Source organism: Acinetobacter sp. 231_lipA (genome assembly GCF_058243005.1).
Genome location: NZ_JBZAYU010000001.1, coordinates 865,073 through 979,722, shown reverse-complemented (window position 1 = coordinate 979,722; position 114,650 = coordinate 865,073). Strand labels below are relative to the sequence as shown.

The 114,650-nt window shown below is 43.0% G+C and carries 112 protein-coding genes, 6 tRNA genes, 3 rRNA genes and 7 pseudogenes (2 of these 128 running past the window's edge); 76 read left to right on the top strand and 52 right to left on the bottom strand.

The features are described 5' to 3' along the window. From rpsH to AC4CUX_RS04945, 15 genes are all read left to right on the top strand, one after another. Positions 1-57: the end of a 30S ribosomal protein S8 gene (gene rpsH / locus AC4CUX_RS05015; protein WP_004691308.1), read on the top strand. The gene continues 339 nt to the left of window position 1, outside the view; the window shows 57 of its 396 coding nt (coding positions 340-396); the start codon falls outside the window, past its left edge; it ends in the stop codon at positions 55-57. A gap of 13 nt (positions 58-70) precedes the next feature. Further along, positions 71-604 carry a 50S ribosomal protein L6 gene (gene rplF / locus AC4CUX_RS05010; RefSeq protein ID WP_004691306.1) on the top strand — a complete coding sequence of 178 codons (534 nt, stop codon included), beginning with the start codon at positions 71-73 and terminating at the stop codon, positions 602-604. 14 nt (positions 605-618) lie between these two features. Further along, complete coding sequence (gene rplR, locus AC4CUX_RS05005; RefSeq protein ID WP_004650473.1) at positions 619-969, top strand: 50S ribosomal protein L18; 351 nt, start codon at positions 619-621, stop codon at positions 967-969. 2 nt (positions 970-971) lie between these two features. Continuing rightward, the gene (gene rpsE / locus AC4CUX_RS05000) at positions 972-1,469 is read left to right on the top strand and encodes a 30S ribosomal protein S5 (protein ID WP_004691304.1); all 498 of its coding nucleotides are present in this window, start codon (positions 972-974) and stop codon (positions 1,467-1,469) included. A 6-nt stretch (positions 1,470-1,475) separates the two neighbouring features. Then, on the top strand, positions 1,476-1,652 hold the full coding sequence (gene rpmD / locus AC4CUX_RS04995; RefSeq protein WP_004691302.1) for a 50S ribosomal protein L30: 177 nt from the start codon (positions 1,476-1,478) through the stop codon (positions 1,650-1,652). Between the two features lie 3 nt (positions 1,653-1,655). Next, positions 1,656-2,096: a 50S ribosomal protein L15 gene (rplO, locus tag AC4CUX_RS04990; RefSeq protein ID WP_004691300.1), complete on the top strand. Its 441-nt coding sequence runs from the start codon at positions 1,656-1,658 to the stop codon at positions 2,094-2,096. A gap of 45 nt (positions 2,097-2,141) precedes the next feature. Next, the gene (gene secY / locus AC4CUX_RS04985) at positions 2,142-3,461 is read left to right on the top strand and encodes a preprotein translocase subunit SecY (RefSeq protein WP_171054269.1); all 1,320 of its coding nucleotides are present in this window, start codon (positions 2,142-2,144) and stop codon (positions 3,459-3,461) included. Positions 3,462-3,480: 19 nt separating this feature from the next. Further along, a complete protein-coding gene (gene rpmJ / locus AC4CUX_RS04980) occupies positions 3,481-3,597 on the top strand; it encodes a 50S ribosomal protein L36 (protein ID WP_000867907.1) in 117 nt (38 codons plus the stop codon). Between the two features lie 107 nt (positions 3,598-3,704). Then, entirely contained in the window at positions 3,705-4,061 is a 357-nt protein-coding gene (gene rpsM / locus AC4CUX_RS04975; RefSeq protein WP_004691296.1) for a 30S ribosomal protein S13, read from the top strand. Between the two features lie 19 nt (positions 4,062-4,080). After that, positions 4,081-4,467: a 30S ribosomal protein S11 gene (gene rpsK, locus AC4CUX_RS04970; RefSeq protein WP_001040166.1), complete on the top strand. Its 387-nt coding sequence runs from the start codon at positions 4,081-4,083 to the stop codon at positions 4,465-4,467. A 12-nt stretch (positions 4,468-4,479) separates the two neighbouring features. Continuing rightward, entirely contained in the window at positions 4,480-5,106 is a 627-nt protein-coding gene (gene rpsD, locus AC4CUX_RS04965) for a 30S ribosomal protein S4 (RefSeq protein WP_004691294.1), read from the top strand. Positions 5,107-5,122: 16 nt separating this feature from the next. After that, positions 5,123-6,130 carry a DNA-directed RNA polymerase subunit alpha gene (locus tag AC4CUX_RS04960; protein WP_004691292.1) on the top strand — a complete coding sequence of 336 codons (1,008 nt, stop codon included), beginning with the start codon at positions 5,123-5,125 and terminating at the stop codon, positions 6,128-6,130. An 18-nt stretch (positions 6,131-6,148) separates the two neighbouring features. Beyond that, positions 6,149-6,514 (top strand): 50S ribosomal protein L17, encoded by a 366-nt coding sequence (gene rplQ / locus AC4CUX_RS04955; protein WP_004691290.1) that lies wholly within the window; start codon positions 6,149-6,151, stop codon positions 6,512-6,514. A 195-nt stretch (positions 6,515-6,709) separates the two neighbouring features. Beyond that, the gene (locus AC4CUX_RS04950; RefSeq protein WP_010327591.1) at positions 6,710-8,200 is read left to right on the top strand and encodes a flavin-containing monooxygenase; all 1,491 of its coding nucleotides are present in this window, start codon (positions 6,710-6,712) and stop codon (positions 8,198-8,200) included. Between the two features lie 138 nt (positions 8,201-8,338). Continuing rightward, complete coding sequence (locus AC4CUX_RS04945; protein ID WP_010327590.1) at positions 8,339-9,130, top strand: alpha/beta fold hydrolase; 792 nt, start codon at positions 8,339-8,341, stop codon at positions 9,128-9,130. A gap of 34 nt (positions 9,131-9,164) precedes the next feature. Here AC4CUX_RS04945 and AC4CUX_RS04940 read toward each other — a convergent pair whose 3' ends face one another. Beyond that, the gene (locus AC4CUX_RS04940) at positions 9,165-10,337 is read right to left on the bottom strand and encodes an acyl-CoA dehydrogenase family protein (protein ID WP_010327589.1); all 1,173 of its coding nucleotides are present in this window, start codon (positions 10,335-10,337) and stop codon (positions 9,165-9,167) included. Positions 10,338-10,529: 192 nt separating this feature from the next. Here AC4CUX_RS04940 and AC4CUX_RS04935 point away from each other — a divergent pair, with 192 nt between their 5' ends. From AC4CUX_RS04935 to AC4CUX_RS04910, 6 genes and pseudogenes are all read left to right on the top strand, one after another. Then, positions 10,530-10,787 carry an FAD assembly factor SdhE gene (locus AC4CUX_RS04935; protein ID WP_005401275.1) on the top strand — a complete coding sequence of 86 codons (258 nt, stop codon included), beginning with the start codon at positions 10,530-10,532 and terminating at the stop codon, positions 10,785-10,787. Between the two features lie 5 nt (positions 10,788-10,792). Further along, a complete protein-coding gene (locus AC4CUX_RS04930) occupies positions 10,793-11,179 on the top strand; it encodes a protein YgfX (RefSeq protein WP_010327588.1) in 387 nt (128 codons plus the stop codon). A 519-nt stretch (positions 11,180-11,698) separates the two neighbouring features. Further along, positions 11,699-12,736, top strand: a complete 1,038-nt coding sequence (locus AC4CUX_RS04925; RefSeq protein ID WP_010327587.1) for a hypothetical protein — start codon at positions 11,699-11,701, stop codon at positions 12,734-12,736. A gap of 71 nt (positions 12,737-12,807) precedes the next feature. Further along, positions 12,808-13,380, top strand: coding sequence for a rhombosortase (gene rrtA, locus AC4CUX_RS04920; RefSeq protein ID WP_010327586.1), 573 nt, complete (start codon positions 12,808-12,810; stop codon positions 13,378-13,380). Between the two features lie 182 nt (positions 13,381-13,562). Next, positions 13,563-15,165, top strand: a pseudogene (locus AC4CUX_RS04915) (TRAP transporter large permease subunit); the annotation flags it as partial. A 140-nt stretch (positions 15,166-15,305) separates the two neighbouring features. Beyond that, positions 15,306-15,845, top strand: a pseudogene (locus tag AC4CUX_RS04910) (TRAP transporter large permease subunit); the annotation flags it as partial. A 411-nt stretch (positions 15,846-16,256) separates the two neighbouring features. On the opposite strand, the gene AC4CUX_RS04905 reads toward AC4CUX_RS04910, so the two are convergent. Genes AC4CUX_RS04905 through rnr form a run of 5 tightly spaced genes read right to left on the bottom strand, consistent with a single transcriptional unit; the run spans position 16,257 to position 22,425 of the window. Continuing rightward, positions 16,257-16,676 (bottom strand): hypothetical protein, encoded by a 420-nt coding sequence (locus AC4CUX_RS04905; protein WP_010327584.1) that lies wholly within the window; start codon positions 16,674-16,676, stop codon positions 16,257-16,259. Between the two features lie 12 nt (positions 16,677-16,688). Beyond that, positions 16,689-16,901 (bottom strand): YheV family putative zinc ribbon protein, encoded by a 213-nt coding sequence (locus AC4CUX_RS04900; protein ID WP_171054267.1) that lies wholly within the window; start codon positions 16,899-16,901, stop codon positions 16,689-16,691. Between the two features lie 52 nt (positions 16,902-16,953). Beyond that, positions 16,954-18,996, bottom strand: coding sequence for a M3 family metallopeptidase (locus tag AC4CUX_RS04895; protein WP_171056754.1), 2,043 nt, complete (start codon positions 18,994-18,996; stop codon positions 16,954-16,956). 52 nt (positions 18,997-19,048) lie between these two features. Beyond that, positions 19,049-19,930 (bottom strand): VanW family protein, encoded by an 882-nt coding sequence (locus tag AC4CUX_RS04890; RefSeq protein WP_010327582.1) that lies wholly within the window; start codon positions 19,928-19,930, stop codon positions 19,049-19,051. Positions 19,931-19,986: 56 nt separating this feature from the next. Further along, positions 19,987-22,425, bottom strand: a complete 2,439-nt coding sequence (gene rnr, locus AC4CUX_RS04885) for a ribonuclease R (RefSeq protein ID WP_178904424.1) — start codon at positions 22,423-22,425, stop codon at positions 19,987-19,989. 264 nt (positions 22,426-22,689) lie between these two features. On the opposite strand from rnr, the gene AC4CUX_RS04880 reads away from it, so the two are divergent. The 6 genes from AC4CUX_RS04880 (at position 22,690) to AC4CUX_RS04855 (ending at position 24,802) form a co-directional block, all read left to right on the top strand. Beyond that, positions 22,690-22,779: transfer RNA gene (locus AC4CUX_RS04880), tRNA-Ser, on the top strand. A 14-nt stretch (positions 22,780-22,793) separates the two neighbouring features. Further along, positions 22,794-22,870 (top strand) — tRNA-Arg (locus AC4CUX_RS04875). A 48-nt stretch (positions 22,871-22,918) separates the two neighbouring features. Continuing rightward, positions 22,919-22,995: transfer RNA gene (locus AC4CUX_RS04870), tRNA-Arg, on the top strand. Positions 22,996-23,271: 276 nt separating this feature from the next. Beyond that, positions 23,272-23,348: transfer RNA gene (locus tag AC4CUX_RS04865), tRNA-Arg, on the top strand. A 269-nt stretch (positions 23,349-23,617) separates the two neighbouring features. Continuing rightward, the gene (locus tag AC4CUX_RS04860) at positions 23,618-24,115 is read left to right on the top strand and encodes a YcxB family protein (RefSeq protein ID WP_010327580.1); all 498 of its coding nucleotides are present in this window, start codon (positions 23,618-23,620) and stop codon (positions 24,113-24,115) included. Positions 24,116-24,157: 42 nt separating this feature from the next. Beyond that, positions 24,158-24,802 (top strand): fumarylacetoacetate hydrolase family protein, encoded by a 645-nt coding sequence (locus AC4CUX_RS04855; RefSeq protein ID WP_010327579.1) that lies wholly within the window; start codon positions 24,158-24,160, stop codon positions 24,800-24,802. 33 nt (positions 24,803-24,835) lie between these two features. On the opposite strand, the gene AC4CUX_RS04850 is transcribed toward AC4CUX_RS04855, so the two are convergent. After that, the gene (locus AC4CUX_RS04850; RefSeq protein WP_010327578.1) at positions 24,836-25,666 is read right to left on the bottom strand and encodes an AraC family transcriptional regulator; all 831 of its coding nucleotides are present in this window, start codon (positions 25,664-25,666) and stop codon (positions 24,836-24,838) included. A gap of 104 nt (positions 25,667-25,770) precedes the next feature. On the opposite strand from AC4CUX_RS04850, the gene AC4CUX_RS04845 reads away from it, so the two are divergent. Further along, entirely contained in the window at positions 25,771-26,706 is a 936-nt protein-coding gene (locus AC4CUX_RS04845; protein WP_029575120.1) for a DMT family transporter, read from the top strand. Positions 26,707-26,787: 81 nt separating this feature from the next. Here the strand turns inward: AC4CUX_RS04845 and AC4CUX_RS04840 are convergent, their stop codons facing one another. Beyond that, entirely contained in the window at positions 26,788-28,038 is a 1,251-nt protein-coding gene (locus AC4CUX_RS04840) for a YihY family inner membrane protein (RefSeq protein WP_010327576.1), read from the bottom strand. A gap of 115 nt (positions 28,039-28,153) precedes the next feature. On the opposite strand from AC4CUX_RS04840, the gene wrbA reads away from it, so the two are divergent. Continuing rightward, positions 28,154-28,747, top strand: coding sequence for an NAD(P)H:quinone oxidoreductase (gene wrbA, locus AC4CUX_RS04835; RefSeq protein ID WP_125280240.1), 594 nt, complete (start codon positions 28,154-28,156; stop codon positions 28,745-28,747). A gap of 42 nt (positions 28,748-28,789) precedes the next feature. On the opposite strand, the gene AC4CUX_RS04830 is transcribed toward wrbA, so the two are convergent. The 5 genes from AC4CUX_RS04830 to AC4CUX_RS04810 all read right to left on the bottom strand — a co-directional run bounded on the left by AC4CUX_RS04830 (position 28,790) and on the right by AC4CUX_RS04810 (position 32,918). Beyond that, positions 28,790-29,164, bottom strand: coding sequence for a hypothetical protein (locus tag AC4CUX_RS04830; RefSeq protein WP_490792222.1), 375 nt, complete (start codon positions 29,162-29,164; stop codon positions 28,790-28,792). A 212-nt stretch (positions 29,165-29,376) separates the two neighbouring features. Next, a complete protein-coding gene (locus tag AC4CUX_RS04825; RefSeq protein WP_228140122.1) occupies positions 29,377-30,429 on the bottom strand; it encodes a sensor domain-containing diguanylate cyclase in 1,053 nt (350 codons plus the stop codon). Positions 30,430-30,708: 279 nt separating this feature from the next. Continuing rightward, complete coding sequence (locus AC4CUX_RS04820) at positions 30,709-31,284, bottom strand: xanthine phosphoribosyltransferase (RefSeq protein WP_004691243.1); 576 nt, start codon at positions 31,282-31,284, stop codon at positions 30,709-30,711. Between the two features lie 90 nt (positions 31,285-31,374). Next, a complete protein-coding gene (locus AC4CUX_RS04815) occupies positions 31,375-32,085 on the bottom strand; it encodes a DUF3108 domain-containing protein (RefSeq protein ID WP_178928601.1) in 711 nt (236 codons plus the stop codon). Between the two features lie 155 nt (positions 32,086-32,240). Further along, a complete protein-coding gene (locus AC4CUX_RS04810; protein WP_004977854.1) occupies positions 32,241-32,918 on the bottom strand; it encodes a hypothetical protein in 678 nt (225 codons plus the stop codon). Positions 32,919-33,178: 260 nt separating this feature from the next. On the opposite strand from AC4CUX_RS04810, the gene AC4CUX_RS04805 reads away from it, so the two are divergent. Beyond that, positions 33,179-34,036 (top strand): energy transducer TonB, encoded by an 858-nt coding sequence (locus AC4CUX_RS04805; RefSeq protein WP_178904409.1) that lies wholly within the window; start codon positions 33,179-33,181, stop codon positions 34,034-34,036. Positions 34,037-34,323: 287 nt separating this feature from the next. Continuing rightward, positions 34,324-36,471 (top strand): TonB-dependent siderophore receptor, encoded by a 2,148-nt coding sequence (locus AC4CUX_RS04800; protein ID WP_490792221.1) that lies wholly within the window; start codon positions 34,324-34,326, stop codon positions 36,469-36,471. A 170-nt stretch (positions 36,472-36,641) separates the two neighbouring features. Here AC4CUX_RS04800 and AC4CUX_RS04795 read toward each other — a convergent pair whose 3' ends face one another. From AC4CUX_RS04795 to miaB, 4 genes are all read right to left on the bottom strand, one after another. After that, positions 36,642-37,052, bottom strand: a complete 411-nt coding sequence (locus tag AC4CUX_RS04795) for a hypothetical protein (protein ID WP_178904411.1) — start codon at positions 37,050-37,052, stop codon at positions 36,642-36,644. A 101-nt stretch (positions 37,053-37,153) separates the two neighbouring features. Next, positions 37,154-37,633, bottom strand: coding sequence for an rRNA maturation RNase YbeY (ybeY, locus tag AC4CUX_RS04790; protein ID WP_178928602.1), 480 nt, complete (start codon positions 37,631-37,633; stop codon positions 37,154-37,156). A 57-nt stretch (positions 37,634-37,690) separates the two neighbouring features. Continuing rightward, positions 37,691-38,767: a PhoH family protein gene (locus AC4CUX_RS04785; protein ID WP_490792220.1), complete on the bottom strand. Its 1,077-nt coding sequence runs from the start codon at positions 38,765-38,767 to the stop codon at positions 37,691-37,693. Between the two features lie 38 nt (positions 38,768-38,805). Further along, positions 38,806-40,263, bottom strand: a complete 1,458-nt coding sequence (miaB, locus tag AC4CUX_RS04780; RefSeq protein ID WP_078389866.1) for a tRNA (N6-isopentenyl adenosine(37)-C2)-methylthiotransferase MiaB — start codon at positions 40,261-40,263, stop codon at positions 38,806-38,808. Positions 40,264-40,572: 309 nt separating this feature from the next. Between miaB and AC4CUX_RS04775 the strand changes: the two genes are divergently transcribed. The 5 genes from AC4CUX_RS04775 to AC4CUX_RS04755 all read left to right on the top strand — a co-directional run bounded on the left by AC4CUX_RS04775 (position 40,573) and on the right by AC4CUX_RS04755 (position 45,174). Beyond that, the gene (locus AC4CUX_RS04775) at positions 40,573-42,540 is read left to right on the top strand and encodes a lytic transglycosylase domain-containing protein (RefSeq protein WP_490792219.1); all 1,968 of its coding nucleotides are present in this window, start codon (positions 40,573-40,575) and stop codon (positions 42,538-42,540) included. An 18-nt stretch (positions 42,541-42,558) separates the two neighbouring features. Further along, positions 42,559-43,221, top strand: a complete 663-nt coding sequence (locus tag AC4CUX_RS04770; protein WP_125280235.1) for a ribonuclease T2 family protein — start codon at positions 42,559-42,561, stop codon at positions 43,219-43,221. 169 nt (positions 43,222-43,390) lie between these two features. Continuing rightward, positions 43,391-44,377: a malate dehydrogenase gene (locus AC4CUX_RS04765; protein ID WP_010327565.1), complete on the top strand. Its 987-nt coding sequence runs from the start codon at positions 43,391-43,393 to the stop codon at positions 44,375-44,377. Between the two features lie 173 nt (positions 44,378-44,550). Continuing rightward, positions 44,551-44,811 (top strand): DUF2789 family protein, encoded by a 261-nt coding sequence (locus AC4CUX_RS04760; RefSeq protein WP_004691222.1) that lies wholly within the window; start codon positions 44,551-44,553, stop codon positions 44,809-44,811. Positions 44,812-44,916: 105 nt separating this feature from the next. After that, positions 44,917-45,174: a DUF2789 family protein gene (locus AC4CUX_RS04755; RefSeq protein ID WP_004691219.1), complete on the top strand. Its 258-nt coding sequence runs from the start codon at positions 44,917-44,919 to the stop codon at positions 45,172-45,174. Positions 45,175-45,259: 85 nt separating this feature from the next. On the opposite strand, the gene AC4CUX_RS04750 is transcribed toward AC4CUX_RS04755, so the two are convergent. Both AC4CUX_RS04750 and AC4CUX_RS04745 read right to left on the bottom strand, forming a co-directional pair. After that, entirely contained in the window at positions 45,260-45,787 is a 528-nt protein-coding gene (locus AC4CUX_RS04750; protein ID WP_010327564.1) for a hypothetical protein, read from the bottom strand. Positions 45,788-45,859: 72 nt separating this feature from the next. Beyond that, positions 45,860-46,462, bottom strand: a complete 603-nt coding sequence (locus AC4CUX_RS04745; protein ID WP_010327563.1) for a 2OG-Fe(II) oxygenase — start codon at positions 46,460-46,462, stop codon at positions 45,860-45,862. A gap of 115 nt (positions 46,463-46,577) precedes the next feature. Here AC4CUX_RS04745 and AC4CUX_RS04740 point away from each other — a divergent pair, with 115 nt between their 5' ends. From AC4CUX_RS04740 to rrf, 8 genes are all read left to right on the top strand, one after another. Continuing rightward, positions 46,578-47,435: a 23S rRNA (adenine(2030)-N(6))-methyltransferase RlmJ gene (locus AC4CUX_RS04740; protein ID WP_004691214.1), complete on the top strand. Its 858-nt coding sequence runs from the start codon at positions 46,578-46,580 to the stop codon at positions 47,433-47,435. Positions 47,436-47,478: 43 nt separating this feature from the next. Then, on the top strand, positions 47,479-48,309 hold the full coding sequence (gene pssA, locus AC4CUX_RS04735) for a CDP-diacylglycerol--serine O-phosphatidyltransferase (protein WP_178928603.1): 831 nt from the start codon (positions 47,479-47,481) through the stop codon (positions 48,307-48,309). A gap of 27 nt (positions 48,310-48,336) precedes the next feature. Further along, positions 48,337-49,410 carry a DUF6670 family protein gene (locus AC4CUX_RS04730; protein WP_178904418.1) on the top strand — a complete coding sequence of 358 codons (1,074 nt, stop codon included), beginning with the start codon at positions 48,337-48,339 and terminating at the stop codon, positions 49,408-49,410. Between the two features lie 437 nt (positions 49,411-49,847). Beyond that, a 16S ribosomal RNA gene (locus AC4CUX_RS04725) occupies positions 49,848-51,385 on the top strand. A 61-nt stretch (positions 51,386-51,446) separates the two neighbouring features. After that, positions 51,447-51,523, top strand: a tRNA-Ile gene (locus tag AC4CUX_RS04720). 68 nt (positions 51,524-51,591) lie between these two features. Further along, a tRNA-Ala gene (locus tag AC4CUX_RS04715) sits at positions 51,592-51,667 on the top strand. 411 nt (positions 51,668-52,078) lie between these two features. Continuing rightward, a 23S ribosomal RNA gene (locus tag AC4CUX_RS04710) occupies positions 52,079-54,972 on the top strand. A gap of 175 nt (positions 54,973-55,147) precedes the next feature. Beyond that, a 5S ribosomal RNA gene (gene rrf, locus AC4CUX_RS04705) occupies positions 55,148-55,262 on the top strand. The 16S, 23S and 5S rRNA genes sit together here with 2 tRNA genes alongside, the layout of an rRNA operon. Positions 55,263-55,810: 548 nt before the next feature. Here the strand turns inward: rrf and AC4CUX_RS04700 are convergent. The 3 genes and pseudogenes from AC4CUX_RS04700 to AC4CUX_RS04690 all read right to left on the bottom strand — a co-directional run bounded on the left by AC4CUX_RS04700 (position 55,811) and on the right by AC4CUX_RS04690 (position 58,172). Further along, positions 55,811-57,208, bottom strand: a complete 1,398-nt coding sequence (locus AC4CUX_RS04700) for a dihydrolipoyl dehydrogenase (RefSeq protein WP_178928812.1) — start codon at positions 57,206-57,208, stop codon at positions 55,811-55,813. Between the two features lie 209 nt (positions 57,209-57,417). Further along, positions 57,418-57,844, bottom strand: a pseudogene (locus AC4CUX_RS04695) (protein tyrosine phosphatase family protein). Next, positions 57,837-58,172, bottom strand: a complete 336-nt coding sequence (locus AC4CUX_RS04690) for a protein tyrosine phosphatase family protein (protein WP_010327560.1) — start codon at positions 58,170-58,172, stop codon at positions 57,837-57,839. The pseudogene AC4CUX_RS04695 and the gene AC4CUX_RS04690 overlap by 8 nt, the downstream one beginning before the upstream one ends. Positions 58,173-58,296: 124 nt before the next feature. On the opposite strand from AC4CUX_RS04690, the gene AC4CUX_RS04685 reads away from it, so the two are divergent. The 3 genes from AC4CUX_RS04685 to AC4CUX_RS04675 are packed head-to-tail and all read left to right on the top strand — an operon-like array spanning position 58,297 to position 60,065. Continuing rightward, positions 58,297-59,193 carry an alpha/beta hydrolase gene (locus AC4CUX_RS04685; RefSeq protein WP_010327559.1) on the top strand — a complete coding sequence of 299 codons (897 nt, stop codon included), beginning with the start codon at positions 58,297-58,299 and terminating at the stop codon, positions 59,191-59,193. Then, the gene (trxC, locus tag AC4CUX_RS04680; protein ID WP_010327558.1) at positions 59,194-59,625 is read left to right on the top strand and encodes a thioredoxin TrxC; all 432 of its coding nucleotides are present in this window, start codon (positions 59,194-59,196) and stop codon (positions 59,623-59,625) included. It begins immediately after the preceding gene. 17 nt (positions 59,626-59,642) lie between these two features. Next, entirely contained in the window at positions 59,643-60,065 is a 423-nt protein-coding gene (locus tag AC4CUX_RS04675) for an acyl-CoA thioesterase (protein ID WP_010327557.1), read from the top strand. A gap of 75 nt (positions 60,066-60,140) precedes the next feature. Here AC4CUX_RS04675 and AC4CUX_RS04670 read toward each other — a convergent pair. From AC4CUX_RS04670 to AC4CUX_RS04660, 3 genes and pseudogenes are all read right to left on the bottom strand, one after another. After that, positions 60,141-60,637 (bottom strand): annotated as a pseudogene (locus tag AC4CUX_RS04670) (nuclear transport factor 2 family protein). Positions 60,638-60,774: 137 nt separating this feature from the next. Further along, positions 60,775-61,275: a DUF4442 domain-containing protein gene (locus tag AC4CUX_RS04665; RefSeq protein ID WP_010327555.1), complete on the bottom strand. Its 501-nt coding sequence runs from the start codon at positions 61,273-61,275 to the stop codon at positions 60,775-60,777. A 28-nt stretch (positions 61,276-61,303) separates the two neighbouring features. Then, positions 61,304-61,792, bottom strand: a complete 489-nt coding sequence (locus tag AC4CUX_RS04660; RefSeq protein WP_004697619.1) for a YajQ family cyclic di-GMP-binding protein — start codon at positions 61,790-61,792, stop codon at positions 61,304-61,306. A gap of 91 nt (positions 61,793-61,883) precedes the next feature. Between AC4CUX_RS04660 and AC4CUX_RS04655 the strand changes: the two genes are divergently transcribed. After that, a complete protein-coding gene (locus tag AC4CUX_RS04655; protein ID WP_004983438.1) occupies positions 61,884-62,198 on the top strand; it encodes a rhodanese-like domain-containing protein in 315 nt (104 codons plus the stop codon). A 101-nt stretch (positions 62,199-62,299) separates the two neighbouring features. Here AC4CUX_RS04655 and mnmC read toward each other — a convergent pair whose 3' ends face one another. From mnmC to AC4CUX_RS04635, 4 genes are read right to left on the bottom strand one after another with little or no spacing between them, the layout of a single operon-like run. Beyond that, complete coding sequence (mnmC, locus tag AC4CUX_RS04650) at positions 62,300-64,213, bottom strand: bifunctional tRNA (5-methylaminomethyl-2-thiouridine)(34)-methyltransferase MnmC2/FAD-dependent 5-carboxymethylaminomethyl-2-thiouridine(34) oxidoreductase MnmC1 (protein ID WP_417884219.1); 1,914 nt, start codon at positions 64,211-64,213, stop codon at positions 62,300-62,302. A 30-nt stretch (positions 64,214-64,243) separates the two neighbouring features. After that, positions 64,244-64,747 carry an SH3 domain-containing protein gene (locus AC4CUX_RS04645; protein WP_078390225.1) on the bottom strand — a complete coding sequence of 168 codons (504 nt, stop codon included), beginning with the start codon at positions 64,745-64,747 and terminating at the stop codon, positions 64,244-64,246. A gap of 4 nt (positions 64,748-64,751) precedes the next feature. Beyond that, on the bottom strand, positions 64,752-65,054 hold the full coding sequence (locus tag AC4CUX_RS04640) for a YciI family protein (protein WP_178928810.1): 303 nt from the start codon (positions 65,052-65,054) through the stop codon (positions 64,752-64,754). A gap of 29 nt (positions 65,055-65,083) precedes the next feature. Continuing rightward, positions 65,084-65,698: a septation protein IspZ gene (locus AC4CUX_RS04635; RefSeq protein ID WP_114837576.1), complete on the bottom strand. Its 615-nt coding sequence runs from the start codon at positions 65,696-65,698 to the stop codon at positions 65,084-65,086. A gap of 44 nt (positions 65,699-65,742) precedes the next feature. Between AC4CUX_RS04635 and AC4CUX_RS04630 the strand changes: the two genes are divergently transcribed. After that, positions 65,743-66,594 (top strand): PHP domain-containing protein, encoded by an 852-nt coding sequence (locus AC4CUX_RS04630; RefSeq protein WP_490792218.1) that lies wholly within the window; start codon positions 65,743-65,745, stop codon positions 66,592-66,594. A gap of 66 nt (positions 66,595-66,660) precedes the next feature. Here the strand turns inward: AC4CUX_RS04630 and AC4CUX_RS04625 are convergent, their stop codons facing one another. Next, complete coding sequence (locus AC4CUX_RS04625) at positions 66,661-67,572, bottom strand: bestrophin family protein (protein WP_004983451.1); 912 nt, start codon at positions 67,570-67,572, stop codon at positions 66,661-66,663. Positions 67,573-67,647: 75 nt separating this feature from the next. Beyond that, complete coding sequence (gene radC / locus AC4CUX_RS04620) at positions 67,648-68,340, bottom strand: RadC family protein (RefSeq protein ID WP_178928809.1); 693 nt, start codon at positions 68,338-68,340, stop codon at positions 67,648-67,650. 86 nt (positions 68,341-68,426) lie between these two features. Between radC and AC4CUX_RS04615 the strand changes: the two genes are divergently transcribed. From AC4CUX_RS04615 to AC4CUX_RS04605, 3 genes are all read left to right on the top strand, one after another. Beyond that, a protein-coding gene (locus tag AC4CUX_RS04615; RefSeq protein ID WP_490792618.1) for an IS4-like element ISAba33 family transposase occupies positions 68,427-69,517 on the top strand; the annotation gives its coding sequence in 2 pieces (ribosomal slippage) (positions 68,427-68,967 and positions 68,967-69,517; 1,092 coding nt in all). A 122-nt stretch (positions 69,518-69,639) separates the two neighbouring features. Continuing rightward, positions 69,640-70,914 (top strand): bifunctional phosphopantothenoylcysteine decarboxylase/phosphopantothenate--cysteine ligase CoaBC, encoded by a 1,275-nt coding sequence (coaBC, locus tag AC4CUX_RS04610; RefSeq protein ID WP_178929040.1) that lies wholly within the window; start codon positions 69,640-69,642, stop codon positions 70,912-70,914. A 76-nt stretch (positions 70,915-70,990) separates the two neighbouring features. After that, positions 70,991-71,380, top strand: coding sequence for a cytochrome b562 (locus tag AC4CUX_RS04605; RefSeq protein ID WP_490792217.1), 390 nt, complete (start codon positions 70,991-70,993; stop codon positions 71,378-71,380). 26 nt (positions 71,381-71,406) lie between these two features. Here the strand turns inward: AC4CUX_RS04605 and AC4CUX_RS04600 are convergent. Next, positions 71,407-71,781 (bottom strand): annotated as a pseudogene (locus AC4CUX_RS04600) (RNA-guided endonuclease InsQ/TnpB family protein); the annotation flags it as partial. An 84-nt stretch (positions 71,782-71,865) separates the two neighbouring features. Between AC4CUX_RS04600 and tnpA (AC4CUX_RS04595) the strand changes: the two are divergent. The 3 genes from tnpA (AC4CUX_RS04595) (at position 71,866) to tnpC (ending at position 74,281) form a co-directional block, all read left to right on the top strand. Next, a complete protein-coding gene (gene tnpA, locus AC4CUX_RS04595) occupies positions 71,866-72,249 on the top strand; it encodes an IS66-like element accessory protein TnpA (RefSeq protein ID WP_490792216.1) in 384 nt (127 codons plus the stop codon). Further along, positions 72,246-72,581 (top strand): IS66 family insertion sequence element accessory protein TnpB, encoded by a 336-nt coding sequence (gene tnpB, locus AC4CUX_RS04590; RefSeq protein WP_058951667.1) that lies wholly within the window; start codon positions 72,246-72,248, stop codon positions 72,579-72,581. Before tnpA (AC4CUX_RS04595) ends, tnpB begins: the two co-directional genes overlap by 4 nt. Before the next feature lie 74 nt (positions 72,582-72,655). After that, the gene (gene tnpC, locus AC4CUX_RS04585; RefSeq protein ID WP_490792215.1) at positions 72,656-74,281 is read left to right on the top strand and encodes an IS66 family transposase; all 1,626 of its coding nucleotides are present in this window, start codon (positions 72,656-72,658) and stop codon (positions 74,279-74,281) included. Between the two features lie 17 nt (positions 74,282-74,298). On the opposite strand, the pseudogene AC4CUX_RS04580 reads toward tnpC, so the two are convergent. Continuing rightward, positions 74,299-75,006 (bottom strand): annotated as a pseudogene (locus AC4CUX_RS04580) (RNA-guided endonuclease InsQ/TnpB family protein); the annotation flags it as partial. 20 nt (positions 75,007-75,026) lie between these two features. Between AC4CUX_RS04580 and tnpA (AC4CUX_RS04575) the strand changes: the two are divergent. Then, a complete protein-coding gene (gene tnpA, locus AC4CUX_RS04575; protein WP_490792214.1) occupies positions 75,027-75,440 on the top strand; it encodes an IS200/IS605 family transposase in 414 nt (137 codons plus the stop codon). A 109-nt stretch (positions 75,441-75,549) separates the two neighbouring features. Here tnpA (AC4CUX_RS04575) and secB read toward each other — a convergent pair whose 3' ends face one another. The 4 genes from secB to rsgA form a co-directional block, all read right to left on the bottom strand. Next, positions 75,550-75,999: a protein-export chaperone SecB gene (secB, locus tag AC4CUX_RS04570; RefSeq protein ID WP_004697631.1), complete on the bottom strand. Its 450-nt coding sequence runs from the start codon at positions 75,997-75,999 to the stop codon at positions 75,550-75,552. Between the two features lie 27 nt (positions 76,000-76,026). Continuing rightward, positions 76,027-76,281: a glutaredoxin 3 gene (gene grxC / locus AC4CUX_RS04565; protein WP_004697632.1), complete on the bottom strand. Its 255-nt coding sequence runs from the start codon at positions 76,279-76,281 to the stop codon at positions 76,027-76,029. Positions 76,282-76,300: 19 nt separating this feature from the next. After that, positions 76,301-76,708, bottom strand: a complete 408-nt coding sequence (locus AC4CUX_RS04560; RefSeq protein WP_004697633.1) for a rhodanese-like domain-containing protein — start codon at positions 76,706-76,708, stop codon at positions 76,301-76,303. Positions 76,709-76,805: 97 nt separating this feature from the next. Beyond that, entirely contained in the window at positions 76,806-77,864 is a 1,059-nt protein-coding gene (gene rsgA, locus AC4CUX_RS04555; protein WP_178928290.1) for a ribosome small subunit-dependent GTPase A, read from the bottom strand. A gap of 124 nt (positions 77,865-77,988) precedes the next feature. Between rsgA and orn the strand changes: the two genes are divergently transcribed. The 3 genes from orn to AC4CUX_RS04540 all read left to right on the top strand — a co-directional run bounded on the left by orn (position 77,989) and on the right by AC4CUX_RS04540 (position 80,384). Then, positions 77,989-78,543 (top strand): oligoribonuclease, encoded by a 555-nt coding sequence (orn, locus tag AC4CUX_RS04550; RefSeq protein ID WP_004697635.1) that lies wholly within the window; start codon positions 77,989-77,991, stop codon positions 78,541-78,543. Positions 78,544-78,701: 158 nt separating this feature from the next. Further along, positions 78,702-79,436 (top strand): Bax inhibitor-1/YccA family protein, encoded by a 735-nt coding sequence (locus tag AC4CUX_RS04545; protein WP_178928289.1) that lies wholly within the window; start codon positions 78,702-78,704, stop codon positions 79,434-79,436. 144 nt (positions 79,437-79,580) lie between these two features. Further along, positions 79,581-80,384, top strand: coding sequence for an enoyl-ACP reductase FabI (locus AC4CUX_RS04540; RefSeq protein ID WP_004697637.1), 804 nt, complete (start codon positions 79,581-79,583; stop codon positions 80,382-80,384). Between the two features lie 57 nt (positions 80,385-80,441). On the opposite strand, the gene AC4CUX_RS04535 is transcribed toward AC4CUX_RS04540, so the two are convergent. From AC4CUX_RS04535 to AC4CUX_RS04505, 7 genes are all read right to left on the bottom strand, one after another. Further along, positions 80,442-81,848: an efflux transporter outer membrane subunit gene (locus tag AC4CUX_RS04535; RefSeq protein WP_279045219.1), complete on the bottom strand. Its 1,407-nt coding sequence runs from the start codon at positions 81,846-81,848 to the stop codon at positions 80,442-80,444. A 10-nt stretch (positions 81,849-81,858) separates the two neighbouring features. Continuing rightward, positions 81,859-83,850 carry a MacB family efflux pump subunit gene (locus AC4CUX_RS04530; RefSeq protein WP_178928287.1) on the bottom strand — a complete coding sequence of 664 codons (1,992 nt, stop codon included), beginning with the start codon at positions 83,848-83,850 and terminating at the stop codon, positions 81,859-81,861. A 2-nt stretch (positions 83,851-83,852) separates the two neighbouring features. Continuing rightward, the gene (locus AC4CUX_RS04525) at positions 83,853-85,187 is read right to left on the bottom strand and encodes a MacA family efflux pump subunit (RefSeq protein WP_178928286.1); all 1,335 of its coding nucleotides are present in this window, start codon (positions 85,185-85,187) and stop codon (positions 83,853-83,855) included. Positions 85,188-85,302: 115 nt separating this feature from the next. Next, on the bottom strand, positions 85,303-86,292 hold the full coding sequence (gene holA, locus AC4CUX_RS04520) for a DNA polymerase III subunit delta (protein ID WP_178928285.1): 990 nt from the start codon (positions 86,290-86,292) through the stop codon (positions 85,303-85,305). Positions 86,293-86,304: 12 nt separating this feature from the next. Further along, positions 86,305-86,814, bottom strand: coding sequence for an LPS-assembly lipoprotein LptE (locus AC4CUX_RS04515; RefSeq protein ID WP_062031226.1), 510 nt, complete (start codon positions 86,812-86,814; stop codon positions 86,305-86,307). Positions 86,815-87,061: 247 nt separating this feature from the next. Beyond that, positions 87,062-89,683 (bottom strand): leucine--tRNA ligase, encoded by a 2,622-nt coding sequence (gene leuS / locus AC4CUX_RS04510; protein ID WP_178928284.1) that lies wholly within the window; start codon positions 89,681-89,683, stop codon positions 87,062-87,064. 134 nt (positions 89,684-89,817) lie between these two features. Then, positions 89,818-90,186, bottom strand: coding sequence for a DUF4124 domain-containing protein (locus AC4CUX_RS04505; RefSeq protein ID WP_159151791.1), 369 nt, complete (start codon positions 90,184-90,186; stop codon positions 89,818-89,820). 769 nt (positions 90,187-90,955) lie between these two features. Here AC4CUX_RS04505 and AC4CUX_RS04500 point away from each other — a divergent pair. From AC4CUX_RS04500 to AC4CUX_RS04425, 16 genes are all read left to right on the top strand, one after another. After that, the gene (locus AC4CUX_RS04500; protein ID WP_035327125.1) at positions 90,956-92,683 is read left to right on the top strand and encodes an acetolactate synthase 3 large subunit; all 1,728 of its coding nucleotides are present in this window, start codon (positions 90,956-90,958) and stop codon (positions 92,681-92,683) included. After that, a complete protein-coding gene (gene ilvN / locus AC4CUX_RS04495; RefSeq protein WP_004697653.1) occupies positions 92,680-93,171 on the top strand; it encodes an acetolactate synthase small subunit in 492 nt (163 codons plus the stop codon). Before AC4CUX_RS04500 ends, ilvN begins: the two co-directional genes overlap by 4 nt. 105 nt (positions 93,172-93,276) lie before the next feature. Further along, complete coding sequence (ilvC, locus tag AC4CUX_RS04490; protein WP_004983494.1) at positions 93,277-94,293, top strand: ketol-acid reductoisomerase; 1,017 nt, start codon at positions 93,277-93,279, stop codon at positions 94,291-94,293. Between the two features lie 443 nt (positions 94,294-94,736). After that, positions 94,737-96,017 carry a glycosyltransferase family 4 protein gene (locus AC4CUX_RS04485; RefSeq protein WP_178928283.1) on the top strand — a complete coding sequence of 427 codons (1,281 nt, stop codon included), beginning with the start codon at positions 94,737-94,739 and terminating at the stop codon, positions 96,015-96,017. Between the two features lie 192 nt (positions 96,018-96,209). Continuing rightward, entirely contained in the window at positions 96,210-96,761 is a 552-nt protein-coding gene (locus AC4CUX_RS04480; RefSeq protein WP_178928282.1) for a phosphatase PAP2 family protein, read from the top strand. Positions 96,762-96,852: 91 nt separating this feature from the next. Next, positions 96,853-97,053 carry a Fe-S cluster assembly protein IscX gene (gene iscX, locus AC4CUX_RS04475; RefSeq protein ID WP_004697668.1) on the top strand — a complete coding sequence of 67 codons (201 nt, stop codon included), beginning with the start codon at positions 96,853-96,855 and terminating at the stop codon, positions 97,051-97,053. A 110-nt stretch (positions 97,054-97,163) separates the two neighbouring features. Continuing rightward, positions 97,164-97,595 (top strand): nucleoside-diphosphate kinase, encoded by a 432-nt coding sequence (ndk, locus tag AC4CUX_RS04470; protein ID WP_004983508.1) that lies wholly within the window; start codon positions 97,164-97,166, stop codon positions 97,593-97,595. 122 nt (positions 97,596-97,717) lie between these two features. Continuing rightward, positions 97,718-98,953: a dual-specificity RNA methyltransferase RlmN gene (rlmN, locus tag AC4CUX_RS04465; RefSeq protein WP_004697671.1), complete on the top strand. Its 1,236-nt coding sequence runs from the start codon at positions 97,718-97,720 to the stop codon at positions 98,951-98,953. 16 nt (positions 98,954-98,969) lie between these two features. Then, on the top strand, positions 98,970-99,770 hold the full coding sequence (gene pilW, locus AC4CUX_RS04460) for a type IV pilus biogenesis/stability protein PilW (RefSeq protein WP_062031315.1): 801 nt from the start codon (positions 98,970-98,972) through the stop codon (positions 99,768-99,770). Continuing rightward, positions 99,761-100,537, top strand: a complete 777-nt coding sequence (locus tag AC4CUX_RS04455; protein ID WP_062031311.1) for a helix-turn-helix domain-containing protein — start codon at positions 99,761-99,763, stop codon at positions 100,535-100,537. Before pilW ends, AC4CUX_RS04455 begins: the two co-directional genes overlap by 10 nt. 18 nt (positions 100,538-100,555) lie before the next feature. After that, positions 100,556-101,671, top strand: a complete 1,116-nt coding sequence (gene ispG / locus AC4CUX_RS04450) for a flavodoxin-dependent (E)-4-hydroxy-3-methylbut-2-enyl-diphosphate synthase (protein WP_004697677.1) — start codon at positions 100,556-100,558, stop codon at positions 101,669-101,671. Beyond that, on the top strand, positions 101,668-102,963 hold the full coding sequence (hisS, locus tag AC4CUX_RS04445) for a histidine--tRNA ligase (RefSeq protein WP_178928280.1): 1,296 nt from the start codon (positions 101,668-101,670) through the stop codon (positions 102,961-102,963). Before ispG ends, hisS begins: the two co-directional genes overlap by 4 nt. Positions 102,964-102,990: 27 nt before the next feature. After that, the gene (locus tag AC4CUX_RS04440) at positions 102,991-103,689 is read left to right on the top strand and encodes a YfgM family protein (protein ID WP_178928279.1); all 699 of its coding nucleotides are present in this window, start codon (positions 102,991-102,993) and stop codon (positions 103,687-103,689) included. Then, a complete protein-coding gene (gene bamB / locus AC4CUX_RS04435; protein WP_058951638.1) occupies positions 103,686-104,831 on the top strand; it encodes an outer membrane protein assembly factor BamB in 1,146 nt (381 codons plus the stop codon). The genes AC4CUX_RS04440 and bamB overlap by 4 nt, the downstream gene beginning before the upstream one ends. Positions 104,832-105,000: 169 nt before the next feature. Then, positions 105,001-106,410: a ribosome biogenesis GTPase Der gene (gene der, locus AC4CUX_RS04430; protein ID WP_010327527.1), complete on the top strand. Its 1,410-nt coding sequence runs from the start codon at positions 105,001-105,003 to the stop codon at positions 106,408-106,410. A 90-nt stretch (positions 106,411-106,500) separates the two neighbouring features. Continuing rightward, complete coding sequence (locus AC4CUX_RS04425) at positions 106,501-107,175, top strand: 4'-phosphopantetheinyl transferase family protein (RefSeq protein WP_178928278.1); 675 nt, start codon at positions 106,501-106,503, stop codon at positions 107,173-107,175. Positions 107,176-107,206: 31 nt separating this feature from the next. Here AC4CUX_RS04425 and secF read toward each other — a convergent pair whose 3' ends face one another. The 6 genes and pseudogenes from secF to AC4CUX_RS04395 all read right to left on the bottom strand — a co-directional run bounded on the left by secF (position 107,207) and on the right by AC4CUX_RS04395 (position 113,655). Continuing rightward, positions 107,207-108,181 (bottom strand): protein translocase subunit SecF, encoded by a 975-nt coding sequence (gene secF, locus AC4CUX_RS04420; protein WP_005401700.1) that lies wholly within the window; start codon positions 108,179-108,181, stop codon positions 107,207-107,209. An 8-nt stretch (positions 108,182-108,189) separates the two neighbouring features. Then, positions 108,190-110,091, bottom strand: coding sequence for a protein translocase subunit SecD (gene secD, locus AC4CUX_RS04415; RefSeq protein ID WP_178928277.1), 1,902 nt, complete (start codon positions 110,089-110,091; stop codon positions 108,190-108,192). A gap of 55 nt (positions 110,092-110,146) precedes the next feature. After that, the gene (gene yajC, locus AC4CUX_RS04410) at positions 110,147-110,476 is read right to left on the bottom strand and encodes a preprotein translocase subunit YajC (RefSeq protein ID WP_004697692.1); all 330 of its coding nucleotides are present in this window, start codon (positions 110,474-110,476) and stop codon (positions 110,147-110,149) included. 104 nt (positions 110,477-110,580) lie between these two features. Continuing rightward, on the bottom strand, positions 110,581-111,711 hold the full coding sequence (gene tgt, locus AC4CUX_RS04405; RefSeq protein ID WP_004697695.1) for a tRNA guanosine(34) transglycosylase Tgt: 1,131 nt from the start codon (positions 111,709-111,711) through the stop codon (positions 110,581-110,583). 315 nt (positions 111,712-112,026) lie between these two features. Next, a pseudogene (locus tag AC4CUX_RS04400) lies at positions 112,027-112,218 on the bottom strand (LemA family protein); the annotation flags it as partial. Between the two features lie 36 nt (positions 112,219-112,254). Next, the gene (locus tag AC4CUX_RS04395) at positions 112,255-113,655 is read right to left on the bottom strand and encodes an RNA-guided endonuclease InsQ/TnpB family protein (RefSeq protein ID WP_058951639.1); all 1,401 of its coding nucleotides are present in this window, start codon (positions 113,653-113,655) and stop codon (positions 112,255-112,257) included. Between the two features lie 82 nt (positions 113,656-113,737). Between AC4CUX_RS04395 and tnpA (AC4CUX_RS04390) the strand changes: the two genes are divergently transcribed. Then, entirely contained in the window at positions 113,738-114,205 is a 468-nt protein-coding gene (tnpA, locus tag AC4CUX_RS04390; RefSeq protein ID WP_010327522.1) for an IS200/IS605 family transposase, read from the top strand. 18 nt (positions 114,206-114,223) lie between these two features. Here tnpA (AC4CUX_RS04390) and AC4CUX_RS04385 read toward each other — a convergent pair whose 3' ends face one another. Next, positions 114,224-114,400 carry a hypothetical protein gene (locus AC4CUX_RS04385; RefSeq protein ID WP_010327521.1) on the bottom strand — a complete coding sequence of 59 codons (177 nt, stop codon included), beginning with the start codon at positions 114,398-114,400 and terminating at the stop codon, positions 114,224-114,226. A gap of 9 nt (positions 114,401-114,409) precedes the next feature. Further along, on the bottom strand, positions 114,410-114,650 hold the 3' portion of the coding sequence (gene queA, locus AC4CUX_RS04380) for a tRNA preQ1(34) S-adenosylmethionine ribosyltransferase-isomerase QueA (RefSeq protein ID WP_010327520.1). Its footprint extends 800 nt past the window's final position; 241 of the gene's 1,041 nt are visible here — the last part of the coding sequence; its start codon lies off the right edge, out of view; the stop codon is at positions 114,410-114,412.

Sequence of the window (114,650 nt, the reverse complement as noted above, 5' to 3'; positions counted from 1 at the left end):
GATCGCGCTGCACGTGCTGCAGGTATCGGTGGTGAAGTTATTGCTTTTGTTTCTTAATAGGTGATTCCTCATGTCTCGTGTGGCTAAAGCCCCAGTAACTGTACCTAACGGTGTAACAGTTACTCAGAACGGCCGGCAGGTCGAAGTGAAAGGTAGCAAAGGTACTTTGTCTTTCACCCTGCATGCGCTGGTCGAGCTTAAACAGGAAGACGGTATTTTAGCGATTGCTCCAAAAGCTGAGTCGAAAGACGCTTGGATGCAAGCTGGTACTGCTCGCGCTGTGCTTAACAACCTTGTAAAAGGTGTGAGCGAAGGCTTCGAACGTAAGTTACAACTTATCGGTGTTGGTTATAAAGCTGCGGTTAAAGGTAACATTGTTAACCTTAACCTTGGTTTCTCTCACCCGATCGACTATACGCTTCCTGAAGGTGTAACTGCTGAAACTCCTACAGCAACTGAAATTGTTCTTAAATCTGCTGATAAAGCACGTTTAGGTCAGGTTGCTGCAGATATCCGTGGTTACCGTCCACCAGAGCCTTATAAAGGTAAAGGTGTTCGTTATTCTGACGAAGTTGTACTTCGTAAAGAAGCTAAGAAGAAATAAGGCGCGAGGTTCTTATGAACGAAAAGAAACAATCCCGTTTGCGTCGTGCGAAAAGCACACGCTTGCACATCCGTGCGTTGGGTGCGACTCGTTTGTGTGTAAACCGCACTCCGCGTCACATCTACGCTCAAGTTATTTCAGCAGATGGTGGCAAAGTTTTAGCGCAAGCTTCAACTTTAGATGCTACTTTACGTGCTGGCACAACTGGTAACGTTGAAGCAGCTACTAAAGTAGGTGCTTTAATCGCAGAACGCGCTAAAGCAGCTGGTGTTACTAAAGTTGCATTTGACCGTTCTGGTTTCAAATATCATGGTCGTATCAAAGCCTTGGCTGATGCTGCTCGTGAAAACGGCTTGGAGTTCTAATCATGGCTAAAGTTGAACAAAACGAAGGTCTTGTTGAAAAGCTGGTTGCCGTTGATCGTGTAGCCAAAGTTGTTAAGGGTGGTCGTATCTTCTCTTTCACAGCATTGACTGTGGTTGGTGATGGTAATGGTCGTGTAGGTTTTGGTCGTGGTAAAGCACGTGAAGTTCCAGCTGCTATTTCTAAAGCACTTGAAGCTGCTCGTCGCAACATGATTACTGTTGACCTTGTTAACGGTACTGTACAGCACCCTATTAACGCGCGTCACGGTGCAAGCCGTGTTTACATGCAGCCTGCTTCTGAAGGTACTGGTGTAATCGCTGGTGGTGCTATGCGTGCAGTTCTAGAAGCTGTAGGCGTACGTAACGTATTAACAAAATGTTATGGTTCTACTAACGCTGCAAACGTAGTAAACGCGACTTTTAACGGTCTGCGTGATATGACTTCTCCTGAGAAGGTTGCTGCGAAACGTGGTCTTACAGTAGAACAAATTCAAGGGTAATCAATCATGAAAACGATTAAAGTTACCCAGACTAAATCTTCTGCGCATCGCTTGAAAAATCACAAGCTTAGCCTACAAGGTTTAGGTCTGCGTCGTATTGGTCATACTGTAGAAGTGCAAGATACGCCTTCTAACCGTGGTATGATCAACCAAGTCTACTATATGGTTAGTGTAGAGGAATAAGCCATGACTCTGCGTTTAAATGAGCTTGCACCTGCTGAAGGTGCAAAACGTGAAAATCGTCGTCTAGGCCGTGGTATCGGTTCTGGCGTTGGTAAGACTGGTGGCCGTGGTGTCAAAGGTCAGAATTCACGTAAGAGCGGTGGTACTCGTCCAGGCTTTGAAGGTGGTCAAACAGCGTTATATCGTCGTTTACCTAAATTCGGTTTCACTAGCCAAATCGCTTTGAAAACTGCTGAAGTACGTTTATCTGAGCTTACTAAAGTGGAAGGCGACATCGTTAGCCTAGAAACTTTAAAAGCTGCAAACGTTGTACGTAAAGATATGTTACGTGCTCGTATCGTACTTTCTGGTGAAATTACTCGTGCATTCACTGTTCAAGGTGTTGCTGTGACTAAAGGCGCTAAAGCTGCTGTTGAAGCTGCTGGCGGTAAAGTCGAGGAGTAATCGCTAGTGTCTATGTCTCCTAGTTCTTCAGGTCATGTCAATATGATGAAAGGCCAGCCATTTCATGTGAAATACCGTGAAATTATTCGCCGCATGATGTTTCTCATCGGTGCATTATTGGTTTTTCGACTAGGAGCACATATTCCAGTACCAGGCATTAATAATGCCGCACTTGAAAATCTTTTTAATGCAAACCAAGGCACGATCCTTGGTTTGTTTAACATGTTTTCAGGTGGTGCATTAGAGCGTATGTCCATTCTTGCTCTTGGGATTATGCCGTACATTTCTGCATCGATTATCGTGCAGTTAATGTCTACTGTTATTCCTTCGCTGGAAGCTTTAAAGAAAGAAGGCGAACAAGGCAAGCGTAAGATTAATCAATATACGCGACAGGGTACATTGTTCCTTGCACTCGTGCAGGCAATTGGGATGTGTGCTGGTCTGATCAGTCAAGGGATTACCTTAACTGCAGGTCTGGCTTTCTACGTACCAGCTGTAACCTCTTTGGTTGCAGGTACAATGTTCTTGATGTGGTTAGGTGAGCAAATTACCGAGCGTGGGGTGGGTAATGGTATTTCCATGATCATCTTCGCCGGTATCGTTGCAGGTTTGCCGAATTTAATTCTGCAATCAATATCATCAGTAGATAATGGTCAAACCAGTCTAATCGGCTTGGTAATTTTTGGCGTTTTGTCGCTGGCTGTATTAGCTGCAATTGTGTTTATTGAGAAAGCGCAACGTCGTATTCCAGTAAACTATGCTCAAAAACAACAAGGACGTCGTGTATTTACTGCACAACAGTCGCATTTGCCATTAAAAATTAATATGGCGGGTGTGATCCCAGCGATTTTCGCAAGTTCATTGCTTTTGTTCCCTGCGAGCTTAGGTCAATGGGTGGGTAGTGCAGATCCGAATGCGGGTATTATCAAACGTAGTTTGCAAGATTTGGCATTGGTGCTTTCGCCTGGTCAGCCGTTGTATTTGGTGCTCTTTGGTGCGTTAATTATCTTTTTCTGTTACTTTTATACAGCGCTTGTATTTAGCCCGAAAGAAGTATCGGAAAACTTGAAACGCAGCGGGGCTTATGTACCTGGTATTCGTCCAGGTGAGCAAACTGCTCGTTACTTAGATCATATTCTTAACCGTTTGACATTTATTGGCGCGATTTATATCACCATCATTTGCTTAATGCCGATGATTTTACAAAGCTCATTTGGTATTCCATTCTCTTTAGGTGGTACCTCTTTGCTTATTGTTGTGGTGGTAGTGATGGACTTTATGGCTCAGCTGCAAGCACATCTCACCTCGCATCAATACGATAATCAAACGTTAATGAGAAAAACGACTGCTCATCCTAAGGGATAAGCGCACTTGAGGTTTCATCATGAAAGTACAAGCTTCTGTAAAGAAAATTTGTGGTAGCTGTAAAGTTATCCGTCGTAATGGGGTTATTCGCGTAATTTGTAGCGCAGAACCTCGTCATAAGCAGCGTCAAGGTTAATCTGATCAAGACCTGTTGATTTCAGTAGGCTAATTAGGTTATTATCCGCCCCTCAAGATTTTTGTGGGGCGGTTGATTGTCTTAACTGCCTTTTTGGAGAAAATTGAATGGCTCGTATTGCCGGTGTAAACATTCCGGATAACAAGCATGCTGTTATCTCTCTAACGTACATCTTTGGTGTAGGTCGCCACACTGCTAAAAATATTTTAGCTGCTGTTGGTATCGCGCCGACTACAAAGATCCGTGAATTAGATGACGCTCAGCTTGATGCGATTCGTGCAGAAGTTGCTAAGGTTCCGACCGAAGGTGATTTACGTCGCGAAATTTCCATGAACATTAAACGTTTAATGGATTTAGGCTGCTACCGCGGTCTTCGTCATCGTCGCAGCTTGCCTGTCCGTGGACAACGCACCAAAACTAACGCACGTACCCGTAAAGGTCCGCGCAAACCTATTAAGAAATAAGATTTCTGGAAGCTAAAAGATGGCTAAAGATACTCGCACACGCAAGAAGGTCACTCGTACCGTCTCTGAAGGTGTTGCACACATTCACGCTTCTTTTAATAACACCATTGTGACTATTACCGATCGTCAAGGTAATGCACTGGCTTGGGCTACCTCTGGTGGACAAGGCTTCCGTGGATCACGTAAATCAACTCCGTTTGCTGCTCAGGTAGCTGCTGAAGTTGCTGGTAAAGCTGCTTTAGACTACGGTTTGAAAAACTTGGACGTCCTTGTAAAAGGTCCTGGTCCTGGTCGTGAATCTGCGGTTCGTGCTTTAGGTGCAGTGGGTTATAAAATTAACAGCATTACCGATGTGACGCCAATCCCGCACAACGGTTGCCGTCCACCTAAAAAACGTCGCGTGTAAGGAGAAACATTCATGGCTCGTTATATTGGTCCAAAATGCAAACTCTCTCGCCGCGAAGGGACAGACCTGCAATTAAAATCTGGCGTTAAACCATTTGACGTCAAAACTAAAAAAGCTGCTAAAGCTCCTGGCCAACATGGCGGAGCGCGTGGTGGTAAACAATCTGAGTACTCACTACAATTACGTGAAAAACAAAAAGTACGTCGTATGTACGGTGTTTTAGAGCGTCAATTTAGTAATTACTATAAAGAAGCTGCTCGTGTGAAAGGCGCAACTGGTGAAAACTTGTTGAAACTGCTTGAAAGCCGTCTTGATAACGTCGTTTATCGCATGGGTTTTGGTTCTACACGTGCAGAAGCTCGTCAGCTTGTATCTCACCGCTCGATCACTTTGAATGGCCGTCGTGTTAACATCGCGTCTATCCAAGTTAAAGCTGGTGATGTAATTGCTGTGCATGAAGGTGCTAAACAACAATTGCGTATCAAAAACGCAGTTGAATTAGCTGCACAACGTGGTATTCCTTCTTGGATGGAAATTGACCATTCTAAGTTGGAAGGTACGTTTAAAGCTGCACCAGATCGTTCAGATTTACCTGCTGAAATCAACGAAAGCTTGATTGTAGAATTGTATTCTAAATAATCCTTGAGGTAGCAATATGACGCGTACTGCAAATGAGTTTCTAACTCCGCAAGCGATCAAGGTCGAAGCGGTTAGCGGGACCTCGGCAAAAGTTATTCTAGAACCCTTAGAGCGTGGCTTTGGTCATACTCTGGGCAATGCTTTACGTCGCATCCTTCTTTCTTCTTTACCTGGCGCTGCTGTGGTTGAAGTTGAGATTGAAGGTGTCGAGCACGAGTACAGTACTTTGGAAGGCTTGCAGCAGGACATCGTCGAGCTCTTGCTGAACCTAAAAGGATTGTCTATTAAGCTGTTCGATCAAAATGAAGCTTATTTGACATTAGAGAAACAAGGTCCTGGCGACGTAACTGCCGCTGACCTTCGTTTACCTCATAATGTTGAAGTGGTTAACCCTGAACATTTGATCGGTACTTTAAGTGCTTCAGGCTCATTAAAAATGCGCTTGAAAGTTTCTCAAGGTCGTGGTTATGAAACTTCTGACTCGCGTTTCCCAGAAGGCGAAACTCGCCCTGTAGGTCGCTTACAGTTAGATGCTTCTTATAGCCCAATCAAACGTGTGTCTTACACAGTGGAAAACGCTCGTGTAGAACAACGTACAGACCTTGATAAATTGGTCATTGATCTTGAGACCAACGGTACAGTTGATCCTGAAGAAGCGATCCGCAAAGCGGCAACAATCTTGCAACAACAAATTGCAATTTTTGTTGATCTTCAGAAAGATCAAGCTCCTGTTGCTCAAGAACCTCGTGAAGAAGTTGATCCGATTTTGCTTCGTCCAGTAGATGATCTAGAGCTTACTGTTCGTTCTGCTAACTGTTTGAAAGCAGAAAACATTTACTACATTGGTGATCTTGTACAGCGCACTGAGGTTGAGTTACTCAAAACTCCTAACCTTGGTAAAAAATCGCTTACTGAGATCAAAGATGTTCTGGCTTCAAAAGGCTTACAACTCGGCATGCGTTTAGAGAACTGGCCACCAGCTAGTCTCCGTATGGACGATCGTTTCGCCTATCGTAGCCGTTAATTAAGTAGGACTATCACCATGCGTCATCGTAATAGTGGTGTGAAATTAGGCCGTACAAGCAGCCATCGTAAAGCGATGTTTCAAAACATGGCTAACTCTTTGTTTGAGCACGAGTTGATCAAAACAACTGTGCCTAAAGCAAAAGAGTTACGTCGTGTAGCTGAGCCTTTAATCACTTTAGCTAAAAACGATACTGTTGCAAACCGTCGCTTAGCGTTTGCTCGTACTCGTTCAGCAGCAACTGTTGGTAAATTATTTACCGTTCTTGGCCCTCGTTACAAAGAACGTAACGGCGGTTATCTACGTGTTCTTAAAGCGGGCTTCCGTGCAGGTGATGCTGCGCCGATGGCTTACGTTGAACTAGTAGATCGCGAAGTTAAATAATTTCGTAGAACTATTCAGTTGTTCTTAGAAAAAGACCAGTGTTTCACTGGTCTTTTTTTATGGGTTTTTGTTCGACAATCTTTGTATTTTGGCCTGTAGTGACATATTTTACGAAAGATCTGCTTAAACTTGACATTATATATTGTCAGTTTTATGGTTTAATAAGAACAGAATATAAGACAGGATAAAAACAACATGGATAAGCACGTCGATCTGCTCATTGTAGGTGCTGGTATTTCAGGTATCGGCCTTGCGGTACATTTAACCAAGCATTGTCCACAACGTTCGTTTGAAATTATTGAACGTCGTGACAGCTTTGGTGGAACATGGGATTTGTTTAAATACCCAGGTATTCGTTCTGATTCAGATATGTCGACCTTTGGTTTTAATTTTAAACCGTGGCAACAAGCCAGTGTTTTGGCAGATGGTTCTTCGATTAAGGGCTATTTGGCGGAAGTCATTGATGAACAGAAATTCAAAGAAAAAATTCATTTTAAGCATCGCGTACTCAGCGCCAATTATGATTCTGCTCAGAAAAAGTGGCAGGTGGTGATTGAGAATGCAAAAGGCAAAAAAGAAAACTGGATTGCAAATTTTGTGTTTGGCTGTACAGGCTATTATAACTACGAACAAGGCTACCAACCTGATTTTCCAAATAAGGAAGTATTTAAAGGCGAGTTTGTAAATCCACAGTTTTGGCCTGAAAAATTAGATTATACAGGTAAAAAAGTCGTCATTATTGGGAGTGGAGCGACAGCGATTACACTGGTGCCTGCGATGGCCAAAGGTGGGGCGTCGCATGTCACTATGCTACAACGCTCTCCAACTTATATTGCTTCGGTGCCATCGATTGATTTTGTGTATGACAAAATGCGTAAAGTGTTGCCGGAAGATGTGGCTTATAAACTGACTCGTGCACGTAATATTGGGATGCAACGCGGGATTTATGCACTCGCGCAGAAGCAACCGAAATTGCTACGCCGACTGCTGCTCCAGTCGATTAAGATGCAGCTCAAAGGTAAAGTGGACATGAAACACTTCACCCCAGAATATAATCCTTGGGATCAACGTTTATGTGTGGTGCCAGACGGTGATTTATTTAAAATTCTTCGTTCAGGCCAAGCCAGTGTTGAGACAGATCAGATTGAGCGCTTTACTGAAACGGGTCTCCAATTAAAGTCTGGTAAGTATTTAGAGGCCGATATTGTCGTCTTAGCCACTGGTCTAGAAATTCAAATCTTGGGTGGTATTCAAGCAACCATTGATGGCAAACCGTTAGATACCTCTAAACATATGTTGTATCAGGGCGTGATGGTGAGTGATGTACCGAATATGGCGATGATTATTGGCTATATTAATGCGTCATGGACCTTGAAAGTGGATATTGCAGCTGAATATATTTGCCGCTTACTCAACTATATGGATCAAAAGCAGTGGGCTGAAGTGATCCCGCAAGGGGATGCGACAGAGCTGATGGATGATACGGTCATGGGCAGTTTAAGCTCGGGTTATATTGCACGTGCTGCCAATGTGATGCCAAAACAGGGTAAACATGCGCCATGGAAAGTTAGCAATAATTATCTTGCGGATCGGAAGACATTGAAAAGTGCTTCTTTTGAGGATGGAGTACTGAAATTTGCTAAACGTAATACAACATTGGACCAGAAGCCTAAACTGGTGTCTTAGGCTGAGTAGTTGATTTAAAAGGAGCGTAACGCTCCTTTTTTTATGGAAATGACTTTAGGGTGTTCTGTTTTTACTTTCTTAAGCTGTAGGACTGTTGGATGATTTTAAAAACTTAAAAGATAATGAATAGGGAATATTTTGAATATCTTAGAAAAAAGTTACCAAGTTCCATTTGCATCAAATATGATTCATGCCAAAAAATGGCGCACTGATGCAACAGATCATGCTTTAGCTCCGATTATTTTAATGCACGATTCATTAGGTTGTGTGGCTTTATGGCGGGATTTCCCTGCCCAGCTGGCCCAGGCGACCGCGCGCGTGGTCTATGCCTATGATCGATTGGGTTTTGGTCTATCTGATCCGAGTACGCAACCACTGGCACATAGTTTCGTCATCACTGAAGCAGAACAAACCTTTAAAGCTGTATTGGATTATTTTTCGATCCAGAACTTTATCATCCTAGGGCATAGCGTGGGTGGGGGTATGTCTGTTGCGATTGCTGCAGCTTATCCAGAGCGTTGCCAAGGATTAATTTTAATTTCAGCACAGTATGCGGTTGAAGCGCTGACACTGAAGGCGATAAGTGAAGCAAAAGTTGGCTTTCAACAAGCGGGACAAATGGAACGTTTAGAGAAATATCACCCTGAAAAGGCGCAGTGGGTGCTTGATGCATGGACTGAAACATGGCTATCGCCCATTTTCCAAGATTGGAATTTGGCCAGTGTGATTAAAGATGTGCTTTGTCCAACCATGGTTATTCATGGTGAACTGGATGAATACGGCAGTACGGCACAACCCCAGCAGATTTTTGAAGTGGTGTCAGGGCAGGCTGAACTGCATATTTTAGAAGGTCTACATCATATGCCACATAAAGAGCAACCAGAGTTGGTGGTTGCTTTGATTGCGGAGTTTCACCAAGCACATTGTTAAAACTAAAAGCCCACGAAACATGGGCTTTTTGATCTTAGAGTGAACGTGAAATGAGCTCTTTCATAATTTCATTGGTTCCTGCATAAATGCGATTGGCACGATTATCTAGATAAGCTCGTGCAATCGGATATTCCAACATATAACCATAGCCGCCATGCAGTTGTAGACATTCATCGACAACTTTAGAAAACATCTCGGAAATTTTATATTTGGCTGCTGCTGCGGCATCAATACCGAGACTCTCTTCCAGTTGCAATTGCATACAACGGTCAAGGTAAGCACGGCAAAAATCGATTTCTGTACGTAACTCCGCCAGTTTAAAGCGGGTATTTTGAAAGCTTGAAATCGTTTTTCCAAAGGCTTTACGCTCTTTGGTGTACTGAACGGTATGCGCCAGAGCTGCTTCTGCACCCGCTTGACAGATAATGGCCACCAACATGCGCTCCCAAGCCAGTTCTTTCATCAGCATCATAAAGCCCATGCCTTCCATACCCAGCAGATTTTCTTTGGGCACGCGTACATGATCAAAAAATAATTCGCAGGTGTCTTGCCCTTTCATTCCAATTTTATTGAGCGGTTTACCTTTACTGAAACCTGCACGATCAGCTTCAACGATGATTAATGAGAGATTGGCTGAACCTTTTTCGCTGTCGCCTGTCTTGCAGACCACAATCGCCATATCGCAGAGATAGCCATTGGTAATGAAGATTTTGGAGCCATTGATAATATAGTCATCCCCGTCTAAAACAGCTGTTGTTCGTACCGCCTGCAAGTCTGAGCCTGTACCAGGTTCAGTCATCGCAATGGCGGTGACGGTTTCACCTGAAGCCATTCGCGTTAACCAATAGTGTTTTTGGGCTTCATTGCCAAAGTTATTGATGTAGTTTGCAACAATATCTGAATGCAATGAAAAGCCAGTTGAAGAATCCATAGCATAGGCTTGTTCTTCAATTAAAATCATACTGTATAAACGGTCTACACCCGAACCACCATAAGCTTCTGGCATGGTGGCACACAGTAGCCCCATGGTGCCTGCTTTATTCCATAGCTCACGATCGACATGCTGTTGTTGTTCATATTTTTCAATATTCGGAACGACTTCTTTGGCATAAAACCTTCGCACAGTTTCTCGAAATGCCTCATGTTCAGCATTAAATAAATTACGTGGCAGCATATTGTTTAAAGGGCGAATCGCGCCTGATTGCATGGAAGCTCATCCTGATGTTGTTATTTTGCTAAGAGAGTAGTGAAAAGTAGATACAGCGACAATGGACTGAATGCTCAAATGTGGCTGATTTTTTGATGTGTTTTGCCAGTTGTTAAAATTGCGACATTTAACTAGTGGCGAGACAGGCATGATCGGTTAAACTAAGCCGTTTCAATTAATTTGGGGAATATAATGACTGAAGAAATGAGCTTGGAAGAGCGTAAAGTAATCTATCGTGCACGTCGTGGTTTAAAAGAAATTGATGTGTACTTTGACCCTTATGTGAAAAATTATTATCTTCAGGCGGATCCTGCGGAAAAGGCCATGTTTGCGGCATTGGTTGAACAAGAAGACCCTGATTTATTGGACTGGTTCATGGAAGTTTCTGAACCACCACACCCTGAAATGAAAACCTTGATCCAAAAGTTAAAGCATTATGTACATGGATAAGTGCAATGGATAATCGTCATTTTCAACTGAAACCCAGCCGTTTGGCTTATGTATTTCAGTTGTCAATCTATGCCATCTTAATGTTTGTACTGTATCAGCTATTGCCTTTGTGGTTATGGCTGATTGCTTTGGTTGCAGGTTTTATCTTATATCTGTTTTTTCTACGTGGACCGCAACACTTTCAATTACAGTATTTGGATGGCCGAGATTGGTCCTTGTCACTTCAGAAACATACCAATGTGCAACGCGTTCAAATCAGCCATATTGTGGATCATCGTGCGTATATCGTGATCTATTTTCAGCATTTCCGTGCCAAACCGATGTTGGTCTGGTGTGATCAACTGCCGCTGACGCAGTGGAAAGCGTTGAAAATACTCACCAAAATGCAGTAATTGTTGGACAATTTTAATTTGTGTTATTTAATCAAACTATTGAAAAATAATAAATATAAGCTGATTTCACATATCGTTGTTTGACAGTTCGGAAGAAAGTTAACTCTATTTTCAAATTGTCAGACAACATTCTTATAATTTGTTGTTCTTAAAATGTACATTCAAATCACCAACAGCAAACAAGGAAAATCGTATGATGATTCCAACTTGGATGTTTCTAGTGGTAGCAATTGTGTTAGCGATTGTTATAGGACGATTAGGAACTGTGCTGAAGGACCGATTTGTACCAAACAAAGCCGAGTAAGGCTTCTCAGTTCATAAGTAGCATGTGCCGAACCGTCGCTATGCTACTTTTTTTTGCCTGAAAAAAATATGGGTGTCATTTAAGTCAATTTTCCGCTTTTTATTTCATGGCAGAGTAGTAGTCGGATTTAGAGTAAATACTCTTTTCTTCGGAAATTGCTTCTGCTATGTTTGTTAGCACGGACGCATACAATTATATAAATAGAGGACAGGAAAATGTCGCAAGTCCAAAAAATAGGCCAAGGTATGGCTGTTGTAGTGATTACAAGTTTATTATTTTCGGGTTGTTCACAAGTGGTTAAAACAGGTGCCAATGTTGCACTTGGGTTTAGTGAAAAACATATTGTTCCGCCTATATTGGCTATGGAAGATGCAGAGATGGTCTGTAACTCAGGCAATGCTTTAGCCCCTGCCATTATGTCGACCAAAGACATGGGCGCAGACCCAACACGTATTGCGGTTTTACTCTATTCGGCTTCAGGCATTTGTGCGGAGAATCAGGCGCTAGAGTCTGAGCTTCGCTATTTACGTGCTTCTAAAGCAGGTAATGTTTCCGAAGCCCAGGATGCGCGTATAGAACAAAAACGTTGGGCTGCTATTGCTGCACAGCGTCAATATACAGGCTATCAATTGTTCCAAAACCGTTGGGAAAAAAAATATAAAAAGCCACTGGGCGAAGGTTGCCCAAAAATGAACAATGATCTGGATCAAACCGTATATATGCTGGGGATGTTGAGCGGTCTACAAGCCATGACCAATGATATTAACTCAGGTGGTGCAGTCAATGTGCCTAAAGACATTGCCGCTATTGTCGAGCGTGGCATGGTGTGCTTAGACAACGAAAAATTCTGGGGTGCGCCACAGGCAACTCGTGCGGTGGTCTGGACCTTATTGCCAGGGGCAGGTGAGGGTAAACCTGATCCTTACCAAACTTTAAAGCAGTCGATGCAAATCGGTGAGCAAAAAGGGGTACGTTTAGCCCATGCAATGTATGCTATCGCAGCGCAAGCTAGTGGTGATGATGCGAGAATTCGTGATGCTTTGAAAAGTTATGCGGCCTCTTATAGCGATGAAAAACAGAGTAATCCACAATTTAAACTGATTGATAGTATGGCCTCGAGTATGGTTCAGGGGATTTCAGATCGTTATTGGACTGAACACACGGGGACACGAACTGGGGATGGTGGTATGGCGCACTTCTGGGATGAAAAAGAAGACCGTTCTGAGCTAGATGAGTTGTTTAGTGAAAGTTAACCAATTTTAAACTGAGCGGAAGCGCAGAAAAAATAACAATAAATGAATGAGCAACACGATAAGGACATGTGATGCATGATCAATTTCTGAATCGAAAAATCATTTTGATTGCGTTTGTCGTGTCGATCTCGGCATGTTTACAGATTTTTAAAGATCAATTTATTTATTGGCGAGTTGATATTTTTCCTGAAATTTGGCGCTTGTGGACAGCGCACTGGGTGCATGTGGGATGGATTCATTTTGCACTCAATATGCTGGCTTTTATGTGTTTGCCTTTTATTTTTCCACGTACGCGCGTCTGGCATTTTGTGGCGTTATTGCTGATGTTACCGCCGCTGATTAGTCTGAGTTTTTATTATTTTCTGGCGGACATTGAAGCCTATGCTGGGCTGTCAGGTGTACTGCATGGGATGTTCACTGCCATAGCAATTGTCCATTTGCTGTACCGTAAAGAACGGATGTTTGCGAGTTTGGTGTTGTTTCTCATTTTAGGCAAACTGATTTGGGAAAATACCTTTGGCGAGAGTGCTACGGCTGAACTGATCGGGAGTCCAATTTTGGTCGAAGCACATTTGTTGGGTGTAATCTGGGGAATTGTGATTGCAGCTTTGTATTTAATCGGGGTGAATCTATTTGATGAGTAATCTATTGACCTAAATTCTAAAAAGAAAATCCAGATTGTCATATTCAAAAATATAAATTTGATGCAAAGATAAACAAAACAAAAATCTAAAGGCATAGAGAAAGGACAAGCTCGAGCCGACTAAAACGACAGGTTCTACGGTGTATTGCGCTGAATAGAACTGTAATAAAAATAGGAAACAACATGCAGAATCATGGACAGCGCAGATCAGGACTCGATCTGCTGAAGTATATATGGACCGAGTGGATTTCTACTTTTTTCATTCTGATTTTACTGTTACTTACGCTATTAATTGGTACAGGTGAAATGATCCATGGCCAGTTGCTGCGTATGGGTGAGCGCTTATATGGCGATCCAGCCACAGGTATGCAGTATTCTTTTTTAAGGGCAGAGCCAGCCAAGCCAGAGTGTAATCGTCAGCCGAATGTGGATGCTATGGTCAAAACCCAAATGCAAGCCAACGCTGCCGATGAGTTCGCTGACTTCTTTGGTACGGCTTCGGAAGCTGATGTGCGTGCATCCATTTTGGCGGGTGTGCAGCAGTGTGAAGAAAAGTATCAGTTTTATGATAAAGCCATGCAACATATGGAGGCACATCCAAGTATTCGAGCCTATCGTAATTTTGAAACCACTTTTTTCGGTATTTTTAAATTCGGAACAGAAAATCGTGCCATTCTGTTGATTTTTATGGTGGTTTTAGCTGCGATTAGTGCCACCTTAAAAATCCATCATATTGGTTTGCGTGGCCCTTCAACCAAGCTGGATTATCGGGTTTATAGCCTACTGATGACACTGGGTAATGGTTTATTAACCTACTCAAGCATTAGTCAATTTAACTCAGTCAAAGACTCGGGTGTACCGATGAATGGCGAAACCCAGTTGATTTATTGGCTGTGGATGGTTTTATTTGGCGTACTGACATTGATAAGTGTGTGGCAGCTGTTTAGCCCACCGAAAGAGGCCAAAGCTGGCGGGCGTCTAGGCTTTGCTTTTCTGAGTGTGCCTCTGTATGCCTACATGGCGGTGATTACGGGTGTGGCATTTATCTTCTTCATGGACTACCCTATGGGGCAAGGGATTTACTTGGGACAGTTGGTTGAGTTCTCGAGTATTTTCCTGAATTTAGCACTGTTTATTTGGGCGGGTATGTTGTTGAAACAAACCCGTGTCGTGGATCTGTTCTTAAATATTTTGCGTCCATGGAATTTGGCTCCTGAAACTTTAACTTGGTTGATTTTAATCGCTGCGGCTTTACCGACCGCATATACGGGTGCATCGGGGATCTTTGTGATTGCAGCAGGGGCGATTATTTATAAAGAAGTTTGGAATGCAGGTGGACGTCGTCAGTTTGCTTTGGCTGCAACGGCAATGTCGGGTTCGCTGGGTGTAGTTTTGCGTCCATGCTTATTGATTGTGGTGGTGGCATCCTTAAACAAAGAAGTCACGACGGATCTCCTTTATCAATATGGGGTTTATACTTTCCTACTGACCTCAACACTGTTTTTAGTAGTTTCGCTCTTCTTTGCAGAGAGTAAATTCCGCATCGCGGCACCGAGTTTGGCCGCACCTAAATCAGGGCGTGCTTTCCTAGCGGTAGTGCCGTATATCGTGATTTTTGTCCTCACGTGGATGTTCTATAAATACTTATTAGACACTGACTTAAATGAATTTACTGCACCCGTGATGATGCCTGTGATTTTATTGATGATCGTGTTGTTTGATAAATTACGTCATCAGCCTGCGCCTTTGCCTGCTGTGGGGCATTGGGATGAGACACTCAGCGCAAATTATAACTCGGGTGGTGAACCTGCATTGGCTGGGGCTCAAGTTGCCCATGCAGAATACCGTGAAGGGCTACATGGTAATGCCGCAGATGATGGACAAGTGGTGAATCATGGGGTGGTTCAATCTAGTTCCATGGACGTGTTACGCCAAGTCGGTTTTTGGAAGTCGATGCATATCTCGACCAGTGAAACCGTTGGACACATTGGTGCTTTGGTTATTTTAATGGCACTGTCGGTGAGCGTGGGCGGATTGCTTGAACGTACGGAGGTAATGAGTTTCTTCCCGACTGATATTAGCAGTACGTTCTTGGTCATTACCCTGATTTTGGGGTTGATGGTCTTTGTTGGGATGATTATGGATCCGTTTGGCGCCGTGATCTTGATTTCTGCGACGGTTGCACCTGTGGCCTATCAATATGGTATTCATCCTGTCCATTTTTGGATGATCACCTTGATTGGCTTTGAGTTGGGCTATGTGACACCACCTGTGGCTCTTAATCATCTTTTAGCAAGACAATCCATTGGTGATGCCGAGGTGAATGAGGCCGATGAGGAAGTGCGTCATTTATCTTTCTATTATCGTTATGAACGTTGGATTTTACCTTTGATCGTGTTGTTCCCAGCGATGCTGATCATTGCTTATGTTCCATACTTCTTTAAGTTATTTGGCTGGTATCACTAAGTTGTGAACTTGAGTTAGACCATAAAAAAGCCATCTTCGGATGCTTTTTTATGCTTTGGATTTTATTCATGATGATTTTAAGGAAAATGGTTTCTTTGTAGCGACTAAACAACTACCCACTCAAATCAAAACAAAGTACAAGGGTATTGTTAAGCGTCCCATCTTAAAAAATCAGCCCTTACTTGCTCAATGATAAGAGCTAATCGACAAATAAACTCCTTCTAAAAGATATCCTTGGCATGAGCTAGGGGTTGTGATGTATAGCGACTTTATTAGTGGAGGTGGTTCAAAAGAGATGATGAGTTGTGTAATGGCTTTGCGCTGATTGAAAAGGTGGATGAAGCAACAGGGCAAAAAAAGACGTTAGCGTATCCGTCGATAGGCTAACGTCTTTAAAATAACAACCGTATTTTACTGAGCGGCCAATTGGGCTTCTAACAGTTTAATTTGTTCTTCTTTGAGTTTTACTAGCTCATCGGCATCTTTGTGCTGTGCTTGCAAGCTCTTTTCCTGTTCCTTCAACTGGCTTTGAATATCGTCCAGTTTCGCCACTTCTTCTTTGGCAAGTGAGGCATTTTCAGGTACAGGTGCTTTTAAAATATCTTCTTCGACCAATTTAATGGTGTTGTCAGCCATGGCGGTCGAAGCTGCTTTTTCAGCTTCTGGAAGCGCCTTCACGGTCGGTTGAATCAACTCCGCTTGGTGCACTGGTGTTGTAGACTCTTGTGCAGCAAACAACCACTGATAAAGTGCGAAAATCGCAATGATTGCGACCAAACCTGCTGTAATACCCCAGAGTAATTTAGGGTTGTTGTGTTGTACGGACGACATTCGATTCAACCTTTATTCTTTGGATTGACGTGGTTTAAATTGAATGACCCCAACCTCGTCGGGGATAGCGGGGATCTGAGGCTCATCTACATGAGTTGGACGATTCTCAGAATAACCACAGTCGATACATTCAATCCATTCATCGTCATTCGAGGTAAGCATAACAACTCGATCCATCGCCTGACATTTAGGACATTTTGCACCTGCAATGAAACGACGTTTAATAGTCATTAGACTTACCTTCTGAACAATTTAGGCGCCTAGTTTACTCACTTTTTTAGCGGTTCGTCCAACCTTGATGACGAAGTAAAGCATCTATTTTTGGCTCGCGTCCACGGAAATTGATAAATGCATCAAGCGCTGTATCTTTTCCGCCAACTGCTAGAATAAACTGACGAAATTCTTTTCCAGTGGCAGTATTAAAAATCCCTTCATTTTCGAAACGATCGAAGGCATCACTGGCCAAAACTTCCGCCCATTTATAAGAATAATAACCTGCTGCATAGCCGCCTGCGAAAATATGGCTGAAGCTATGCTGGAAGCGGTTATAAGGCGTGGTCTCTAAAACAGCATATTGTGCACGGATCTGGTTTAAGGTGGCTTGGATTTGATCCGCTTTCAAAGCAGGAGCTGCTTTATGAATGCTGAGGTCGAACAGGGCAAACTCGATTTGACGTAAACTTTGCATGCCGGATTGGAAGAAACGCGCGTCCAGCAAGGCTTTCAGTAGACTTTTTGGTAAGGTTTCTTGGGTGTCAATATGTGCACTGAGCAGGTCTAAGCTTTCAGTATCCCATGCCCAAAATTCCATGAATTGACTTGGCAACTCCACCGCATCCCATGCCACGCCGTGTGTCCCCGCAACTGCAATATTGTCGACTTCTGTCAACATATGATGTAAACCATGTCCAAATTCATGGAACAAGGTGATCACTTCATCATGAGTCAGCAACGCTGCTTGATCCCCCACAGGTGGCGTAAAGTTACACACCATATAGCAAATCGGTTTTTGTAGGCCTTGCGTTGTTTTGGTGCGAGAGCGGAAACCACTCATCCATGCGCCACCACGTTTGCCCTGACGCGCATAGAGGTCAAAGTAGAATCCACCGACCACTGCACCTTGATCTTCTAGTTCAAAATAGCGTGCATCTGAGTGCCAAACAGGGGCTTCACGCTCCACAATTTGAATCCCATAAAGACGGTTCACAATGCTAAATAAGCCCTGCAAAATCTTGGGTGCAGGGAAGTAGGGCTTGAGTGCTTCTTGAGATAAATTGAACTGTTGGACTTTCAATTTTTCCGAATAATACGTGCTGTCCCACGGTTTTAAATTCTCAATGCCATCTTCAGCAGCAATAGCTTTCAGCTCCGCCACTTCTTTGAGTGCAGGGGCGCGTGAATGTTCAGCCAAATCACGTAAGAATTGATCTACCGTTGCTACATTTGGTGCCATTTTGCTGGCCAATGAAAGCTCGGCGTAGTTGTTGAAACCTAACAGTGCAGCCATTTCCTGACGCAGGCTTAAGATTTCTTCCATCGCCGCGGTGTTATCAAACTCAGCGTGTTCAGACTGATCAGATGCACGTGTGGTATAGGCACGATACAGTTCTTCGCGTAAAGGACGGTTTTCCGCGTAGGTCATAATTGCCAGATACGATGGGAAGTCTAAAGTGGCAACGGGTTGATCAAGTTCGCGCTGCTGACCATATTGTTTTAACAGCTCAATACTGCTTTGTGGTAAGCCTGCCAGTTCGTGTTCCGCTAAAGGTTTGAAATAGGCTTGGGTGGCATCCAGAACATGGTTGGAAAAGTCGGACGATAGTTGTGATAAACGTGCGGAGATTTCTGCATAACGTTTTTTGGCTTCACCTTCTAAAGCCACCCCAGACAGTTTGAAGTCGCGCAGTGCAAGTTTAATCGCACTTTGTTGGGCTTCAGGGAGGTGATCAAATTGCGCAGCATCATGAATGTGTTGATAGGTTTGATACAGCGCTGTGTGTTGACCTAACTCGGTATAGTATTCACTTAAGCTTGGTAATAGTGACTGGTACACCTCACGAGTTTCAGCATTGTTCATGACCGCATTGAGGTGGGACAGCACGCCCCATGCTTCACTCATATTATTTTCTAAATGATCGACTTGTTCTAAGACCGCAAGCTGTCCCTGAATTGATTCAGGGACTTCGCTCAGGTCTTTTAAAAAACTTTGGCCCTGTTGAATTGCCTGTTCGATCTGCTGTTGGAGTTGTACTAAGGTGATTTGATCAAACTGTGGAACAGGCAAGGTTGCTTTTTCTAATGTCATGCGTTTAAGCCAAATTAAATGTTCAGTTATCACTAGATGTAAGGGTGATGCCGTGGGAAATCAAGTTTTAATTGGTTTTGATGTTTTGCGCTGCTTGAAATTCAGCCCATGATGGGTAGTGCTGATCAATGCGTGAGGGCTGATAAAGCACTTTGGCAAAGTTACGGGTCATGCATTCAGTGGCTAAGATTTCACCGCTTTTATATTTTTCTTTGCGGTGTCGCCAAATTTCGTTTTGTCGGTAGTAGTTCGTCCCGATTTTTAGGAAGGCATGCTGTTGTTCAAATACATGGTAGACATAGCCTAAATCGGCGGAGCAACGCAGTTCACCTTCTAAACATTTCTCACTAAACCACAGCCGAATTTGAAAGCTATGTGGGGTGGGGTTGTAAAATTGATAATCAATATAGTTATAAAAAATTGCAGCGCCACTACCAAATGGAAGTACACGACCATGATCTGGAAAAGGGTCAAAGGAGTGCTGTGAACGTTGTACGACTTGTAACGGGCTATGTAAGACAAGCCAGTGAATGAGATTGGCAATTTGGCAAATCCCGCCACCAATACCACCGCGTGCTTGACCAAAGCTGAGTTCCATTCCCTCGACATAGCCTTTTTGAGTTGTTGGTTGTCCCACCAACTGACAAAAAGAAAACGTTTGTTGTGGATGGATTAAAATTCCGGAAATACACGGACTGGCAATTTTGAGATTGATGACTTTATTGTGTTGCCAGTGTTGATCGCTGTCGCCTAATTTACGAATCAGAACGGACTGATGCTTTTTGACGCGAAAAGCCAAAGGGGCGTTAGAAAATGAATGCGCATAGTCTTTCCCATCTGTTTTCCATTGCCAATAGCGCATCATACGTCGGCTACGCGTGGCCATGAAATAAAGCAAGGGATGATATTGGCTGATAGGTTTGCTTAAAAATAAACGCAAAAAGTTCATGTTGGCCCTATGAAAAAAGGTGCTAGAACATTAAGCCCTAGCACCTTTTACATCATTTACTCAGTTTTCGCTTTTGCGTTTGATTTTTTCTTTTTAGGTTTCGACTTTTTCTTCACTTTATCTTTAACCTTTGTTTCAGACTTTGATGAAGATTTTTTACCAGGCTTTTTGCTGTAGGAGCTAGGTTGGGATTTATCTTTTTTGCGTCGTATGGGCTGGTCTCCGCTGTTACTGGGAGAGGTGTTTGTCGACTCGCTAAAGACTTCTTCTTTACTTTCGCTTCGTGCTGTTTTGGCTTTGCCAACACGGGGCGCTCGACTACGTATGGGCCGACCACCATGTGAGAGTTGCTGCAATAATTCAAAATCAATTTTGCGGTCTTCTAAATTCACTGCTGCAACTTTGATTTTCACTTCATCGCCCAAGCTAAAGCTTTGACCACGTGCCTGCCCAATCAAGCTCTGACTTGGTTGGTCATAGACAAAGTAGTCATCGCCCAATTGGCTGACATGGATCATGCCGTCAACATATAAGTCTTTGAGCGTCACAAATAGACCGAATTCCGCTACGGCAGAAATGGTGCCGACAAACTCTTCACCCAAATGCTGCTGCATATAATGACATTTCAACCATGTGGTGACAGAGCGAGAAGCTTCATCTGCACGACGTTCAGTCGCCGAGAAATGTTGACCAGCATCATCCAAAGCGGCCCCTGAAAGAGGTGCAGGTTTATGTTTTAACTTGGCTTTAATGGCACGGTGTAACAACAAGTCTGGGTAGCGACGAATTGGAGAAGTGAAGTGCGTGTACGCTTCATATGCCAAACCAAAGTGACCTGCGTTATTCGCGCCGTAGTAGGCTTGCATCATCGAACGTAACAGCACGGCATGAATACTTGGTGCATCAATACGGTCTTTGGTTGCATCAATCACGGCTTGGTAGTCTTTCTGAGTCGGCTGCTCTGGGAATGGTAGACCTAACAGTTTGACAAAGTCGCGTACTTTTTGAATACGTGAAAACTCAGGTGGTTCGTGAATACGGTATAACATTGGCACATCATGTTGTAGCGCATATTCAGCCGCTGCCACGTTTGCCAACAACATACATTCTTCAATCAGTTTGTGAGCATCATTACGCGTACGCGGTAAAATTTCCTTAATACCGCCCAGCTCATCAAAGGTCATGTAAGTTTCAACGGTTTCAAATTCCATGGCATGACGTTCAGCACGTAACCCTTTGAGGACTTGATAGAGTTGGAACAGGGTGTTCAAGGATTTGCGCACATCACGGACTTCTGGGATGGCACTGCTGTCACCTTCAAAGTATTGAGCAACGTTGGTATAGGTTAAACGTGCCTTTGAATGCATGACTGATGGATAGAACTCAAACTTGGTGACCCGACCAGCACGTGACAGGTTTAAATCACAAACCATACACAGGCGGTCCACATGCGGATTGAGTGAACATAAGCCATTCGAAAGAGCTTCAGGCAACATCGGTAAAACAAAGTGCGGGAAATATACCGATGTACCACGTTCTTGGGCTTCATCATCCAGCGGTTTACCAGAACGGACATAGTGACTCACATCCGCAATGGCCACCACCACACGGTAACCGCCGCCTGGACGTTTTTCTGCATAGACTGCATCATCAAAGTCGCGTGCATCTTCACCATCAATAGTGACTAAGGCTAAATCACGTAGGTCAATACGACCTTCACGGTCCTGCACTGAAGGCTCTTTAAAGCTCTCTGCTTCTTTAATGACTTCTTCTGGGAACTCATACGGCAAACCAAACTCTAAAATGGTTTGCGGAATAATAATTTCAGTGTCGGCCTTGTCTGCCATCGATTGCACAATATGACCGGTCGCCAACTCATCTTTGGTTGGATAGTCATCAATTGCGACACGAACCGAATCGCCCACTTTGACTTGTGCATGTTCGATTAACTCTTTTTCTAAAGTAATCGGTTGGTGCGCATTCGGATTTGCTGGTTGAATAAAGTATTCACCGTCATGTATCGATACTTTACCAATGATTTGCTTCACACGGTGTTGCACCACTTCGGTAATAAAGCCCCAAGCTTTACCTTTGCGGTCCACTGAGGTTTGACGCACTTTAACACGGTCACCATTAAACACTTGGCGCAGTTCGCGTTCAGGTAAAAGTAAGTCTTCATGACCTGCAATATTCGCCGTGCCAAAGCCTTTACTATTGATGTAAACCGTTGCTTCATGTTCAGGTTGCTCTTCGGCAATTTGAAACTTAAAGCCATCTTTCATCAGTTGACCATCACGAACCATCGCAATTAAGCGATGGTTGAGCGCTTCAATGCTTTTTTGATCTGCAATTTCAAAAATTTCGACCAAGTCCGCATGCGATAAAGCCGTCTTTTTTTCTTCGATGGTTTCTAAAATGAGCGTGCGGCTCGGAATAGGGTTGTCATAACGTTCAGCTTCAGCTTTTGCTTCAGGATCGACCCAATTTTTCATAATGTCTTTGGCTGTATGTCAGTAGATAGGATTAGCATAAGTCATGCGAAGACAGACTGCACGCAAATGATTGCAATATTGTGTTTTATGTCGGCAATTTAGAATATCTGCTGTTTTATTCAACATGCAGATGTAGAGAAAAGAATAAATTCGGATGAATCCGCCCTAAATTGTTTAAAAAGTATTTAATTGAACGAAAATATGCAAAAAATTGAGTGTCTGTGCTTGCAGTGCTAGCATGAAGTTTGTATTATGGCCGCACGTTACGGTGAGATGGGTGAGTGGCTGAAACCACATCCCTGCTAAGGATGCGTACGGGTAACTGTACCGAGGGTTCGAATCCCTCTCTCACCGCCAACTTTACTTATGTCGCGCTCATAGCTCAGCTGGATAGAGCACTTGGCTACGAACTAAGGGGTCGGGAGTTCGAATCTCTCTGAGCGCACCAATAAGTAAACTGTATGTAACGTATCGCCTGAATTGGCACACAAGTAATGCGCTCATAGCTCAGCTGGATAGAGCACTTGGCTACGAACTAAGGGGTCGGGAGTTCGAATCTCTCTGAGCGCACCAACTTGAACAATCAACCGCACATGTTGCGGTTTTTTTGTGTCTGTAAAAAAATGAAGTGCTTCGCTTGAGAAAGTGATTCCTCAAGAAAGATTCGATATAAATAAAGCGCTACTCTTGCGTGATTCCCCAGCTATGTTCGTATGGAATGCTCAATCTGTTGGTTTAAGCAGCGTTTTATACCCACTATGCTTAATAACTGGGCAGTTGATCGGCTTTTATGAAAATAAGACTTAACAAAAAATAAGATTCACGTATAATTCACCCCATCAAGACGTCGCGCTCATAGCTCAGCTGGATAGAGCACTTGGCTACGAACTAAGGGGTCGGGAGTTCGAATCTCTCTGAGCGCACCAACTTGATCAATATTGAAAAAACCGCACATGTTGCGGTTTTTTTGTGCCTGCACTTTTTGTTCAGTAGAAATTCATAGCAGGGATGGATTTTTTGCCGTAGTTATTCAGTTGTTTTTTGCATCTCAGTTTTATGATGTGGTTCTGATATCGGTATGGCCTTGGCTTAAGTGGATCGCCACTAATCAACATCGATCTGCTAAAGTCCTAAAAAAATGACCGATTGTGTTGTAGTATTGAGCACAATATTTTTAGCTATTTGATATGACCCTATGTCAGAGAACAAGCCTGCATTATCGACACGTTATTTCCTCACTTTAGAAGAGTCCCAAGATGGTTTTGCCTTAGCGACCTTTGGTAAAAAGCAAATGACGCGTTTTATCACGCCGTTGATTAGTGTCGGGATTATTGTGTGGGGCTTTATGCTCGGCTTCTCAGGCGTCGGTCGCTACTATGTGGCGTTGGGTATATTTTTCTTGGTTTTACAAATTCTCATGCGCTATTGGTTTCTGCCGATGATGTTTAAGCGCCAATTTGTGAAATATCAGTTTGGTAAAAGTGAGCAAGGCATCGATTTATACCAAGATTATGCGGAAATTTATGCCAATGGTCGCAAGCAAGTGGTCCATTATAATGAAGTGCAAAAGTTTGCCAGTGGCAAGTTGACCTATATGCTTGAGCTGAAAAACCGTACTGTGGTGATTGTGCCTAAGCGTGCGTTGGCCGATAGTGCGGATCAATCAAAATTTGAAAATACTTTCAAAGAATAAGTATTTTGCTCCATAACACCATCAAAAAATCAGAGGAAGATCATGAGTACACGTCCATCTAAAATTGTCTGTGTCGGTCGTAGTTATGCAGACCATGCCAAAGAATTAGGCAATGCGATTCCTGATCGTCCGGTTTTATTTATTAAACCACCGAGCAGTTTGCTCAGTTTAGATGCGGGCATCTCTTGGAATCCTGCATGGGGCAGCTGCCATTATGAATGTGAACTGGTTTTACGCATTGACCATCGCCTAAGCAAAGCAACCGATCCAGCTCAAGCCCTGCAAGCAGTAGGGGCTGTAACTTTAGGTTTGGACTTAACCTTGCGTGACTTACAAGATGATTTGAAAACCAAAGGCCAGCCTTGGGAACGTGCCAAAGCCTTTGATGGTTCATGTGTACTGGCAGACTGGATTGCTGTTTCCGATGTGGTACAGGATTGGGATGATGTGCACTACAGTTTTCATGTTAATGATGAGCTCCGCCAAGCGGGCAACACTGCACACTTAATTTTTGATATTGGCACCTTACTGGCTGACATTAGCCAAGTCTTTACTTTGGAAGCAGGCGATGTGGTCATGACAGGCACACCTGCTGGGGTGGCTGCATTACAGGCGGGTGAGCAGTTGAAAATGACCCTAAAAGGCAAAAACCAAGACTATTCTTGGAATACCTTTGTTCAAGCTTAATTTACAGGCTTTCAAACCCCATCATTCAAAAGGTCACTTCGGTGATCTTTTTGAGCGCTGTTGATGACTATGGTACAGTTTACGAAACTGATCGGGGGTATATACCATCCAGCGTTTAAACATATTAATAAAGGCCGATGCATTGGCATAGCCCAAATCCAGCGCGATACTTTCGACCTTTTTTCCCTCTGTCAGCATGCTCATGGCTTTCATGACTTTTAAGCGCTGCCGCCATTCATTCAAGGACATGCCAAGTTCTTTTTGACTATAACGTGCCAGTGTGCGTTCAGTCATATTGTGCTGTATTGCCAGTTGTTGCAAAGAACTGTTGTCCGCAGGATGTAGATGTAAAAAATCTAAAATGCTTTTCAGGGGCGGGTGTTCAGAGTGCGGTAAATAGCTGCTAACCAATTCTACATGATGTAACTGATCAAGCAAAACATAGAGTAAGCGCATGTGTTCAGGTGCATCATCGGGCAGGCTTTGTTGTCTCAAATGCTTAAAGAGTGCCGAGACCAAAGGTGAGCTGAGCATAATACCTGCCTGTTGAGGCAGATGAGTGCATAAGCTTTCATGGATATAGAGCGTACCGTGAGAAACATCAGTGTGATTTAAGCTGCTATGGGCTACATTGGGTGGAAGCCAAATGCCATAAGGTGGCGGGGTAAGGTAGTCAATCTGGTTGATATTCACCTCCATCACGCCATTAAAGGCATATACAAATTCGCCCCATGCATGTCCATGCACGGGATAAACCGACTGCGCGGGGTCTTCGCGAAAGCTGATCCACAATAATTTATCAATATCATCATTGGTCGGTAATTGTTTGAGTGGTGCGCTCTTTTTTTGTTGTCGTTGGGGCATGGCTGAAATTGCCTGAATAAGAAGATATCTTGTCTGTTTTAAATTATATGTTCTATTTCAGACAAATCTATAGTGAGCTTTGATCTTTTTCAGTGGAGCAGGTCGTGAGTAGTCGTCAAGCGCTAGACAGTAAAGCTTCAGGGATTATGTTTGGGCTGTGTATTTTGTGGGGATTACAACAAGTGGTGTTAAAGCTTGCTGCCCCCGATATTTCTGCAGTGATGCAAATTGCACTGCGCTCAGGTCTCTCTGCGTTGATGGTTTACCCCATGATCAAGCTGGCAAAGGGCACATCTTTATGGGGGCGAGACTACTTACCCGCAGGAGTTTTAGTCGGGCTTTTATTTGCAGCTGAATTTTTTCTGGTCGCGCAAGCTTTACGTTTTACCTCCGCGGCGCATACCGTAGTTTTGCTGTATACCGCACCTATTTTTGTAGCATTGGGTCTGCACTGGAAATTACCCTCTGAACGTTTATCGCTTATCCAGTGGTTGGGCATTGCATGTGCATTTTTCGGGATTGTGATTGCATTTTTATTTCGTCCTGCAGCTTCACAAGCGGCTGCGAGTTCGGCAATTTGGGGCGATGCTTTAGCACTTTTGGCAGGGGTATTATGGGCAGCCACAACTATTGCAGTGCGGCTGACGAAACTAGCAGAAGCACCTGCCCCCCAAACTTTGTTTTATCAGCTCTTTATCGCATTTTTAGTGTTATTGCCTGTGGCTTTTTTCATGGGACAAGCGACGATTCACTGGTCTGTATTATCCCTTACAAGTTTACTTTTCCATACCGTTGTCGTGTCATTTGCCAGTTATCTGATTTGGTTTTGGCTGTTGAAAAAATATTTGGCCTCACAGTTGGGTGTCTTTTCTTTTTTGACCCCAATCTTTGGGATGTGTTTTGGTGTGGTGTTACTCAATGAACAGTTGGAACTCAACTTTTTGGTAGGTACATGCTTTGTGTTGATGGGTGTGATGGTGGTGAGTTTGCATCACAAAATTAAGCAGTATGCACAGGCATTTAAAGTGGCTTTGCAATAAATACAGAGTAAGCTTGAGCTCAGACTGCTTTGATTCAGCATATAAAAAACGTGTCTTGAACACGTTTTTTATAATGAAGTTTTAAGATTTATCATCAAAAATTGTAGACAGCGGAATGGCGAGTTTGGCCGCCAAGTAATCATCCGACTCAACTAACGCTGGGCCAATTTTCTGTATCCAGACATCATCAGGATGCACATTACCCAAATCTTTACGTTTTGGTAAAGGGTAAGGAAGTCTGCTGTAAAAACTCCAAAAATCGACTTGAGATAAATTACGTACTAGTACAAATTGGTTGTCATCGGTACGTTTGACTAAGTTTTGCTGTTCAAGCATAAACACGTAACTCGGCCAACGGCCCAATTCATCTCTTCCTAAAACATCCAAAGCTTCATCATCAGAGACACTGAGTCCTTGCTGTTGCTTTTTATAAAACAGCTCCAGCAAATCTAGTAGCATAATGACAGGGTGCCGTTTTTGCTCTTTCTGGGAAGTAAATGCGGTGAGTGCGTAGCTGATTTCAACGCCAATCAGGACAATATTCCACGACAAAAAAATCCATAATAAGAAAATAGGAATCGCAGCAAAGGCACCATAAACGACTTCATAACTGGTGAAGTTTGACATGATAAAGCCGAACAAATTTTTCAGGAGTTCAAACACTACAGCACTAAATAAGCCTGCAATAAAAGCGGATTTAATTGGGACACTTCGGTTTGGAATAGTCCAATTCAGGATAAAAAATCCTAAAACCGTTAGACAGAAAGAAATCAACCACAGGACAAATGCGCCATTGAGTTCATAGCCTGCAAAATTATTGCTCAAAACATTGAGGGAAGCCATCGTCGACGAAATAACAAAGGCACTACCGAGTAGAATAGGGCCCAAAGAAATAATGGTCCAATAGCGCATAAAGCCAATAATGCCGCCGCGGGTTTCGCGGACTCGCCAAATACGGTTAAAGACTTTTTCAATGCTGGTTAACATCATGACGGTAGTGACGAATAAAAATAAGATCCCAATAATGGTTAAATTACTGGATTTATCGGTAAACGCATTTAAGGCCTTATCAAAAGCAATCGTGGTTTTCGGTAAAAAATTACTATAGATCAATTGTTGTAATTGCTGCCGTGCAGGCTCAAGCGCTTTGATTGAGGAAATGATCACCAAAAAAACGGTCAGCATCGGAACGACGGCAAACAGGGTCGTATAGGTTAGTGAACCGGCTTGTTCACGACATCGATCGGCCTCAAAGCGGCGCAGTACAAATAAAATGAACTGAAACCAAGTTTTCTCATAGAAAGGAAGTTTTCTTAAGTACTGTTCTAACATAGGCAAAGTATCTCTCTTGTTTTCTTCATCTTTTCTACATTTTTCACCATAAGCTTAACCAAAAAGTAGGAAAAATACCGTATAGTTTTATTTTTTCTGTCACCGAACTCTATTCATGCAAACCTATGTTTTAGTTTTATATTACAGCAAATACGGCAGTACCCGTGAAATGGCGCATCTGATTGCAAATGGAATTGAAGCCAGTGGTGTTGCAGTTAAAATTCGAACGGTGCCAAATATTGCGGCTGTGGTGAAGGAAGCAGAGTCGAGTATTCCTGCAGAAGGCGATATTTATTGTAGTTTAGAGGACTTGGCAAACTGTGCTGGTTTGGCGCTAGGTTCACCAACCCGCTTTGGCAACATGGCTTCTGAAATGAAATATTTTCTTGATCAAACCACCAGTCTTTGGCTCAATGGAGCTTTGCATGGCAAGCCGGCTTGTGTGTTTACCTCGTCAGGTTCGATGCATGGTGGTCAAGAAAGTACTTTATTGACCATGCTGCCACCATTGTTTCATCATGGCATGATGATTTTAGGGTTGAACAATGCCAGTCCCGCATTGTCACATACGAAGACAGGTGGAACACCGTATGGTGCGAGCCATGTCAGCGGGCCTCGACATGATCAGAGCTTAAGCCAAGATGAAAAAGTGCTGTGCGAAGCTCAAGGTAAGCGTCTTGGGGAAGTTGTGAAGAAATTACAGGCCTAGTCATTGAGACATGAAAAAAGCCCATCCATGATGGGCTTTTTATTATTGGGCTGGCGTCAGATGCTGTTCTTTGGACTTTGTACCACACTTAAGACATTTATAGTCAAGAAATACATTTTTATCGACAATGACACCCGCTTTTTTACCAAAACGATGTCCTAAAAAACCACCTGTCACACCAATACTGACCGCACCCACAAAGGTGCCAATGGTGCCACCCATAATCACCCCAAGAGGTCCAGCCGCTGCACCGATCGCTGCGCCAATAGAGGCTCCAGATGCTGCACCACCGACAGTACCAGCGGTTGCACCTGCAGAACTGAGCAATACGCCCCCAATTTTAGTCAGTTGTTGCTCGTGATTGCGTTTTTCAACCTCACTAGAGCCACATTTTGGGCAGAGAATTGTATTTTCCATAGTTTATTGGCCTATTCGGGTGACCAGTGATTGAAGCTGGCAGCCGTTTTACGGTGTGGATGATACGTTGCGCAGAACAACCGAGTTTTGCGCTTGAATTTGACAGATCTAAACAACTGAATCTAGAGTAAATCTTAGTTGAACTTGCAGCAATAATATTTATTAAACTTGTAATTTTCTTGAGTACTTTATGCTGAGTTTTTAAATATGGTTTAGTTGGCAAAGTGAATTGGGTTTCTTATAGCTTGTTTGGCACAGTACAATGCTTTATCTGCGCGTTTAAAGACATCTTCTGCATCTGCATCATGTTTGCCGATTTCAGCAACCCCTATACTGACCGTGAAGCACAGCACTTCTTGCTCATAATGCACTTCCATCGCTTCAATCGTTGAACAGATACGTTTAAAGACCCGCATGGCTTCATCACCCAAGCAAGCGGGTAAAATAATCGCAAATTCCTCACCACCAATACGGGCTAAAAAGTCTTCGTCACGCAGTACACTGCGGATTTTTTTGGTCATCTTTTTCAGCACATGGTCACCTGCGGTATGCCCATAACAGTCATTCAGCTGTTTAAAGTGATCAATATCTAAGATGCCGATTGTAAATGGCACGCGAGCATGGCTGAAATGCTGCATGGTTTGATTGCTTTCTTGCACAAATTCACGACGGTTAAAAGTTCCCGTAAGCTCGTCTGTAGATGCTAAGACCGCCATTTCTTGCACTTGTAAATGTAATTTAATGTTTAAAGCTAACCAAGTGGCGAGACTCTGTAAAAGAATTGCTTGTTGTAGGGTGTAGTGATGTTTACGTTGATCTGCCACGTTTAAGGTACCAATACACACGCCATTGTGAATCATGGGTGCATCCATACAGGTTTCCATCCCATGCTCAGAAAGCATTCTACAATCCAGCTCATCAGACTGACTTAAATCATCACAAATGATCAGCTTTGCACAGGCAAAGACGCGTCCGACAAAAGTCTGCCCAATCGGAATTTTAAAATCCATGGGAATCGCATGATTGCCTGAGATCGAATACAGCTTGAGATATTCTTCAGTATCTTGCAGGGTAATACTGGCCCGATCCGCATCAAACACGTGAGAAATCCAGTAAGCAATGGTATCTAAAACAGCTTGCAAGGAGTCTGCTTTACTCAAGTCGTGAATGAAGTCTACAGGGAGTTGGATGGAGTGCGCGCCATCAAAGCCAGATAATTGGCTTGGGGTAAATGATCGTTCAGTTAATTGATTCTTGTTTATCATTCAATACGGTATCTCTATAAAATAGTATCCAATTTAGTCTTTGTTTGTTTTGCTCTTAGAAAGTGGACATTACCTTTTAGATTTGATCATGCTATATAAATCGCATTTCTCCAACTTCAATGTGTAATTAAATTGAAAAAAAAACGATATATTTTTACTTTAAATTAAAAATAACCTACAGCGCAAATGTGGCATTTACATGTGGATGACCCGCAGGCCATCTGAGTGACAAAAAAAAGAGCACCTGAAGTGCTCTTTTTTTGAAGTTAAACGCCGTGATTAGTCACGAACAAATTCAACAGTGCCATTTGCCAATGACTTTACGCGTGCCAAAGATTCAACGCGGTAGCCTTTTTCAAGCAAAATGTCACGGCCAGGTTGGAATGATTTTTCAATCACAATACCCACACCAACAACTTCTGCTTTCGCTTGGTGAATTAGGTCAATCAGCCCCAATGCTGCTTGACCGTTAGCCAAGAAGTCATCAATCACGAGGGCTTTGTCTGCTGAGCTGATGTGCTTATTTGAAATTGCAATCGTGCTTTCCGTTTGTTTGGTAAACGAAAAGACTTTTGAGCGGTAAAGGTCATCTTTTAAGGTTAAAGATTGGTATTTACGCGCAAAAATAACGGGCACGCCCAGTTCTAAACCTGCCATGATTGCAGGTGCGATACCTGATGCTTCAATCGTGATGATTTTAGTGATGCCTGCATCTTTAAAACGAGCAGCAAATTCTTTACCGATTAATTGCATCATAACCGGATCGATTTGGTGGTTTAAGAAAGCATCAACTTTCAGAACTTCATCAGATAGAACGATACCTTCGCTTAAGATTTTCTGTTCTAGTGCGTACACGGGAGAATCCTCTAGGGGCAGGTGCTTTTTCAAGCAAAAGCGTATTTTAGGAAGCACCTGAAAAAATGCAAGTAAAATTCGTCAAAATGACTAATTGCTTGCACCTTTATAACCCGTTAATAGCAATCCATAGGATGTTTTCTTATCCACATGGCTGACTTTGACTGGAAGGTAGTCCAATTTAGGTGCTAACCAAAAAATGGTTTCGCGGCCAGGTTTGTCATGTTGCATGACCACTTTAATGGTGTCAAAGGTGCCATAATCAGTTTTGATTGACTCAGAACCTTGTTTCACAAATTTACGTGCTTCCACTTCTTTGGCATCGGCCAAATAATAAGTCGATTTTAAACCGCCATTTTTGATGTCTTCCCGAAGCTGTAATTCAGCATTCAGTTCATCCAGTACGCCGGCTTTCCAAGCGAAAGAACGCGCTTCTTTGTCTTTCTTGGTATTGATGGTTTTTGCCGCTGGATTGAAGTTAATACTCATGGTGTTGTTATGCACCAAAATTTTACTACTACGACTAAAACTGCTGGACTGAATTTGCTTACCATTAAAACTAAAGCGACTACTTTCGGTTGCAGAGGCGATACCACCAGCTTTGGCTGCAAAGACATAGTTCCAGTTGTTGCCCGATTTCGATAACGTACGTGTCGCTGAGCCCATGTTTTTGCCATTATAGTTAAATTGATAACTGGCTTGGAATGGACTCATGGCAAAGGTTTGACTGGAGAAACCGACAAAGAGCAAGGTGCTGACACTTGTTGCCATTGCGACTGTTTTCAACATTGATTTAGCCATAAGAAAAAGTTTCCTATTCAGTTGTAGGCACAAATTTTTTGCATAGAAATATTATGCACGTTGATTATGAAGAAAAAATTCGAAACATAGGGCAAACTGTAGTTTTATGTTTCTTTTACCCACCTTAAGTCACATTTTAGTAGCAGCATCCCGAGTTATTTTTGTCGAATTGGCGAGACCGTGCTTTCGTCTAGATTAGGTTCAATCAAGTCATCGATCGAGGTTTGCGAAAACTTATTGAACAATGCCGTTAAGTTGACATTACCGATCACTACCAATTCTGCTTCACGCAACACGGCATGATTGACATGGACTTTACCTAAAGTATCGATAATGGAACGGTTTTTCCCTAACCAGCGATTCAAATCCAAATGCAGCAGATCATCTTTGACTTTAATCACATTTAGTTTTTCTAAAATCATGCCTAAGGGGTCTTGGTTCAGGACTTTTTGATAAAAGAATAGGGCACAGCGCACACCCATTTTATGAAATACCGTTGGGTATTCAGCATCCAGCACACTGGTGTCACTGATTTGCTCAAATACGATCAACTGCGTTTTTTTATTTAACTCCATTTGTGCCAGTTTCAAATCTACCGAAAGCGTGAGTTTGAGCCCGTTATAGTCGAGCGTGGCGTATAAACGTAACCAATCATCATGTAAGTCGGCATGCAAGTCTTTCAACATTCTCACGTTGTCGGTCACAAAACGTTGAAAAGTGGCATTTAAAAAGACTTGAGACATTGGAAACTCGCGCTCATCCTCAATAAATCCTTCCGCCTTTTGATAAACTTGGCGTAAACGATTTGAAATGTTGGAAATAAGCGTTTGCATAAGAGGCGTCCTAGCGAATCAACGTGTTTAAGCGATCAGATCTCTGGTCGAAGTGTTTGAAAAATACTGCTCATGAACCTTGCAGTTTAGCAAAATTCATTGCACCATTTTCATGATTTTATGAAACAGTGAATCTAAATGGCACAAGGTCTCATTCTACGCAATAAAATGAAGACTGTGTCTATTTTATACTGCGCGCCTGCGCTTTGGGGAACAAGACAAATTGTCGGTTTGGTGTGATGCTTAGAAAAATAAATGTAATGCCTTTGGCTCATGATTGGTGGAAAGACCCAATTTTTACAGCGACTGTTGTGTTGGCGGTGTTTTTGCATCTCGTGATTTTGACTTTGCAATTTGCGATGCCTCAAGAAAATGATACGGCTGTGAAAGAAATTGCGGTTACTTTGCGTCCTTCTGATCAAAAAATTGAAAATGCAGATTTTTTAGCACAAGCCGATCAACAAGGTTCAGGGACCTTTCGTGAGTCACATCGCATGTCGAGTGACATGCCCGCACCGATGCTTGAGCAAAGTACAGGTGAACAGCAGCGTGAAACTTTAGAACAAATCCAACAAAAACGTGAGCTGAACTTTGAAGAAAAACTGTTGATGACGACTTTAAGTTGGCAAAAACAAGCTGAGGATAACCAGCGCAAAAAAGCCATGGAAGAAATGAACAGTCAGTTTCAAGCCAAAGCAGCAATGGTGGCCAGCCTTGAAGCGCAATATTTGCAACGTCAACAAAACTTTAGCCGTCAGCAAAAAATTAAAACAGTCGATGGTATTCAAGCCAAGCAAGATATTTCGGCCGCCTATCTTGAAAAGTTCCGTCAGAAAGTGGAATTTTATGGCAACCGTTACTATCCAGAAGCGGCTAAACAACAACGACTGGCGGGTGAAGTACGTTTAATGGTGATTCTAAATGCATCAGGAGGTATCCGCGCCATTCGTCTGATTGATAGTTCAGGCCATGAGATGCTCGATGAGGCTGCAAAAGCCTCAGTACGTAAGGCTGCACCATTCGGTGGATTTGATGTCAAAATGAAGGATATTTCTGAGTTACGCATTGTGCGTACATGGCGTTTTGACCCAGCAGAGGCAGAGTTTGAAGTGCACTGAGCTGTGCACTTCTTTACGTAAAATTATTATAATTAATTTAAATTTAATAAAATTTTAAAAAACAATATGTTATTTATTTGTTTTGACTTTTAATTATTTTAAACTATAAAAAACAACAAATTAGGTTTACTTCTTAAAACTTGAATTGATAATAAAAATAATTATCATTTGCAGTGTATTTTTGTTAAATATTTTAAGCATTGAGACATCTTTCTTTATAGCGAAGCGATGGGGTGAGAGCGTGCATGCCTTTAAATATTCGATCCCTGTTATAAGGACATAGTTTTATGTACAACTCTCCAACATTGAATCGCTTCAAAGTTAGCCCACTGATGTTGGCTATGGCAGCAGCAACGGTATTTCTCCCGACGTTGGTATCTGCAGCATCTACAGTAGGCAATGAAAGCACCCAGCTTGAAACCATCACTGTTCAGGCTGAGGAAGAGAATCCAGCCGTAACAGAAGGAACAAAGAGTTATACGGCTAAGAGTGCCAGTACTTCGACCAAATTAAATTTGTCGCTTCGTGAAGCACCGCAGTCGGTTAAAGTTTTAACCCGCGAGTATTTAGATGATGCAAATATTAATTCTTTCCAAGATATGTTGAACAGCGTGACAGGAGTCACTACCAATCGCTGGGATGAACGTCAATATCCGACAGCACGTGGTTTTGATGTGGATTATTACTTATTTGATGGTGTACCGAGTTCGTCTGAGCTGGACATTGCAAGTGATCCTGATCTGAGTATGTATGACCGTGTGGAATTGGTGAAAGGCGCAAACGGTTTAATGACGGGCGCGGGTAATCCTTCGATTGCGATTAACATGGTGCGTAAACATGCCAATGCAAAAGAACTCACAGGTACATTAAGCTCATCTTATGGTTCGTGGAATGCATGGAACAGCATGGCAGATATTTCTGCACCCTTAAATACTGATGGTAGTGTACGTGGGCGAGTCGTGGTTAAACATGAAAGTACAGATGCTTTCGCAGATTTGTATGAAAAAGAGAATAACTTATTTTATAGCGTGATCGATGCAGATTTAACAGACAACACTTATTTGTCAGTGGGTGCAAGTTATCAGGAGCTTGATCGTTCAGGTATTAAATGGGGTGGTTTACCTGCATTTTATAATGATGGCTCGCTAACAGATTTTGATCGTGATTTAACAGTGACCAGCGATTGGACCTATTGGAATACCAATACAACTACAGCATTTGCCCAATTTAAGCAGAAGTTATTTAATGATATTACGTTGAACGTAAATTATGATTACCGCGAAATTGATGCAGAGACAGCATTATTATATCTGTGGTCCGACTCTGTAGATAAAGCAACCAATAGTAGTGGCGGGTTATATCCATACACCGATACTTCAAAGACTACGCAAAATAATGCAGATGTTTATATTTCAGCACCTTTCACTTTAGGTGGACTACAGCAAGAGGTTGTTGCTGGATTTATGTATAACCAAAGTGAGCTGACTGATCGTTATTATGGGTCACCAACTTTAGATAATGGGACGATTGATTTTGATGATTTTACGCCATCAAAAATTATTGGATCCATTAATAATAATGTCGCAAATCCATCTAATAAAACCACGCAAACAGGGGCTTATCTAGCAGGTAAGTTCACTTTGTTAGAGCCTTTAAAGTTAGTAACAGGTGTACGTGTATCTAACTGGGAGTATGAAAGTGCTGATGGTAAAGGCAATCGTAAATTTGATAATAAAGTGACACCATACGCAGGGTTGATTTACGACTTTTTGGAAGATTACTCATGGTATGCCAGCTATACAGGTATTTTTAAACCAGAAGATAAGCAGAGTGCGGATGGTCAATATCTTGACCCACGTGAAGGTAAAAGCTATGAAACGGGCTTGAAGGGAGAGTTTTTTGACAAACAACTTAATGCATCAATGTCGGTATTTTTAACCCAGCAAGATAATGTGGCTGAGAAAATTGGATCAATTAAGATTGGCGATGAATTCAAAGATGTCTATAGCAGTACAGATAGTGTAGAGAGTAAAGGGTTTGAAATAGAACTAGATGGTAAAATTACCAATAACTGGGACATGAGTTTTGGTATCGCTCATTTTAATGCCGAAGATGCGAATAGCAAAAAAGTACAAACGACTGCTGCGAGAACTTCAGCCAATCTATTTACCAAATATACACTCGATAAATGGAGTTTAGGTGGTGGCTTAAACTATAAGAGCGAGGCATATAAAGATGAGGCTGCGGGGCGCATTACGCAAGATGCCTATGTGTTGGCGAATTTAATGGCGGCTTATCAGGTTGATCAAAATATTAAACTTCAACTGAATGTGAACAATTTGTTTGATGAGAAATATTACGAAGGCTTAGGTAAAAATAGTATGGTATATGGTGCACCACGTAATGCAACGCTCACTTTCCGCTATCAATTCTAAAAATCTTGAGAAATAAAAAATGGCTTATTAATAGCCGTTTTTTATTGGAAATGTGGATAAGTCTAAGCTTATTCACATGCTGTCTTGACTTGAGTAAGCATGTTCTCATTTTCAGACTTAAATGGCCGTATATTGGTTTTAAGTTGTTATGCTATTTGGGTTCGCTCAGTTTATTGGGTTGCGCGGACATAGGCTCCGTCTTGACGTCCACCGATCCAAGTCACAGTTAAATGAGACTCTTCCACATCTAGGCGGCTAGGAAAGATTTCTAAATGCTTGCTATATTTTGGCAGTGCCTTTAAACCAATGCAGTTGCCATTTTTCCACCATGTCCCCTCAGCATATTGGTCTAAAGAGCCGACAGCTAAGTACCATTTAAATTTACCGTTGGGTTCTAGTAAAAGCTCGGAACCGACCTCCATAACGCCGTTTAAATAATAATGTCCAGCCCACACCTGAGCTACGTCTTGAAATTTCACTTCCTGACAAGATGTTTGATTTTGATCATTGCTCTTGGCATAAAGTGGCGTGGTGCAGGATAGGGCGATAATGCAGAGTAGTTTTGAAATTGGTGTATGCATTTTTATTATCTCTTCATCTATTTTTTCATCTTGCATTATTTTTAGCATAAATAAACCCGACACATCGAGATGTATCGGGTGAGTTGTTTCAAATCTAATAATTACTGTTCTAAATAAGGGTTTTCAAAACTGAGTTTAGCCAAAATTTCAATTTCGATACCTTCCATTTCTTCAGCATCTGCTTCTGATGTTTCATGGTCATAGCCCATGAGGTGCAAAGTGCCATGTACCAACATATGGGTGAAATGCGTCAGTGGCGCTTTATTTTGTTCTTTCGCTTCTAACAGCACCACAGGAATGCAAATGACCAAATCGCCAATAGGAAATGAGTCAAGAATTTGTGCCATTTCATCGGGTAAGTCGCTCGGGAAAGACAACACATTGGTTGATTTATCTTTGCCGCGATATTCCAAATTCAGTTTATGACTTTCATCATGGTCGACACAAGCAATGCCAATTTCACAGTTACTCTGCGTGCCAATATGACGTAAAACAGTTTCTACAACTTTTTTGATATAGCCACGTTTCAAGACCAACTCAGGTGCTTGAAAGTCCTGTTGTAGAGAAAGACTCAGTTTCAAAATAGATCCTTAAATAATGATATCTGCGGGCATTTTAAAATGCCCGCAGACTTTAACTTAATGCTGAGCATCGGCAGCGGCATCATTTTCAGCCACTAAGGCCTCTTGACGCGCTTTGCGTTCAGCACGCGCTTCAGCCGTTAAGCGATGTTGTTCTGCATCCCATCCCTCATAAGCTTCAACAATTTTTTGTACTAATTGGTGGCGTACCACATCACGAGAGTGGAAGCGAGTAATATGAATTTCTTTGATCTTATCGATAATACGTAAAGCATGCGCCAGACCAGATTGCTGGCCACGTGGTAAGTCGACCTGTGTGATATCGCCTGTAATCACCGCACGAGAACCAAAGCCTAAACGTGTGAGGAACATTTTCATTTGTTCAGGCGTGGTGTTTTGTGCTTCGTCTAAAATCACGAAAGAGTGGTTTAAAGTTCGACCACGCATATACGCCAGTGGTGCGACTTCAATCACCTGACGTTCAATCAGTTTTGCTACCTTTTCAAAACCCAACATTTCATACAAGGCATCGTAGAGTGGGCGCAAATAGGGGTCGATTTTTTGGCTTAAATCACCCGGCAGAAAACCAAGTTTTTCACCTGCTTCAACGGCAGGGCGAACCAATAAAATCCGTTGAATTTCATTACGTTCTAGCATGTCAACTGCGGCTGCAACGGCGAGATAGGTTTTACCTGTACCCGCAGGTCCAATACCAAAAGAAATATCACTTTGTAGAATACGCTGCACATAACGCTTTTGGTTGGCACCGCGTGGATTGATACGACCTTTACGGGTTTGAAGCCACACTTCATCTAAACCAGTGTGCTCTTGCCCGTCGAGGTCTTCTTGCAATTCACGGTCAGTCTGACTGCCTTGAATCATGAGGTGTAAGGTATCGGCACTGATTTGTGCCGTATTTTCTACTTCTTCATGCAGGCGATGGAGCAGACCTTCGGCTCTCTCAACTGCATCCATTTCACCATCGACATAAAATGCATCACCTCGATGGGAAATAGTGACATCTAAACGCTGTTCGATTTGTTTCAAATGACCGTTATAAGCACCGAGCATGCTCTTTAAACGTTCTATTGAAACCCCAGGAAAAGTTACTGTACGTCGAATCGCTGCAGTCAAGAGAATTCCTTTAAGTAGTCAGAATCTATTCCCTTACATTACGCCACGTCAGGCTCAAGATTCAAGAGTTCACCATAAACAAAATTCAAAGTTTTAATCTCGGTCACTTCGATTTCGGCGAAACGTCCGATCCATGCTGCATCACCAATAAAACTCACATAACGAGTGTTATCCGCCGTACCAATCAGTAAGTTTGAATCTTTGTCTGAAACTTTCTCGACCAAAACACGTTGAATGGTGCCGAGCATGGCATCGGTCTTGTCAATACTCGAGCGTTTGATCCATTTTTGAACTTTACTGAGACGCTCTTTTTTTACCTCTTCAGAGGTAGTGTCTTCAAGGTCAGACGCAGGTGTGCCTGGACGTTTTGAATAGACAAAACTGTAGGAATGGTCGAAGTCCATATCTTTGATGAATTGATAGGTTTCTTCAAAGTGCGCATCGGTTTCACCCGGGAAGCCAATGATAAAGTCACTGGATAAATGCATATCTGGACGAACTTTGCGTAATTTGGCAATTTTGTCGATATACACATCAATGGTGTGGTTACGCTTCATGGCTTGCAATACATCGTTTGAGCCGCTTTGCACGGGCAAATGTAGATGCGACACCATTTGCGGTAGGTCACGGTAACATTCAATCAAGTCATCATTAAACTCAAGTGGATGTGAGGTGGTGTAGCGTAAACGCCCAATACCAGGAATTTCTGCAACCAGACGCAATAAGTCTGCAAAAGTACAGATATTGCCTTCAAACGTTTCACCACGGTAACCATTGACGTTTTGACCCAATAAAGAAATCTCACGGACACCTTTTTCGGCTAAAGTGGCAATTTCAGCTAAAACATCATCCAGCGGGCGAGAAACTTCTTCACCACGGGTGTAGGGCACCACACAGAATGAACAATATTTTGAACAACCTTCCATAATTGAAACAAAAGCCTTGTAACCTTCTACACGCGGTTCAGGTAAAAAGTCGAATTTTTCAATGTCTGGGAAAGAAATATCCACCAATTTGATTTTTTCTTTCTTGGGTTTTTCGATTTGATCAAAGTGCTGATCCAGCATTTGTGGCAAACGGTGCAAGGTCTGTGGGCCGAAAATCATGTCGACATAGTTGGCACGTTTTTGAATGTTGTCACCTTCTTGAGAGGCCACACAACCACCGACACCAATGATCAGGTCTGGATTTTTGTCTTTCAGCTTGCGCCAGCGACCCAATTCAGAGAACACTTTTTCTTGGGCTTTTTCACGAATCGAGCAGGTATTCATCAGTAGAATATCGGCTTCTTTCGGATCTTGGGTCAGCACATAACCGTGCGAGTCGCCAAGTAAGTCTGCCATACGGTGACTGTCATACTCATTCATCTGACACCCTTGCGTTTCGATATACAGTTTTTTAACTGATCCATCGATGGCTGGGGTGTGCTGTGGCTGGGTAACAGTGTTTTCTGAGGCAGCTTGGGCACCATTTGGAATGAAGGTTTGAACCGTCATGTAGGCTCCTAAGGGGGATAAATCTAGGTTTTTGTGTCTGATCGGTATCTGTGGCGGCGAAAGCAGAGCTTGGCTGGCGACAAAAAGGGGCGATCAAACACCATGTGAAATCTACGAAAGGCGCATATTTTAGCAGGAAATCTGAATAAACTTATAGCTTTAAATCTGAAGCTAAAAAGATTGATTTGTGAAGCGAAAATGCAGGAAAATTAATATTGTCTAATCATAAGGTTACATAAGAGAACAATAGAGCCTGTTATGAGTTATTAAACTAATGAAAATGATGAGACGAGACTAGGCAATCCAAAGATGACTGAAGGCAAACCCATGTTAAAACGATTACAGAATAAATATTATCAAGTGTTTGCGTTGGGTGTGGCTGCCTTAGGTCTATCTGCAGCGACATATGCCGCAGATGAACAGTTTAATAATGCCTTGCGTGCAGCAAATGCTGGCAATGTTGGTTTATTACAACAATATCAAAGTAGTATGCAGGGTGATGTGCTGGGCTATTATCCTGAATATTGGGTACTTAACAGTAATTTGGCGTTGCAACCTGCGGCGAACATTGTCGGATTTGCACAACGCTATCCGCAATCTGCCATGGCTGAGAAGTTAGCAGCAGATTACATTGAAGAAAAAGTCAAAATGGCCGACTTTGCTTCCGCGCAGCCAGTATTGGCCTATGTGTCCAATGCAGATCGCGCAGAAAGCTGTGCTATGGCGCAAGTCCGGGCCAAGTCAGGCGATCCTTTGGTTTTTGCCGAATATAAAGATGTTTGGCTCACGACCAATTCACAGCCTGAGTCTTGTGCAGGGCTGGGGCGCATGATGTTGTCTAGTCCACTGATGACGGAACAAGACAAACAACAACGTCTATGGTCACAGCTACGTGCAGGGCAGTCAGGTCAAGCGATTGCAACCGCACAAACCATTGGCATGAATCTGTCTTTGGCCCAGCTGAATAGCATTCAAGCCGATCCACTGAACTATCTCTGGTCCGCACCGAAAGCGTCGGCGGCAGATCAAGCGTATTTAATTTATGCCATTGGCCGTTTAGCCGACAGTGATCTAAATACTGCACTGGCGTCGGTCAAGCGTGCTGCAGAAGGAACACCTGAGTCGGTGCAAAAAGCGTTGTATCGCGCTGTGGGGTATATCGGTGGCACAACCGTTATGAAAAACAATTTTAATGTGGAAGTGTTGCAAGCCTTCGATCGGAGCTATGGTTTAGCACTGAGTGAAGAAGAAGCTGAAATCTATGCACGCCAAGCCATTCGTTTCGGCGCATGGGAGAGTGTCATTCGTGCCATTGATGGCATGAGTGTGACGCAAAAACAAGAAGACCGCTGGCAATATTGGTTAGCCCGTGCTTCAGAACAGCGTGGTGATGCAAAGTCAAAAACACTGGCGCGCGAGATCTTCAAAAAATTGTCAGTAGGTGACGATTATCATAACTTATTGGCAAAAGATCGTATTGGTCAAGGTTATCAAACGATTCCAGCCAATACCCAACCGAGCAATGCGGATGCGCAGCGTTTGAGTCAAGATATTCACTTTAGCCGCGCTTTTGCACTGCGCAACGTCAATGCGCCAGACAATTATGTCAACCGTGAATGGAATTGGGCGGTTCGACAAGCTTATTTAAAACAAGATGATGGCTTAATTTTGGCTGCTGCCAAACGTGCAACAGAAATGGGATGGTATGACCGCGCGATCTATGCAGCTGATCGAACCGTCAAGCAACATAACTACAGTTATCGTTATGCCATGCCGCATCAAAGCTATGTGGTCAGTCATAGTCGCAATGCAGGCATAGATCCTGCATGGGCGTATGGGTTAATGCGACAAGAAAGCCGATTTGTTACCCATGCTCGCTCGCATGTGGGGGCAGGTGGTTTGATGCAGATCATGCCAGATACGGCAAAACTGGTCGCTAGACAAATGGGTGAAACCTATAATCCTGCTGCACTGAGTGATATGAATACCAATGTTCGTTATGGCACATTTTACTTGTCCATGATTCAAAGCCAATTAAGCAACAGTCCTGTACTTGCCACCGCAGGTTATAACGCAGGGCCAAATCGTGCGCGTCGTTGGCAGCCTGAAAATCAGCCGATTGCGGCGGATCAATACACAGAAAGTATTCCTCTGACTGAAACTCGTGATTACGTCAAGCATGTCATGAGTAATGCGACCCATTATGGTGTGCTGCTTGGACAGGGCCCACAGTCAATCACCCAGCGCATGCAAAATATTCCTTTTAGAAGTCAATAATAAAGGCCTAGGCATTTTATGGTTTTGATGTCATCCCAATCAGTCTTAACGCAAAAGCTTCTGCTATTGATCAGCAGCGGTATTGTTATGGGATTTTTTGCGACATCAGCCCATGCAACACCGACCGTGTTTGGCTATGTGATGGAAGTTCAAATGACACCCGCCGTGTGTTTGTTCGATAATCAAGGCTCAAAGAAACGGAAATGTTTGGAAGGCTATTCGCTCAACATCACTGGATTGTATCCTGAAACCACGACACGAGAGTGTCAGACCAATTCCTCAGCAGTGCTGTCACCACTTCAGGCCAAAGTGGTGGCGAGAGTCATGCCCGATGAGCATGCACGTCGCCAGTTGTGGGCAGAAATTGGGGGATGTGTGCCGATGAGTGCCAGTCAATATTTCCGTAACGTGATTAATTATGCAGAACGTTTAAAAATTCCCGCAGATTTGACTTCATCTGAAAATAAAACTGCGCAACTGCATAGCTTACGTGGGCAGTTCCAACGTCTAAATCCTGGACTGCCTGCAAGCGGGCTACGTTTTAGCTGCCGTACTCACCGTCAAACCAATATTTTGACCGAAGTCAAAGTTTGTTATAAACCCAATGGTCAGTACAAAGGCTGTGCAGAGAATATACAAGAAAACTGCCCAAATTCTTTTGCGATCAAGGGTTCTTACTAATCTCTTTCCCTAAATTAATTTATATTTCCTATCATACTTTTGTTGGAATTCATTCTCTTTTACATGCATCTGCCAAAGTATTGGAGTACAATCTTTGCCGTTTATGATTATTAAGATTAGATAGAACAGCTATTTAATCATATAACGTTCCTCAAATGGAGATAAGTACATGAAGCAACCTGTTCGCGTTGCCGTTACTGGCGCTGCTGGTCAAATCGGTTATAGCCTATTATTCCGTATCGCTAGTGGCGAAATGTTAGGTAAAGACCAACCAGTTATTCTGCAATTGTTAGAAGTTCCTTTTGAGAAAGCTCAAGCTGCGCTTAAAGGCGTAATGATGGAATTAGACGACTGTGCTTTCCCATTATTGGCTGGCATGATCGGTACTGATGATCCAAAAGTTGCATTTAAAGATGCTGACTACGCGTTATTGGTTGGTTCACGTCCACGTGGTCCTGGTATGGAACGTGCTGACTTATTGAAAGTGAACGGTGAAATCTTCATCGGTCAAGGTCAAGCACTAAACGAAGTTGCTAGCCGTGACGTTAAAGTACTTGTTGTAGGTAACCCTGCAAATACAAATGCTTACATCGCAATGAAATCTGCTCCAGATCTTCCAGCGAAAAACTTCACAGCAATGCTACGTCTTGACCACAACCGTGCGTTGACTCAAATTGCTCAAAAAGCGGGTGTTGCTGTAGCAGACATCAAAAACATGACTGTTTGGGGTAACCACTCTCCAACGATGTATGCTGACTACCGTTTTGCAACTGCAAATGGCGAAAGCTTAAAAGACAAAATCAACGATGCTGACTGGAACGCGAATGTATTCCTTCCAACTGTTGGTAAACGTGGTGCTGCGATTATCGAAGCGCGTGGTTTGTCTTCAGCTGCTTCAGCTGCGAACGCTGCTATCGACCATATGCGCGATTGGGCGCTTGGCACAAATGGCGAATGGGTAACGATGGGTATTCCTTCTGACGGTTCTTATGGTATTCCTGAAGGCGTAATGTATGGTGTTCCTGTAACTTGCGAAAATGGCGAATACACACGTGTTGAAGGCCTAGAAATCGATGCGTTCAGCCGTGAGCGTATGGACAAAACTCTTCAAGAACTTGAAGAAGAGCGCGCAGCAATTGCTGACATGCTTAAATAATTAAAAACTGATCTGTTAAAGATCTGTTTTGAAAAAGCACTCCATTTGGGGTGCTTTTTTATATGGGGTATTTATTGAACAAAAAATAACATGCTGTGATGTAGATACAACTGAGCATAGATGGCCAAAGGTTTATTCTAAAAGGGCATGATCAGAGCTTGAGGAGAACAATGATGTTTGACCAACAACCGACTTTAGAACTTTTATTTGAACAATTGGGGCTTGATGCGAGTGCGGAAGCAATCGATCAGTTTATTGAAACACACCAACTTACTTCAGACGTTCCATTGCATAAAGCACCCTTTTGGTCAAAAGCACAGCATGACTTCATTATCAGTAATTGGAAAAAAGATGATGAATGGGCAATGGTGGTCGACCTGTTAAATGAACAATTGCATACAGAACATACGCTTTCAGGATCGTGTCATTTATAATCACAAATTGAAACAACAAACCTAGTTTTATCACTAGGTTTTTTTAGAAAATACATATAAGTTAATTCAATAATAATTGACAATTGTATTGATAAGGAGGCCGAGATGCTCAGTCAACATAAACCATCCTTAGAGCTTTTATTTTCGCAACTGGGACTCGCCAATAGTGCGGCTGCCATCGAGTTATATATTCGTACGCATCAACTTCCTGCTCATCAGTCTTTACACGATGCACCGTTTTGGAATTCCGCTCAACGTGCGCTATTAATCAGTCATTTGGTTCAAGATGATGATTGGGCGATTATGGTTGATGAACTTAATCAACAGCTACATCTCGATGCTTATAAACTTCAAACTGCCTAAATTGATTTTATGCCATTGTCATTTGAATAGTAGAATTGACCCATAAGAAAACGCCTGATTTCAGGCGTTTTTTTATTTGTACATTTTAGTGCAATTTACTTTGCATCAGCTTGATAAACCAATCTTCTTGATGAAGGTCAACAAAAGCGGCATGTTCACGTAGTAAAACGAAATCAAACTCGGTACTTTTCGCATATTTGCCAAGCCAGTGTCGTGCCAATGCCAACTCTTTTCGACTGACCGAGGCATAGGCCAAAAACAGGTAAATATCGCCCTGACCATAGCTGGTCAATGGTTTTAAAATTTGCTGTGTAATCAAAGCAAAGCGATCTTCTTTGGTGATTTCAAAGTACAGCATATAAGCCTTGGCAAGGTGCAAAGACAAATTGAGGTACAAAGACAGAGGCATTTCCTCAAACTCAATTCGACCTTGCTCAAGTAATACCACCGCTTCTTGTAAAAAGTGGACTTGCTCTTGGCGTAGTTGGCTCAGGGTGACCAACTGTAAGCGCAAATCAGCACGCTCAAGGGCTAATTCAGGGCTATTGCCTTGTAGGTAGAGTTGATCTGTTTCACCAATACGCTGAATAATTTGTTGACTGCTGGCACGCATCGGTTACATCCTCATCAATTGATGTTCAGTATATGAGGATACTTCTTACAATTTAAAGTCTTTTTGCTTGAATCACAGGATTGTACTGTCACTCCGTAACCATCCAGTAATCGATAAACGCTGATGTTTAGCTTCTAAGACCTCATGCAGTAAGTCACTTTGAAACAATGCAATACGATTCGGTTTGGGTTGTAGTACATGCCAAATGTCATTTTTATCTTGCAGATGAAGTTCACCGCCCCAATCGTCTTGCCAGTCTTCGTGTAAATAATAAACCGTAGAAATCATGCGGCCATTTTTACCTTGAGGATTATCACGGTGTAGGGCATAAAACTCGCCAGCGTTATAGCAAGCAAAATGCGCTTCGACGTCTCGAATACCGAGATAAAAAGCACGATTTAGTTCCTGACCCAAACTAAAAAGGGCTTGAACATGTTGATTGGAAATAACGAGCTCGGGATTTAGCCATAAAATGTGATCACTACGGATCTTGCTGATGACACCGTTTTGAATAGCAGCTTCACGAAAGCGGTTTAAGTTCGAAGTACATTCTTCAATGAGTTGATGTACATAGTCATTAGAGTAGGCGTCATCAATGATGGCAAAACCATGTTGATCTAAATCATCTAGGATTTGATCAACATTCCAAGACTTTGGGAGAAGAACTGCTTCCATTACATTAACCTAAAAAAGACAAAGAAAAGCCACGGTTATTCTAGTGTATGAAAGCAATCTGAACGAAACTATTTTTCATGCTAAAATACTCATTGATTTTAGGAATGATAGAAACATGAATTACCGTCACCACTTCCATGCAGGTAACTTTGCAGATGTCATGAAGCATGTCCTTTTGCTTCAGATTTTGACTCGCCTCAATCAAAAAGATAAACCGTATCGTTATATTGATACGCATGGCGGTGCTGGTAAATATGATTTATCGACTTCAGAAGCACAAAAGTCGGGTGAGTTTTTAAATGGTATTCACCGTTTAGTAAAACTTGATGACTCGATTAAGCGTAATGCGCCTGAAGGTGTTCAGCAGTATTTAAAAATTGTTGAAAAAATGCGTGAAGGTTCAGGCAAAGGTGCTTATCCAGGTTCGCCATGGTTTGCATTGGAAGGCATGCGCGAAATCGATAAAGCCACTATTTTTGAAATGCAACGTGATGTATTCCAACAGTTGTATTACAACGTTCGTGACAAACGCGCGGGCTTACATGAGCGCGATGCGTATGAAGGGCTATTTGGCGTTATTCCACCCAAAGAAAAACGCGGTTTGGTGATGATTGATCCACCTTACGAAGTGGAGCGTAAAGATTTCCCTCAATTGGTTGATCTCATAGCGACTGCATATAAAAAATGGCCAACGGGTGTGTTTGCAATTTGGTATCCAATCAAAGACCGCGCCATGATTGACCGTTTTGAAAAGAAAATGATTAAAACCGGTATTCGCCGTCAGTTGATCTGTGAAGTATGTGTTTGGCCAGATGATACCCCAGTGGGCTTAAATGGTTGTGGTCTGTTGGTGATTAACCCACCTTGGAAGTTTTCTGAAGATGCAGATGAAGCGCTACAATGGTTATTCCCGCATTTGCGTATGAGTGAAAATGGTGGTCATGCTGCTGTTCGTTGGTTAGTTGGCGAATAAAGATAGACTATAAGAGAAAAGGCTACATTAGGATCGACAGAGAATGACAAATATAAATAAACCTGAAAGCGAATCTTCACCCCGCAGTACGCCTACTTTTGATGGGATTACTTTTGAGGTAGAAGAAGAAGAGCACACACAGGAAGGTCAAAAGGTAAAACGTCGAGGTATTTATTTGTGGCCGAACCTGATTACAACTGCAGCGTTGTTGTCAGGCTTTTATTCCATCATTGCCAGTATGAATGGCAACTTCCAGCAAGCGATTTATGCCATTTTCTTGGCAGCGTTGTTGGATGGCTTGGACGGTCGCGTTGCACGAGCAATTGGTGCACAGAGCGCTTTTGGTGAGCAGTATGATTCTTTATCGGATCTATTAGCATTCGGTGTTGCACCCGCTATTTTGATGTATAGCTGGAGTTTGGATTCGCTCGGTCGTATAGGTTTGGCGTGTTGCTTTGTCTACACCGCCTGTGCTGCGTTCCGTCTAGCTCGTTTTAATGTGCAAATCGGTGTGGTCGATAAGCGTTACTTTATTGGTGTAGCTAGTCCACTTGCTGCGATTATTATTATTTCATTGGTTTGGGTCGGACTCGATTTCCCCGAAATTTTTGATATTCGTGAGCGGGGGATTCAAGCCATCAGCGCAGCAGTGATTGTGTCTGTCGGACTCCTCATGATTTCGAATATTAAATATTATTCATTTAAAACGGTAGATCGTAAGCGAGTACCATTTTTTGTCCTTCCTATTGCGGTCTTTATTTTTGCTGCAATGACTTACAATATCCCTGTGGGTATTTTAGCTATTTCTTTGATTTATGCACTATCTGGCTTTGTTACTACGTTTTTAGCACGACGTCAGCACAGCCCATCATGAGTTAATGATATGTAGAAGGAGTATGATATGTGGTTGTTTCAAGATTTTCTCGATCAGTCTAAACAACTTAATCAGGCTCCTTCACGGTCACTTCCAGCTTATCACCCACCCAATAAAAAATATAAAATTATTCATCAAGCTTTAACCATTCCCAATCTTCCAGCACCATTACATTATTTAAATTTTTTGAGCATGATTGGTCAGCCCAATACGCCCATGTTTCGGAATAACAGTGCAATCAGAACTACACCCTTAGATACCGCGACCGTATTGGCCAGTAGTAGTCCACATATGGCAGGGCAACTGAACCGCTATTCAATTTCTGCGGAATGTTCATTTCAAGAAAAAACATTTAAATTTGCCAATAAAGAACAGCTCATGGGGGCATTCCCAAAATTTCAAATTCAAAGAAAAGACACAGAATTGAGTTTTGAAATTGAAATAACAACAACACCACTGATCTCACATTTCACCAAATTGCGTTTTGGTCTTGCTGAGCATTGGTCTGTATTGTGTCGATGTCAGGGAGAAGTTAAATATAAAGAACAGCGCTATGACATTGATCAGTTGGGTGCTTTTGAATACGCGCGCAGCATCGACTTTAGTTATTTACCCTTAGCGTTTTTCACATATCAAGTCATTAATCTAGTAGATCAGCGTCAACTATTGTTAGAACAAATTCGAGATTCGTTTAATCGAATTGTGCAGTCACGTATCTATATACGTGATTTGCAAAAACAACAAACCCATATGTTTGATCGGATGGTTTGCTTTCAAGTTCATCGTGTTTATCCTGCTGTGAAAACTCCCAATGGGCAAAAAATGTATTTACCGCGAGAGTTTGAATGGCATTATCAAGATGAGCGTGGACATAACATTCATATTTATGCTCAAAGTCGTGGTGATTTTAAATTTGGTTTAGCTGCGGGTTATGTAGGTAGCTTTAAATATCAACTCAAAATGGATAATTATGAGGAACAGGGCGAAAGTGGTTATTGTGAATATGTGGATTGTCGTGCATTAAAGTGGCAAGAAAAAAAATCGCAAGAAAAAAATCGAAATGAAATTGGAGAAATTGTTCCCTTTTCACTCAAAAAATAAGAAAAAAGCGTCATTTTGCTGAATAAATAAACAAGTGGAAGTTTTTTTATAAATAATTGAATAAAGGGGGTTGTGTTGGATTAGAAATGCTGTAGAATGCACATCCATCGGCGGTGATGTTGATTAAAACTTGTTGAGAAACAAGGATTTAGCCCAAGCGGTAGAATCTGAAAGTCTTGAATAAGTTTAAAAATAATTAATAAAACCAGTTGACTTCTTCTTGAAAGAGAGTAGTATAGCCGACCTAGCTTGCTGATGACGAATCAGCAAGAAGATCATTAAGAGATTATGAAGAACAACTTGTGTGGATTTTTACTAATTGATCGATCGAAAATATTTCATTGATTGATGGTAGAAATTACTCGAAGTTTATTTGAGAAATATTTGTCAGAAAATTGATGAGCCAAGATTTGTAGCCATAAGCTACTAATGATTTTTAACTGAAGAGTTTGATCATGGCTCAGATTGAACGCTGGCGGCAGGCTTAACACATGCAAGTCGAGCGGGGAAAGGTAGCTTGCTACCTGACCTAGCGGCGGACGGGTGAGTAATGCTTAGGAATCTGCCTATTAGTGGGGGACAACATTCCGAAAGGAATGCTAATACCGCATACGCCCTACGGGGGAAAGCAGGGGATCTTCGGACCTTGCGCTAATAGATGAGCCTAAGTCAGATTAGCTAGTTGGTGGGGTAAAGGCCTACCAAGGCGACGATCTGTAGCGGGTCTGAGAGGATGATCCGCCACACTGGGACTGAGACACGGCCCAGACTCCTACGGGAGGCAGCAGTGGGGAATATTGGACAATGGGCGCAAGCCTGATCCAGCCATGCCGCGTGTGTGAAGAAGGCCTTTTGGTTGTAAAGCACTTTAAGCGAGGAGGAGGCTACTTGGATTAATACTCTAGGATAGTGGACGTTACTCGCAGAATAAGCACCGGCTAACTCTGTGCCAGCAGCCGCGGTAATACAGAGGGTGCGAGCGTTAATCGGATTTACTGGGCGTAAAGCGTGCGTAGGCGGCTTCTTAAGTCGGATGTGAAATCCCTGAGCTTAACTTAGGAATTGCATTCGATACTGGGAAGCTAGAGTATGGGAGAGGATGGTAGAATTCCAGGTGTAGCGGTGAAATGCGTAGAGATCTGGAGGAATACCGATGGCGAAGGCAGCCATCTGGCCTAATACTGACGCTGAGGTACGAAAGCATGGGGAGCAAACAGGATTAGATACCCTGGTAGTCCATGCCGTAAACGATGTCTACTAGCCGTTGGGGCCTTTGAGGCTTTAGTGGCGCAGCTAACGCGATAAGTAGACCGCCTGGGGAGTACGGTCGCAAGACTAAAACTCAAATGAATTGACGGGGGCCCGCACAAGCGGTGGAGCATGTGGTTTAATTCGATGCAACGCGAAGAACCTTACCTGGTCTTGACATAGTAAGAACTTTCCAGAGATGGATTGGTGCCTTCGGGAACTTACATACAGGTGCTGCATGGCTGTCGTCAGCTCGTGTCGTGAGATGTTGGGTTAAGTCCCGCAACGAGCGCAACCCTTTTCCTTATTTGCCAGCGGGTTAAGCCGGGAACTTTAAGGATACTGCCAGTGACAAACTGGAGGAAGGCGGGGACGACGTCAAGTCATCATGGCCCTTACGACCAGGGCTACACACGTGCTACAATGGTCGGTACAAAGGGTTGCTACCTAGCGATAGGATGCTAATCTCAAAAAGCCGATCGTAGTCCGGATTGGAGTCTGCAACTCGACTCCATGAAGTCGGAATCGCTAGTAATCGCGGATCAGAATGCCGCGGTGAATACGTTCCCGGGCCTTGTACACACCGCCCGTCACACCATGGGAATTTGTTGCACCAGAAGTAGGTAGTCTAACCGCAAGGAGGACGCTTACCACGGTGTGGCCGATGACTGGGGTGAAGTCGTAACAAGGTAGCCGTAGGGGAACCTGCGGCTGGATCACCTCCTTAACGAAAGATTGACGATTGGTAAGAATCCACAACAAGTTGTTCTTCATGACGATGTATCTGAGGGTCTGTAGCTCAGTTGGTTAGAGCACACGCTTGATAAGCGTGGGGTCACAAGTTCAAGTCTTGTCAGACCCACCAAATCTGACTAACAAGCATTGTTAAATGCTGAATACAGAAAAACAGAGACATTGACTTATTGATAAGCTGGGGACTTAGCTTAGTTGGTAGAGCGCCTGCTTTGCACGCAGGAGGTCAGGAGTTCGACTCTCCTAGTCTCCACCACTCATTGCGATGCAATGAGTTAAACATTAAGCAAACGAACTGATAGCTTATAGAGCTTAGTGATAATAAAGCGTAGAATGCGCTTCGTTGTTATTAATCTCTGTGATTTATCACAGTTTCCTGACCTGACGAAGGCTGGAAAAATCATTAACAGAATATATTTGAGTTGAAATAATTTGTTCATACTCGTTTTTAAGATCGACATTAACAGTGATTTATTACTGATTGATGAAGATTGAAGAAATGAGTTACTAGCGAAATTAACTGAATCAAGCGTTTTGGTATGTGAATTGAATTGAAGCTGTACAGTGTTTAAGTACACAGAACAACAAACTGTAAGGAAGTGATGAGAAATCATCATAGACTGTCTTAATCCTACTTGTAGGGATTAACGACTGTTTGGGGTTGTATAGTCAAGTAATTAAGTGCATGTGGTGGATGCCTTGGCAGTCAGAGGCGATGAAAGACGTAATAGCCTGCGATAAGCTCCGGGGAGGCGGCAAATATCCTGTGATCCGGAGATTTCTGAATGGGGAAACCCACCTGTCATAAGGCAGGTATCGTATGATGAATACATAGTCATACGAGGCGAACGAGGGGAAGTGAAACATCTCAGTACCCTTAGGAAAAGAAATCAATTGAGATTCCCTCAGTAGCGGCGAGCGAACGGGGAAAAGCCCATTAAGTCATATCAGTTTTAGTGGAATGCTCTGGGAAGTGCAACCATAGTGGGTGATAGTCCTGTACACGAAAGGGCTGATATGATGATGTCGAGTAGGGCGGGGCACGTGAAACCTTGTCTGAATATGGGGGGACCATCCTCCAAGGCTAAATACTCCTGACTGACCGATAGTGAACCAGTACCGTGAGGGAAAGGCGAAAAGAACCCCTGTGAGGGGAGTGAAATAGATCCTGAAACCGCATGCATACAAGCAGTGGGAGCCGACTTGTTCGGTGACTGCGTACCTTTTGTATAATGGGTCAGCGACTTACATTCAGTAGCAAGGTTAACCGCATAGGGGAGCCGTAGAGAAATCGAGTCTTAATAGGGCGTTTAGTTGCTGGGTGTAGACCCGAAACCGGGTGATCTATCCATGAGCAGGTTGAAGGTTGGGTAACACTAACTGGAGGACCGAACCCACTGTCGTTGAAAAGCCAGGGGATGACTTGTGGATAGGGGTGAAAGGCTAATCAAACTCGGTGATAGCTGGTTCTCCCCGAAAGCTATTTAGGTAGCGCCTCGGACGAATACCATTGGGGGTAGAGCACTGTTTCGGCTAGGGGGTCATCCCGACTTACCAAACCGATGCAAACTCCGAATACCAATGAGTACTATCCGGGAGACAGACTGCGGGTGCTAACGTCCGTAGTCAAGAGGAAAACAATCCAGACCGCCAGCTAAGGCCCCAAAATTATAGTTAAGTGGGAAACGATGTGGGAAGGCATAGACAGCTAGGAGGTTGGCTTAGAAGCAGCCACCCTTTAAAGAAAGCGTAATAGCTCACTAGTCGAGTCGGCCTGCGCGGAAGATGTAACGGGGCTAAAACTATATGCCGAAGCTGCGGATTTGCAATTTATTGCAAGTGGTAGGGGAGCGTTCTGTAAGCCGATGAAGGTGTATTGAGAAGTATGCTGGAGGTATCAGAAGTGCGAATGCTGACGTGAGTAACGACAATGCGAGTGAAAAACTCGCACGCTGAAAGACCAAGGGTTCCAGTCCAACGTTAATCGGGGCTGGGTGAGTCGACCCCTAAGGCGAGGCCGAGAGGCGTAGTCGATGGGAAATTGGTTAATATTCCAATACTTCTATGTAATGCGATGAGAGGACGGAGAAGGTTAAGTCAGCCTGGCGTTGGTTGTCCAGGTGGAAGGTTGTAGGCATGTATCTTAGGCAAATCCGGGGTACTCTATGCTGAGAACTGATAGCAAGCTGTACTTGTACAGTGAAGTGGCTGATACCATGCTTCCAGGAAAAGTCTCTAAGCTTCAGTTACATAGGAATCGTACCCGAAACCGACACAGGTGGTCAGGTCGAGTAGACCAAAGCGCTTGAGAGAACTCTGCTGAAGGAACTAGGCAAAATGGTACCGTAACTTCGGGAGAAGGTACGCTGCCGACGGTGATAGGATTTACTCCTTGAGCTATTGGCAGCCACAGAAACCAGGCCCCTGCAACTGTTTATTAAAAACATAGCACTCTGCAAACACGAAAGTGGACGTATAGGGTGTGATGCCTGCCCGGTGCTGGAAGGTTAATTGATGGGGTTAGCGTAAGCGAAGCTCTTGATCGAAGCCCCAGTAAACGGCGGCCGTAACTATAACGGTCCTAAGGTAGCGAAATTCCTTGTCGGGTAAGTTCCGACCTGCACGAATGGCATAATGATGGGGGCGCTGTCTCCAGCAGAGACTCAGTGAAATCGAATTCGCCGTGAAGATGCGGTGTACCCGCGGCTAGACGGAAAGACCCCGTGAACCTTTACTGCAGCTTGACATTGAACTTTGATCTTACTTGTGTAGGATAGGTGGGAGGCTTTGAAACCGAGACGCTAGTTTCGGTGGAGCCAATCTTGAAATACCACCCTGGTAATATTGAGGTTCTAACTCTGTCCCGTTATCCGGGACGAGGACCATGTCTGGTGGGTAGTTTGACTGGGGCGGTCTCCTCCTAAAGAGTAACGGAGGAGTACGAAGGTGCGCTCAGCGTGGTCGGAAATCACGCGTAGAGTATAAAGGCAAAAGCGCGCTTAACTGCGAGACCCACAAGTCGAGCAGGTACGAAAGTAGGTCTTAGTGATCCGGTGGTTCTGTATGGAAGGGCCATCGCTCAACGGATAAAAGGTACTCTGGGGATAACAGGCTGATACCGCCCAAGAGTTCATATCGACGGCGGTGTTTGGCACCTCGATGTCGGCTCATCTCATCCTGGGGCTGAAGCAGGTCCCAAGGGTATGGCTGTTCGCCATTTAAAGAGGTACGCGAGCTGGGTTTAGAACGTCGTGAGACAGTTCGGTCCCTATCTACCGTGGGCGTTGGAAATTTGAGAGGATCTGCTCCTAGTACGAGAGGACCAGAGTGGACGAACCTCTGGTGTACCGGTTGTGACGCCAGTCGCATCGCCGGGTAGCTATGTTCGGAAGGGATAACCGCTGAAAGCATCTAAGCGGGAAGCCTACCTCAAGATAAGATTTCCCTAGGACTTTATGTCCTCTAAAGAGCCGTTGAAGACTACGACGTTGATAGGTTGGATGTGGAAGCATAGTGATATGTGAAGCTGACCAATACTAATTGCTCGTGAGGCTTGACTATACAACACCCAAACAGTTGGTGTTGTGGTTCAAATCACTGCAAACAACTTGATTTAGTTATAAAGCTAGATAAAATATCCAACTCAAATATACCTGTTAATAACTCATTTGATGAAAGTTAGGCACGAAGAGCACTGCTCTGAGGTTAGACCCAACGAATAGTCATAAACAGTTGTGCTGGCGACAATAGCAAGAGTGAACCACCTGATCCCTTCCCGAACTCAGAAGTGAAACCTCTTAGCGCTGATGGTAGTGTGGAGTTATCCATGTGAGAGTAAGTCATCGCCAGCTCATTAATTCTAAATCCCCCTCCGCTTAATGCAGAGGGGGATTTTTTTATGCGCCATTTATTAAAACAAAAAACAGAAGAGCTGAGAACATGCATTTATAAGGGCCTAAGTGGTAAAAAGCCAGCATTTTCTGGTTTTTATGTCATATTTAACAAGATCACAGAGCACCTTTTAACGTTTCTTGATGTGCTTTAACTTGTTTTGTTGGCATGCTTTCTATAATCTTAATAAATTTATTCTCTAAACAAAAGCAAGAATATGGTGGAATTATTTGCCAAGTAAGCAATTATTTGAAGAGAATAGCCATTTATGAACCAAAATGGATCAGGAATGACTGACTTATGTATTACAACACATGGTTTATTACGGTTATTAATGTGTCTTAGATCAGTTAAGTTACGCACTAAAATAAGAACTTTACCGCTAATCTAATAAGGTGTGTGTCTTGTAGTTAAATCAACGTTATGCCGCGAATGATTTATAGTTCACTGCACAGTGTTGATGAAATCGTTTAATTACACACAGCAAACCTTATTAAAAGAATATGAATCATGAATTTCGCAGTTTAGGTATCGTATCTAGCTGTCGACGTGCATGTTTTAATGCCGTTCTTAAACCTTCTTCAAGGGTTGGGTGATAAAACGGTTTTTCCAAAATTTCATCGACGGTCAGTTGTTCTGCAATCATCCATGCCAGTAAATGGGCCAAATGTTCAGTAGACTCTGTGAGTAATTCAGCACCTAGTAGCTTACGGCTACTTTTCTCCACATACACTTCGATAGCTCCATGGTTTTTACCTAAAACTAATGCGCGCCCTTGTTTGACATAAGAGACTTCGCCTATGACAAAATTGATAGGTGCACTTTGTAGTTGCTTAAAGTTTTGTCCAACCATTGCCATTTCTGGGCTACTAAAAACGATGCCTAAGGGTATTAGGGTCTTACATGATTCTATAGTAGGGAAATTTAATGCATTTTTGACCGAGACTTTACCTTCGTGTGCGGCTTCATGCTGTAGTGGAGTATCAGTATGTGCATCGCCAATGATAAAAATCGGATAGTCGGCGAGTTGTTTGGTTTCAGGATCAACAGGTAAATGTTTTAAGTCTTTGAATGAGGTGTCGATATTTTCGAGTTTAAGGGTATTTAAAAGACTACTTCGTCCTGTGGCAACCAGTAAGTAATCAACGTTGAGTGTTTTAGGCTGACCATTTTCAGTAAACCTAAGTTCAACTTGATTATTTATATACTTAACCTCTGTGGGTAAAACTTCGAACTTGATCTCAAGTTCGGTGCTAATTTCTGTTTGTGCTAACTGCTGCAATTTAGGACTAGTCAGAACACTGACTTTACGACTACGTGCAAAGACAGTGGTATTGACGCCAAGTCGTTGCATGGCTTGCGCAAGTTCAATTGCGATGACGCCACTCCCAATCACTGCTAAAGATTTGGGTAAAGCATTGAGTTCAAAGATTTGATCGGAGGTGATGAGCCGATCACCGAGTTCATTCTTCCATACTGGGTCAAAGCTAGGTGTGGAGCCTACAGCTAAAATAAAGCTTTTGGCTTGGTAGTGTTGCCCATTAACTTCGACCGTTTTTGAATTGACAAAGCGAGCACGGCCCTGAATTTTATGGGACTCAGGCCAGCTCTCTACGGTTTTAAGGGTATTATGAGTAAAGCGATCACGGAGTTTTTGTACGTGTTGCATGACCTGACTGCGGTCTATTTTTGACTCTACTTGTAATCCGACACGATCCGCATGTTGAATATCATGCATGCGATTTGCTGTAGAAATTAGCACTTTTGACGGCATGCAGCCGACACGTGCACAAGTAGTGTCCCACGGCCCATCATTAATGATTAATAGATTTTGTGTGGACTTCACGGCTTGTTGGTAGGCTGCGATACCCGCAGTTCCAGCCCCAATAATAATCAGATCATACATAAGCAAACGTTTATCTAAGCGAGACAGATTCTATAGTTAACATATTCAGGGCTGTAGATGATTATATTTTGTAAAAAAACGGCACTAGATGCCGTTTTTACTTTCATTTGACTTATAAGCCAGTACCAACGCTTACCCCAACGGTAGGACGTACATTCATTGAACTACATGCTGTCATTAAGGTACAGCAGAGTAAAAGCAGCAACAGTTTATTCATGGAGTAATCCTCGTTGTTTTGCCTGATTAAACAGCAGACTAGAGCGAGCACCACTCTTACAGACCATTAAAATAGGCTTGGGCAATTCATTATAATATTTAGCAAATTCCGACCACGTCTGTTTCAGAAATTTTACTGCTGGTAACAGGTTGGTAAATTACGCTGACTTTGGACTGTTTCGCAATATTACGCAGTTGATCAACGCGAACGGTATTGCCTTGTTCTTGATCTGGTCGGTTGACAATGACCGACTTAAAACCTTGTTTTATTAACTGTTGAAACTTGTCTTGGGTCATTTCCCCTGAAACGCTGAGCTGCGGGCTGAGTGCTTGACTCAGGTTATTCATTGCCGCCCACAATGCACTGCTCGTTAAAATAAGAGCAGTGCAGATGACACTTTTAAACAACCGTTTAGTCATCTAACAGGTCCATTTGTTTGGCCAGTTGGTATAAGTTGTTCGAGCGATTGCCTGTACGGCAGAACATTAAAATAGGTTTTGGTAGCTCATTGAAATGATTGGCAAAAGTGCGCACATCCATTTCGGTTATTTGACCAGCAACCACAGGTTGGTAGACGTAATCTAGGCCTGCAACACGTGCTGCTTCTTCAATTTGAGCGCTGGTTGGTTGTTCTGCGCCACCTTCCATATCTGGGCGGTTATTGATCACAGATTTAAACCCTTTTTCAACCACTTGAACCAAATGTTCTGGGCCAATTTGACCTGCAAAGCCTACATTTTCGCTCATGCTGTCACTCCAAAATTAAACTAATCGAGATATGCTTTATGATAGCATTAAGCTGAAAGTTCAGCCTATGCTGTTGAAATATTTATAAGCGATTACAACCATAAAATAACGCAATGGAGCAGGTATGCACGCCTATACCGTTGAACCGCTATATGTCAAAAGTGGCCAAGAGGTCATTGCTGCGGATTTTTATCGTCCGAAAACCGAAGAAAAACCAGCAGTGATTGTGATGGCCCATGGCTTGGCTGGGCTGCGCCAATTCAAACTAATCCAATTTGCGCAGCGTTTTGCACAAGCGGGTTATGCAGTCGTGTTATTTGACTACCGTTATTGGGGCGGGAGTACGGGGCGCCCAAGAGAGCTGGTGTCGATTAAAAAGCAGCTCGAAGACTGGCGCACCATGATTAACCACCTCAAAGAACGTAAGTCGATCGATAGTCGACGGATCGTGCTGTGGGGGACGGCACTCAGCGGTGGATATGTACTCGATATTGCTGCAGAGTTCAAAAATGTTCAGGCGGTGATGGCGCAAGTGCCTTTTGTCGATGGTGCTGAAAGTGCCAAGCTTTACCCGTTACAGCAACTCCCGAAAGCGTTAAAACTATCGAGCCAAGATTATATGGGGGGGAAAGTGGGGATGTCCCCGACCACTTTACCTGTGGTTAATCCACGAGAGTTATGTTTTTTACCGACGCAAGATGCGTATTTGGGTTATCGTTCGATTATTAATCCTGATTATTATTGGAGTGGTGAGATACCTGCCCGATTATTTTTTAATTTAATTCGTTATCGGCCGATTCAAAATGTCAGACAAATTAATATTCCTGTACTTTTCATTGCCGCCAAGCATGATAGTTTAATTCCGATTGAATCCAGTCGTGAAGCCGCGACCAATATTGCCCCTTTTGTTCAATATCATGAATGGGAGATGCAGCATTTTGATATTTATCATGCCAGTTGGTTTGAAAAAGCCATTTCGACCCAATTAGAATTCTTACATCAACATATTGGAGTCAACTAAATGATTATCGTCTGTCCTACTTGTTTGGCCAAAAATCGTGTGCCTGAAGAGAAATTGAGTGCTAATCCGAGCTGTGGTCAATGCCACGCAGCGCTTTTACCTGCGGTACCGATTGAATTGAATGAGCAGAATTTTAGCCAGTTCATTAGCCATAGCGATTTGCCTGTATTTATTGATTTATGGGCAGAGTGGTGTGGTCCATGTAAAATGATGGCTCCGCACTTTGCTGAAGTGGCTAAGCAAAATCCGCAGGTTATTTTTGCCAAAATTAATACCGAAGAATCTCCACGATTAAGTAGTGCCTTTAATGTGCGAAGTATTCCAACCTTAGTTTTAATGAATAAAACTACTGAAATTGCTAGAATAAGCGGCGCGCTCCGTGCGCCACAATTGCAACAATGGTTAGATCAACAGTTGCAAGCCCAGTCATAATGAAAATTGGAGTCAACGTGTCAGAGATTCATGTGAAACCAGAAGGGATGCTATCTCTTCAAACGATTGCAATGCCAGCTGATACCAACTGGAGTGGAGATGTGTTTGGTGGTTGGATTGTGTCACAAATGGATTTGGCCGGCGCAATTCACGCAGAACGCTTTAGTAAAGGGCGTTGTGCAACGATTTCAATTAATCAGATGACGTTCTTGGTCCCTGTCAAAGTCGGGGACGTGATTAGTTGTTATACTAAAATTTTAAAAGTAGGCAATACGTCTATTCAGATGGAAATTGAAGTGTGGGATAGCCATGACAGTTCACGTCCACCTGTACGTGTGACTGAAGGCGTGTTTACCTTTGTTGCTGTTGATGTCAAAGGCAATAAACGTCAAATTCCAGCGGATGTTAAAGAAAAATTCCTTGCAAGCCAATCCAACTAAAGCTTGAGTTGGTCTGCAAAAAAAGCCAGTGTAATCACTGGCTTTTTTTATTGCTATTCCATGCAGTCCGATGGATTAAAACATAGTATTGCGGTTGGCGGACTCCGCGGGAATGCTTTGTACTACATCCCAATGTTCTACAATTTTGCCTTGTTCGACGCGGAAAATATCAACAACGGCCTCACCACCATCTTGTGCATTTTGAGTGGAATGTACATGGAGCACCACCAAATCACCTTCGGCTACGACACGCTTGATGGTGTTTTTTGCATCAGGATGTTCTTTAAAGTACTGGGTGAAGTAGTTTACAAAAGGTGCTTTGCCGTCTGCAACATAGGGATTATGTTGAATGTATTGTATACCAATATAGCGGTCAGAATAGGTTTGAACCTGATGCTTGCTAAAAACGCCTTCATAAAAGTCCACCACAATTTTTTTATTCTGTTCGGTCAGGGCAGAGGTAGAATGGTGACTCGGCGTTGTTGAAACCGATGAGTTGGCTAGTTGTGCTGTTGGCAGGCCACCAGCCCCAAAGAAAATAAGGCAGTCGCTAAAATTAGTCTTTTTTTCATCAAGTCAGCTCAAATATTCATGTTATGTAGCATGATTTTGAGCTGAGTCGAAGCACAGATATAGTAAGTTTTAGTCGCAGCTTTAGCGTGTTCTTGTAAATTTTATACTTACCAAACAGTAAGTTATATTTACATTTTTACTTTTTTAATGATGCTTTGTCGAGCCACGCCCATAACATTTCACATTGAACGGGTGCTTCACCCGATTCATCCATTACTGTCACAGAAACTAAAGTTTCACCTTTAGCGGTGGTTTGCATCAGCTGCTGTTGTTCTGGTGTTAAGGTGGCTGTCGCTGTCATGGCACCTTTACTCGGACGTTTAAAGTCAACGTGCATGCTTTTAATCAGAACGATGCAATGATCAGGTACATTCATCCCTGTTACAAAACCGGTTGCTGTTTCAGCAATTAAAGCCATGGCGCAGGCATGCAGTTGACCAATATGGTTTTGCATGGCACGGTGATTTTCGATTTTGACCACGACTTCGCTGTGACTGACTTGCAAATAACGAATATTGGCACTGCCGACCATGGGAACTATGCGACCAAAAGCTTGACTCCATAATCGCGTACGTAATGCTTTCGGCAAGCGTGACGTGGTTTTTACAAGTTTTGATAAGCGATTGGCCTTTGGCATAGTTACCTCAAATGATCAAACAAGAGTATTAGTCTTTAAAGTTATTGAACTGTAAAGGCAGACCAAATTGTTGTTCTTTTAAAAAGGTCATTACTTGCTGTAATGTATCGCGCTTTTTATCAGTCACACGAATTTTGTCGCCTTGAATTGAAGATTGCACTTTAATGCCGCTTTCTTTAATGGCCTTGTTAATTTTTTTTGCGGTATCTGAGTCAAGTCCGTCTTTTAATTTCACCACTTGAAGTACATTTTTACCTGAAGCAGTCATTTTTTGTGGATCAAGCGCTTGAATATCGACTTTACGCTTAAAGAAATGGTTCTCTAACATGGTATACACTTGTTCACACTGGAAATCACTTTCAGTTGAGATTTTGATTTCTTTGTTTTTTTCATTGAGTTCAATAGAAACATCCTGACCACGGAAGTCGAAACGGGTTGCGATTTCCTTTTGGGTGTTCTGAACGGCATGATTTACTTCAAAAATTTCTAATTCTGAAACAATATCAAAAGATGGCATGGATTAAACCTTTACAAATGGAAAGAATATCTGAGATGCTAGGGATGTTTTCTTCATTTGCCAAGTGTTGTTTACATCAAAGGAGTGCGCAATGATCCGTAAACAAGAAATTACAACATTTGAGTTCCCAGAGGATGCGATCATCTGGGATGTACGCGATTCAAGTGCTTATGCTGAAGCACACGTGAAAGGGGCGATTAATCAGCCAATCACAGAACTTTCAGCACAAAGCCTTACTCAAGTGTCGACGGATCAACCGATTTACATTTTATGTGGTGGCGGTAGTAAAGCGCCACGTGCTGCAGAGTTACTCGAAGGTTTTGACAGTGCGCGTGAGTATGTGATTTTAATGGGTGGTACCCGTGCTGCTCGTGATGCTGGTTTAGCCTTAGAACAAAGTAATTAAGCAGAAGCAAAAAAAGCGCCGTCAGGCGCTTTTTTAATGTCTTAGAAATTTACATTTCTCTATTTATAGCTCTATATGCTGTACTTGAGTCATAAGCAGAACTAAGACTGCGCTTTAAAATAAGGCTTTTTGGCTTTGAGCTTTTTATGGAATCGGGTCGGACTGAGCTTTTGTAGCAGTGACTCAGGAACAGGGCAGGCCTCTTTCAGTATCTGCGCCGCTAAAATTTCACTACATAAAGGGGCAAACAAAAAGCCTTTAGAACCCAAGCCAGCAAAGCTATAAATTTCAGTCTGTTCAGACATTTTTCCAAGGACTGGAAAATAGTCCAGACTTTGCGCGCGAACAGATGCACGGCCTTGCCAAGTCGTCACATCAGGAAGCGATTGTGCATAATGTGGAAAGACACTGTGGATAAGCTCGTAGTTATGCATATGGTCTTCAAGCAAAACATCGCTATCGTCTCGATTGGGATAGAAGGATGCACCTAAAATGAACTGTTGAGCATCAAGCTGCATACAGTAGCCGCCATAGCTATAGGCTTGATCGAGGGCCAAAGGTTGTGCAGTATTCTCCACCCAACTGACTTGTCCGCGAATGGGCTTCAGCACAGGGTACTGCTCAAAGAAAGCAGCCGTGTGGCGTGCACAACAGACAATCACGTGATCAAACTGACCGAGAGATTGGGTTTGCTCATTGAAAAGTTCATTGTGCTCTGGATGGATTTGAGTAATGTTGGCTTGTACGAACTGAATGAGCGGATGCGCTAAGATTTGATCTTTGATTTGATGTGGTGAGACAGCGCCAGCTTCAGTTAGATTCAGACTTGGATATTCAGTAATTAACGCAGAATCAGCAGCGGTTTCGGCTGTCATAAGACCTGCAGGATATTGTTGTTCGAGATCGAGTAAGTCTTCGGCTTTTTTCAGCGCCAGTTGATGTACTTGAATGGGGCGAAAAGCCTGAAACTTGGGATAGTGCTGTAAAGCATGTTGCCAAGCTAAAGTCATTAAATGTTCATGACTTTGTTCAATCGGACAAAGTTTTGGGTTGAGTAAGGCGAGCGGATTGCCTGAACCTCCTGCAAGTGGCTCAGATTGGTCGTAGAGCGTGACTTGGTGTCCGCGCTCAGCAAAGGCCCATGCGCTAGTTAAACCTGCAATCCCTGCGCCAATGATAGCAATTTGGCGTTGCTTAAAAGCGTGTAGTACTTGATCAGGTTGATTTTGATTCAAAATTGATTTGGTATCGACAGCGTTTGATATGTTTTCAGGCTCAGCAGCTAACCAGATGGCTTTGAGCATTTCGCGTTTATGCCTATAGCCGCGCGGACGTGAAATAGAAATACCATGCTGTGTTAAACCACGTTTGAGCACGCCTGCGACACTAAACGAAGAAAATGTCGTTCCAATACCAGATAAGCGAACGATGTGATTCAGCACTTGCTCTTCCCATATGTCTGGGTTACAGGCAGGCGCGAAACCATCGAGGAACCATGCGTTAACGCTATTGGTTTTTGCCATACTGGGGAAAACATCGTGGGCATCGCCTAACCAAAGGTCAAGGCTGAAACGTTCCTCAGGGAAGTTCAGGCGATGACAACCCGCAATTGGGTGCGGGTACTGTGCAATCAGTTGATCGGCGATCGGTTTGAGGTCAGGCCAGACATTGAGTGCACGTATCAGATCCGTTTTAGACAGCGGAAATTTTTCAACTGAAATGGCATGAAGGTGGCTGTGGTTATTTGGGCGAACCTGTTGCCAAAGTTGCCAAAGCGCCAAGATGTTGAGCCCTGTGCCAAAGCCAGTTTCACCAACACTAAAATATTCAAAGGGCTGAAGATTGGACAGACGCTCAGGTAAATCATTGCCATTTAAAAACACATGGCGAGTTTCGAGTAGACCATTGTCTTTGGAAAAATAGACATCGCCAAATTGTTTTGAGACTGGCACATCTATGCCATCAATCTGTTGCCACTCTAAATCGGCAGTTTGAATTGCACGCGACACAACCACAGCACCCTATTGTTTTCAATAGGGCTTAGCTTACCACTGACGACGACGTTTGGTATAAACGTAACTGGCAATTAAGAAACCCAGTAATACACCAACAGCGATGGTTGCCGCACCGTAGAGGAACATTTGCGCACTACGTTCGCTTTGTAAGACCTGAACTTGTACACCGAGGCTATCATTTTTGAGTTGAAGCTCTTGGTTTTGCGCCAAAGCATCGAGATTGGCTTTTTCCAATTGTGCAAGACGTGAAGCTTGGTCTTTGACCAATGCTTTGACTTTGGCATCTTGCAATGCTTTGTTCTTTGCCAGTTGTTCAGCGGTGAGTGGTTTGGCTTCTTGCGGTTGACCTGTTGGGCTAACTGTGGCCACCGCAGGAATGATTTTCGGTTGAGTCGTACTGCCTTGCACTTGAACAGGTGCGGCAGTCGTTGCTGGTACAGCAGGGGCTACACTCGGGGCAGGAGCGGTTTCAACGGCCCACGCCATAGAAGAAAGAAGAGATAAGCCCAATAAGCTTGTGACAACAACGCGCATGACCTTATCCTTGAGGGAATGCTTTATTAAATGGTTTAACATCAATCTGACGATAAACCCCTGCTTTTAAGAATGGCTCTTCCTGTAACCAGACATCGAGTGCTTCACGTGAGTCAAAGTCAACAATGATTGTACTGCCATAAAAGCCTGCTTGTGGATTGCTTGGATCTTTCGGCATCGCTCCTGCAACAATTAAACGACCTTCATCATCGAGCTTTTGTAAACGAGCAAGATGTTCTGGACGTGTGGCAAGACGTTTTTCGACTGTACCTTCTTGATCGGTACATGTGACGACGAATAGCGGCATAAGAGTTCTCGATGTATGTTCTGGCTAAATTACTCTTCAGAAGATTTAAAGTATTTACGCAATACAATAAACTGAATAATGATAAAGGAAAACATCACGATCATGTCACCAAAAGCCGTGAATTCTCCCCAATATTTTCCGTCCATAAATAAAAATGCGAAAAATACGTGTAAAAAAGACATCAGGGCAAACATAGCAGCCCACGCAAAGTTTAAATTTATCCAACCAGCGTCTGATAAATTGAAGATTGGGCCGAACAAGCGTTTGATCAGTGGTTTGCGTTCTTTGCCAAAATAAGGAGAAAGTAAGAAAGCACCTGAGAAAATAATGTTCAGCAAGGCCGCTTTGAGTTTGATGTAAAAGTCATCCGACAGCATTAAGGTGACACCGCCGAAAATAACCGTCATAAACAACACAATCCACTGTTGTTTGTCTAAACGGAACTTTTGCATGAAGAACAGTGCGCCGTAAACCACCAGCATCGAAATAATCAAACCTGTGGTGGCTACAAGAATATTATTATTATCGACACCCCCAGCAGAACCGATCAATTGGAGCAATGGGTGATCAGTATTTTTAGGATCTACAGTTTTATATAAATAAAAGAAAATGATCAGCGGCACAAAGTCTAAAAGTGCTTTCATGTTAGAGTATCTAAATCTGTTCAAATAAATAGCTAGTATAAGTGATGGAAGGCGTAGATTTACATACTCACAGCAATATTTCTGATGGTACTTTCACACCGAAGCAATTGGTTGACGCTGCTGCGGAAAAAGGCATCCACACCTTGGCTTTGACAGACCATGACACCATGGATGGTCTTGCGTTGGCAGAGTTGGCTGCAAAGTCGCATGCGATGCGTATTATTTCGGGTGTAGAAATTTCGAGCCAGTGGTCGAGACCCTCAACCCAGAAAAACTATGGCGTGCATGTGGTTGCATTGAATATGCAAGATTTAGAACCACTGCAAAAATGCCTTGAACAGCAAAAACAAATCCGTGCGCGACGTGCTAAGCAAATCTGTGATTTGTTGATTCCATTGATTGGTGAAGATATTTATCTCGATGTTGTGGCGAAAGTTGAACAGATGCCTGACCGTGTGACTCGAACCCATATTGCCAAGACCTTGGTTGAAAAAAAGTATGTGAGTCGTGCGCAACAAGCGTTTGATAAATATATTAAGGAAGGTAAGAAAGCCTACGTGAAATTTGATGGGCTGGGCTTAGAAGAAACCATTCAAGTGATTCATGCCAGTGGTGGTTTTGCCGTATTGGCGCATCCGACACGGTATGACTTATCTGCTACGAACATTCGTTATCTGATTGAAATATTTGCGCAGTTTGGTGGGGATGCGGTTGAATTGCCGCCCAATGTCGAACCGACATCTACCCGTCAAATGGTGGATCGGATGATTGCCGAGCATGGTTTAAAAGTATCGGTTGGGAGTGACTTTCATGGTGACAATATGCCGTGGATTAAGTTGGGCAATATTCCCAGAGTCAAAGACGGGCAAGTGGGGATTTGGGAAAGTTTTGTGTAAAGCGTATTAGACATTCCACCTTCTCCAAGAGCTATATAGCCTAAGAGAAGGTAAGTGTGCGCTCGATTAGAGTAAGTTATTGTCTTGTGCTTGAATGGGTGGAGGGGTCGGTTTACCTAAAGTCCCAAGCAGTTCAATTTCGATGGTACGTACCATCGAGTCCAGCGGCAAGTCATTACTTTGTGTTCCGAAAGGTTCTTCAATTTCCGAACTCAAAGCATCGAGTCCTAAGAAAGTATAGGCCAATACACCAACCAATAGCGGGGTGAAAATACCCAAGGTTGAGCCTAAGCTAAACGGTAAAATGAGACAGAAAAAATACACCGTACGATTGAGTAATACCGAGTAGGCAAAAGGTAGCGGCGTTGTCGCAATACGGTCACAACCAGTTTGTACCACACTCAAGTCAGCAACATGCTGATTCAGCTGTGCATACACAATGTCGCTAATTTCACCTTCTTTTAATGCCTGCATTAATTCCCACTGAATCAAACTGAGCGTGTACTGCGGGGCATTGGCTTGTTGATATAGCTGAGTCAGTGCGTTTTGACTTAAGCCACTAGTTTCTACCAGTTCTGTTGGATTGGCTGTTTGATGGCGTAAACGGTCGCGTAAGACATTGGCAAAGACAATGACATGTTGAATCACACGTTCACGACGACCTTGGGTCAAGATACGACAGTCACGGTCAAAGTGACGTGAGTTGGCAATTAAAATGCCCCATAACTTTCGCGCTTCCCACCAACGGTCATAGCAGGCACTATTTTTAAAGCCGAGGAAAATAGAAAGTACCACCCCAATGAGGGTGAAGCCGACCAAGGGCAGTTCAGGGAAATGAAAATAGCCGACATAGGACAAAATGCCAATAATGGCAGAGACCAACATGACCACGCCCAAAGGGGGTAAAACTTTGGGAAGAATGGTGCCACGCCATGAAAAAAGCACCTTAAAAATACTGGGCTGATCACGCACAATCATGTGATTAGAATTCTTTTAAAATTTTGCTTGATCTTCATATTTGTCGCGGTATTTGTCAATCATTTGTCTGCATATTTAAACGGATTGGATCAGGCCGTGTTCAGCAAAAGAAAAAGCACCTTCGGGCGATAAGATGAAATGATCAATCAGTTGAATATCCACGAGCTGACTGGCTTGAAGAATACGCTCTGTCAGTTCGATGTCCGCCGCGGAGGGCTGAGCTTTCCCAAGTGGATGGTTATGGGCAATCACCATGAAAGTGGCGTGTTGAGCAATACAGTAACGGAGCAATAGATTGATCGATATTTCACAAGAATTGACTGCACCAAAGAACAATTTTTTAAAGTTTATTTTTCTTAAATGTGCATCCAAGCAAAGCACTGCAAAGACCTCTTGGTTTTCGCCTGAAAACTCATACTGTAAAAAATTGAGCAGTTGAGCTGAATGATTGAGCTCCAACTTGTGTTGCTTGAGCTGCTGGCTACTGTAGCGTCGCCCCAGTTCTTTGACGGCCATTAATTGTGAATACTTGGTCGGGCCAATGCCGTGAAATTGGCTGAGCTCGGGCAGTTCAGCGTCGAAAACCGCATTCAGACTACCAAAATGTTGCAACAAAAGACGTGCCAATTCGACCGCAGAATGTTGCGTTGAACCCGAACGGATGAAAATGGCCAACAGTTCTGCATCGGAGAGGCTGGCTGGCCCTTGTTGTAATAAGCGTTCACGTGGCCGTTCTTGTTCAGGCCATTTTTTTATGGATAAGTGCATTATTTTATACTTTTTTCTTTGTACACGAAAAAAAATATAACTCATTAAAATAATGGCATAATACTTGTTTTCTGACGACGAATATGATGACACATTTCAATGAGTTACATCTCATCTTAAACAAATATCTAAAGTGGAACAAGTCACATGCAAAATGTTTTACACTGATTATGCTTGCATTAATTGTAAAACAGACATGTAATCTTTCTTCTGCATCTAAAGCCTTACCCATCAAGTGCTTACCACAATCATTTTATCGACGTATACAACGCTTCTTTGCAGATCAGTATTTCGATTATCGTCAAATTTCTCAGTTAATTTTCAATATATTTTCATTCGATAAAGTCCAATTAACTTTGGATAGAACTAATTGGAAATGGGGAAAACGAGATATCAATATCTTGATGTTAGCCATCGTCTATCGTGGAATAGCGATACCTATTGTTTGGACATTGCTCAATAAACGTGGAAATTCAAATACAAAAGAGCGTATTGCTTTGATTCAACGCTTTATCTCCATTTTTGGTAAAGATCGTATTGTGAATGTGTTTGCAGACAGAGAATTTATCGGTGAGAAATGGTTTATATGGTTAATTGAAAATGACATTAACTTCTGTATACGTGTTAAAAAAACTTTATTGTGACCAATCACTTAGCCAAGAATCATAAAATTAGTGATTTATTTCGTCATCTTCAAGTTGGTCAAACTGAATGTCGTAAACGACGTATTTGGGTTGGTCGAGTGAAACTGTATATTAGTGCGCTACGATTAGAAGATGGAGAACTTTTACTTGTTGTTTCTCCTATGTTTAATGCTTCTGCTATTCGTGATTATGCATTACGCTGGGAAATCGAAACGTTATTTAGTTGTCTCAAAGGACGTGGATTCAATCTTGAAAATACTCGTTTAACAGACCCTAGACGAGTCAAGAAATTGATAGCAGTGCTAGCTATCGGTTTCTGTTGGTGCTATTTAACAGGTGAATGGCAACATGATCGGAAAAAAGCGATAAAAATAAAGAAGCATGGACGACTTTCAGTAAGTTTATTTCGCTACGGTTTGGACTATGTTCAAATGGCTATTCTACGTTTGATTGGTTTTGGAAAAAAAGAGGAATTTAAGAAAGTGCTCGAAATTTTAAGAAAGAAAAAGCCTGATAGGACAAGGGCTATATGAAATTTGTCGTGTACAGAGTACTTTTTTATTCTTAATTTGAGAAACAGGGCTCAATCGATGATTGGGTACGGGACTATTTAATGCTATTGTGAGCGCCACTGCAACAGAAAGGTAGCCTGTTCGTGAGCTTTGATCTCAGTGTAATTCCAAATAAAAATATCCTTTTAGCTGTTACGGGTGGTATTGCTGCCTATAAAAGTGCCATTTTGGTTCGCCGTTTAAAAGATGCGGGTTTTCAAGTCCGTGTGGTGATGACCGAAGGTGCACAGGCTTTTATTACGCCGCTAACTTTTCAAGCTTTGTCGGGCAACCCCGTCCATACAGAACTTCTCGACCCTGAAGCTGAAGCGGGCATGGGCCATATTGAGCTGGCACGTTGGGCAGACTTACTCTTGGTTGCGCCTGCCAGTTGCAACACCATTGCAAAGTTTGCTGTGGGTTTAGCCGATGATCTGCTTTCTACTTTATATTTAGCCACCAAAGCCCCTGTATGGGTCGCACCAGCCATGAACCAACAAATGTGGGCAGCAAAAGCAACGCAGCGTAATTTAGCGACTTTGGTGGAAGATGGCGTGCATGTGATCATGCCAGATGCGGGTGCGCAAGCTTGTGGTGATGTCGGTTTAGGTCGTATGCCTGAGCCTGAGGATTTGGCACATCAAGTGACAGAATACTTCCATAAAGCGCAGCGTGCCATGGCTGAAAAATTTGGGATGTTGGCGGGTAAAAAAGTCACCATTACTGCTGGGCCAACGCGTGAAGCGATTGATCCTGTGCGTTATATTTCCAACCACAGTACCGGAAAAATGGGTTTTGCCATTGCTGCTGCATGTTATGCGGCAGGAGCCAAAGTGACTTTAATTGCAGGTCCTGTCAGCTTAGACACACCGAACGGTGTACGCCGAATCAATGTTTCATCTGCCATGAAAATGCTGGATACCAGCATGCAAATGTTAGATGAAGGCTGTGATGTGTTTATCGCGACAGCCGCTGTTGCTGATTATCGTGTCGCAGAAGTTGCAGAGCATAAGATTAAGAAAGCAGGGGACGAGCTCAATGTTTCCTTAATCAAAAACCCTGATATTGTGGCGACCATTGCACAGCAAGATAAACGCCCATTCATGGTGGGTTTTGCAGCAGAAACACGCAATGTCGAGGAATATGCCGCAGGTAAATTGGTGGCGAAAAAGCTCGATATGATTGCCTGTAATGATGTGTCACGTCCTGATATTGGTTTTGCTTCTGATGAAAATGCGATGACGGTCTTTTTTGCAGAAAGCTATAAAATGGAAAAGCGCGATTTGGAAAAAGCGTCGAAACAAGAAATTGCTTTGCAGTTGGTTGAAGCGATTCATGATGCTTTACATCGAGACCTTGAAAGTGATGATGATTTTTAATTTACATCGGTCTTAATTTTTGCGATATTCAATGCAGCCTTAGGCTGCATTTTTTTGCAAACTCATAGGAATAAGAATGAAAACATTATTAAAGGTTGTGCTGTTGAGCAGTGGTTTATGTTTGGCAGGACTTGCACAAGCGTCGGAAGTGCTAGAAGGTGTGATGAAATCTTTGGCGAAAAACTCAAAAGCTTTTACTCAAGCCAAGACTGCCACAGAGGCGAATACCGCATTAACTGAAATGCAAAAAGCCGCGGCAACTGCCAAGCAAAACAAGCCTGACAGTTTGGTGAAACAACCCAAAGACAGTGTTAAAGTGAAACAATATGAACAAAAGTTTGATGCATTAACCCAAGAAATTGAACATGCTCAACATTTGGTACAAGCAGGGAAACTTGCGGAAGCTAAACAAAGTTCAGCCAAGTTTGAGGCCATTAAGCAGCAAGGCCATAAAGCATTTAAATAATTCAGTACATTGACATCCTCCGCGACCTAAAGGACGGGGATTCCTACTGCTAGACGCTCATGTCCGAGCGCAAGAATATTCAGTGCGGAATTTATATCCCTATCATGGAATGTACCGCATTCCATGCACTGCCATTCTCTTATTCCAAGTCCCGTTCTACCTTTCGGACTACTACAGCGTGAGCCACAGCTCGAACAAGTTTGGGTGGTATAGGCTTCATTGACTTCTTTATACCATACACTTGCGTTCTCGCATTTATACTTGAGCATGGTTCTAAGTGTTGTCCAACTTGCATCTAATACAGACTTCGCTAGTTTAGTCCGTGCTAATGCCTTTGCATTCACATTACCAACGAAGATGGCTGCATGTTTATTCACCAATTTATGACTGAATTGATGTGTAAGCGTCCGCTGAACACATCTTATGAATTCGTCCTATAAGCCTTAATTTAGTCCTCACTTAAAAACAAGTGGGAACTTAAATTTATGACTACAAATAATCAGACATCCATCGCATCTCTTACGATAATACGAAGAACATATAGTGCTGAATTTAAACAGCAGATCGTTCAGGCGTGTAAAGCATCGGAGGTTTCAATTGCTTCGGTCGCTTTGCAACATGGATTGAATACAAATCTTGTATCCAAATGGATTCGCTTAATTGATGCTAAGCCAAGGAGTGATCGCTCACCACTACCGAATAAACCTGCATTTATTGCCTTATCTTGCTCCGCACCATTAGATCCTATTTCTACTGGCATGTTAACGGTTCAAATTACTTTACCCCACTCAAAAGCAGAAATTGGCTTGAAATGGCAAGTATCAGAAATATCTGCTTTAGCAGAATTACTCAAGGCACTTACAACATGATCCGTATCGATGAAATCTGGTTGTCTACCCAGCCCATGGACATGCGTGCAGGTATGGATACGGCCATGGCTCAGGTGGTGAGAGCCTTTGGCTACATCAAACCGCATTGTGCTTACCTGTTCTGTAATAAACGTGGCCATCGCATGAAAGTGCTGGTACATGATGGACTGGGGATCTGGCTGTGTGCTCGGCGGTTGGAACAGGGCAAATTTCACTGGGCTAAAGTTCATCAGGGTGAAACCCTGGCACTCAGTCCAGAACAGTTACAGGCACTGATCCAGGGTTTGCCTTGGCAGCGCATTGGACGACAGCAAGTGGTCACAATGCTCTAAACTAGCTTGGTCCATTCTGCTATTCTCCAAACGTTCTATTTCATTCTTCTCATGACCTCAGGCATACTGCGGTCATGAATACACTGCCTGATTTAAGCCAACTGACCCATGAACAACTGCTGGAATTTACTAGACAGTTGGCAATGCAACATCAGTCTCTGGCACAATCAAACCAGCAATTAGATGCCAAAGTTCAGCATCTTGAAGTATCCAATCTGCAATTAGATGCTCAAGTTCAACATGTTTCCATTCTCACGCAAAAATACGAGCATGAGCTCGCACTATTTAAACAGCACAAATTTGGCAGTAAAAACGAACATCTCACCGCAAAACAAATCCATCTGTGGGATGAAGCGGTCGAAGAAGATATTGCCGCTGTTGATCTGGAACTGGAACGGCTGAATGCAGATAAAACTGATGCAGCGACACACAAAGCCACAGTCAACAAACCTAAACGTCGACTGCTGCCCGATCATCTACACACCATCCGTATCGAGCATGAACCAACATCAACCCAATGTGCTTGTGGCTGCACCTTGCGTCGTATCGGCGAAGATATCAGTGAAAAACTACATTTCAGACCGGCACAGTTCTATAAGGAACAGCATGTGCGTGGCAAATGGGTCTGTGATCAGTGTGACACCCTGACTCAGCAAGCGATGCCCGCCTATGTGATTGATAAAGGTATTGCCAGTCCTGAACTACTGAGCCATGTGTTGGTCTCGAAATACGCAGATCATTTACCGCTGTACCGTCAACGTCTGATCTATCAGCGGGCGGGAATCGAGCTTTCTAGATCAACTTTATCTGACTGGATAGGTCGCTGCGGTGTAGAACTGGAACCTCTGGCCAATGCTTTAAAAGAGGTGGTGCTGCAACAGCGGGTGATCCATGCTGATGAAACGCCGGTCACCATCATGCGGATGAGTGATGATGAGAAAAAACCGAAGAAAGGTTATGTCTGGGCCTATGCAACAACCCAATATAATCCAATTCAAGCCGTGATTTATGACTTTCAGGATAGTCGTTCAGGCCAGCATGCTGAAGCGTTCCTGAAAGACTGGCAGGGCCATCTGGTCTGTGATGATTACAGTGGTTATAAAGCACGCTTTAAATCAGGCCAAGTCATTGAGGTGGGCTGCATGGCGCATGCTCGTCGTAAATTCCATGAACTGCATGTGACCAAGAAAAGTCAGGTCGCTGAACAGGCCTTAGTGCTGATTCAGAAACTGTATGCCATAGAAGCAGAACTCAGGAGAAAGACCGATGGTACAGCAGAACAGCGCCGCGAATACCGACAACAGCATAGTCAACCGGTGATGCAACAACTGTATGAATGGCTCAACCAGCATCAACTGACGGTGCCATCGAGTTCTCCAACCGCCAAGGCCATCAATTACACTCTGAAGCGTTGGCCAGCTTTAAGCCGCTATCTGGATGATGGCAATCTACCGATTTGCAATAATTGGGTGGAAAACCAGGTGCGGCCTTGGGCGTTGGGACGTAAGAACTGGTTATTTGCAGGTTCGCTGCGTAGTGGTCAGCGAGCGGCAAACATCATGACTTTAATCCAGTCAGCAAAGCTGAATGGGCTGGATCCGTATGCCTATTTAAGTGATGTGCTGAAAAGATTGCCGACCCATAAAGTTACCCAAATAGAAGAATTGCTACCACACCGCTGGAAATCCAACTCAAATTAAAAAATAGACATGGGGTTCAGCGGACGCTTACATTGATGTAGCGTATTTTGACGTATGTTTCTAATATTGGCATGAATCGCTTTAACACGCTTTTTATTTCTAGCACGTTGAGCAATGCCAAGTTTTTGTTCGTATTGCCGATAGATTTGAGGGGCTTTGAGCTTTACGCCATCTGAACAGGTTGCAAGGTCTTTTAAGCCCAAATCTATACCGATTGAGGTATTACCCTTTGATTTAACTTGTTTTGTCTTATCAACAACTAAACAAACATACCAACGTCCACGACTGTCTTCTACAAATGAGCCTGTTTTGACGTTGTATTTTGATAGTCCATAGCTATCCCATAGCTTGAATTGATGCTTGCCATACTGAACGTAGCCATCAGCATATTTGATTGCAACCTTTTTGAACGGTATCCAACCCAAAGAACGTCTTGCAGACTTCTTATTACTCACCCGCCATTTTAGCTTTGCTTTTTTAAACTGCTTTCTTCGAGTAACCAATTCTTCTGTTATCGCTTGAACAGTTTGACTATGCAGATTGCATTCTTTAGATGTGCCTTTCGTGTATTTAGCAATATCGTAAGCTGAAAGAAATTCACCTTTTCTTTTTAGATGTTTAAATCCTAAATCATTCACATAATTCCAAACAAAATTTACTTCCGATGCGAGTTGGTCTAGTACCTTGTAATGTTTGTCTTTTATGCGTAATTTAAGTGTTTTCATGATTAAAATATATTTGGTCTATGAGCAATAGTCAAGAGATTAGAACAGGTCGCCACTGTGTTTTTAATATGCATGTACATTTAGTCTTTGTGGCTAAATACCGTAGAGATGTTTTTACCAAAGCAATGCTTGAAACAATGCGTGAAGTGTTTGAGCGTGTTTGTTTAGACTTTGAAGCCGAGTTGGTCGAGTTTGATGGTGAACACGATCATGTTCATTTGCTTGTGAATTATCGACCTAAAATAGCAATTTCTAGCTTAGTGAATAGTTTAAAGGGTGCTTCAAGTCGCATTGTAAGAACCAAACACCCTGAAATTAAAAACAAGCTATGGGGCAGTGCTTTGTGGTCGCCTAGTTACTTCGCTGCTTCATGTGGCGGTGCGCCAATTGGAATTGTTAAACAATATATTCAACAACAGCAAACACCGCATTAATGGCTTACGCCACTCGCTTATATCCTCGGGCTAAACCCCGAGGTTTTACGCTCCAATGGATAAAAAAGACCGCAAAAGCGGTCTTTTTTTGTTTGAAGGGCTTAAAGTTTTAAGCTTGACCTTCAACAGCTGCTGCTTGAGCACGCTGCATATTTGCTTCGAACTCAGCATCAAAGTTAATTGGTGTAAGTAACAATTGTGGGAAACTGCCTTTAGTCACCATATCATTCACCGCTTCACGAAGGAACGGGAACAAGATGTTCGGGCAATATGCACCTAAGATGTACGGAAGACGTTCTTCTTCAACACCATCTACAAGGAAAATACCTGCTTGAGTAACATCGACAATAAACGCCGTGTCACCTGCATTGTTTGCTTGTACAACCACTTTAAGTGAAACTTCGTAGTGAGTTGGATCAACTTTTTCAGCAGAAGATGACAAGTTAATGTTTAACTCTGGTTGCCATTCTTTGGTAAAAACTTGCGCCCCAGGAACTTCAAAAGAAATATCTTTTGTGTAAATACGTTCTAAAGCAAGTTGTGGTTGAGCTTCACTCATTTTCTAATCCTTAATATGCTGAGCTAATTATGCCAATAGTTGGTCGAGTTTGCCTTCACGCTCTAAAGCATAAAGCTGATCAAAACCACCAATAAATTGGTCATCAATAAAAATTTGTGGAACCGTACGGTGATTGGTGCGTTGCATCAATTCAATGCGGACTTCTGGCGCTTCTTTAGATAAATTAATTTCTTTATATTCAACGCCTTTACGCTCAAGGAGCTGCTTTGCGCGAACGCAATATGGACATACAGTCGTTGAGTAAATAGTGACTTGAGCCATGAGTTTCTCCTTGTGCGAATTATTTAGCTTTAACCAGTGGTAAGCCTTGAGCCTTCCAGTTGCTAATCCCGCCATCTAAACGATAGCTGTCAGTATGTGCAACTTGTTGTAAAGCAGTACCTGCCACTTGGCCTAAGTTACAGATGAACACGAGTGGACGATCTGCAGCTTTTAACTCTTCAGCATGTTTTGTAATTTGGCTGTAGGGAATGTTGCGACTTCCACTAATATGACCTTCACGGAAATCTTTGGCATCACGTAAGTCAATCAACATGGCATTTTTAGCTTTCACTAAAATACCTAAAGATTGTGGTGAAATTTTGCGACCATTGCGTTGTCCTTCAAGTACGAAAAACAAAACAACCAATACCGCAAGTGTTCCAAATAAGAAGGGGTGATTCCCCATAAACTCGAACCAACGTTCCACAAGTCACCTAAATTACAATTCAAAAATTGCTAGAGAGTATAGCTCATAAAATATGGTGATCAAAATCACCGCTTCAAGGGCTAAGGTTGAATAAAAATTAATTTTTTTGCTGAGCTTCAGCAATTTCATCAATCAGACGTAAATAGCTGTCTAAACGGCGCGTTAAAATTTCACCATTTGCCGCAGCTAAGCGTAAAGCGCATTGTTTTTCATGTTTATGGGTACAGTTACGGAACTGACAGTAGCCCAATAAGTTTTCAATTTCAGGAAAGCCACGTTGCACTTTGTCGGTATCTAAATGCCATAAACCAAACTCACGAATTCCCGGTGAGTCAATCAGCGAGGCGCCTTCGCCAAAACCAATCAAACGGGTAGAGGTCGTGGTGTGCTGCCCTAAGGCTGAGTTTTCAGAAATCACATTGGTTTTCTGTGCAGCGTCTGGCACGATGGCATTAATCAGTGTGCTTTTACCTACCCCAGACTGGCCAACTAAAGCCACGGTTTCATTTTTTAAACGCTGGGTCAGTGCGGTTAAATCACCATCGGCTTGGGTTTGCATCACTTCATAGCCTAAGGTTTGATATTCCGCAATCAACGCTAAAATCGGGTCATTGTCTTTGAGCAAATCGGTTTTGTTCAGTACCAAAAGTGCTGGAATGTTGGCATCGGCACAGGCCACCAAATAACGGTCAATCAGACCTGGTGCAGGCTCAGGCAGTGGCGCAAACACAATCACAATCAGGCTGATATTGGCAGCGACAGGTTTTACTTTATGGTAACGGTCTGGACGAGTCAGTAGCGACTGACGTGGCTGTATGGCATTGATGATCCCGAGCCCCGTATTTGGGTCGGCTTGCCATTTGACACGATCACCTGTGACCAGTAGTTCGAGGTTGGTGCGTGTATGACAGCGCCAAATGCTGCCGAGTTCAATTGGTTTCCAAAACGGTTCAGGTTCACCTGCTTGTACCGTCGGTTTGATGGGATGTGGATCTGGAGTCGTAAGGGCTTGCACTTCAAGCTGACGGCCGTAGTGTTGTACCACCAAGCCTTCTAAATCATTTGAAGTGTCGATATCTTCTTGACGTGTTTGCTGTTGTTTCTGAATGCGACGTTGTTGCTGTTCAGTTAAACGACGTTTACGAATTAAAGCCATTCATATCCTAAAAAACCATGAATTCAAGATGGCAAAAATAGCACGAAGCAGGGTATCAGTTACAGCATCGAAGCAATTAATTTGCTACTATCATCGTTTTTAAGCCGAATAAGATTGCACATTTATGAGCAGCACCGCTGATACGCGTTTGATTTGGATTGACCTTGAAATGACAGGTCTCGATACGGATAATGACCAAATTATTGAAGTTGCTACAATTGTGACGGATGATAACTTAAATATTTTAGCTGAAGGGCCTGTGCTTGCTGTTCATCAGCCAGACCGTGTGCTAAATGCAATGGATGAGTGGAACACCCGCCAACATGGTCAATCTGGCTTAATTGAACGTGTACGTCGTAGTAAATTGACTGCGCAAGATGCAGAGCAGCAAACTTTAGAATTTCTAAAGAAATGGGTCAATCCAAAAAGCTCACCAATGTGTGGCAATTCAATCTGCCAAGACCGCCGTTTTTTACACCGTTTAATGCCTGAAATGGAACAATATTTCCACTACCGTAATTTAGACGTGTCTTCGGTAAAAGAGTTGGCTAAACGCTGGCGTCCAGAAATTATGAGTGGCTTGAAAAAGAATGCTTCACACTTAGCGATGGATGACATTCGTGATTCGATTGCGGAACTGAAGTATTATCGTGAATACTTTTTTATTATGAATAAATAAGTAGTAAAGAAAGAGGCGCTAGCCTCTTTTTTATTGAAATCGAATAGAATAGAGCTGAGGGTGTTTGTGTGGAAAAAAGAAACACTTTTTTGCTATACAAGTTTAAAACAAGCTTTATGATAAAGTAAATTAATTAAATTATAACAAAGAGTTGAGTTATGCAAAGTAATAACCCTATTTTGAACCGCGTGGAAACACATGCGGACTATAGTCAACCAATGACTGTTCAAGGTGCTATTCAGAAGTCTGTATTACTTACAGTGATTGCAGCTGTGGTCGGTATGGCACTGTTTTTATACTGTTTCATGACCTTAAATATTTCGCTGGCCTATGCTGCAACCTTAGTCGGTGCGATTGGTGGTCTAATTTTAGGCCTGATTGCAACTTTTAAACCAAATACCGCACGTACCCTTGCCATTCCATATGCCTTGTTTGAAGGTGCTTTTTTAGGTGGGGTGTCGGTTATTTTTCAATCGAAATATCCGGGTGTACCTTTACAAGCGCTGTTGGCAACTTTTGTCACCACTTTAGTGATGTTTGGTTTGTATCGTTTTCAAATTATTCGTGCCACTGAAAAATTCAAATCGGTAGTGATGTCAGCATCGATTGCCATCGCGATTGTGTTTGTGGTGCAGATGGTTATGCGTTTGGCTTTTGGTTCAAGCATTCCATTTTTATTTGAAAACAACTTATTAGGTCTAGGTTTTGCCGCTTTTGTTGCAGTGATTGCATCACTGAACTTAATTCTAGATTTTGATTTGATTGAAAGTGCTGCGGCACAACACGCTCCGAAAGCGATGGAGTGGCTGTGTGGTATTGCGCTACTAGCAACTTTGGTGTGGATGTACTATTCATTCCTACGTCTACTCAGTATGCTGCGTGGCGACGACTAATCTCGTTAGTTTTAACAAATACGCCCCTTCATTGGGGCGTATTTGTTATTGAATGTTGATGAATTGAAAAAAGGCGCATTATGCAATTTCGGTTTCAACTTAAACTTGGCATTATGCAGATAAATTATTTTGAGTGAGAGTCACATGGCACAAGGACTATTGGCTGGAAAGCGTTTTTTAGTAGCGGGTATTGCAAGTAAATTATCAATCGCATTTGGTATTGCTCAAGCACTTCACCGTGAAGGTGCGGAACTTGCGTTTACCTATCCAAATGAAAAACTGAAAAAACGTGTAGATGAATTTGCAGCACAATTTGGTTCAACGATTGTTCTACCATGTGATGTGGCTGTCGATGCTGAAATTGAACAGACTTTTGTTGAGTTGGCAAAACACTGGGATGGTTTAGACGGTGTAGTACATTCGATTGGTTTTGCGCCTGCGCATACTTTAGATGGTGACTTTACCGATGTTACGGATCGTGATGGCTTTAAAGTAGCACATGACATCAGTGCATATAGCTTTATTGCTATGGCGCGTGCTGCGAAGCCATTACTTTTAGTTCGTCAAGGTTGCTTGTTGACCTTGACTTACCAAGGTTCTGAGCGTGTGATGCCAAACTACAATGTAATGGGTATGGCAAAGGCATCATTAGAAGCAGGCGTACGTTATTTGGCGTCAAGTTTAGGTGCAGAAGGGATTCGTGTGAATGCGATTTCAGCAGGCCCAATCCGTACTTTGGCGGCATCAGGTATTAAATCGTTCCGTAAAATGCTAGACGTCAACGAAAAAATTTCCCCACTTAAACGTAATGTGACCATTGAAGATGTCGGTAATGCTGCATTATTTCTTTGCTCACCTTGGGCAAATGGTATTACGGGTGAAATCATGTATGTTGATGCAGGTTTCAATACTGTAGGCATGAGCCCAGACTTGATGCTCGATGACTAATCGCTTAGTTAAAATGTAAAAAAACGGCACATCATGTGCCGTTTTTTATTCTACTTTTTATTGAGGGAGCTGTTGAATCGGGCTACCGCCCAGTGCTTGCATCAAGGTCACGTAAGCGTTGTATTGGCTTTGTTTGGTATTGACCAAGGTTAAGCGCGCAGTGCGCGTGGTTTCTTGTTGATCCAACAAGGTTTTTAAAGCAACAGCACCATAGCGATAGCGGACTTGGGTCAAACGTTCCACTTTCTCCGCAAGTTCTAAATTCCGCTGTTGCAATTGCACTTGTTGACTCAACTCAGTTCGTGCAGACAGGGCATTTTCTACATCGGCAAAGGCTTGGTACAAAGTCTGACGATATTGCACGATGGCTTTTTCATAGTCCAATTGACTAACCTCAAGTTCCCGTTTCATGTCGTTATATTGCAAGAACGGCAGACTTAAACTCGCACCTAAGGTTAGGGCAGGGTTTTTGAGTAATTGCGTTAGCGAGGTACTGCTTGAACCAAGATTCCCAGTCAAACTGATCGAAGGATAATAGCTCGCCGTGGTGGCATCTTTGGTGGCTAAACTCTCTCGTAAACGTAGCTCAGCCGCTTTTAAGTCTGGACGGCGCGACAAAATGTCGGCTGGTAAGCCCGCTGCGATACTTGGTAAAGCTAAGCGTGGTAAACGCTTTGGTTCATCAATATTCAACTGCTGTACAGGCATATGCAGTAACACGGCAATTGCGGTACGGGTCTCGACCAGACTTTGCTGAATTTGACTCAGACTGGCTTTTTGACTTTGTACTGACTGTTCAGCTTGAGTTAAGTCCAGTCTTGATACAGCACCAGCTTGATACTGAACTTTAACCAAGTCATAGAGTTTTTGTGAGGTTGCAAGGCTTTGCTCGGCCGTTGTACGACTTTCATTATAATAGGCCAACTGCCAATATAGCTTCGCCGTGGTGCCAATTAAGCTTTGAGCAGTCGCTTGTAAATCTTGCTCAGTTGCCAGTGCTTCCCATCGCTTTGCTTCAGTTTGACGGGCCAATTTACCAAATAAATCGACTTCATAACTTAAGCCAGCACCCAAAGACAGACCACTTGAGCTGTCATTGCCTGAGTTCAAGTCAAACTGATGACCTGTAGACACCGTAGAGTTCACTCGTGGCTTTTGCTGATTTTCAGCCAGTTCTGCTTGTAAGCGTGCTTGTTTTAAGGTCATCCCTGCAACGGCCAAATCGGCATTTTTTGCGAGCACAGCATCGACCAGTTGATTGAGTTGTGCATCGCCAAATAGCGTCCACCATTGATCTGCATACAAGGCTTGTTGACGTTGTTGCGATGTTGCTTTGTCGTATTGAAACTGAGATGGCGTCTGTACCGCTGGCGCTTGATAAGGTGTTTTAACCACAGCTGCACAGCCAACCAACGTGCTACCAAGCAGCATCGCGGTACAAAGGCGCGTTAATAAAAAAGGCATATTTTTTTCCTTATTCTCTGGCAAGTGCTGCAACAGGGTCGAGTTTGGCTGCATTTTTTGCAGGCAAGAAACCAAACACCACACCAATTAAAGTCGAGCATACAAATGCGGCGATAATAGACGTGGTTGAGTAAGCAACCCCGAAATTGCCCCCAGCAAATTTTTGAATGATTTGTCCTAAGCCAAGTGAGAGCAACACGCCTAAAACCCCACCAATCAGGCAGACTAAAATGGCTTCAATCAGGAACTGCTGCAAAATATCACTTTGACGCGCACCCACTGCCATCCGAACCCCAATTTCTTGCGTCCGTTCGGTCACTGAAACCAACATAATATTCATTACACCGATACCACCTACCACCAAAGAAATCACGGCAATTGCGGAAACCAGCAGAGTCATGGTACTGGTGGTCTTTTCAATGGTTTGGCGAATACTGTCGCTGTTCATGGTGAACACATCTTGTTGACCATGACGCAAGGTGAGTAAGTTCACAATTGCGTTTTCAGCCGCGCTGGTGGAGTACTTATCGTTGATTTGCACCACGATATTACGCACATTACTTTGACCGAGCATACGACTCATGACCGTGGTGTAGGGCATATAGACATTCAAAGTATCATCGGAACCCATAGCACTGGTTTGTGGTTCGACGACACCAATAATGCGTGCAGGAACACTGCCCAAAAGTACAACTTGCCCAATTGGACTGCTACCATCACTAAAAAACTGTTTTTGTGTATTGGTGTCAATGACCACGTCTTGGGTGCGGTCACGGACGCTCCGCTGGTCAAAGGTTTGTCCATTTTTGAAGGTCAGGCCTTTCACTGTGAAATAATCACCGCCGACACCATTAATGGTGGCATTGGCTTCACTCTGTTGATAGCGAATGGTTTTGGATGAACTCACCATTGGACTAACCGCACTCACATACGGTTGGGTGGCGAGCGCTTCAGCATCGGCAGGAACAAGAGTTTTAAAGTTGGCCATTTTGGAGTTATCACCAAAACCGCGACCTTGGAACACCGTAATCGTGTTAGTTCCTAAACTACTGATGTTACTTAAAATCTGTTGTTGTGATCCATTTCCCAAAGCTACCACCGTCACGACGGAGGCAATCCCGATAATAATGCCGAGCATGGTCAAAAAGGTTCGCATGCGGTGTGCATTCATGGACAAAAGTGCCATACGGAAGGCTTCACCTAAACGGTCGAGCAGAGAACGCCATGCAGAGACACTTTTATTTTTTTCTTGCTGGGCAGAAATCGCAGTTTCTGCATCAGGGTCGCTGTGTAGTTCAGTGTCATGCTCAGGTTGATTGACACGGTCTGCAATGATTTGCCCATCGCTGATCTCGATAATCCGCGAGGCATTTTTCGCCACTTGCATATCGTGGGTGACCAAAATAATGGTATGGCCTGCGGCATTTAACTCACGCAAAATCCGCATCACTTCCACGCCACTATGCGAGTCTAGGGCACCTGTCGGTTCGTCAGCGAGAATGACATCACCGCCGTTCATCAACGCACGTGCAATCGAGACACGTTGTTGCTGTCCCCCAGAAAGTTGACTTGGTCGGTTTTGAGTTTTATTGCCCAGCCCTAATTCTGTCAGTAAAGCAGTGGCACGTTGTTTACGTGCATACGGTGTTGCCCCTGCATAAACTGCAGGGACTTCAACATTACCTTCTGCGGTTAAGTCGCCTAAAAGGTGGTAACGCTGGAAAATAAAACCAAAATACTCACGACGTAATTCGGCCAATTGATCCGGTTCGAGTTTACCCGTTTCGCGACCATTAACCTGATAACTTCCTGAGGTTGGGCGGTCGAGACAACCCAAAATATTCATCAGGGTGGATTTACCTGAACCCGACTGGCCGACAATGGCAACCAATTCACCTTCGTAAATGGTCAGGTCAATGCCTTTGAGAATTTGGACAGTACTTTCGCCAGCTGGAAACTCTCGCACCAAATTGCTGACTTCAAGTAAGGCTTTTTTGGTCATGCTTACATTCCCATTGGTGGACTGTTACGACGGCGGTTGCTGCTATTGGCAGAAGCGGCAGTATTCTCCGAACTGTCTGCAATCACCACTTGATCGCCTTCTTTTAAGCCTGCCAGCACTTGTGCATTGACGCGGTTATTGATACCCACCAAAATTTGTTTGGGTTGAGCTGAGCCATCCGCTTGTAAGACACGGACTACGCTCAGCGTAGCTTTACCTTCTTTGACCAATTGTTGTTGCGCTGCATTTAAATTCAGACGTTCAAGTCGCGGACCTTGAGGTCGGTCTGAGTCCGATTTGCTTTGTGTCGATGACGCTGCTTGCGTATTTGAACCGCTGTTCCGCTTTGCATTTGCAGGACGAGTTGAAATTGCAGAAGAAGGGACTAATAACGCATTTTTTGCAGAATCGAGCACGATGTAGACTTGTGCAGTCATATCAATACGTAGCTTGCCATCATGGTTGGGTACATCAAATAGAGCATTGTAGTAAATTGCGGTGCTGGTTGATGTGCTGGTGGTACTTTCATCGGTAATCGAGTCTGGCGCGGGCTCAACTTGACGTAGGTTAGCATAACGCTTGCTGTCATCACCTAAAGTGGTGAAATACACCTGTTGGCCTTTTTCAACTTTCATGATGTCCGCTTCACTGACCTGCGCCTTAATGGTCATATTTTGTAATTTTGCAATTTTAACAATAGTCGGCGCACTTTGATTGGCGTTTACAGTTTGACCTTCCTCAGTCACGATCGCCACCACGGTACCATCAGTCGGTGCCACAATGCGGGTATATCCGATATTGGTTTGCGCGGTCGACTTAGTCACCTTTGCAGATTCAATCTGTGCATCAATCGCTTTAATTTGTGCTTGTGCTGTTTTATAGCTGGCCTCAGCCGATTCTAATTCTGCTTTTGATGTGGCATCTTGCGCATACATTTGCTGTTGACGCTTATATGCCAGTTGCGCCTCATTAAGACTGGCTTCCTGTTGTAGACGCTGCGCTTGCAAATTTTTAATATTGGCTTCTGCTGTTTTAAAGCTGTTTTCTTGAGTGGTTGAATCAATCTGCGCAATCAATTGACCTTGTTTAACTTCATCGCCCAGTTGCACATACATTTTCTGTACTTGACCTGAGACCTGTGCGCCGACACTCACCAGTTTGGTTGCATCTAAAGTACCTGTCGCCAATACCGTATTTTCAAGATCACCACGAGTGACGGATTCGCTAATATACTGTGGTTGTTCTTGTTTTGGTTTGAAATATGTCCACGCGACATAAGCAAGTACGGCAACACAGAGTACCGCGATAACCATTTTGACAGCTTTTATTTTTTGCATTGGAATCAGGGAGTAAACAGAATTGCAGATAGTATAAAAGCGAAATACGGATAAATCGTGAATTTTTTGAACAAATAGAAATGATTATTATTTTTAAAAGACTCGTTGCGGTAATTTAAGCGGGAAAGAGTGACTTTCCACACAGCGTTGCAATGGCTTGCATCACGACATGTTCAGCATTTTCATGCCCCAAACCTTTAATCGAAGCATCAATGCGAAGCAGGAGACTGGGCCACGTTAAAAAGCACTGCGGGTTCAGTCGACGTAAGGCGTGTTGATAGACGCTGACTTTATTCTTCCAAATCCCCAGTTGTAGTGCATTTTGCGGTTGCTCAAACAGTTGCATGAGTAAACGCATTTCTTTACTGATACTCCACAAAATCAGACTAAGGGGTTCACCTGAGGCAATCAGGTATTGGTAAATTTTAATCGATTGCGCCAGATTGCCTTCGAGCAGAGCATCACTCAAATCGAAAGTACTATAGCGGGACTGGTCTTGTAAGCAGGCATGTAAATGATCAATCTGAATCAGCTCAACCTCGGCAAAGGTGTCGCTGACACGCATTAAGCTATTTTTAGCTGCGAGTAAGTTGTGTTCATGGTGTTGTTCTAACCATTGCCATGCATCCTGACTCAGTTTAACCCCAAGCTTATCTGCTTCAATGCTTAAAATCTGCTGACGGTCACGCGGATAATTTGCGGTCAGGGCAACATGCACGCCATTGGCTTCAACCGTTTGGAAAAAGCCCGTTTTTAGGCTGGCGCTGTCCTGTTTTGGCATCACCACCAAAAGCAAGTTCTGTTCATTGTTTTGGATATAGCTTTTTAGCAACTTTAAAGCGTTAGCATCGGGCTTAATATTGCCATGAACTTCAATGGCAAGCTGACTTGAAAATAAGGACAAACTATAGAGTGCATTAAAGACATTTTTCCAGTCATTGACATTGCTAATGTCATGCCGTTGTCGTTCAATTTCTTGCTTTTGCCAACTTGCTCGAAACGCATCCAGTAAATTTTGCTCAAGCAATGGTTCTTGACCTTGCATAATCCACACACCGCGAGCTTCATCGACACGTTTTAAGGCTTGCAAATAGTCAAGTTTCATTGTTAATAAACCTTACTGCTGTGCAGGTGGTAGACGGTTCGATGAAATCTGACGCACAATTTGCTGCGCGACATCATCCACGATGACTTGATTCAAATAGTTTTTCTCTTGGTCATCGGTGTTAACGGTTTCAACGTTGTATTGATAACTACGCGTTGCAACTACGGTCCGTGGTTCAGTGATTGGACGGCCTTGCGCATCTTCAATACGGAAGGTGACATTGAGGCGTAATAATACTTCAATCAGTTTACCGTTCAACTCTAAACGCTGCGGTTTATAATCTAGCACGCGAAGCACATAGGCATCTGAACCACTGCTCAGCTGTACACCCGACGCACCTAAATAAATGGCCAATTTTTCATGCAATTCATCGGTGTTCTTCGGAAGCACCAAATTCATTTTTGAATAAGCAATCGGTGTTGCGCTTGGATTGATGCCTTTCAAGTGAAAGCCACACCCGACCAAGCCCGCACTTAGGCCACAAGTTAAAACAATAGCTGCCAAACGTTTGCCTAAATGCATGTGTTGTCCTCTGTTTGCTCTTTTTTATAAAAGAAAAATAATATGCCGTGATTGTATGTGCAAAGCCCGTTGACTGGCAACGGGCTTTGTTTGGGTTTTGTTTATCATTTTCAGTTCCTTCTCCCTTAGGGAGAAGGTTAGGATGAGGGGAGTTTACCTCTCCCTAGCCCTCACTTGCAGAATTGTTTAAAGCAGTGCTTAAACAATTCTTCAGGAGAGGGAACCTAAGAAGGAGTTTTAAAGCTTTTTAAACCACCAAATTCACTAATTTATTTGGCACCACAATTTCTTTCTTGGTTGGACCTGTCAAGAATTGTTGAACTTCTGGCAAGGCTTTAGCCAATGCAAGCAATTCATCTTTCGATGTATCGACAGACACTTCTAATTTGCCACGCAGTTTACCATTCACTTGAACCACAATCGTTTGCGTATTACGTGTGAGTGCAGATTCGTCTACAGTCGGGAACAACACGCTGGTTAAGTCCAGTCCGAATTCAGCCAATAAAGTCTGGCTTAAATGTGGTGCAAATGGTGCAAGTAAAGTTAAAAGCGTTGTAATCGATTCACGAGCAACCGCAACATCATTATCATTTTTCGCTTCAAATTTATTGTTCGCATTTAATAGTTCCATCATCGCTGCAATAGCCGTGTTAAAGGCATGGCGGCGTTCGATGTCATCACCCACTTTTTGAATGGTTTCATGCGTTTTACGACGTAAGTCTTGTGCTTCTGTAGACAGTTGAGCAGTATCAATTGCAAAGGCTGCATTACCTTTTTCAAGGAAGCTGGCAACCAAACGCCATACACGTTTCAAGAAACGGTTTGCGCCTTCCACACCTGCATCAGACCATTCGAGTGATTGATCTGGTGGAGCTGCAAACATCATGAACACACGTGCCGTATCTGCACCGTACTGATTAATAATAGCTTGTGGGTCGATACCGTTATTTTTCGATTTCGACATTTTCTCTTGGCCACCAACAATTACGTCCTGACCATCACCTTGGTATTTCGCAGACAGAATACGCCCTTTTTCATCACGTTCGAGGTCGATATCTGCAGGGTTAAACCAAGTTTTCTTGCCTGATTCAGCTTCACGGTAATAAGTGTCTGCCAAAACCATACCTTGAGTTAATAGATTGGTAAATGGTTCATTACCTTGTACTACACCTTCATCACGCATCAATTTGTGGAAGAAGCGTGCATAAAGTAAGTGCAGAATCGCGTGTTCAACACCACCGATGTATTGATTTACTGGAAGCCATGTTTGAGCAGCTTCAGGTTTAACTAAACCATCAGTAAAATCAGGAGATGCATAACGTGCATAGTACCAAGATGACTCTACAAAGGTATCTAAAGTATCAGTTTCACGACGCGCATCACCACCACAGCTTGGGCAAGTGGTTTGATAAAACTCAGGCATCTTGTTCAATGGGTTCCCCGAGCCATCAGGTACGACATCAGTCGGTAAGACCACTGGAAGTTGCTCTTCAGGTACAGGAACCTGACCACATTTTTCACAGTTGATCATTGGAATTGGGCAACCCCAATAACGCTGACGCGATACACCCCAGTCACGTAAACGGAACTGAACTTTGGTGCTTGCAAGAGTTGTTGGTTCTAATTTCGCAAGGAACGCATCATAAGCTGCTTGAAAGTCTAAACCGTCGAATTCAGCAGAATTGACCAATTTACCCTCTTTAGAGCCGTACCATTCTTGCCATTGTGCAGCATCAAAGTCTGCATCGTCTGCACCTTGAGCATCAATCACTTGTTTAATGGTTAAGCCATATTTATTGGCAAATTCAAAATCACGTTCGTCGTGTGCAGGTACAGCCATCACTGCGCCAGAGCCATAAGACATCAACACGTAGTTGGCAATCCAAACAGGAACTGCTTCGCCAGTGACAGGATGCTTTACAGACAGACCTGTTGCCATGCCTTTCTTTTCAGCAGTGGCAAGGTCAGCTTCAGCCACAGAACCCATACGGCATTCTTCAATAAATGCTTTAAGTTCAGCATTATTTTCCGCAGCTTTCAGCGCCATTGGATGTTCTGCTGCAACAGCAACATAAGTCACACCCATTAAGGTGTCAGCACGTGTTGTAAATACTGTTAAGCCATCTGCATATACGTCAGGATTTGCAGAAGGGAAGGTAATATCCATCCCTTGTGAACGACCAATCCAGTTGCGTTGCATGGTCAAGACTTGCTGTGGCCAACCGTCTTTTAATGTGTCTAAATCGTCTAATAATTCTTGTGCATAGTCGGTGATGCGGAAGTAGTACATTGGAATATCACGTTTTTCAACCAATGCACCTGAACGCCAGCCACGACCATTTTCAACTTGTTCATTGGCCAGTACCGTCTGATCCACAGGATCCCAGTTTACTGTTGAAAGTTTGCGGTAAATAAGGCCTTTTTTATAAAGTTGCACGAACAACCACTGTTCCCAGCGGTAGTACTCAGGGGTACACGTTGCAAATTCACGATCCCAATCGACGGATAGACCTAATTTTTTTAATTGGTCACGCATATATGCGATGTTTTCAAAGGTCCATTTCGCAGGTGCAACTTGGTGTGCAATCGCAGCGTTTTCAGCAGGTAAACCAAAAGCATCCCAACCCATAGGTTGCAGGACAGTTTCCCCTTTGAGACGGTGGAAACGGCTGATGACATCACCAATAGTGTAGTTACGCACATGACCCATATGCAGTTTGCCACTTGGATAAGGGAACATCGAGAGAATATAACGACGTGGACCTTCTACAGAGTCGGCAACTTTAAAGGCTTTACGAGCTTCCCAGTCTTGTTGGACGGTAGGTTCAATCGCGCTCGCTTGATATTCAGGGTCAATGTGAGTAGTCATATACGTATGTAGAACAATGGTTAAAAAGTTTGTTGCACAGCATAGCGCAAAATGCACCTAAAAGTGAATTTTGCGCTATGTTTTGTGCAGGAAATTAAACAAGCTGAAAATAAATCTGGAACCGTACGGAATGATTAAACCGCAGGGCGGACTTGTTGGCCTTGTTGAAGTGCTTCATTCGCTTCACGTCGTTGATTTTCTAACTCAACCGCTGGTGCTGCTGGGGCAGTATTCGGTACAGCATTGAGCGGAGCTGGTACGGTATTCGGCATATTGGCAGCTGGCGGTGCTTCCGATGACGCAGCTTGTGGTGAATTTTTCCAACCATAGGTGTCGACTTTGCCTTTTTTCTTTGCTGTTTTGGGTGGAGGTGTCGTGGTGTAATGTGTCGAGCCATGGCTATCAACCCACTTATAATACGTCTTGGCAAAGCTTTGTGTACTGCCTATTGCAAGCCCCATCCCCACCAAACATGCTGCCATTTTTGCAAACTGAATACTCATCTACCATTGTCCTTTTTATATCCGGAGTCATTGGTTTCTATCGGGTTTATCGTTGTCGTTATTTTATGCCAATTTTAGAACAATAAGCATTGTTTGATGCATTTTTTCATCTGTGTTTTTGAAATATTTTGCAGGTCAAATCCTCAGTTTAATGCGTGAAATATGCGTTATGGCACAGTATGAAAATAAGAAGGTTATGCTAAAACCTGATGAACAAATGCTGAACTATATTTAAAACTGAAAAAATCTGAGATAGATGTTGGATTTAAATTTGGGTGAATATCTTATTAAACTTATTTATGGGTTTTATTATGTTTTTTTATTAATAAATTCAGTGAAATAGAAATCTATTTGTTTTTGCACTAAAAAACCAAGAAAAAGCAGCTCAGTTTTGTTTGTCCGTGATGAATAAAAAATAAACGCTCTGTAAATAAACAAAAAAAAGCTAATTTTTAAACTTGACTTTAGTCACGAAACTCCTAAAAATGCTGTCTTTAGTTTTATATGCCTTTACTCGATCACCCTTCGATAAAGTGTCATTTCATGCAATGGACACGCTTTCTAGCCGAGACCGTGAACAAAGTAAAAAAATGTGTTTATCCCAACACGTTTTAGATCTCATATTGCTCAAACAGCATACAGATCAGAATTTTTTCCTATTGCTATGAAAACTAAGAAATATGTGTGCTATAACAGTGCAGACAATCAATGAATGAAACACTGCTGGTGCCTTCCACCATTGCAGTGATAAAGATTAGGGTGAATCACGTTGGAACTTTTATCTGGTGGTGAAATGCTCGTTCGCGCATTGGCGGACGAAGGCGTTGAACATGTATTTGGATATCCAGGCGGCGCAGTTTTACATATCTACGACGCGTTCTTTCAACAAGACAAAATCAATCATTACCTCGTGCGCCATGAACAAGCTGCCGGTCATATGGCAGATGCTTATTCACGCGTAACAGGTAAGACGGGTGTGGTCCTCGTGACTTCAGGTCCGGGTGCAACCAATACTGTGACGCCAATTGCAACGGCTTATATGGACTCAATCCCAATGGTGATTTTGTCTGGTCAGGTTGCGTCACATTTAATTGGTGAAGATGCATTCCAAGAAACAGATATGGTCGGTATTTCTCGTCCGATCGTAAAACATAGTTTCCAAGTGCGCCATGCCAGCGAAATTCCTTCGATTATTAAGAAGGCATTTTATATTGCAGCCTCTGGTCGTCCAGGTCCAGTTGTGGTCGATATTCCAAAAGATGCAACCAATCCTGCTGAGAAATTTGCTTACGAATACCCAGAAAAAGTGAAGATGCGTTCGTATCAACCGCCGCATCGTGGTCACTCAGGTCAAATTCGTAAAGCGATTGAAGAGTTGATTCACGCTAAACGTCCTGTGATTTATACTGGCGGTGGCGTGGTACAAGGTAATGCTTCTGCACAGTTAACTGAATTGGCACATATTTTGGGCTTCCCAGTCACCAATACCTTGATGGGGCTTGGTGCCTTTCCTGGCAATGATCCGCAGTTTATTGGCATGTTGGGTATGCATGGTACTTATGAAGCCAATATGACCATGCACAATGCTGATGTGATTTTGTGTATCGGCGCGCGTTTCGATGACCGTGTAACCAATAACCCAGCAAAATTCTGTCCAAATGCCAAAGTGATTCATATTGATATCGACCCTGCGACGATTTCAAAAACCATCATGGCGCATATCCCGATCGTGGGTGCGGTAGAACCTGTCCTTCAAGAAATGTTGACACAGCTCAAGCAGATGAATGTGTCTAAACCAAATCCTGAAGATATCGCTGCTTGGTGGGCGCAAATCAATGAATGGCGTAAAGTTCATGGTATGCGTTATGAGTCTGGTGCAAACGGCGTAATGAAACCACAACAAGTGGTGGAAGCGTTGGATAAAATCACCAATGGTGATGCGATCATTACTTCTGACGTAGGTCAGCATCAAATGTTTGGTGCGAACTATTACAAGTATAAACGTCCACGCCAATGGATTAACTCAGGTGGCCTAGGCACCATGGGTGTTGGTTTACCCTATGCGATGGCGGCGAAATTGGCTTTCCCTGACCAACAAGTGGTGTGTATCACGGGTGAAGCATCGATTCAGATGTGTATCCAAGAGCTTTCGACCTGTAAGCAATATGGCCTAAACGTAAAAATCCTCTGCTTGAATAACCAAGCTTTAGGGATGGTGAAGCAGTGGCAAGATATGAACTATGAAGGACGTCACTCAAGTTCTTATATCGATTCATTACCTGACTTCCCTAAATTAATGGAAGCATATGGTCATGTTGGCATTCAAATTGACCATGCGGATGAGCTAGAGTCGAAGCTTGCTGAAGCAATGGCGATCAACGATAAATGCGTATTTATTAATGTGATGGTTGACCGTACAGAGCATGTTTATCCAATGCTTATTGCAGGTCAGTCAATGCAAGATATGTGGTTAGGTAAAGGGGAGCGCACGTCATGAGACACATTATCTCTGTACTTGTAGAAAACGAAGCTGGTGCGCTTTCTCGGTTGGTGGGTTTATTTTCTCAACGTGGTTATAACATTGAGACTTTAAATGTTGCACCAACCGAAGATCCGACCTTATCTCGTTTGACATTAACGACTTATGGCGATGACCATAAAATTGAACAAATCACCAAACAGCTCAACAAATTGGTTGAAGTGGTGAAAGTGGTTGACCTGTCTGAAGGTGCCCACATTGAGCGTGAGTTAATGTTGATTAAAGTCAAATCACTTGGCTCAGCACGTGCTGAAATTAAACGTACTGCGGACATTTTCCGTGCGCAAATTGTTGATGTTACCCCAACGACCTACACCATTCAAATCGCGGGTACGACTGAAAAAATTGATGGTTTTATTGATGCGTTAGCAGAAAACACCATCCTAGAAGTTGTACGCTCAGGTGTTTCAGGCATCGCGCGTGGCGAAAAAGTTTTAACCATTTAATTCATTAACACGATTCAACCTCCTTTTGAGAAAGAGGAGGATTTCATCAAACAATAAACCCCTTGATGGAATTACAGAATACCAAGCATTTTAGCGGAGACAGCAATGCAAATTTTTTACGATAAAGACTGCGACTTATCTATCATCCAATCTAAGAAAGTAGCGATCATTGGTTACGGTTCACAAGGTCACGCACACGCGCTTAACCTTAAAGATTCTGGTGTAGACGTAACTGTAGGTCTACGCGCTGGTTCTACTTCTTGGAAAAAAGCTGAAAATTCAGGTCTTAAAGTTGCTGAAGTTCCTGCTGCAGTTGCTCAAGCTGACGTAGTCATGATCTTGACTCCAGATGAGTTCCAATCACAACTTTATCGTGACGTGATTGAGCCAAACATCAAAGAAGGTGCAACGTTAGCATTTGCTCACGGTTTCTCTGTTCTTTATAACCAAGTGGTTCCACGTGCTGATCTTGACGTAATCATGGTTGCACCAAAAGCCCCAGGTCATACAGTACGTTCTGAATACCAGCGTGGTTCGGGTGTTCCTGATTTAATCGCGATTCATCAAGATGCGTCTGGTAATGCACGTAACCTAGCACTTTCTTATGCTTCTGGTGTAGGTGGTGGTCGTACAGGTATTATCGAGACTTCATTCCGTGAAGAAACTGAAACTGACTTATTTGGTGAGCAAGCAGTTCTTTGTGGTGGTGCAGTAGAACTTGTGAAAATGGGCTTCGAAACTTTGGTAGAAGCAGGATATGCACCTGAAATGGCTTACTTCGAATGCTTACACGAACTTAAGCTAATCGTTGATTTGATGTTTGAAGGCGGTATCGCGGACATGAACTACTCAGTGTCTAACAACGCTGAATATGGCGAATATGTAACTGGCGTTGAAGTAATCAATGAACAGTCTCGTGAAGCGATGCGCAATGCACTTAAACGTATCCAATCTGGTGAATACGCGAAGATGTTCATTAACGAAGGTGCGTTGAACTACCCATCAATGACTGCTCGTCGTCGTCAAAACGCAGCGCATGGCATTGAAGTAACAGGTGGTAAGTTGCGTGCGATGATGCCTTGGATTCAAGCAAACAAGATCGTAGATAAAGAGAAGAACTAAGGTTCTGTACCTTATAAAAAAAGGAAAGCATTGCTTTCCTTTTTTTATTCCTTATATTCAGAACGTAGACAAAGATAAGAACAATGATTTTATATAACTATGTCAGTGTTGGAGCTGGTTTGAAAAATTTAGAAACTGGTGCTTTAGGCTTCATTCATTTAGATAGAGGATTATAATGATCTATTTGAGCTAATCGCATTGGGCTATATGCAAAGTGTATGTCGTATCTTTCACGATATAGATTTCCATTGAAAGCAATGGGTCGGCCTCTGTTTCGTGCTTAATTTGAAAAATTTATTAAGAAATAGATATTGGGTTGATTAAAAATGAATAGGGTGATCTATTTGAAATAAAGGGTTGTAAAGTTAGTTTCATCATTCAATCATCAAACTGTCAAAAAGTTTAACTAAACTTGGAGGAAAATAAGAAAAGTTTGGAATAGCATGATCGGTTCAATGACAACAAAATTATTCAAACAGCACAACTTCCCAGAACCTCAGCGGTTTTATCTCAAGCAACAACATCAGCATAATATTCAGCAAGAACTCTCTATCCTTCAAGAAACACTCAAGCCCAAGTTAAAAATAACCATCGTGACAGAAACATGGTCACCAGAAATCAATGGTGTTGCGAACTCTTTATTACAACTGTGTAAAGGTTTGCAGAAACTGGGGCATCGTATTCAGCTCATCCGCCCAATACAAAAAACCATATGTACCGACTTTCAGGCAGAACAGGAGTGTTTGGTCTGGGCAAAGAGCATTCCTAAATATGCCAACATGCAATTTGGTATGCCACAGTATGTGAAAGTCAGCAAAGCGATTGAACGCTTCGCGCCAGATGTGGTCCATATTGTGACGGAAGGTCCTCTAGGGCTGACCGCACTGTATGCTGCTCAAGCGCATCAGATTCCAGTATCAAGTGGATTTCATTCAACTTTTCATGACTTTAGTCGCTTCTTTGATTTGGCTTTACTGGTTAAACCGATTGAAAGTTATCTTCGCTGGTTTCATAACCATACGGTACTCACCTGTGTGCCGAGTCAAACGACGTTAAATCAACTCCAGGCCTTTGGTGTGACTTGTCCTTTGGTTGAGGTTGGACGAGGAGTCGATACAACTCGCTTCCATCCAGAGTATCGCTCAGAACAATTGCGTCAGCGTTGGCAAGCAGATGCCAATACTTCTGTGTTGCTATATGTGGGACGTTTATCTCCGGAAAAAGAAGTAGATGTGCTCATTCAAAGTTACTTGAATATCAAGAAGCAGCAATCACGCAAGTTGAAAATGGTGATTGTGGGAGATGGGCCAGATCGCAAGCGCTTAACTGAGATGGCAAATGGCTCAGATGTTATTTTTACGGGAAGCTTAACAGGGCAGTCACTCGCTCAAGTCTACGCCAGTGCAGATGCTTTTGTTTTTGCTAGTCAAATAGAGACTTTTGGTAATGTGGTACTCGAAGCCATGGCTAGTTGCTTACCTGTGGTGGCCTATAACTATGCCAGTCCGCAGCGTTATATCAAGCAAGGTATAACAGGGTGGTTGAGTCCTTTTGGACAAGTGGCACACTTTATGCAAACTATTATTCAGTTGCCAGAGCAAAAGGTGCTTAGATGTATGGGAACTCAAGCGCGTCAAGACATTGAAAGTGTGGGCTGGCAATATCCTGTAAAACAGTTTGAGCAAGCCTTATATCACGCGGCAAATATTAAGGCAGCACCTTAACCAATAGCTGTTTTAAAAGTGTCAGTGATAAAGATGAGTTGGGTAATTTCGATGGATTTTAACTTAAATCATCAAACTGTCAAAAATACCCTTTAATATGAGCTTAACGAGAAGCGATTTTGATGAATTAAATCGTCATATAACAATGATTTTCCAGCTGAACTTTCAACATTGTTGTTAAGGAGAAGTGGTATGAATCTTAAAACTGCAAAAATAAGAATATTAGATTTAGATTTAAAAGGCTGTGTTTATCTCAATCATTTTTCCCATTCGCATACTGTAGCCAATTTTTTTAAGCGGATCAGTCGATTGGGAGATGGCATCTTTTGGTATACGATGTTGGCTTTAACTTGGTTGTTGCAAGGATTGGTCTACAGTTTACAAATCGTGTATTTGGTTCTTGGTTCATTGTGCGGGACCTTAATTTATAAAGTCCTAAAAATCAAAACTATTCGTCCAAGACCCTATCAAGTACATCAGGTGATTCGAATGGGTGAGCGACCGCTTGACCATTTTAGTTTTCCTTCAGGTCATACTTTACATGCGGTGATGGTCAGTACGTTATTGGGCTTTGTACAGCCAATTTTATTGGTGCTCATGTTGCCTTTTACTATTTTGGTTGCCGCGTCACGCATGATTTTAGGGCTGCATTATCCAAGTGATGTGTTGGTGGGAGCGGCTATAGGTGCGGTGGTAGCTGTTACTTTAATTTGTAGTGCACCATTTTTAAATATCGCGTTGTAAAAAAAGCCCAGTTTTATCTCAAACAAACTAGCGCTTAAATTTCAGAGTTTGCTACAGTACAGCATCTTCTACATTGTGATGAGACTCCACCATGGGCTTACGTTGGTCAGACACTATTGATATTGCTATTGAGTTGTATGAAGCTCATCCAGATGTCGATCCGCAGTGGATTCGCTTTACAGACTTACATGCTTGGGTGTGTGCCTTACCAGACTTTAGTGATGATCCGACCAAGTCGACTGAAGGTTTGCTTGAAGCAATTCAAATGGCATGGATTGACGAAGCACGATAATCCTTGCATCGAAAAAAGCAACTTTTTACAGAGTAAAAGCAGAAAATTGTGCATTATGTCGGTATAATGCGCCAAAATTTTCATGTCTACATTGACTTAAGGAGCCAATCATGGCTATTGAACGTACTTTATCTATCGTAAAACCAGATGCAGTTGCTAAAAACCACATCGGTGACATTTTTGCTCGTTTTGAAAAAGCTGGTCTTCAAATCGTTGCAACTAAAATGAAACACTTGACTCAAACTGAAGCTGAAGGTTTCTACGCAGAGCACAAAGAACGTGGTTTCTTTGCTGACCTAGTTGCGTTCATGACTTCTGGTCCAGTTGTTGTTTCAGTTCTTGAAGGCGAAAACGCAGTTCTTGCTCACCGCGAAATCCTTGGCGCAACTAACCCTAAAGAAGCTGCTCCAGGTACTATCCGCGCTGACTTCGCTGTAAGCATCGACGAAAATGCTGCTCACGGTTCTGACTCTGTAGCATCTGCTGATCGTGAAGTTAACTACTTCTTCGCTCAAACTGAGATTGCTCCACGTACTCGTTAATTCGGAGTATTCAAACCAGATAAGTGTTATTATACTTATCTGGTTTTTTTATTCCCTGAATAAATTTCTGCTCGTTTATTGAGCTTCTCCTTTCATCGTTAGACATGGTTTAGGTAATACACATGAGTACTGAAGTGGTCGCTGTCTCTACAGTTTCGGCTGAACAGCAACAATCTCCATCCGCTCCTGCACAGCAAAATTCTGTTGCGAAAGTGAACTTACTTGGCATGTCACGTCCGCAGCTTGAAAAATTCTTCGAAGATATGGGAGAAAAAAAGTTTCGCGCAGGACAGGTGATGAAATGGATTCACCAGTTTTTTGTGACTGATTTTGCAGAGATGACCAATATCTCAGGCAAGTTACGTGAAAAACTTGAAAAACTTTGTGAAATTAAAGCGCCAGAAGTGGTGCATAAAAATTATTCTAAAGATGGTACGCGTAAGTGGGTGTTTCGTGTTGGTGAGGGCGAAGGTTCTTTGGTTGAAACCGTATTGATTCCTGCTGAACATCGCAGTGGTTTGCGCCGTACTTTATGTATTTCATCTCAAGTAGGCTGTGCACTGGATTGTTCATTTTGTTCAACCGGTAAACAAGGCTTTCAGCGTGACTTAAACCCAGATGAAATTATTGGTCAGCTATGGGTTGCAAACTATTCTTATATGGAAGATGTGCCTGTGGCTGAGCGTGAGCGCTCGGTGACCAACGTCGTAATGATGGGGATGGGCGAGCCATTACTGAACTATGATGCCGTTTTGAGCTCAATGCGTATTATGCTAGATGATTTTGCTTATGGCATGTCTAAGCGCCGTGTGACCTTATCGACTTCAGGTGTGGTGCCGAAAATTGATCAATTGGCACAAGATATTGATGTTGCATTGGCAATCTCCCTACACGCGCCAAATGACGAACTACGGAATGAATTGGTTCCAATCAATAAAAAATATCCATTGGCACAGCTGATTGCAGCATGTCAGCGTTATATCGCTAAAGACGGTAATGAAAGTGCACGTAAGCATGTCACGATTGAATATGTGATGTTGGATGGGGTGAATGATCATCCTGAGCATGCGCAGCAGATGATTAAACTGTTGAAGAACTTACCAAGTAAAATTAATTTAATTCCGTTTAATCCATTTCCACATGCGCCTTATGGTCGTTCAAGTCGCAACCGCATTATTTCTTTCCAAAAAACTTTGTCTGATGCTGGATTTGTGTGTACGATTCGTCAAACGCGTGGTGATGATATTGATGCTGCCTGCGGACAATTGGTTGGACAAGTGGCTGATCGAACACGTCGTGCTGAGCAGTGGAAAAAGAAAGTAGCAGAGAAAAACGAGATTCTACGTTCACAAGGATAATATAAAGGGATGCCAATTGAAAAAACCCGTTTCTAAACTTTACCTTGCGCTGACACTGGGTGTGTCAGTGTGGTACTTGGTGGGTTGCCAAACCGTGAATACGAAAGGTGATCCAAGTAAAGCAGTACAAGTTAGAACGCAATTGGCGGCTGAATATATTAAGTCGAATGATTACGATGCTGCGAAACGCACATTGGATCAGGCATTAGACATCGACTCTCGTGATGCATCTGCAAATATGATGATGGGCGTATTGTTACAGCGTGAAGGCAGTCCGCAAAATGTGGAAAAGGCAGAGCGTTATTTTAAGCATGCAATTGCGGCTGAGCCAAAAAATGCACAGGCTCGTAACAACTACGGTACGTATTTATATCAAATTGGGCGTTATAATGACGCGATTGATCAACTTCAAGTTGCAGGTTCAACTTTAGGGTATGATCAACGTTATCGAGCATTGGAAAATTTAGGTCGTGCGTATATACAAGTAGGTCGAGTGGCGGAAGCAGAAGCTGCTTTTAAACAAGCCCTACAGGTAAACTCAGGTGCCTATCTTGCCATGATCGAAATGGCGGAAATTTCATATTTACGTCAGCAAAATGCTGAAGCTACGCAGTACTATGAACAGTTTGTGCGAGCGGTTGGCGAGAAAAACTTAGATGCACGTGCGCTTTGGATTGGGATCCGAATTGCGCGAGCAAATCATGACACGATGGGTTCGCAAGTACTGGTCAACCAGCTACGTGCATTGTATCCAGACAGTCAAGAATACAAACGTTATTTGCAATTACAGTACACTACTGAGGCCGTATGGAAGTAAATCCTAATTCACCACAATCGAATGGTTCTAGCAATGCTTTAGGAAATATCCAACGTCCGGGTGATTATCTTCGTCAAATTCGTATTACACAAAAACGTGAATTAAGCGATGTTGCCAAAGAGTTGAATATTCCACTCAAGACTTTAACTGCGCTTGAGCAGGACGAATATACGGTGCTTCCAGAAGCGACCTTCATTAAGGGTTACTATCGTACTTATGCGAAGTTCCTAAAAGTGGATGCTACTACGATTATTCAGCGTTTTGATGACATCTATGCCAATGATACGGGGCTCTTGCCAAATCACGCATTGAATAATTCACCGATTAAAATCATGGGTAAATTACCCGGTTCTAACCGTGACCGTAACCGTAAATGGTTAAAACGTGGACTGATTGCGATTGTTGTAATTGCGATTTTAGCAGCGTTGTTCGGCATGATTCAGAATTGGTCAGGCAGTACAGATGAGACTGCGACTCCGCAGACAGAATCTGATGTACAAATCATCAATATGAATGGGGCTGCTGCAACCACAGGGGATCAGTTGAAACTTGAGTTCAATCGTCCTACGTCTGTACATATTGTCGATTCAACTGGGAAAGTACTGGCAACAGGACGTCAAGCCTCTACACTTGAGCTTGCTGGCGAGACACCTTTTCAGATTCGTATCGATGATGCTGCTGCTGTGTCACTCAGCTTAAATAATGAAAGTATTTCATTGTCACCATATACCGTCGGTGGAAAAGCAGATTTCCGCTTGTCACGTTAATGGGATCAAGGAAAAGCAATGATTGTAAATCCAATTAAACGCAAGCCTACTCGTAAGATTCGTGTAGGTTCAGTCTATGTCGGTGGCGATGCACCCATCAGCATTCAAAGTATGACCAATACTGAAACTTGTGATGTGGAAGCAACGCTAGCGCAAATTCAGCGCTGTGCAGATGTAGGTGCGGACATCATGCGTGTTTCTGTACCGACGATGGAAGCAGCAGAGGCTTTTGGTGAAATTCGTAAGCGTTCATCGGTGCCGTTGGTTGCAGATATTCATTTTGATTACAAGATTGCACTGCGTGTTGCGGACTTGGGTGCGGACTGTTTACGGATTAACCCCGGGAACATTGGCTCTGAAGCAAAAATTCGTGAAGTGGTGGCCGCAGCGCGCCATAACGATATTTCTATGCGTATTGGAGTGAATGCAGGTTCACTGGAAAAAGATATTCAAAAGAAATATGGTGAGCCAACAGGTCAGGCTTTGCTTGAGTCGGCGATGCGCCATATTGATATTCTAGATCGTTTAGATTTTCACGAATTCAAAGTTTCAGTGAAAGCATCCAATGTGTTTTTAACCATGGATGCTTATCGCCTACTTTCACAGCAAATTGATAATCCGTTACACCTGGGTGTGACGGAAGCTGGAATTTACCGTACGGGTTCAGTGAAGTCTGCGATTGCATTGGGCGGTTTGTTGTTGGATGGCATTGGTGACACCATGCGTATTTCCTTGGCAGCGGAACCTGAAGAAGAGATTAAGATTGGTTTTGATATTTTAAAATCACTCAGTCTTCGCTCAAATGGCATTAACTTCATTGCTTGTCCAAGCTGTTCACGTCAAGAGTTTAACGTGATTTCAGTGATGCAAGCCTTAGAAGAGCGTTTAGAAGATATTCGTACCCCAATGGATGTGTCGGTGATTGGGTGTAAAGTGAATGGTCCGGGTGAAGCCAAAGAAGCCGATATTGGTGTAGTTGGTGCAAGTCCACGCTCACTGGTGTATCGTAATGGTGAAAAGAGCCATTTAATTGACACAAATCAGTTGGTTGACGAAATCGAAACGATGGTTCGTCAGCGTGTTTCAGAGCTTGAAGAAGCTAAATCTAAAGAGATCATCCGTAGTTCATCATGAGTTCAATTGTCGCAATCAAAGGTTTTAATGACATTCTTCCTACACAAACACCAGCGTGGAGACGTCTTGAACAGCATCTCGCATCATTGATGGATGCGTATGGCTACCAGCAAATTCGTTTGCCTATTGTTGAACAAACCAATTTGTTCAAACGTTCAATTGGTGATGCAACGGATATCGTTGAAAAAGAAATGTACACCTTCTTGGACAAAGGTAATCCGCCTGAGTCTTTGACTTTACGTCCTGAAGGGACAGCAGGCTGTGTACGTGCCATGCTGGAGCATAACTTGCTTCGCGGTGCAACGCCTCGTGTCTGGTATATCGGGCCGATGTTCCGTTATGAAAAGCCGCAAAAGGGTCGTTACCGTCAGTTCCACCAATTTGGCGTGGAAACCTTTGGTGTGGCAACCCCAGATATGGATGCTGAGCTGATTTTGATGACGGCACGTCTGTGGAAACGCATGGGTGTAGCAGATAAAGTTCAACTTGAGTTGAATACTCTCGGTGAGTCTGATGAGCGTGCAGCTTACCGTGCGGCATTGGTGGAGTTCTTAGAATCACATAAAAATGATTTGGATGAAGATTCACAGCGTCGTTTAACCACCAACCCACTACGTATCCTTGACTCTAAAGATGCAAAAACCCAAGCCATTTTAGAAAATGCGCCGAAGTTGCATGACTTTATGGAGGAAGAGACGCTACAGCACTTTGCAACCTTGCAGCAGTATTTAACCGATGCAGGTGTGAGCTTCGTGATTAATCAAAAACTGGTGCGTGGCTTAGATTATTACAACAAAACAGTTTTTGAATGGACCACCACGCATTTGGGTTCACAAGGCACAGTCTGTGCGGGCGGTCGTTACGATGGCTTAGTGGGTCAGCTTAAAGGCAAGGCAGATCAGTCTGTACCTGCAGTTGGTTTTGCGATGGGCATGGAACGTCTATTGTTATTGCTTGAACAAGTCGAAGACGCCACACCTGTACGTGACTGCGAAATGTTTTTGTTGGCAGATCCTGTTTCTCAAGGCAAAGCTTTGGTACTTGCAGAACAGATTCGTAACCAGTTAGATGCTGCATCAAGCACGCTTCGTTTGAAAGTTGGTTCACATGGTTCAATGAAGTCGCAAATGAAAAAAGCGGATCAGTCTGGTGCATTGTTTGCCCTCATTTTGGGTGAGCGTGAGGTAGAAGCTGCGCAGTTTGCCGTAAAAGAGTTGGCAACAGCTGAACAAACTTTGGTTGCGGTGGATGACATCGTGCCATTTATGATTGAAAAATTTTCTTCAAAATAAGCCAAAATATAAGGAAAGGGTAGTCACATGAGCGCATTAAGTGATGATGAGCAACTTGATAGTTTAAAGTCTTTCACTAAGAAATATGGTTCAGCCATTATTAGTGGGATTTTAATTGCGCTGATTGCCTTTTTTGGATGGCAATACTGGCAGAAGAAAACTTTGGCCGAGAACCAAATGAACACGGCTAAAGTTCAGCAATTGATGGATGAAGCACGTGCAACGCAAGGTGATGCATTTACAGCCTTGTCTGCAACTGCGGACAAAATTGTGAAAGAAGCACCAGATTCGGCGCAAGCCATTCAAACGCAATTGTTAATGGCAAAATTGGCCTATGACAAAGCGGATTATGCCAGTGCTGAAAAAGCGTTGAAGAAAGTTGAAAACTCGAAAGTGGATGACGACGGCTTAGTGCAAATTGTGAAATTGCGTTTAGCGTATGCACAATTGGCGCAAAAGAAGTTTGATGATGCGATTAAAAACCTCGCATTGGTAAAAGATCCTGCTTTTAAAGCGACAGCCGATGAAGCTTTGGGCGATGTCTATGTGGCTAAAAATGACATCGAAAATGCGAAAAAAGCCTACCAAAGTGCATGGGATCAGTTGGTTGAACGTAAACAAGAACGCCAAATTTTACAAATTAAACTCGAAAGTGTTGGTATTTTAGTTGATGATCCTGAAATCGAACGTCCACTTATAGAAACAGCAGCGGAAGAAACTGAATGAATAGAAAATACAAAATTTCGTGCGCATTAACAGTATTAACTTTAGCACTTGCGGGTTGTGCAAGTAGCGGAAAAGTAGAAGAAGTTAAGCCGAATCCACTTCCAAAACTGACGCAGGCGAAAACTCTGACTCCTGTATTTTCTCAAAGTGTGTCTTCAACTTCGACTGCTGATCCTTTACGTTTACGCTTAGATGCAGACAACGGTGTAGTTTTTGCACTTGACCCTAAAGGTCTAGTGACGGCATATCAAGGTAAACAAAAACTATGGCAGAAAGAAGTATCTAAAGCAGGCTTGAGTTCAGGTGTTGAGGCTGCCGATGGTCATGTCATTGTAGGTAACGCCAAAGGTCAGTTGTTTGCTTTAGATCAAGCAACTGGTGAGCAAAAATGGACAGCACAATTAACGGGTGCACTTCTTGCGCCATCGTTGATTCAAGCTGGTCGTGTTATTTCTGTAAGTAATGATGGCACTGTTTTTGCGCATGATTTGGTAACAGGTCAGCAAGTGTGGACCTATAACTTACCGAATGTACAACTTAGCTTACGTGGTAATGCAGCGCCTGTTCCTGTCGATGCGCGTACAGTGCTGATTTCTTCAGCTAATGCCTATGTTTATGCTTTAGATGTGCTCACAGGTGTGCCACGTATGCAGCGCCGTGTGGCTGTGTCGGATGGTCGTTCCGATATTCAACGTTTGAATGATGTTGATGGTGATCCTGTAGTAGCAGGCCAGTACTTGATTACGACCAGCTATCAAGGTCAAGTGACCATGACAGATTTGGCTTCACAGCAGGTGGTGTGGAGTGAAGACTCAAGCAGTACGCAGCGCCCTGAAGTGGTGGGTAATGGTGTATTTGTGGCGCAAACTGACGGCAAGTTAGTGGCTTATGAAATTAGCACGGGTCAAAAGCTTTGGGAAAATGACAGCCTGCTGAACCGCCAATTGAGTAATCCTGTGATGTTGGGCCAAGACTTGATTGTCGGTGATCTAGATGGCGTATTGCACATGCTGAACCCTGCGACAGGTGAATTGATCGGTCGTGCGAAGACGTCTGGTGAAGTACGTACTTTACGTGTGATTGATGATCAACTCTATGTTGCAACACGAAAGGGTGCATTAAGCATTTGGCAGAATCGTTAATTCTGTTCGACTTATGTTAAACTAGTCGAAATTCGTATTTTTTAAAATTCCTCGGGGTGTTTGCTTAGTCAAAACCCCGAGTTTTTATTCAGGTTTTTCACCTAATTTTTCTTCCAGTTTCTGATGTTCAGACCAGTCTCACTGGCTGATCTTGAATAAAGGTTAATCTATGAAACCCGTAATTGCGCTCATTGGTCGTCCGAACGTCGGAAAATCAACGCTATTTAACCAGATCACCAAAAGCCGAGACGCGCTTGTTGCTGACTTTGCCGGTCTGACTCGTGACCGTAAATATGGTGATGCTGTATTTCAAAATAAGTCTTTCATTGTGGTTGATACTGGTGGTATTGGCGAAAATGAAGGCGGTATCGACTCTTACATGGCAGAACAGTCTAAAACTGCCATCAATGAAGCCGATATTATTGTATTTGTCGTCGATGCACGCGCAGGCCTACTCGCATCGGATGAGCAAATTGCGCGTGAGCTGCGTACACTCGGTAAGAAAGTTTACCTTGTGGCGAACAAAGTTGATGGTGTACATGCCGAAGCTGCACTTGTTGAATTCTACAAGTTGGGTATGGGCGAACCCATGCAAGTGGCTGCGAGCCATGGTCGCGGTGTACAGCAAATGCTTGAAGATGTGCTTTCAAGTGTGCCTGAAGATGAAGATGCAGATGAGCACGACAAGAACACAGGCTTACGTTTAGCGATTATTGGTCGTCCAAACGTCGGTAAATCGACGCTAGTGAACCGTTTGTTGGGTGAAGAGCGTGTAGTTGCATTTGACCAACCGGGGACAACCCGCGACTCGATCTATATCCCGTATGAACGTGATGGCCGTCATTACACCTTAATCGATACTGCAGGTGTGCGTCGTAAAGGTAAAGTCGATGAAATGATTGAGAAGTTCTCAATTGTGAAAACGCTACAGGCCATTAAAGATGCCCATGTCATTGTGGTTGTTCTTGATGCACGTGAAGGTGTGGTTGAGCAAGATCTACATTTGATTGGTTACGCGCTTGAAGCGGGCCGTGCGATGGTGATCGCGATTAACAAATGGGACAATATGTCTGAGTATGATCGCAAACAATGTAAGTTGGATGTTGATCGTCGCTTTGACTTTATTCCTTGGGCGAAAGTGCATTTGATTTCTGCATTGCATGGTACGGGTGTGGGGGATCTATATCCATCGATTCACCGTGCTTATGATTCGTCACATTTGAAAGTTTCACCTGCAAAAATCACACAAATTTTAAGTGATGCTACGGATGCGCACCAACCGCCAATGGTCGGTGGTCGCCGTATTAAAATGCGTTATGCCCATATGGGTGGACAAAATCCACCTACGATTGTGGTGCATGGTAACAAAGTTGATAAAACGCCTGCGGATTATCGTCGTTATTTAGAAAACGTATTCCGTAAAGTGTACAAACTTGAAGGTACGCCAGTACGTATTGAGTTTAAAACCTCTGAAAACCCATTTGAAGGACGTAAATCACAGGTGGATGAACGTACAGCAGCGCGTAAGCGTCGTTATGTTCAGAAATTTAAGAAAGCTGAGAAGAAATTCAAACGCTAATCAGGCATTAAGGTTTTGATGCTGAAAAGCCCAAAGTGATCTTTGGGCTTTTTTATTTTATGATGAATGAAACTATGATAGGAAGGCAAAGTGGCAAGGACAATACGTGTTGAGCTGAAAAAGATTGAGGACATTGTGCTGGTGGATCACAACCTGTCACGTGTTGAGCAAATTGCACAGCGAAAACAAGCCATTTATCAATATCGCAATCAATGCTTATCCGAACAACGGCATATGATTGTGGATGATCACTCCATTGCGTTGAGTGAGACAGGTAAACCTTATTTGCTTGATCAGCCTTCCTTTCATTTTAATCATAGTCACAGCCAAGATTACTATGCTTTAGCTACCACTGAGTGGATGCAAGATTTAGGCGTGGACGTGGAAGAATTAAGCCGAAAAGTACGCTTTGAGGCTTTGGCTAAACATGCTTTTCACGTAGAGGAACTTCGCGTGTGGCACGAGTTTGATCAGGACAAAGCATACTGGTTTAAGGTCTGGACCACCAAAGAAGCGGTGCTTAAAGCCTCGGGTTTAGGCATTCGTTTAAACTTAAATGAACTGAACACTCAAGCACATCCAACGCATAATGGCGGCATGTGTAGTCATCCGCTGATTGGGAGTTTTGCCTATCAAAATTTTGAGTTGGGAGATGTGATGTTGACCGTGGCTTGGCGGGCAGAACAGTCCTGCCGTGGCTATGCGTTGCCTCAGATTGAGCTGGTACAACACCTTCTCACCGACATAAAAAAGCCTCTCGATTGAGAGGCTTTCTTTTTCACACTATGGTGTGCATTTATGGAATTTCATTTTCTTCTTCAAACTCAGGCTTCACTTGAACAATGAAGTCTTGACGGTTTAAGCCACGCCATAAAGCAAAAGCTGTACCGATGTAGATTGAAGAGTAGGTACCCACAAAGACGCCCACAAACATTGCAACGGAGAACCATTTAAGGCCATCACCACCGAGGATCATCATCGAGATCACCACCAACAATAAAGTCATTGAGGTGTGAATGGTACGACGTAGGGTCTCAGTTAAAGCGATGTTGACGATCTCTAAAGGCGAAGCGCCACGAATCTTACGGAAGTTTTCACGAATACGATCCGAAACGACAATGTTGTCATTCAATGAGAAACCAATCAGAGCCAGAATTGCAGCCAATACAGTTAAGTCAAATGGCCACTGCATCATGGCAAAAATACCGATGGTGACCACCACGTCATGGAACAAAGACAGTACAGCACCCATCGCCAGTTTGAATTCAAAGCGAATCGTTACGTAGACCAACATCAGCAGTAACGCTAAAGCCACAGCACCCGCTGAGCGAATGTAGAGTTCATTCCCGACTTGTCCACCCACCACATCAACTTTGTTAACTGAAGCAGAGTTACCCGGTAGCTGTACAGCTTGGGTAATGGTTTTGGTTAAGTCTTCTGCGGCTGTGTCTTCTTGTACAGGCATACGCACAATCAAATCACGATCTGAACCAATGGTTTGTACCACAGGGTCATGAAAGCCAGCTTTGGTCAGTGCAGCAGAGACATCGGCCGACTTCACGGGTTTGCTATAGTTCAATTCGGCAGAAATACCACCAGTAAAGTCCAAACCTAAGTTAAGACCCTTGGTGAAAATAAAGAATAGGCTGCCAATGGTTAAGACAATAGAAAGAATGGCTGCAGGCAGCGCAATCTTCATAAAATCAATTACACGTTCATCATCTGGACGGCCGTATTTTTTTGAATCTTGTTGAGTCACATCAGTCATCATCGATCTCCTTATATGCTCAACTTTTTCAAGTTACGTTTTTTGCCATAAATGAGCTGTACAATCGCACGTGTTACTGTAATAGCAGTAAACATAGAGCAGATAATACCGATCATTAAGGTCACAGCGAAGCCTTTAATTGGGCCTGTACCGATAGCAAATAGGATAAACGCAACCAAGAATGTGGTTAAGTTTGAGTCGAAAATGGTGTTATAAGCACGGTCATAACCCGCCACAATGGCTTGTTTGGGTGATGCTCCCCACTTCATTTCTTCACGTATTCGCTCACAGATCAAGACGTTGGCATCGACCGCCATACCAATGGTAATCACGATACCCGCAATACCCGGCAGGGTGAGGGAAGCACCAATCCATGACATGACGGTTAGAATCATGGCTAAGTTGAAGACCAAGGCAAAGTTAGCAATTAAGCCAAAGAGACGGAAGAAGACTACCATCCAAATTGCGACTAGTAAGAAGCCGATTTGAGTTGATAGCACACCTTTATCAATGTTTTCTTGACCGAGGCTTGGACCCACTACACGTTCTTCAACAAAGTACATTGGCGCAGCAAGTGCACCAGCACGTAGCATTAGTGCAAGTTCAGACGCTTCTTGAGGTGAATCTAGACCCGTGATACGGAATTGAGAGCCGAGGACTGCTTGAATGGTTGCAGCGTTAATCACGACAGACTCTGCATAGGGTGTACGGACTTCAGTTTGCGCACCAGTGGTAGGATCGGTGATATAGCTAATACGTTGTTTATTTTCAATGAACAACACAGCCATACGCTTACCCACCGCATTCCGGGTTGCATCGGCCATCAGTTTGCCACCTGCTGTGTCTAATGTAATGTTTACCTCAGCACCGCCAGTGTCTTGGCTAAAGCCACTTGATGCGTTTTGAACACGTTCACCCGTTAAAATACGGTTACGGTTTAAAAGTAATTCACGTCCGCTGTCTAAAGACTGATAGGCAAAAAGTTCGGTTCCTGGTGGAAGCGGTTGACCATTGCTCTTGCCCGTATAAGGGTCAATCACTTGGTCATTTTGGTCAGAGACCAAACGGAACTCTAGGTTTGCTGTACGACCCAAGACACGTTTTGCTTCAGCAGTGTCCTGAACACCTGGGAGCTCAACCACGATGCGGTTACTACCTTGTGTTTGTACCAAGGCTTCTGCCACACCTAACTCGTTAATACGGTTACGTAAAGTGGTTAAGTTTTGGTTCACGGCATAAGATTGAATTTCTTGGCGGCGAACATCGGTATAGGTTAAGCGTAAGGTTGAACCTGTCGCAGTTGCGACCGCTTGCTGATTAAACTCATTACCATTGCTACGTAAGTAGTCTTGAGCCGCAGTACGATCATCATTGTTGGCGAACTGAACGGTAATGGTGTTGTTGTTTAATGCAAGGCTGTTAAATTTAATTTTGTTGTCACGGAACTGACGACGTAAATCTGTCGCAGAGGTTTCCATGCGCTGAGCAATCGCTTTATCCATATCCACTTCTAATAAGAAGTGAACACCACCACGTAAGTCCAGACCGAGCTTCATTGGTTTTGCACCAATTTTTTGTAGCCACTCTGGCGTGGTTGGTGCCAAGTTCAACGCGACAACATAGTCATCACCAAGGCCACGACGTAACGCTTCTTTGGCTTTTAATTGTGCTTCGCTAGAGTCAAGACGTAACAGTGCAGCATTATTGCTAAAACTGTTGTCATGGCTTGAAATGCTTTCAGATTTTAAAATCTGCTCTGCTTTTTGTACGATGCTTTGGTCAATTTGGGTACCAGCTTTGGCACCAGAAATTTGAACCGCAGGCTCATCCGGATACAAACTAGGCAGGGCATATAATGTACTGATCGTCAAAACCACGAGAATCAGTAGATATTTCCATGCTGGGTAACGCATTTGTTTTCTTCTTAAAATGAAAAAAGTCGTGCGGATGCACGACTAATTTTTTTGATTAAAGGTTATTTAATGTGCCTTCAGGAAGAACTGAAATCACACTTGCGCGTTGGATTTTTACGTCTACACCACGGCTCAGTTCAACCACTGCAAAGTCACCTTCGAGTTTAGTGATTTTACCCATGAGGCCACCAGCAAAAACAACTTCACTGCCTACACCAAGACTTTCAACCAAAGAGCGGTGCTCTTTGGCACGTTTAGCTTGAGGGCGCCAAATTAAGAAGTAGAAGATTGCAATAAAAACAGCAATCATCAATAAGTTTGCGACCATACTTGGTTGTTGTGCAGCTTCACCCGCTGCGTGAGCTGTAGAAATAAAAAGGCTCATTTCAAATTCCTAAACTAAAAAAACGGTGACCAACGAATTGATCATAAATAGACTTGTTCTGCAATTTACCTTGTCTTTTTACCAAGCGCAAATGCTCACAACAATTAATCTTGGGGGCAAGGTGGAACTTCTAAACCACGACGTGCATAAAAATCTTCAACAAAGGCATCAAAGCGATCATTATCCAATGCATCACGAATGTCTTGAGTGAAGCGTTGGTAGTAACGTAAGTTGTGAATAGTACCGAGCATTGAACCCAGCATTTCACCACATTTTTCCAAATGGAATAAATAAGCGCGAGTAAAGTTGGTACAGGTATAACAGTCGCAGTGTGGATCAAGCGGACTTTGATCATGACGGTATTTGCTGTTACGGATACGTACTAAACCATCGGTCACAAAATAATGTCCATTTCGGGCATTACGTGTAGGCATGACACAGTCAAACATGTCGACGCCACGGCGGATGCCTTCTACGATGTCCTCAGGTTTACCCACGCCCATCAGGTAGCGCGGTTTGTCTGCTGGCATTTTTTCTGGAAGATAATCCAGCACTTTAATCATTTCTTCTTTCGGTTCGCCGACGGACAGACCACCAATGGCATAACCGTCAAAACCAACTTCAAGCAAGCCTTTTAAAGACTCATCACGTAAGTCTTCATACATACCACCTTGAATAATGCCGAATAGCGCATTTTTATTTTCAAGCACATCATGATGCTGAGTCTTACAACGCTTTGCCCAACGCAATGACAATTGTAGAGACTTTTGCGCTTCTTCATGCGTTGCAGGATAAGGCGTACATTCGTCAAAAATCATCACGATGTCAGAGTTCAATGTATGTTGGATGTCCATTGAGATTTCAGGAGACAAAAATACTTTAGAACCGTCAATTGGAGAGCGGAACGTTACGCCATCTTCTTTAATTTTACGCATCGCGCCCAAACTGAAGACTTGGAAGCCGCCTGAATCGGTTAGAATGGGTTTATCCCACTTCATGAATTTATGCAGACCGCCGTGCTCTTTAATCACTTCAAGGCCAGGGCGTAGGTAAAGATGGAAGGTGTTGCCTAAAATAATTTGCGCTTTGATGTCTTCAATATCACGCGGGAGCATGCCTTTCACCGTACCATAAGTACCGACAGGCATGAACACAGGGGTTTCAACCACACCATGCTCTAAAGTTAAACGACCACGACGGGCGCGACCCGACTGACCTAATTTTTCAAACTTCATAAAATATCCTGAACAAGAGCAAAGCACTGCTCTGCTTGCAGTGCAAGAGCGAAAAAACAGTTCGCCGCTAAAAGGAGGCTATTTTCCTTGATTATGCAAATAAACACCAGTGTTGTAACACTTTTAACGCAAAGCTTTTCTGTACGAAATTGTGTGCGGTGACAACGGTTTTGATTTGAGTATGTTGGGGAGAGTGGGAGATGAATTGCCGTGGCATAGCAAGCGATAGCTGCCAGAAGTGAAGTAAATGTAGATATTAAAAAAGGCAATCAAAATGAGTGCCTTGGATGTGTTCTTTGTGTTAGCGCGATCTTTTTAGTTGAAATTGGGACGGTAATCAAAATTTTGCAGCGCAGCAGCGTCACGGAATGGACGCACAGCTTTTTTACCGACAGTCATGGTGTTTACAATGTTGTTGGGAAAGATTTGAATGTGGTTGTTAAACAGTTCGACATTGCGGTTAAAGATGCTGATCGCAGCACCGACATTTTCGTTTTGCTCATGAACTACTCGCAGCTAAAGCAACGAGTTTCTGAAAGCAACTTAAGCTGCAATCATCTCTTTTGACGTTTCATCGGCAATGCGAGAAAGAGTTTTAACACTCTTTTTCGTCTTACGACTACCTCCACGCCCACTAGAGGAAGACATTAAGCCTTTCTCCAACACCGTTCCAGTGTCTAAAATTAATTTTATTGCTCGGCTTTTTATCACTTTGGATGCGTTTTTATCCGCATTATCAGTGTGACCACAACTCACGCATTTAAACTTTTCTTGAGTTTTGCGATTGTCGGGATGAGTGTGACCGCATGAAGCACACTCCTGACTTGTGTAAGCTGCCTGAACCTTAAATACAGCTTTTCCTAAACGAATGGCTTTGTATTTAACATATGCCTCAAGCATATACCAACCAACATTTAGAATTGCTTTATTTAAACCTGCTTTTGCCTTTGCCTTGTTGGGGATAAATCGACCTAATTCATCCTTTTTAGGGTTTGGCTTTTTCGTCATTTTTTGAGTATTTAACTTCTCAAAAATGAATACTTTATTTCGCTCATTGCTTACTAGGCTATGGCTAGTCTTGTGATTGAAATCCTTTCGGATATTGGCTTTCTTAGCGTGATGGATCGCAATACGGTGCTTGGTTTTAGCTCTACGGTTTGACCCTTTTTGCTGTTTGGCTAACTTGCGCTGTAATCGTTTAATGTAGCGCTCAGCTTTGGTTAGATGGTTCTTTTGTTCCCTGGTAAAATCAAATTCTTGCGCTGGTGTACAAACAGGGATTGCCACGCCACGATCAATACCAACAACGTGCTTATTTAGTTCATTGGCATCAGTATCACTTAATAATGCTAATTGCTTTTCCAGGTACTTATCTTCATTGAATTTTTTGCCATCAAAATCCTCCATCTCAATTCCATCTTCATAGCAGAATGAAACAAAGTATTGACCACGCTCTTTACGGATATAAAGAGATTTTGGCTCATTAAAATCGGCATGTTTATTGAAGCTCAGATAGCCAATATTGTATTTACGACCACCAATTTGAAGTCGTGTTTTACCAAATTGATCTTTCTCGAAAGAGAACAGGTCACGAGTCAGGTAGATGCTACCTTTATCGGTTTTGGCTTTGCGCTTTGGTCGGCCACAAATCCCCTTGGTTGATTTTTTGAGGGTGTTGTACCAATTCACAGTCGAGTTCTTGAGAATGGTACTTGGACATTTATCAAGCCATGGGGTCAGTTCTTCTGACTTAAACTGAGCGTATTTCTGATCTTGAGTATCAAAATACTGCTTAAACGGTGTGAACTTACGAGCAAAACCTCGGAAATACTTATCCTCATCACATTTAGCATTCCAAGCAAATCTCGCACAGCCCATCCATTGGCTCAGAATTAACTTCTGTTCCTCCGTTGGGTATGCTCGAAATTTAATGCCTGAAATCATTACTAAGTGAAGTGTTCTTGCTATTTATATGCTGGAATTTTATACTATCTTTTATCTTAAGTAAATCTAGTATGTGATAAAAATGTATGAGTGGAGAACAGGTAGAAGCTGTATTTTTAAGAATTATGTTCATCTAGTATTTGTAACTAAATACCGTAGAGATGTGCTAACCCAAGAAATGTTAGATTCATTAAAAGAAATAATGAAGGAAACCTGCGAACAAATGGATTGTGAGTTGATGGAGTTTAATGGCGAGGATGACCATGTTCACATGATGGTTAATGTTCACCCTAAAATTGCTATCTCTAATCTAGCTGGAAAACTAAAAGGGAAAAGTTCTTATTTGCTACGAAAAAGCTTTTGGGACTCAATTAAAACAAAGCTATGGGGTAATCATTTTTGGTCGCCTAGTTACTGTGTAGTTTCGTGTGGTGGTGCAAGCCTTGAAACGGTTAAACAGTACATTGAAAACCAAAGACAACCACCATCTGAAATAGCAGTTAAACGCTCAAAAAACCTGAGTGCTAAAAGTGGCTTGACTCGCCCCTAAAGAAGCGAGAATGCGCCACTAAACTTGTTCAAATTTAAGGGTAATCGGTGCTTTCCATGGATGCAACCGATCCAAGATTTCTTGGGCAGTGTCCGCACTCCGAGCAATGCCCCAAAGCTTGTCGATATTATCAAACACGACCTGATTCTTTTTACGTCGAATATGAATAGAATGTTTGATCGTATCGAGAGGCATGTGAGGTTCTTATTTGGGTTGAAGTTGGTCAACTAACATGGCATCGCCATAACTAAAGAAGCGGTACTGGTTTGCAACTGCATGTTGATAAGCCATCAAAATATTATCACGATTTGATAGCGCTGAAACCAACATCAAGAGAGTCGATTCAGGCAGATGGAAGTTGGTGATAAGACGATCCACCACTTTGAACTCATAACCTGGGTAGATAAAAATTTGGGTATCTCCAGTCCAAGCTTTGAGTTCACCA

Coding starts and splice junctions, on each gene's coding strand:
- AC4CUX_RS04905 (WP_010327584.1), bottom strand. CDS start 16,676: ATGTCGTCCGTACAACACAACAACCCTAAATTACTCTGGGGTATTACA.
- rpsK (WP_001040166.1), top strand. CDS start 4,081: ATGGCTAAAGATACTCGCACACGCAAGAAGGTCACTCGTACCGTCTCT.
- AC4CUX_RS04685 (WP_010327559.1), top strand. CDS start 58,297: ATGCACGCCTATACCGTTGAACCGCTATATGTCAAAAGTGGCCAAGAG.
- rlmN (WP_004697671.1), top strand. CDS start 97,718: ATGAGTACTGAAGTGGTCGCTGTCTCTACAGTTTCGGCTGAACAGCAA.
- AC4CUX_RS04815 (WP_178928601.1), bottom strand. CDS start 32,085: ATGGCTAAATCAATGTTGAAAACAGTCGCAATGGCAACAAGTGTCAGC.
- rplQ (WP_004691290.1), top strand. CDS start 6,149: ATGCGTCATCGTAATAGTGGTGTGAAATTAGGCCGTACAAGCAGCCAT.
- tnpA (WP_490792216.1), top strand. CDS start 71,866: ATGACTACAAATAATCAGACATCCATCGCATCTCTTACGATAATACGA.
- AC4CUX_RS04530 (WP_178928287.1), bottom strand. CDS start 83,850: ATGACCAAAAAAGCCTTACTTGAAGTCAGCAATTTGGTGCGAGAGTTT.
- AC4CUX_RS04660 (WP_004697619.1), bottom strand. CDS start 61,792: ATGCCATCTTTTGATATTGTTTCAGAATTAGAAATTTTTGAAGTAAAT.
- AC4CUX_RS04455 (WP_062031311.1), top strand. CDS start 99,761: ATGGAAGTAAATCCTAATTCACCACAATCGAATGGTTCTAGCAATGCT.
- AC4CUX_RS04635 (WP_114837576.1), bottom strand. CDS start 65,698: ATGAAAGCACTTTTAGACTTTGTGCCGCTGATCATTTTCTTTTATTTA.
- ispG (WP_004697677.1), top strand. CDS start 100,556: ATGATTGTAAATCCAATTAAACGCAAGCCTACTCGTAAGATTCGTGTA.
- AC4CUX_RS04860 (WP_010327580.1), top strand. CDS start 23,618: ATGTCAGAGAACAAGCCTGCATTATCGACACGTTATTTCCTCACTTTA.
- rplR (WP_004650473.1), top strand. CDS start 619: ATGAACGAAAAGAAACAATCCCGTTTGCGTCGTGCGAAAAGCACACGC.
- rpsD (WP_004691294.1), top strand. CDS start 4,480: ATGGCTCGTTATATTGGTCCAAAATGCAAACTCTCTCGCCGCGAAGGG.
- AC4CUX_RS04480 (WP_178928282.1), top strand. CDS start 96,210: ATGAATCTTAAAACTGCAAAAATAAGAATATTAGATTTAGATTTAAAA.
- AC4CUX_RS04750 (WP_010327564.1), bottom strand. CDS start 45,787: ATGCGTGCCAGCAGTCAACAAATTATTCAGCGTATTGGTGAAACAGAT.
- tnpB (WP_058951667.1), top strand. CDS start 72,246: ATGATCCGTATCGATGAAATCTGGTTGTCTACCCAGCCCATGGACATG.
- AC4CUX_RS04940 (WP_010327589.1), bottom strand. CDS start 10,337: ATGCAATCAGGCGCGATTCGCCCTTTAAACAATATGCTGCCACGTAAT.
- pssA (WP_178928603.1), top strand. CDS start 47,479: ATGACAAATATAAATAAACCTGAAAGCGAATCTTCACCCCGCAGTACG.
- AC4CUX_RS04960 (WP_004691292.1), top strand. CDS start 5,123: ATGACGCGTACTGCAAATGAGTTTCTAACTCCGCAAGCGATCAAGGTC.
- AC4CUX_RS04505 (WP_159151791.1), bottom strand. CDS start 90,186: ATGAGTATTCAGTTTGCAAAAATGGCAGCATGTTTGGTGGGGATGGGG.
- AC4CUX_RS04740 (WP_004691214.1), top strand. CDS start 46,578: ATGAATTACCGTCACCACTTCCATGCAGGTAACTTTGCAGATGTCATG.
- AC4CUX_RS04665 (WP_010327555.1), bottom strand. CDS start 61,275: ATGCCAAAGGCCAATCGCTTATCAAAACTTGTAAAAACCACGTCACGC.
- AC4CUX_RS04645 (WP_078390225.1), bottom strand. CDS start 64,747: ATGCGCGTTGTTGTCACAAGCTTATTGGGCTTATCTCTTCTTTCTTCT.
- AC4CUX_RS04385 (WP_010327521.1), bottom strand. CDS start 114,400: ATGCCTCTCGATACGATCAAACATTCTATTCATATTCGACGTAAAAAG.
- AC4CUX_RS04930 (WP_010327588.1), top strand. CDS start 10,793: ATGGATAATCGTCATTTTCAACTGAAACCCAGCCGTTTGGCTTATGTA.
- AC4CUX_RS04515 (WP_062031226.1), bottom strand. CDS start 86,814: ATGCATTTAGGCAAACGTTTGGCAGCTATTGTTTTAACTTGTGGCCTA.
- AC4CUX_RS04890 (WP_010327582.1), bottom strand. CDS start 19,930: ATGAACTTTTTGCGTTTATTTTTAAGCAAACCTATCAGCCAATATCAT.
- ilvN (WP_004697653.1), top strand. CDS start 92,680: ATGAGACACATTATCTCTGTACTTGTAGAAAACGAAGCTGGTGCGCTT.
- AC4CUX_RS04655 (WP_004983438.1), top strand. CDS start 61,884: ATGATCCGTAAACAAGAAATTACAACATTTGAGTTCCCAGAGGATGCG.
- iscX (WP_004697668.1), top strand. CDS start 96,853: ATGGGCTTACGTTGGTCAGACACTATTGATATTGCTATTGAGTTGTAT.
- AC4CUX_RS04800 (WP_490792221.1), top strand. CDS start 34,324: ATGTACAACTCTCCAACATTGAATCGCTTCAAAGTTAGCCCACTGATG.
- rplO (WP_004691300.1), top strand. CDS start 1,656: ATGACTCTGCGTTTAAATGAGCTTGCACCTGCTGAAGGTGCAAAACGT.
- AC4CUX_RS04830 (WP_490792222.1), bottom strand. CDS start 29,164: ATGGAAAATACAATTCTCTGCCCAAAATGTGGCTCTAGTGAGGTTGAA.
- AC4CUX_RS04765 (WP_010327565.1), top strand. CDS start 43,391: ATGAAGCAACCTGTTCGCGTTGCCGTTACTGGCGCTGCTGGTCAAATC.
- secD (WP_178928277.1), bottom strand. CDS start 110,091: ATGCGTTACCCAGCATGGAAATATCTACTGATTCTCGTGGTTTTGACG.
- AC4CUX_RS04760 (WP_004691222.1), top strand. CDS start 44,551: ATGTTTGACCAACAACCGACTTTAGAACTTTTATTTGAACAATTGGGG.
- secB (WP_004697631.1), bottom strand. CDS start 75,999: ATGAGTGAAGCTCAACCACAACTTGCTTTAGAACGTATTTACACAAAA.
- tnpA (WP_490792214.1), top strand. CDS start 75,027: ATGAGCAATAGTCAAGAGATTAGAACAGGTCGCCACTGTGTTTTTAAT.
- AC4CUX_RS04855 (WP_010327579.1), top strand. CDS start 24,158: ATGAGTACACGTCCATCTAAAATTGTCTGTGTCGGTCGTAGTTATGCA.
- secY (WP_171054269.1), top strand. CDS start 2,142: ATGAAAGGCCAGCCATTTCATGTGAAATACCGTGAAATTATTCGCCGC.
- AC4CUX_RS04935 (WP_005401275.1), top strand. CDS start 10,530: ATGACTGAAGAAATGAGCTTGGAAGAGCGTAAAGTAATCTATCGTGCA.
- AC4CUX_RS04440 (WP_178928279.1), top strand. CDS start 102,991: ATGAGCGCATTAAGTGATGATGAGCAACTTGATAGTTTAAAGTCTTTC.
- holA (WP_178928285.1), bottom strand. CDS start 86,292: ATGAAACTTGACTATTTGCAAGCCTTAAAACGTGTCGATGAAGCTCGC.
- AC4CUX_RS04525 (WP_178928286.1), bottom strand. CDS start 85,187: ATGCAAAAAATAAAAGCTGTCAAAATGGTTATCGCGGTACTCTGTGTT.
- rplF (WP_004691306.1), top strand. CDS start 71: ATGTCTCGTGTGGCTAAAGCCCCAGTAACTGTACCTAACGGTGTAACA.
- rsgA (WP_178928290.1), bottom strand. CDS start 77,864: ATGGCTTTAATTCGTAAACGTCGTTTAACTGAACAGCAACAACGTCGC.
- ilvC (WP_004983494.1), top strand. CDS start 93,277: ATGCAAATTTTTTACGATAAAGACTGCGACTTATCTATCATCCAATCT.
- trxC (WP_010327558.1), top strand. CDS start 59,194: ATGATTATCGTCTGTCCTACTTGTTTGGCCAAAAATCGTGTGCCTGAA.
- AC4CUX_RS04625 (WP_004983451.1), bottom strand. CDS start 67,572: ATGATTGTGCGTGATCAGCCCAGTATTTTTAAGGTGCTTTTTTCATGG.
- grxC (WP_004697632.1), bottom strand. CDS start 76,281: ATGGCTCAAGTCACTATTTACTCAACGACTGTATGTCCATATTGCGTT.
- radC (WP_178928809.1), bottom strand. CDS start 68,340: ATGCACTTATCCATAAAAAAATGGCCTGAACAAGAACGGCCACGTGAA.
- AC4CUX_RS04795 (WP_178904411.1), bottom strand. CDS start 37,052: ATGCATACACCAATTTCAAAACTACTCTGCATTATCGCCCTATCCTGC.
- secF (WP_005401700.1), bottom strand. CDS start 108,181: ATGATGACTGATGTGACTCAACAAGATTCAAAAAAATACGGCCGTCCA.
- AC4CUX_RS04485 (WP_178928283.1), top strand. CDS start 94,737: ATGATCGGTTCAATGACAACAAAATTATTCAAACAGCACAACTTCCCA.
- AC4CUX_RS04810 (WP_004977854.1), bottom strand. CDS start 32,918: ATGCAAACGCTTATTTCCAACATTTCAAATCGTTTACGCCAAGTTTAT.
- wrbA (WP_125280240.1), top strand. CDS start 28,154: ATGCAAACCTATGTTTTAGTTTTATATTACAGCAAATACGGCAGTACC.
- der (WP_010327527.1), top strand. CDS start 105,001: ATGAAACCCGTAATTGCGCTCATTGGTCGTCCGAACGTCGGAAAATCA.
- rpmJ (WP_000867907.1), top strand. CDS start 3,481: ATGAAAGTACAAGCTTCTGTAAAGAAAATTTGTGGTAGCTGTAAAGTT.
- rpsM (WP_004691296.1), top strand. CDS start 3,705: ATGGCTCGTATTGCCGGTGTAAACATTCCGGATAACAAGCATGCTGTT.
- ndk (WP_004983508.1), top strand. CDS start 97,164: ATGGCTATTGAACGTACTTTATCTATCGTAAAACCAGATGCAGTTGCT.
- rpsE (WP_004691304.1), top strand. CDS start 972: ATGGCTAAAGTTGAACAAAACGAAGGTCTTGTTGAAAAGCTGGTTGCC.
- AC4CUX_RS04545 (WP_178928289.1), top strand. CDS start 78,702: ATGCAAAGTAATAACCCTATTTTGAACCGCGTGGAAACACATGCGGAC.
- AC4CUX_RS04925 (WP_010327587.1), top strand. CDS start 11,699: ATGTCGCAAGTCCAAAAAATAGGCCAAGGTATGGCTGTTGTAGTGATT.
- AC4CUX_RS04535 (WP_279045219.1), bottom strand. CDS start 81,848: ATGCCTTTTTTATTAACGCGCCTTTGTACCGCGATGCTGCTTGGTAGC.
- rrtA (WP_010327586.1), top strand. CDS start 12,808: ATGCATGATCAATTTCTGAATCGAAAAATCATTTTGATTGCGTTTGTC.
- bamB (WP_058951638.1), top strand. CDS start 103,686: ATGAATAGAAAATACAAAATTTCGTGCGCATTAACAGTATTAACTTTA.
- leuS (WP_178928284.1), bottom strand. CDS start 89,683: ATGACTACTCACATTGACCCTGAATATCAAGCGAGCGCGATTGAACCT.
- orn (WP_004697635.1), top strand. CDS start 77,989: ATGAGCAGCACCGCTGATACGCGTTTGATTTGGATTGACCTTGAAATG.
- hisS (WP_178928280.1), top strand. CDS start 101,668: ATGAGTTCAATTGTCGCAATCAAAGGTTTTAATGACATTCTTCCTACA.
- miaB (WP_078389866.1), bottom strand. CDS start 40,263: ATGACGGTTCAAACCTTCATTCCAAATGGTGCCCAAGCTGCCTCAGAA.
- AC4CUX_RS04770 (WP_125280235.1), top strand. CDS start 42,559: ATGGTTTTGATGTCATCCCAATCAGTCTTAACGCAAAAGCTTCTGCTA.
- AC4CUX_RS04605 (WP_490792217.1), top strand. CDS start 70,991: ATGAAAACATTATTAAAGGTTGTGCTGTTGAGCAGTGGTTTATGTTTG.
- AC4CUX_RS04775 (WP_490792219.1), top strand. CDS start 40,573: ATGACTGAAGGCAAACCCATGTTAAAACGATTACAGAATAAATATTAT.
- AC4CUX_RS04950 (WP_010327591.1), top strand. CDS start 6,710: ATGGATAAGCACGTCGATCTGCTCATTGTAGGTGCTGGTATTTCAGGT.
- AC4CUX_RS04850 (WP_010327578.1), bottom strand. CDS start 25,666: ATGCCCCAACGACAACAAAAAAAGAGCGCACCACTCAAACAATTACCG.
- AC4CUX_RS04825 (WP_228140122.1), bottom strand. CDS start 30,429: ATGATAAACAAGAATCAATTAACTGAACGATCATTTACCCCAAGCCAA.
- tnpA (WP_010327522.1), top strand. CDS start 113,738: ATGTATGAGTGGAGAACAGGTAGAAGCTGTATTTTTAAGAATTATGTT.
- yajC (WP_004697692.1), bottom strand. CDS start 110,476: ATGAGCCTTTTTATTTCTACAGCTCACGCAGCGGGTGAAGCTGCACAA.
- AC4CUX_RS04395 (WP_058951639.1), bottom strand. CDS start 113,655: ATGATTTCAGGCATTAAATTTCGAGCATACCCAACGGAGGAACAGAAG.
- AC4CUX_RS04755 (WP_004691219.1), top strand. CDS start 44,917: ATGCTCAGTCAACATAAACCATCCTTAGAGCTTTTATTTTCGCAACTG.
- tgt (WP_004697695.1), bottom strand. CDS start 111,711: ATGAAGTTTGAAAAATTAGGTCAGTCGGGTCGCGCCCGTCGTGGTCGT.
- AC4CUX_RS04805 (WP_178904409.1), top strand. CDS start 33,179: ATGCCTTTGGCTCATGATTGGTGGAAAGACCCAATTTTTACAGCGACT.
- rpmD (WP_004691302.1), top strand. CDS start 1,476: ATGAAAACGATTAAAGTTACCCAGACTAAATCTTCTGCGCATCGCTTG.
- AC4CUX_RS04745 (WP_010327563.1), bottom strand. CDS start 46,462: ATGGAAGCAGTTCTTCTCCCAAAGTCTTGGAATGTTGATCAAATCCTA.
- AC4CUX_RS04730 (WP_178904418.1), top strand. CDS start 48,337: ATGTGGTTGTTTCAAGATTTTCTCGATCAGTCTAAACAACTTAATCAG.
- AC4CUX_RS04690 (WP_010327560.1), bottom strand. CDS start 58,172: ATGAGCGAAAATGTAGGCTTTGCAGGTCAAATTGGCCCAGAACATTTG.
- AC4CUX_RS04840 (WP_010327576.1), bottom strand. CDS start 28,038: ATGTTAGAACAGTACTTAAGAAAACTTCCTTTCTATGAGAAAACTTGG.
- AC4CUX_RS04630 (WP_490792218.1), top strand. CDS start 65,743: ATGGAAGGCGTAGATTTACATACTCACAGCAATATTTCTGATGGTACT.
- AC4CUX_RS04640 (WP_178928810.1), bottom strand. CDS start 65,054: ATGCCGCTATTCGTCGTCACATGTACCGATCAAGAAGGTACAGTCGAA.
- AC4CUX_RS04700 (WP_178928812.1), bottom strand. CDS start 57,208: ATGTATGATCTGATTATTATTGGGGCTGGAACTGCGGGTATCGCAGCC.
- AC4CUX_RS04540 (WP_004697637.1), top strand. CDS start 79,581: ATGGCACAAGGACTATTGGCTGGAAAGCGTTTTTTAGTAGCGGGTATT.
- tnpC (WP_490792215.1), top strand. CDS start 72,656: ATGAATACACTGCCTGATTTAAGCCAACTGACCCATGAACAACTGCTG.